112 protein-coding genes and 1 pseudogene (1 of these 113 running past the window's edge) are annotated in these 109733 nt (G+C 67.2%); 38 read left to right on the top strand and 75 right to left on the bottom strand.

Annotated features, from left to right (window positions below; translation table 11 throughout):
* The 18 genes from AC5P6E_RS19410 to AC5P6E_RS19325 form a co-directional block, all read right to left on the bottom strand.
* On the bottom strand, positions 1-898 hold the 5' portion of the coding sequence (locus AC5P6E_RS19410) for a phage tail sheath C-terminal domain-containing protein (protein WP_010483787.1). Its footprint begins 302 nt before the window's first position; 898 of the gene's 1200 nt are visible here — the first part of the coding sequence; it begins with the start codon at positions 896-898; its stop codon lies beyond the left edge, outside the window.
* Positions 899-1005: 107 nt separating this feature from the next.
* Complete coding sequence (locus AC5P6E_RS19405; protein ID WP_019336909.1) at positions 1006-1596, bottom strand: hypothetical protein; 591 nt, start codon at positions 1594-1596, stop codon at positions 1006-1008.
* A gap of 4 nt (positions 1597-1600) precedes the next feature.
* The gene (locus AC5P6E_RS19400; protein WP_010483783.1) at positions 1601-3118 is read right to left on the bottom strand and encodes a tail fiber protein; all 1518 of its coding nucleotides are present in this window, start codon (positions 3116-3118) and stop codon (positions 1601-1603) included.
* Between the two features lie 7 nt (positions 3119-3125).
* Positions 3126-4427 (bottom strand): phage tail protein I, encoded by a 1302-nt coding sequence (locus AC5P6E_RS19395; RefSeq protein WP_019336910.1) that lies wholly within the window; start codon positions 4425-4427, stop codon positions 3126-3128.
* Positions 4420-5316 (bottom strand): baseplate assembly protein, encoded by an 897-nt coding sequence (locus AC5P6E_RS19390; protein WP_010483779.1) that lies wholly within the window; start codon positions 5314-5316, stop codon positions 4420-4422. The genes AC5P6E_RS19395 and AC5P6E_RS19390 overlap by 8 nt, the downstream gene beginning before the upstream one ends.
* Positions 5317-5318: 2 nt before the next feature.
* Positions 5319-5657, bottom strand: coding sequence for a GPW/gp25 family protein (locus AC5P6E_RS19385; RefSeq protein WP_010483777.1), 339 nt, complete (start codon positions 5655-5657; stop codon positions 5319-5321).
* Positions 5658-5709: 52 nt separating this feature from the next.
* On the bottom strand, positions 5710-6300 hold the full coding sequence (locus tag AC5P6E_RS19380) for a phage baseplate assembly protein V (protein ID WP_010483775.1): 591 nt from the start codon (positions 6298-6300) through the stop codon (positions 5710-5712).
* Positions 6297-6851, bottom strand: a complete 555-nt coding sequence (locus AC5P6E_RS19375; protein WP_010483773.1) for a hypothetical protein — start codon at positions 6849-6851, stop codon at positions 6297-6299. Before AC5P6E_RS19375 ends, AC5P6E_RS19380 begins: the two co-directional genes overlap by 4 nt.
* Positions 6852-6961: 110 nt before the next feature.
* Entirely contained in the window at positions 6962-7267 is a 306-nt protein-coding gene (locus AC5P6E_RS19370) for a hypothetical protein (RefSeq protein ID WP_157999895.1), read from the bottom strand.
* Positions 7209-7586, bottom strand: a complete 378-nt coding sequence (locus tag AC5P6E_RS19365; RefSeq protein ID WP_029550698.1) for a hypothetical protein — start codon at positions 7584-7586, stop codon at positions 7209-7211. Before AC5P6E_RS19365 ends, AC5P6E_RS19370 begins: the two co-directional genes overlap by 59 nt.
* Positions 7583-8068 (bottom strand): glycoside hydrolase family 24 protein, encoded by a 486-nt coding sequence (locus AC5P6E_RS19360; protein WP_019336913.1) that lies wholly within the window; start codon positions 8066-8068, stop codon positions 7583-7585. Before AC5P6E_RS19360 ends, AC5P6E_RS19365 begins: the two co-directional genes overlap by 4 nt.
* A complete protein-coding gene (locus AC5P6E_RS19355) occupies positions 8065-8415 on the bottom strand; it encodes a hypothetical protein (protein ID WP_010483765.1) in 351 nt (116 codons plus the stop codon). Before AC5P6E_RS19355 ends, AC5P6E_RS19360 begins: the two co-directional genes overlap by 4 nt.
* Positions 8412-8840 (bottom strand): Mor transcription activator family protein, encoded by a 429-nt coding sequence (locus AC5P6E_RS19350; protein WP_019336914.1) that lies wholly within the window; start codon positions 8838-8840, stop codon positions 8412-8414. Before AC5P6E_RS19350 ends, AC5P6E_RS19355 begins: the two co-directional genes overlap by 4 nt.
* 360 nt (positions 8841-9200) lie before the next feature.
* Entirely contained in the window at positions 9201-9584 is a 384-nt protein-coding gene (locus AC5P6E_RS19345) for a hypothetical protein (RefSeq protein WP_019336915.1), read from the bottom strand.
* A 153-nt stretch (positions 9585-9737) separates the two neighbouring features.
* Entirely contained in the window at positions 9738-10376 is a 639-nt protein-coding gene (locus AC5P6E_RS19340; protein ID WP_019336916.1) for a deoxynucleotide monophosphate kinase family protein, read from the bottom strand.
* Between the two features lie 41 nt (positions 10377-10417).
* Positions 10418-10645 (bottom strand): hypothetical protein, encoded by a 228-nt coding sequence (locus AC5P6E_RS19335; protein ID WP_010483758.1) that lies wholly within the window; start codon positions 10643-10645, stop codon positions 10418-10420.
* Between the two features lie 75 nt (positions 10646-10720).
* Positions 10721-10996, bottom strand: a complete 276-nt coding sequence (locus AC5P6E_RS19330) for a hypothetical protein (RefSeq protein WP_043451685.1) — start codon at positions 10994-10996, stop codon at positions 10721-10723.
* Positions 10996-13332: a VapE domain-containing protein gene (locus AC5P6E_RS19325; protein ID WP_495231250.1), complete on the bottom strand. Its 2337-nt coding sequence runs from the start codon at positions 13330-13332 to the stop codon at positions 10996-10998. Before AC5P6E_RS19325 ends, AC5P6E_RS19330 begins: the two co-directional genes overlap by 1 nt.
* A 488-nt stretch (positions 13333-13820) precedes the next feature.
* On the opposite strand from AC5P6E_RS19325, the gene AC5P6E_RS19320 reads away from it, so the two are divergent.
* The 5 genes from AC5P6E_RS19320 (at position 13821) to AC5P6E_RS19300 (ending at position 18703) form a co-directional block, all read left to right on the top strand.
* Positions 13821-14045 carry a hypothetical protein gene (locus AC5P6E_RS19320; RefSeq protein ID WP_010483754.1) on the top strand — a complete coding sequence of 75 codons (225 nt, stop codon included), beginning with the start codon at positions 13821-13823 and terminating at the stop codon, positions 14043-14045.
* An 11-nt stretch (positions 14046-14056) separates the two neighbouring features.
* A complete protein-coding gene (locus tag AC5P6E_RS19315; protein ID WP_019336918.1) occupies positions 14057-14311 on the top strand; it encodes a hypothetical protein in 255 nt (84 codons plus the stop codon).
* Positions 14312-14522: 211 nt separating this feature from the next.
* Positions 14523-14918 carry a DUF2946 family protein gene (locus tag AC5P6E_RS19310; RefSeq protein ID WP_019336919.1) on the top strand — a complete coding sequence of 132 codons (396 nt, stop codon included), beginning with the start codon at positions 14523-14525 and terminating at the stop codon, positions 14916-14918.
* 129 nt (positions 14919-15047) lie between these two features.
* Positions 15048-17186 carry a TonB-dependent receptor gene (locus tag AC5P6E_RS19305; protein ID WP_019336920.1) on the top strand — a complete coding sequence of 713 codons (2139 nt, stop codon included), beginning with the start codon at positions 15048-15050 and terminating at the stop codon, positions 17184-17186.
* Positions 17187-17197: 11 nt separating this feature from the next.
* Positions 17198-18703, top strand: a complete 1506-nt coding sequence (locus tag AC5P6E_RS19300; protein ID WP_019336921.1) for a PepSY domain-containing protein — start codon at positions 17198-17200, stop codon at positions 18701-18703.
* A 9-nt stretch (positions 18704-18712) separates the two neighbouring features.
* Here AC5P6E_RS19300 and AC5P6E_RS19295 read toward each other — a convergent pair whose 3' ends face one another.
* On the bottom strand, positions 18713-19846 hold the full coding sequence (locus tag AC5P6E_RS19295) for an MFS transporter (RefSeq protein ID WP_495231248.1): 1134 nt from the start codon (positions 19844-19846) through the stop codon (positions 18713-18715).
* 11 nt (positions 19847-19857) lie between these two features.
* Entirely contained in the window at positions 19858-20634 is a 777-nt protein-coding gene (locus AC5P6E_RS19290; protein WP_019336922.1) for a DeoR/GlpR family DNA-binding transcription regulator, read from the bottom strand.
* A gap of 159 nt (positions 20635-20793) precedes the next feature.
* Between AC5P6E_RS19290 and smqnr the strand changes: the two genes are divergently transcribed.
* Positions 20794-21441 (top strand): SmQnr family pentapeptide repeat protein, encoded by a 648-nt coding sequence (gene smqnr, locus AC5P6E_RS19285; protein ID WP_010483741.1) that lies wholly within the window; start codon positions 20794-20796, stop codon positions 21439-21441.
* A gap of 3 nt (positions 21442-21444) precedes the next feature.
* On the opposite strand, the gene AC5P6E_RS19280 is transcribed toward smqnr, so the two are convergent.
* Both AC5P6E_RS19280 and AC5P6E_RS19275 read right to left on the bottom strand, forming a co-directional pair.
* A complete protein-coding gene (locus tag AC5P6E_RS19280) occupies positions 21445-22119 on the bottom strand; it encodes a class I SAM-dependent methyltransferase (protein ID WP_019336923.1) in 675 nt (224 codons plus the stop codon).
* 86 nt (positions 22120-22205) lie between these two features.
* On the bottom strand, positions 22206-22904 hold the full coding sequence (locus tag AC5P6E_RS19275; RefSeq protein ID WP_010483737.1) for a glutathione S-transferase family protein: 699 nt from the start codon (positions 22902-22904) through the stop codon (positions 22206-22208).
* 115 nt (positions 22905-23019) lie between these two features.
* Here AC5P6E_RS19275 and AC5P6E_RS19270 point away from each other — a divergent pair, with 115 nt between their 5' ends.
* Positions 23020-23964, top strand: a complete 945-nt coding sequence (locus AC5P6E_RS19270) for a LysR substrate-binding domain-containing protein (RefSeq protein WP_019336924.1) — start codon at positions 23020-23022, stop codon at positions 23962-23964.
* Here the strand turns inward: AC5P6E_RS19270 and AC5P6E_RS19265 are convergent.
* The gene (locus AC5P6E_RS19265; RefSeq protein WP_019336925.1) at positions 23903-25282 is read right to left on the bottom strand and encodes an aminotransferase class I/II-fold pyridoxal phosphate-dependent enzyme; all 1380 of its coding nucleotides are present in this window, start codon (positions 25280-25282) and stop codon (positions 23903-23905) included. The genes AC5P6E_RS19270 and AC5P6E_RS19265 overlap by 62 nt on opposite strands.
* Positions 25283-25414: 132 nt before the next feature.
* Between AC5P6E_RS19265 and AC5P6E_RS19260 the strand changes: the two genes are divergently transcribed.
* The 3 genes from AC5P6E_RS19260 (at position 25415) to AC5P6E_RS19250 (ending at position 28235) form a co-directional block, all read left to right on the top strand.
* Positions 25415-26278 carry a DMT family transporter gene (locus tag AC5P6E_RS19260; protein ID WP_019336926.1) on the top strand — a complete coding sequence of 288 codons (864 nt, stop codon included), beginning with the start codon at positions 25415-25417 and terminating at the stop codon, positions 26276-26278.
* 167 nt (positions 26279-26445) lie between these two features.
* On the top strand, positions 26446-27318 hold the full coding sequence (locus tag AC5P6E_RS19255) for an SDR family NAD(P)-dependent oxidoreductase (RefSeq protein WP_237706994.1): 873 nt from the start codon (positions 26446-26448) through the stop codon (positions 27316-27318).
* A gap of 38 nt (positions 27319-27356) precedes the next feature.
* Positions 27357-28235: a LysR family transcriptional regulator gene (locus AC5P6E_RS19250; RefSeq protein WP_495231246.1), complete on the top strand. Its 879-nt coding sequence runs from the start codon at positions 27357-27359 to the stop codon at positions 28233-28235.
* A gap of 13 nt (positions 28236-28248) precedes the next feature.
* On the opposite strand, the gene AC5P6E_RS19245 is transcribed toward AC5P6E_RS19250, so the two are convergent.
* Entirely contained in the window at positions 28249-29148 is a 900-nt protein-coding gene (locus tag AC5P6E_RS19245; protein ID WP_029550700.1) for a LysR family transcriptional regulator, read from the bottom strand.
* A 106-nt stretch (positions 29149-29254) separates the two neighbouring features.
* On the opposite strand from AC5P6E_RS19245, the gene AC5P6E_RS19240 reads away from it, so the two are divergent.
* A complete protein-coding gene (locus AC5P6E_RS19240; protein WP_329834864.1) occupies positions 29255-30772 on the top strand; it encodes an MFS transporter in 1518 nt (505 codons plus the stop codon).
* Here the strand turns inward: AC5P6E_RS19240 and AC5P6E_RS19235 are convergent.
* The 3 genes from AC5P6E_RS19235 to AC5P6E_RS19225 all read right to left on the bottom strand — a co-directional run bounded on the left by AC5P6E_RS19235 (position 30756) and on the right by AC5P6E_RS19225 (position 34994).
* Positions 30756-32849 carry a TonB-dependent siderophore receptor gene (locus tag AC5P6E_RS19235; RefSeq protein ID WP_019336930.1) on the bottom strand — a complete coding sequence of 698 codons (2094 nt, stop codon included), beginning with the start codon at positions 32847-32849 and terminating at the stop codon, positions 30756-30758. The two genes, AC5P6E_RS19240 and AC5P6E_RS19235, sit on opposite strands and share 17 nt — an antisense overlap.
* A 98-nt stretch (positions 32850-32947) precedes the next feature.
* Positions 32948-34324, bottom strand: a complete 1377-nt coding sequence (locus AC5P6E_RS19230) for a sensor histidine kinase (protein ID WP_019336931.1) — start codon at positions 34322-34324, stop codon at positions 32948-32950.
* Positions 34311-34994 carry a response regulator transcription factor gene (locus AC5P6E_RS19225; protein WP_010483717.1) on the bottom strand — a complete coding sequence of 228 codons (684 nt, stop codon included), beginning with the start codon at positions 34992-34994 and terminating at the stop codon, positions 34311-34313. The genes AC5P6E_RS19230 and AC5P6E_RS19225 overlap by 14 nt, the downstream gene beginning before the upstream one ends.
* Before the next feature lie 156 nt (positions 34995-35150).
* Between AC5P6E_RS19225 and AC5P6E_RS19220 the strand changes: the two genes are divergently transcribed.
* Both AC5P6E_RS19220 and AC5P6E_RS19215 read left to right on the top strand, forming a co-directional pair.
* The gene (locus AC5P6E_RS19220) at positions 35151-36326 is read left to right on the top strand and encodes an efflux RND transporter periplasmic adaptor subunit (protein ID WP_019336932.1); all 1176 of its coding nucleotides are present in this window, start codon (positions 35151-35153) and stop codon (positions 36324-36326) included.
* A gap of 4 nt (positions 36327-36330) precedes the next feature.
* Positions 36331-39432, top strand: a complete 3102-nt coding sequence (locus AC5P6E_RS19215) for an efflux RND transporter permease subunit (protein ID WP_019336933.1) — start codon at positions 36331-36333, stop codon at positions 39430-39432.
* Between the two features lie 274 nt (positions 39433-39706).
* Here the strand turns inward: AC5P6E_RS19215 and AC5P6E_RS19210 are convergent, their stop codons facing one another.
* A complete protein-coding gene (locus tag AC5P6E_RS19210) occupies positions 39707-40111 on the bottom strand; it encodes a GFA family protein (RefSeq protein WP_019336934.1) in 405 nt (134 codons plus the stop codon).
* A 171-nt stretch (positions 40112-40282) separates the two neighbouring features.
* Between AC5P6E_RS19210 and AC5P6E_RS19205 the strand changes: the two genes are divergently transcribed.
* The gene (locus AC5P6E_RS19205) at positions 40283-41257 is read left to right on the top strand and encodes an Lnb N-terminal periplasmic domain-containing protein (protein WP_019336935.1); all 975 of its coding nucleotides are present in this window, start codon (positions 40283-40285) and stop codon (positions 41255-41257) included.
* The gene (locus AC5P6E_RS19200; protein ID WP_329763716.1) at positions 41257-43281 is read left to right on the top strand and encodes an esterase/lipase family protein; all 2025 of its coding nucleotides are present in this window, start codon (positions 41257-41259) and stop codon (positions 43279-43281) included. Before AC5P6E_RS19205 ends, AC5P6E_RS19200 begins: the two co-directional genes overlap by 1 nt.
* Before the next feature lie 46 nt (positions 43282-43327).
* On the opposite strand, the gene AC5P6E_RS19195 is transcribed toward AC5P6E_RS19200, so the two are convergent.
* Entirely contained in the window at positions 43328-44749 is a 1422-nt protein-coding gene (locus tag AC5P6E_RS19195) for an MFS transporter (protein ID WP_019336937.1), read from the bottom strand.
* A gap of 29 nt (positions 44750-44778) precedes the next feature.
* Here AC5P6E_RS19195 and soxR point away from each other — a divergent pair, with 29 nt between their 5' ends.
* Entirely contained in the window at positions 44779-45213 is a 435-nt protein-coding gene (gene soxR, locus AC5P6E_RS19190) for a redox-sensitive transcriptional activator SoxR (RefSeq protein ID WP_019336938.1), read from the top strand.
* Positions 45214-45286: 73 nt separating this feature from the next.
* On the opposite strand, the pseudogene AC5P6E_RS19185 reads toward soxR, so the two are convergent.
* Positions 45287-45913 (bottom strand): annotated as a pseudogene (locus tag AC5P6E_RS19185) (short chain dehydrogenase); the annotation flags it as partial.
* Between the two features lie 74 nt (positions 45914-45987).
* Here AC5P6E_RS19185 and AC5P6E_RS19180 point away from each other — a divergent pair.
* The gene (locus AC5P6E_RS19180) at positions 45988-46863 is read left to right on the top strand and encodes a LysR family transcriptional regulator (protein ID WP_057503301.1); all 876 of its coding nucleotides are present in this window, start codon (positions 45988-45990) and stop codon (positions 46861-46863) included.
* Between the two features lie 59 nt (positions 46864-46922).
* On the opposite strand, the gene proC is transcribed toward AC5P6E_RS19180, so the two are convergent.
* Positions 46923-47744, bottom strand: coding sequence for a pyrroline-5-carboxylate reductase (gene proC / locus AC5P6E_RS19175; RefSeq protein ID WP_019336941.1), 822 nt, complete (start codon positions 47742-47744; stop codon positions 46923-46925).
* An 18-nt stretch (positions 47745-47762) separates the two neighbouring features.
* Positions 47763-48440 (bottom strand): YggS family pyridoxal phosphate-dependent enzyme, encoded by a 678-nt coding sequence (locus AC5P6E_RS19170; RefSeq protein WP_019336942.1) that lies wholly within the window; start codon positions 48438-48440, stop codon positions 47763-47765.
* Between the two features lie 87 nt (positions 48441-48527).
* On the opposite strand from AC5P6E_RS19170, the gene AC5P6E_RS19165 reads away from it, so the two are divergent.
* The 3 genes from AC5P6E_RS19165 (at position 48528) to AC5P6E_RS19155 (ending at position 51939) form a co-directional block, all read left to right on the top strand.
* A complete protein-coding gene (locus AC5P6E_RS19165; protein WP_006422551.1) occupies positions 48528-49565 on the top strand; it encodes a type IV pilus twitching motility protein PilT in 1038 nt (345 codons plus the stop codon).
* A gap of 99 nt (positions 49566-49664) precedes the next feature.
* Positions 49665-50807, top strand: a complete 1143-nt coding sequence (locus AC5P6E_RS19160; protein ID WP_006422552.1) for a PilT/PilU family type 4a pilus ATPase — start codon at positions 49665-49667, stop codon at positions 50805-50807.
* A 148-nt stretch (positions 50808-50955) separates the two neighbouring features.
* Complete coding sequence (locus AC5P6E_RS19155; RefSeq protein ID WP_019338300.1) at positions 50956-51939, top strand: aldo/keto reductase; 984 nt, start codon at positions 50956-50958, stop codon at positions 51937-51939.
* A 62-nt stretch (positions 51940-52001) separates the two neighbouring features.
* On the opposite strand, the gene AC5P6E_RS19150 is transcribed toward AC5P6E_RS19155, so the two are convergent.
* Positions 52002-52898, bottom strand: a complete 897-nt coding sequence (locus tag AC5P6E_RS19150; RefSeq protein ID WP_019338301.1) for a LysR family transcriptional regulator — start codon at positions 52896-52898, stop codon at positions 52002-52004.
* 93 nt (positions 52899-52991) lie between these two features.
* On the opposite strand from AC5P6E_RS19150, the gene AC5P6E_RS19145 reads away from it, so the two are divergent.
* The 3 genes from AC5P6E_RS19145 (at position 52992) to AC5P6E_RS19135 (ending at position 54548) form a co-directional block, all read left to right on the top strand.
* Entirely contained in the window at positions 52992-53204 is a 213-nt protein-coding gene (locus AC5P6E_RS19145) for a DUF4287 domain-containing protein (RefSeq protein ID WP_014646220.1), read from the top strand.
* A gap of 95 nt (positions 53205-53299) precedes the next feature.
* The gene (locus AC5P6E_RS19140; RefSeq protein WP_019338302.1) at positions 53300-53749 is read left to right on the top strand and encodes a GNAT family N-acetyltransferase; all 450 of its coding nucleotides are present in this window, start codon (positions 53300-53302) and stop codon (positions 53747-53749) included.
* Between the two features lie 91 nt (positions 53750-53840).
* Positions 53841-54548 (top strand): YitT family protein, encoded by a 708-nt coding sequence (locus tag AC5P6E_RS19135; protein WP_029379885.1) that lies wholly within the window; start codon positions 53841-53843, stop codon positions 54546-54548.
* 85 nt (positions 54549-54633) lie between these two features.
* Here AC5P6E_RS19135 and AC5P6E_RS19130 read toward each other — a convergent pair whose 3' ends face one another.
* Positions 54634-55179: a DNA-3-methyladenine glycosylase I gene (locus AC5P6E_RS19130; protein WP_019337124.1), complete on the bottom strand. Its 546-nt coding sequence runs from the start codon at positions 55177-55179 to the stop codon at positions 54634-54636.
* Positions 55176-56963 (bottom strand): DUF4153 domain-containing protein, encoded by a 1788-nt coding sequence (locus AC5P6E_RS19125; RefSeq protein ID WP_019337123.1) that lies wholly within the window; start codon positions 56961-56963, stop codon positions 55176-55178. The genes AC5P6E_RS19130 and AC5P6E_RS19125 overlap by 4 nt, the downstream gene beginning before the upstream one ends.
* 91 nt (positions 56964-57054) lie before the next feature.
* Here AC5P6E_RS19125 and AC5P6E_RS19120 point away from each other — a divergent pair, with 91 nt between their 5' ends.
* From AC5P6E_RS19120 to AC5P6E_RS19105, 4 genes are all read left to right on the top strand, one after another.
* On the top strand, positions 57055-57621 hold the full coding sequence (locus tag AC5P6E_RS19120; RefSeq protein WP_005408377.1) for a YqgE/AlgH family protein: 567 nt from the start codon (positions 57055-57057) through the stop codon (positions 57619-57621).
* Positions 57614-58108: a Holliday junction resolvase RuvX gene (gene ruvX, locus AC5P6E_RS19115; protein ID WP_010483674.1), complete on the top strand. Its 495-nt coding sequence runs from the start codon at positions 57614-57616 to the stop codon at positions 58106-58108. The genes AC5P6E_RS19120 and ruvX overlap by 8 nt, the downstream gene beginning before the upstream one ends.
* Positions 58109-58123: 15 nt before the next feature.
* Positions 58124-59074 carry an aspartate carbamoyltransferase catalytic subunit gene (locus AC5P6E_RS19110; RefSeq protein ID WP_019337122.1) on the top strand — a complete coding sequence of 317 codons (951 nt, stop codon included), beginning with the start codon at positions 58124-58126 and terminating at the stop codon, positions 59072-59074.
* A 138-nt stretch (positions 59075-59212) separates the two neighbouring features.
* Positions 59213-59701, top strand: coding sequence for an REP-associated tyrosine transposase (locus AC5P6E_RS19105; protein ID WP_029550723.1), 489 nt, complete (start codon positions 59213-59215; stop codon positions 59699-59701).
* Between the two features lie 135 nt (positions 59702-59836).
* Here AC5P6E_RS19105 and AC5P6E_RS19100 read toward each other — a convergent pair whose 3' ends face one another.
* The 16 genes from AC5P6E_RS19100 to AC5P6E_RS19025 form a co-directional block, all read right to left on the bottom strand.
* On the bottom strand, positions 59837-60634 hold the full coding sequence (locus tag AC5P6E_RS19100; protein WP_019337120.1) for a carboxylesterase family protein: 798 nt from the start codon (positions 60632-60634) through the stop codon (positions 59837-59839).
* Between the two features lie 71 nt (positions 60635-60705).
* Positions 60706-60972, bottom strand: a complete 267-nt coding sequence (locus tag AC5P6E_RS19095; protein WP_010483664.1) for a hypothetical protein — start codon at positions 60970-60972, stop codon at positions 60706-60708.
* A 59-nt stretch (positions 60973-61031) separates the two neighbouring features.
* Positions 61032-62393: a magnesium transporter gene (gene mgtE, locus AC5P6E_RS19090; protein ID WP_010483662.1), complete on the bottom strand. Its 1362-nt coding sequence runs from the start codon at positions 62391-62393 to the stop codon at positions 61032-61034.
* A 203-nt stretch (positions 62394-62596) separates the two neighbouring features.
* A complete protein-coding gene (gene ptsP / locus AC5P6E_RS19085; RefSeq protein ID WP_010483659.1) occupies positions 62597-64366 on the bottom strand; it encodes a phosphoenolpyruvate--protein phosphotransferase in 1770 nt (589 codons plus the stop codon).
* Between the two features lie 2 nt (positions 64367-64368).
* Positions 64369-64638 carry an HPr family phosphocarrier protein gene (locus AC5P6E_RS19080; protein ID WP_005408385.1) on the bottom strand — a complete coding sequence of 90 codons (270 nt, stop codon included), beginning with the start codon at positions 64636-64638 and terminating at the stop codon, positions 64369-64371.
* The gene (locus AC5P6E_RS19075) at positions 64631-65023 is read right to left on the bottom strand and encodes a PTS sugar transporter subunit IIA (RefSeq protein WP_010483657.1); all 393 of its coding nucleotides are present in this window, start codon (positions 65021-65023) and stop codon (positions 64631-64633) included. Before AC5P6E_RS19075 ends, AC5P6E_RS19080 begins: the two co-directional genes overlap by 8 nt.
* A gap of 414 nt (positions 65024-65437) precedes the next feature.
* Positions 65438-66322 carry an RNase adapter RapZ gene (rapZ, locus tag AC5P6E_RS19070; protein ID WP_329834877.1) on the bottom strand — a complete coding sequence of 295 codons (885 nt, stop codon included), beginning with the start codon at positions 66320-66322 and terminating at the stop codon, positions 65438-65440.
* A 27-nt stretch (positions 66323-66349) separates the two neighbouring features.
* On the bottom strand, positions 66350-67300 hold the full coding sequence (hprK, locus tag AC5P6E_RS19065; RefSeq protein ID WP_005408388.1) for an HPr(Ser) kinase/phosphatase: 951 nt from the start codon (positions 67298-67300) through the stop codon (positions 66350-66352).
* On the bottom strand, positions 67297-67749 hold the full coding sequence (locus tag AC5P6E_RS19060; RefSeq protein WP_010483653.1) for a PTS sugar transporter subunit IIA: 453 nt from the start codon (positions 67747-67749) through the stop codon (positions 67297-67299). Before AC5P6E_RS19060 ends, hprK begins: the two co-directional genes overlap by 4 nt.
* Positions 67750-67770: 21 nt before the next feature.
* A complete protein-coding gene (hpf, locus tag AC5P6E_RS19055; RefSeq protein WP_004147311.1) occupies positions 67771-68088 on the bottom strand; it encodes a ribosome hibernation-promoting factor, HPF/YfiA family in 318 nt (105 codons plus the stop codon).
* Between the two features lie 58 nt (positions 68089-68146).
* The gene (locus tag AC5P6E_RS19050) at positions 68147-69571 is read right to left on the bottom strand and encodes an RNA polymerase factor sigma-54 (protein ID WP_019336873.1); all 1425 of its coding nucleotides are present in this window, start codon (positions 69569-69571) and stop codon (positions 68147-68149) included.
* A 40-nt stretch (positions 69572-69611) separates the two neighbouring features.
* Positions 69612-70331, bottom strand: a complete 720-nt coding sequence (gene lptB / locus AC5P6E_RS19045) for an LPS export ABC transporter ATP-binding protein (protein WP_010483646.1) — start codon at positions 70329-70331, stop codon at positions 69612-69614.
* A complete protein-coding gene (lptA, locus tag AC5P6E_RS19040; RefSeq protein ID WP_019336872.1) occupies positions 70331-70882 on the bottom strand; it encodes a lipopolysaccharide transport periplasmic protein LptA in 552 nt (183 codons plus the stop codon). Before lptA ends, lptB begins: the two co-directional genes overlap by 1 nt.
* Positions 70883-70986: 104 nt before the next feature.
* Complete coding sequence (gene lptC / locus AC5P6E_RS19035) at positions 70987-71562, bottom strand: LPS export ABC transporter periplasmic protein LptC (RefSeq protein WP_010483644.1); 576 nt, start codon at positions 71560-71562, stop codon at positions 70987-70989.
* A complete protein-coding gene (locus tag AC5P6E_RS19030; RefSeq protein ID WP_010483642.1) occupies positions 71559-72107 on the bottom strand; it encodes a KdsC family phosphatase in 549 nt (182 codons plus the stop codon). The genes lptC and AC5P6E_RS19030 overlap by 4 nt, the downstream gene beginning before the upstream one ends.
* Positions 72108-72173: 66 nt before the next feature.
* Positions 72174-73175: a KpsF/GutQ family sugar-phosphate isomerase gene (locus tag AC5P6E_RS19025; protein ID WP_019336871.1), complete on the bottom strand. Its 1002-nt coding sequence runs from the start codon at positions 73173-73175 to the stop codon at positions 72174-72176.
* A 54-nt stretch (positions 73176-73229) separates the two neighbouring features.
* Here AC5P6E_RS19025 and AC5P6E_RS19020 point away from each other — a divergent pair, with 54 nt between their 5' ends.
* From AC5P6E_RS19020 to AC5P6E_RS19010, 3 genes are read left to right on the top strand one after another with little or no spacing between them, the layout of a single operon-like run.
* The gene (locus AC5P6E_RS19020) at positions 73230-73460 is read left to right on the top strand and encodes a BolA family protein (protein WP_005408396.1); all 231 of its coding nucleotides are present in this window, start codon (positions 73230-73232) and stop codon (positions 73458-73460) included.
* A 21-nt stretch (positions 73461-73481) separates the two neighbouring features.
* On the top strand, positions 73482-74753 hold the full coding sequence (murA, locus tag AC5P6E_RS19015; protein WP_019336870.1) for a UDP-N-acetylglucosamine 1-carboxyvinyltransferase: 1272 nt from the start codon (positions 73482-73484) through the stop codon (positions 74751-74753).
* Positions 74750-75076 (top strand): hypothetical protein, encoded by a 327-nt coding sequence (locus AC5P6E_RS19010; RefSeq protein ID WP_019336869.1) that lies wholly within the window; start codon positions 74750-74752, stop codon positions 75074-75076. Before murA ends, AC5P6E_RS19010 begins: the two co-directional genes overlap by 4 nt.
* A gap of 77 nt (positions 75077-75153) precedes the next feature.
* On the opposite strand, the gene AC5P6E_RS19005 is transcribed toward AC5P6E_RS19010, so the two are convergent.
* The 7 genes from AC5P6E_RS19005 to purM all read right to left on the bottom strand — a co-directional run bounded on the left by AC5P6E_RS19005 (position 75154) and on the right by purM (position 80081).
* Complete coding sequence (locus tag AC5P6E_RS19005; protein WP_010483632.1) at positions 75154-75837, bottom strand: DUF3108 domain-containing protein; 684 nt, start codon at positions 75835-75837, stop codon at positions 75154-75156.
* A 2-nt stretch (positions 75838-75839) separates the two neighbouring features.
* Complete coding sequence (locus tag AC5P6E_RS19000) at positions 75840-76664, bottom strand: DUF3108 domain-containing protein (protein WP_010483630.1); 825 nt, start codon at positions 76662-76664, stop codon at positions 75840-75842.
* Positions 76665-76732: 68 nt separating this feature from the next.
* Positions 76733-77392: a phosphoribosylglycinamide formyltransferase gene (gene purN / locus AC5P6E_RS18995; protein WP_019336868.1), complete on the bottom strand. Its 660-nt coding sequence runs from the start codon at positions 77390-77392 to the stop codon at positions 76733-76735.
* Positions 77389-78051, bottom strand: coding sequence for a DUF2238 domain-containing protein (locus AC5P6E_RS18990; protein WP_010483625.1), 663 nt, complete (start codon positions 78049-78051; stop codon positions 77389-77391). Before AC5P6E_RS18990 ends, purN begins: the two co-directional genes overlap by 4 nt.
* Before the next feature lie 41 nt (positions 78052-78092).
* A complete protein-coding gene (locus tag AC5P6E_RS18985; RefSeq protein ID WP_019336867.1) occupies positions 78093-78515 on the bottom strand; it encodes a hypothetical protein in 423 nt (140 codons plus the stop codon).
* Positions 78512-79000, bottom strand: coding sequence for a hypothetical protein (locus AC5P6E_RS18980; RefSeq protein WP_019336866.1), 489 nt, complete (start codon positions 78998-79000; stop codon positions 78512-78514). The genes AC5P6E_RS18985 and AC5P6E_RS18980 overlap by 4 nt, the downstream gene beginning before the upstream one ends.
* Before the next feature lie 22 nt (positions 79001-79022).
* Positions 79023-80081, bottom strand: a complete 1059-nt coding sequence (purM, locus tag AC5P6E_RS18975; protein ID WP_019336865.1) for a phosphoribosylformylglycinamidine cyclo-ligase — start codon at positions 80079-80081, stop codon at positions 79023-79025.
* 99 nt (positions 80082-80180) lie between these two features.
* On the opposite strand from purM, the gene AC5P6E_RS18970 reads away from it, so the two are divergent.
* The 3 genes from AC5P6E_RS18970 to hda are packed head-to-tail and all read left to right on the top strand — an operon-like array spanning position 80181 to position 83193.
* Positions 80181-81320 carry a DUF2066 domain-containing protein gene (locus AC5P6E_RS18970; protein ID WP_019336864.1) on the top strand — a complete coding sequence of 380 codons (1140 nt, stop codon included), beginning with the start codon at positions 80181-80183 and terminating at the stop codon, positions 81318-81320.
* Positions 81317-82486, top strand: coding sequence for an AI-2E family transporter (locus AC5P6E_RS18965; RefSeq protein WP_010483616.1), 1170 nt, complete (start codon positions 81317-81319; stop codon positions 82484-82486). Before AC5P6E_RS18970 ends, AC5P6E_RS18965 begins: the two co-directional genes overlap by 4 nt.
* On the top strand, positions 82486-83193 hold the full coding sequence (gene hda, locus AC5P6E_RS18960; RefSeq protein ID WP_019336863.1) for a DnaA regulatory inactivator Hda: 708 nt from the start codon (positions 82486-82488) through the stop codon (positions 83191-83193). The genes AC5P6E_RS18965 and hda overlap by 1 nt, the downstream gene beginning before the upstream one ends.
* Before the next feature lie 467 nt (positions 83194-83660).
* Here the strand turns inward: hda and murU are convergent, their stop codons facing one another.
* The 4 genes from murU to AC5P6E_RS18940 all read right to left on the bottom strand — a co-directional run bounded on the left by murU (position 83661) and on the right by AC5P6E_RS18940 (position 87291).
* The gene (murU, locus tag AC5P6E_RS18955; protein ID WP_019337113.1) at positions 83661-84371 is read right to left on the bottom strand and encodes an N-acetylmuramate alpha-1-phosphate uridylyltransferase MurU; all 711 of its coding nucleotides are present in this window, start codon (positions 84369-84371) and stop codon (positions 83661-83663) included.
* The gene (locus AC5P6E_RS18950) at positions 84368-85393 is read right to left on the bottom strand and encodes a phosphotransferase (protein WP_019337112.1); all 1026 of its coding nucleotides are present in this window, start codon (positions 85391-85393) and stop codon (positions 84368-84370) included. The genes murU and AC5P6E_RS18950 overlap by 4 nt, the downstream gene beginning before the upstream one ends.
* A 64-nt stretch (positions 85394-85457) precedes the next feature.
* Positions 85458-85727 carry a GlsB/YeaQ/YmgE family stress response membrane protein gene (locus AC5P6E_RS18945; RefSeq protein ID WP_010483608.1) on the bottom strand — a complete coding sequence of 90 codons (270 nt, stop codon included), beginning with the start codon at positions 85725-85727 and terminating at the stop codon, positions 85458-85460.
* A gap of 70 nt (positions 85728-85797) precedes the next feature.
* Positions 85798-87291 carry a M20 family metallopeptidase gene (locus tag AC5P6E_RS18940; protein WP_010483606.1) on the bottom strand — a complete coding sequence of 498 codons (1494 nt, stop codon included), beginning with the start codon at positions 87289-87291 and terminating at the stop codon, positions 85798-85800.
* 216 nt (positions 87292-87507) lie between these two features.
* Here AC5P6E_RS18940 and AC5P6E_RS18935 point away from each other — a divergent pair, with 216 nt between their 5' ends.
* From AC5P6E_RS18935 to AC5P6E_RS18920, 4 genes are all read left to right on the top strand, one after another.
* Positions 87508-87819: a ComEA family DNA-binding protein gene (locus AC5P6E_RS18935; protein ID WP_224329378.1), complete on the top strand. Its 312-nt coding sequence runs from the start codon at positions 87508-87510 to the stop codon at positions 87817-87819.
* Between the two features lie 352 nt (positions 87820-88171).
* On the top strand, positions 88172-89257 hold the full coding sequence (locus AC5P6E_RS18930) for a L,D-transpeptidase (protein ID WP_019337110.1): 1086 nt from the start codon (positions 88172-88174) through the stop codon (positions 89255-89257).
* Positions 89258-89274: 17 nt separating this feature from the next.
* Positions 89275-90000 (top strand): murein L,D-transpeptidase catalytic domain family protein, encoded by a 726-nt coding sequence (locus AC5P6E_RS18925; RefSeq protein ID WP_495231225.1) that lies wholly within the window; start codon positions 89275-89277, stop codon positions 89998-90000.
* A gap of 34 nt (positions 90001-90034) precedes the next feature.
* Positions 90035-90643 (top strand): HutD/Ves family protein, encoded by a 609-nt coding sequence (locus AC5P6E_RS18920; RefSeq protein WP_019337109.1) that lies wholly within the window; start codon positions 90035-90037, stop codon positions 90641-90643.
* 111 nt (positions 90644-90754) lie between these two features.
* Here AC5P6E_RS18920 and AC5P6E_RS18915 read toward each other — a convergent pair whose 3' ends face one another.
* The 13 genes from AC5P6E_RS18915 to AC5P6E_RS18855 form a co-directional block, all read right to left on the bottom strand.
* A complete protein-coding gene (locus AC5P6E_RS18915; protein ID WP_019337108.1) occupies positions 90755-92359 on the bottom strand; it encodes a sulfite reductase subunit alpha in 1605 nt (534 codons plus the stop codon).
* Complete coding sequence (locus AC5P6E_RS18910) at positions 92356-93327, bottom strand: FAD:protein FMN transferase (protein WP_019337107.1); 972 nt, start codon at positions 93325-93327, stop codon at positions 92356-92358. The genes AC5P6E_RS18915 and AC5P6E_RS18910 overlap by 4 nt, the downstream gene beginning before the upstream one ends.
* A 54-nt stretch (positions 93328-93381) precedes the next feature.
* Entirely contained in the window at positions 93382-94185 is an 804-nt protein-coding gene (locus tag AC5P6E_RS18905; RefSeq protein WP_019337106.1) for a DUF4198 domain-containing protein, read from the bottom strand.
* A 75-nt stretch (positions 94186-94260) separates the two neighbouring features.
* Positions 94261-94779, bottom strand: coding sequence for a DUF2271 domain-containing protein (locus tag AC5P6E_RS18900; RefSeq protein WP_019337105.1), 519 nt, complete (start codon positions 94777-94779; stop codon positions 94261-94263).
* A 40-nt stretch (positions 94780-94819) separates the two neighbouring features.
* Entirely contained in the window at positions 94820-95458 is a 639-nt protein-coding gene (locus tag AC5P6E_RS18895; RefSeq protein WP_019337104.1) for a PepSY-associated TM helix domain-containing protein, read from the bottom strand.
* A gap of 248 nt (positions 95459-95706) precedes the next feature.
* Positions 95707-98127 (bottom strand): TonB-dependent receptor domain-containing protein, encoded by a 2421-nt coding sequence (locus tag AC5P6E_RS18890; RefSeq protein WP_019337103.1) that lies wholly within the window; start codon positions 98125-98127, stop codon positions 95707-95709.
* A gap of 146 nt (positions 98128-98273) precedes the next feature.
* On the bottom strand, positions 98274-98684 hold the full coding sequence (locus AC5P6E_RS18885; protein ID WP_049413405.1) for a hypothetical protein: 411 nt from the start codon (positions 98682-98684) through the stop codon (positions 98274-98276).
* 164 nt (positions 98685-98848) lie between these two features.
* The gene (locus AC5P6E_RS18880; protein WP_019336499.1) at positions 98849-99526 is read right to left on the bottom strand and encodes a Fe2+-dependent dioxygenase; all 678 of its coding nucleotides are present in this window, start codon (positions 99524-99526) and stop codon (positions 98849-98851) included.
* 10 nt (positions 99527-99536) lie between these two features.
* Entirely contained in the window at positions 99537-100256 is a 720-nt protein-coding gene (locus AC5P6E_RS18875) for a tetratricopeptide repeat protein (protein ID WP_019336500.1), read from the bottom strand.
* Positions 100257-100324: 68 nt separating this feature from the next.
* The gene (locus tag AC5P6E_RS18870; RefSeq protein WP_029550663.1) at positions 100325-102634 is read right to left on the bottom strand and encodes a TonB-dependent receptor domain-containing protein; all 2310 of its coding nucleotides are present in this window, start codon (positions 102632-102634) and stop codon (positions 100325-100327) included.
* Between the two features lie 150 nt (positions 102635-102784).
* Positions 102785-103189: a hypothetical protein gene (locus AC5P6E_RS18865; RefSeq protein ID WP_019336502.1), complete on the bottom strand. Its 405-nt coding sequence runs from the start codon at positions 103187-103189 to the stop codon at positions 102785-102787.
* 205 nt (positions 103190-103394) lie between these two features.
* Positions 103395-103727: a non-heme iron oxygenase ferredoxin subunit gene (locus AC5P6E_RS18860; RefSeq protein ID WP_005412525.1), complete on the bottom strand. Its 333-nt coding sequence runs from the start codon at positions 103725-103727 to the stop codon at positions 103395-103397.
* The gene (locus AC5P6E_RS18855; protein WP_019336503.1) at positions 103724-104263 is read right to left on the bottom strand and encodes a GNAT family N-acetyltransferase; all 540 of its coding nucleotides are present in this window, start codon (positions 104261-104263) and stop codon (positions 103724-103726) included. The genes AC5P6E_RS18860 and AC5P6E_RS18855 overlap by 4 nt, the downstream gene beginning before the upstream one ends.
* Before the next feature lie 241 nt (positions 104264-104504).
* Between AC5P6E_RS18855 and AC5P6E_RS18850 the strand changes: the two genes are divergently transcribed.
* Positions 104505-109733: wall-associated protein (locus AC5P6E_RS18850; RefSeq protein WP_495231219.1), on the top strand; the 5229-nt coding region annotated here is incomplete at its 3' end.

Genomic DNA, 109733 nt, shown 5'->3' with positions numbered 1-109733 from the left:
CCACGCACAGGAACTGCCACTTCTGGTCGCTGCTGGCGGTACGGTTGCCCCACAGGCGGAAGCCACCTTCGCGGATGATGGTCGCCACGTTCGACTGGTTCAGCAGGTTGGCGCGGCTGGTCGCGTCGGACAGGCCGAAGTCGATCGCACGTGCGGTACCGACCACGCCGTTGAGCTCCAGGTTGGACGGCGATGCCCACCAGCCGCGTTCGTTGTCGCTGCGGGCAATGGCACCGGCCACGGCACCGGAGGCGTAGCGGGTGACGATGGCATCACCGGACTGCACCAGCAGCGCCGGGTCGACCACGTAGACGCGCTTGGAACCGGTCAGAGCGGTGGTGCTCTTGGCGGCGTCGTCGTTGCTGTTCGGGCCATCCTTGATGATCACCGCGCGCAGCTTGTCGGCAATGCCGAGCAGTTCGGCCACGACCGGGTTGGCCAGCAGTTCGGTATCGCGCTTTTCGTGGGTGTGGGTGAAGCCCGGTACCGCCAGGATGCGGGGCTTGATGCCCACCACCGACTTTGCCGCCAGCAGTGCATGCACGCCGGTGTAGGCACCGGTCTGCGCGTTCACGCCGCCCAGCACGTTGGCCAGGGTGTCGTTCTCGGTGGCGCCCTTCTCGACGCGGATGACGACCACAACCGCGTTGGACTGGTCGAAGATGGCGTCGAGCTGGCCCGGGAGGGTGCCCTCATCGACTTCGGTTGCGGCGTTGGCGAGCAGCTTGGCTGCCTGCGAACGCGAGGTCACCAGGACCGGAGTGTTGTAGGGGAAGGCGATCTTGTCGGCGCGGGGCGCGGTGCCCACGATGCCGATGACGCTGGTCGAGGCAACAGCGATCGAGCGGGAACCACCATCGATGTTGACGACCTGCACGCCATGCAGAAATTCGGCCATGCGTTGTTTTTTCCTTGGTTGGGTGGGTGCTGCGGTCGCGATCTGCGCCGCATGGGTACATGTTCGTATCTGGCCGCGGCTGGATTAATTGCAGCGGTGGCCCGAAATCACGGTTGCGGTTGCGGTTGCGCGGCCGGGTCGGGTTCGGGGGCAGTGACCATCACCCAGGCAGCACGGGCTTCATCGAAGGTGACCGGGTAGCTGCGATCTGCAGGCGGTGCCAGATCGGTGACCGATGGCGGCAGTGCGACCCCACGGGAAACGGGAGTCGCGAAGCTGGCATCGTGCTTGTTCCACAGCGGTCGCGAGCTGTAGTCCGGCAGCAGCGTCCATTCGCGGCGGCTGGCATTCCACGCGTTGTATTGCGCGGTGGTGCCATCCAGCTTGAATGGTTCGGACAGGGTCACGTCCTTGGGCAACGGCTCGCCCAGCGCGAGGCGGTTGGGTACCGCCATCGCGGTGCGTGTGTCCCACAGCATGCAGTTGCGGAAATCGGCCACCAGTTCCCAGCGTGAGCCATCCTCGGCCAGGCGCAGTGCCTGGTATTCGCCGGCAGGTTGGCGAGGCGCGACGTCCACGGTGAAGTCGGGCAGGTTCCAGGCGCCGTCCGGCGAAGGCTGCAGGCGGACCTTGCCCATGTAGGCGCGGGTATCTGGATCGTAGGAGTGCGCGAAGCGCGGTTCGGTAGGCAAGTTCATGTCCTCAGTACGCGATGCAATAGATCATCCGCAGGCCAGCCGGCAGGTTGCGGTCGCCACCAGCGTTCTCCACCACGACGGTGTGGGTGTGCGCACCGGCATCGGCGGCCGACGCGGCGTGGCCGTGGTCACCCACCTGGGCGATGGAAATGGTGTGCGAGTGGCCGCCGGCGCCGTTCATGCCGATGTTGTGGCCGTGGCCGCCTGCGCCGTCGGTGGTGAAGCTGTGGGCGTGGCCACCGGCCGGGCTGGTGTACGGCCAGGGGTTGTCGTAGTCCAGGTTGCCGCGTGAACCGGCGTGGTTGTTGTAGTCGGCGCCCCACGGGTAGGTGGTGCCTGATTCGGCGAACGCGGTGAGATGCTGGTGATCGCCGATCCACGAGGTGCCGCCGGTATGCGCGTGGTGGCCCTGCGAGTCGGTCCATGCACCGTGCGCGTGGTCGCCTACCGCGCTGGCGCTGGCGCCATGGGAATGCGCGCCGCCTGCGCCTACGGAAATGGCGTGGCTGTGGTTGCCCGCTGTCGCCGCACTTGCGCCATGGGCGTGGCGGATCACCTCACCCTGGGTGAAGCTGCCGACCGCTTCCGGGTTCAGTGTGTGCGTGACCACCGTGCCTTCCTGCATTGCCGGCAGGTTGAAGGTGGTTGCGCCGTCACCGGCGCCGTAGCGGGTACCGATGGCGGCGAACAGGGCCGGGTAGCTGGCACGCGGAACAGCGGCACCATTGCACAGCAGCATGCCGTTGGGCGCGGTGGCACCGGCGAACAGAATCACCTGTCCGGGCACGTGCACGCTGGATGGCACGCCGGTCATGTTGCGCCAGTCCAGGTAGTGGGTGCCGTGGCGGCCATCGAGCAGGTCGGCATCCAGGCCCTTGTCGGCGCCCTCGTCCTTCAACGCGGCCGATTTCAGCCCCAGGGCGGAGCGGAACGCGGCATCGGTGGCGATCGACAGCAGCGTGCGGACGAACTGGGTGGGGGCGCTGGCGCCAAAGCGCTTGTCGATGAAGGCACGCAGCCCGCGCGGCGTCACCGCACGCTGGGCATCTGCACCCTCTTCGGTCTCGGTCGTCGTGGCCAGTTCGACCACGCCCTGCACCTCGGTGGTGGAGGGCGGATAGATGAATTCGGCATTGCCGAACTCGATCAGCGCGGTATCGACTTCACTGAAGCGGGTATCGGTGGAGAGCAGCAGCATCGAGGCTGCGGTCTTCTCCATGATCGGATCGGTCTGGCCGAAGGTTGCAAACAGCGTACCGTCGCCCAGGTACAGGCCGAAGCCGCGCAGGCTGTAGGCGGTAGCGCTGTCGTCACGGATCGTGACGTGCAGCGTGTCGTCGCCCACGGCCTTGCCGCCGAACGTCGAGACCCGCTTGATCTCGCCGGGCAGGGCGGTCAGCCCTGCCGTCGGCGTGAATGCCGTGGACGTCAGGCCGATCTCGGTGATCAGCACGGCACTGGTGCCGGTGTTGGGTGGATTGACCAGCCTGGCGAAGCCGGCGTCGGTGATTTTCAAGCGCATGCGGGGTTTACTCTCCGATCAGTTGGATGCGGCGGAAGGTGGTGCCATGGGCGCCGGCAAGTGCACCGATACCGGCGCTGGCCTGCATGCCCTGGGTGAACGTGAAGTGCGAGCGCACCGGCTTGGTTCGGCTGATCTCGCCGATCACGTCGTCGACGAACTTGGCGGTGGCGGTCTCGCCGCCCTGGTTGGCGATGGTCATCACCGCTTCGAAGGTGTGCGGTGCACCTCGCGGCTGCATTTCCCACCATTCGCGGATCAGGATCGAACCGCCGAACGCAGCCACCACATCGCGGACGCTGCCCCAGGTGCCTTTGCGGCGCTGGATCGCGATCGCGGCGCGCACGCGGGCACGCTTTACCGTTTCCGGCCAGTAGGCCTTCCATTCGTCGACGGACAAGGCCCAGGCCAGCCAGGGCAGCAACGCGGCCGGGCAGCGGTCCGCATCCCACAGCGCGGTGATGTCCACCGGCAGCGGGCGGGTCACCGCAGCACGGGCCAGCGCCCGTTCCGCGCGGGTGGCGTTGGGCGGCAGCAGGGTGGTTGCCGTCGGCACCCTGATCAGCGCGTCGGCGTCGATGATCGAACCGGGAGCGGGAGGGCGGCTGAGCGTGATCACATTGTTGAGCACGCTGTAATCGATCACGCCCACTGGCTCGGGCATGGTGCGGATGTAGCTGGTCGCCTCGCGGCCTTCCTCCACCTGCACGCCCCAAAGGTGGATGCGGCTGTCCGGCTTCAGGCCGGCGTTCCCGCCCGCCCGCCGATCCAGCACGATGCTCACGCCCCGGGGGGCGTCATCCGCGGTTGCGGCATAGGTGTAGCTGTAGCGCTTCCACTCGGTGCCCACCTGCAGACGGGTCCTGCCTGCGCCGGTGGCGCGCATGCCGAAGTCGATCGCACAGGGTTCGGTTGCACGCAGCCAGATGCTGATGGTGCGCACGGCACCATTGGGAAACGCGCTTCCATCCTCGTCCACCACGCCGGCGAAGTTCTGCTCCGGGCCCCCGATCGCATCGGAGACCGGGAAGGACCAGGCACTGGAGCTGCCATCCGGAGCGGGATGACTGGACGACAGGTTGGCCGGCTTCACGTAGAAGCCTTTCCATCGTGGATGGTCGAAGGATGCCGAGAAACGCTGCAGGTTGCGCCGCATCGTATCCGACAGCTTCAAACGCCCCTGCCAATCGGTGCGGTACACCGCCTGCAGGGTGGCCAGTGCGCCACCTGGATGGCGGAACTGCAGGTTGTGCCCATCGATCGCGCCACGCAGGCGTGCATTGATCAGGCGTGCGGTGGAATCATTCATCGTTGCCGCCATGGGTCAGGGTCACCGCGGTGCAGTAGGTGGCCTGGGTCCGGTCCACCACCACGTCAGCCGCCGGGCTGGAAATCTCCACGCGCTGCACGCCCTCGGCATGCAATGCGGCGAACAGGCCGGAGCGGGTGACATCGCGGCCGAGCCGATGCGACTCGGCGATGTAGCGATCCAGGCGCGAGCGTGCTTCGGCCAGCACCACCTGCGAATCCGGGCCGGCGTAGGTGTAGAGCGTGGCGGTGACCGCGTAGTTGATGATTGCCGCCGTGCGTACCAGCACGTGATCCGTCAGCGGCCGCACGTCGGCCGCACTCAGCTTCGCTTCCACTGCGTCGAGCAGCGCCTGGGTGGCCGTGCCATCGGCTTCACGCGACAGCACCGAGACCACCACTTCACCCGGCGACGGACTGGTCGCGCTGGCGTCGAGCACCCGCGGATCGGCACTCAGCGCGTGGAAGATGTAGGCGCCTTCCGGCCCGGCCACGCTGAAGCCTTCCGGACCCAGCTGGATGCGCCGACGGAAATCTTCATCGCTCTCGTAGCGTGGCGGAATGCCTTCCTGCGGCTTGCCCGGGTCCAGCATCTGGCGGCCGATGCCGAAGATCGCGGCCAACTGGTCCAGGTCGCTGCCGACCGCGTAGGCCAGCATCACGCCACGCGCCGCATCGTTGACGCGCTGTCGGTCGAGCAGGCGCAGGTAGGTGCAGACCTCCAGGATCTTGAAGGCCGGGTCCGACGGCAGCAGCGCGTCGAAGGTGGGGTCGAGCGCCTGCAGTGCGGTCAACGATTCATCGAACAGCGTCTCGAAATCGAGCACTTCGATGACCGCCGGTGCAGGCAGCTGGGAGAGATTGACACTGGTGAACGAGCCGGATGCCACGGTTAGCGAACCTCGATTCCTTCGATGGTGATGGCCTCGCCGTCCGGCAGGTGGATTCCTGTCACTGCCAGGATCATCACGCCGGGGGCGGGGAGGGAGACGTCGACGTTCTCGACGTGAAGCCGCGGTTCCCATCGCGCGAGTGCGTCGACGGTGGCCGCGATCAGGTCCATGCGCAGCGAGCGGTTGGTCGGCGCATCGATCAGTTCGAACACGCGCGAACCGTATTCACGGCGCAGTACCCGGGAGCCAAGGGGCGTGGTGAGAACGTCACGCACGGACTGGTGCAGATGGGCGAGCCCATCCAGTGATTTGCCGGTGTTGGCGTCGATTCCTCGCATGGCCTCTATCGTCGTGGAGTGCGGGTTTTCAGGGCATTGCACGCATGGCCGTTCAGGGCTGCGCGGGCGTGGTGGGTGCGGTCGGACCCTGTGCGGTGTGCTTGTGTGCCTTCAGGCCGATGGCGCCAGCCTTGACCTCGCCGGATGTGCTGATGTCCTTGCCGGCACTGATCGCACCGGTGACGTCCAGGTCGCCAGTCGCCTTGATCGATGGCGTATCGAGCACGATCGATTCGCTGGCGATCACCTGTGCACTTGCACAGGTGACGATGACCTTGCCGCTGCCCACATCGACGTTGAGCGTTGCGGTTTCCTGGTCGTACTCGACAACGCTGCCGTCGGCGAACTCGGTGCGGTGCCGCAGCCGAGAGTCGGCGGGCGCCGGGAACCGGTCCTGGTACAGGCTGCCGAGAACGAGTGCCTGGCCCGGGTCGCCATAGGGGCACGCCAGCAGCACCTGCTCGCCGGGTTCGGGTGCACACCAGCTGCGCACGCCCGGGCCAGCACGGCGCTCCAGCCAGGGAATCCAGTCGGTCAGCATGCCGTCTGCATCCACGCGCACGCGGCCGCCCGCTTCGTCCAGCTCGCGCACGACGCCGATCATCAGCAGGTTGCCGATCAGGCGCGCGTGTTCGGCACTCATGGTGCTGCTCCTTCAATGGGCTGGTAGCGTGCTTCGTGATCACGACCGATCTCCGGTACGAAGCTGTAGAAGGCCTGGGGAACTGCGCCTCCGGTCTCCTCCCAGGCGTTGCTGCCCAAAGCGACCGGCAGTGACCACTCCACCAGCCAGGTGCGAAGGCCTGGCTGCGCCGCCGCCGTGTCTTCGGGCAGTGCGGCGATCACATCGATCGCGCCGCTGGCCGCGCCGGGGAACCGGCCGAGCTGGTGCAGCCAGCCGGCGAGCGCGACGGCGGCCTTGCGCAGCTGCAGTGCCGCGTCGATAGCGGCGGCAGCGACGACGACGCGTGCCTCGAAGCGCAGCAATGCCTGCATCTGCCCGCTGCCATCGTCCTTGTCCTTGCTGCGATCGCAGCGGGTCATTGCCAGCAGGCAGGCGGGTGTGGCCAGGCCTTCAGCACCGGGTTCGCGATAGAACTCGACGGTTGCGAAGTCCGGGAAGCGGGCGCGGATCGCGGCTTCGATGGCGGGGTGCAGTGCGTCGAGAATGGAAGAGGAGGAGTTGGTCGCCATGTCAGCTCGTGCGTTGAATGGGAGGACGCGCCTGGTTGGGGACGCGCGCTGTCTGCATCCAGTGTTGCCATCACCCGCCGCATGGGACATTGCAGGCGTGGCCGCGGGGATCAGCGCTGTTGTCGCGCGGTGGCCGTGCCGGTGGCTGTGCACTCTGCAGGCGCCATTGGCGCTGTACCGTTGAGGGTGATCCCCTGCTGGCTGCCGAGGCTGCACAGCAGGGCACGCAGCTGGTCGGCCAGTGCGTGGTACTGCCGCGCGACCGCAACGTGATTGCGTAGCAGCGCATCGTCGTTGGCCGCCTGCAGGTCCGGCAGCTCGTCCGGCGCACGCAGCTGCGCCGGGGCGATGTTGAGATCAACGCGACAGGGCGCGACCGGCGTTGGCTTCGCGCCAGATGCGCACGAACTCAGCATCAGCATCGCCGCGGTCACGGCCAGGAGTCTTGGCATGGGTCTCGATGTCCTGTTGCAGGGTTTGGAATTGCCGGGTGCGTTCGGCCTGCGTGGCCAGGCGCTGCGATTCGGCCTGCGCACCTGCGCGGGCGTTGCCGAGGTCCCGCTGATGTGCGGCCTGCGCCGCATCAGCGCGCGATGCCTGCTGTGCGGTCTGGACGGTGGCGATGGCAAGGTCCGCGCTGCGGTCGCGCAGCGTCCACCCCAGCCAGGCACAGCATGCATGGGTACCGGCGAGGACCAGCAGGCCCATGCGGAACCGCAGGGCGACGGGCGTCACTGCAGGCCTCCGCCGGCGGCGCGGTAGGCTACGCGCAGTGTTTCCAGCGCATGCTCCTTCTGCCCGTAGCCGGCGCCCGGCAGTGACGCCCAGATACGTCGTGCGGCGTTGATGCCGGCATCGAGGCGACCGAGGCGGATCAATTCGTAGGCACCGCATTGCTTGAGCAGCGCCACGGCCGCGCGGTCCTGCGAAACCGGGCCGAAGTCGGGCAGGCCCAGCCGCGCGCGCAGGTCATCCCAGGTACTGCGCAGGAACTGGTAGCGACCGGCGGCACTGGACTTGATGCCATAGCGTGGCAGCGACACCAGCACGCGGGGATGGTCGCGGTAGTCGTTGAACAACTGGCCACCCACGATCACGTCGTAGCCGCGGTCACGCGAGCGCTGGCTGGGGATGTCGGTGCCTTCGGATACCGCCAGCATGTCCAGGAATGCGGCGACGTTGGCCCCACCGAGGGCGCTGGCTGCAGCGGCGGTCATGCGGCGGCCCCCGGCTGCTTGCGCACCAGGTTCAACAGCGCGTCTATCTGCACGCTCTGCTGGGCGATCTGCGCGCGCAGGGCATTGACCTCGCCGCGCAGCTGGCCGATCTCCTGGGCCATTGCTTCGCGCTCGTGCATCAGGCCGTCGGCGCGGGTACGCTCGGCTGCGAGCTGCTCCTGCAGGGTGCGCAGGGTGTTGCTGGTGGCCTCGTCTGCGGTGCGGTCGACCTTGGCCGACGACAACCACTGGCGCAGCCACAGCGACACCGCGATCAGTACACCCGAGGTTCCCCCCAGATATTTGGCCCAGTCCGGCACGCCCGCCAGCAGGTCGCTCTCGTTCATGCGCGTGCATACCCCTTGAGCAGGGCCGGATGGACCGCAGGCGGTGGCGCGGAACGGGCACCACGCAGGGCGCGCTTGATGGTGGTCTGCGAGACACCGAACTCGCGCGCGACGTGCTCGCGCGGCATGCCACAGGCGACCGCTCGTGCGATCTGCTCGCGGCGCTCATGGGCATTGGCCGCAAAGCACGAGGCCAGGAACAACAGCTCGCCACCGAAGTGGGTGACCAGCCGTTGGGCAACGTCGCGGCCGAGGATGTCGATCAGGCGATGCTGGTCGGGCAGGGTGGAGGGAACGTAGACGATGACGCGATGACGGCCGGTGGTGCTGGAGGTGGTCGGCGGCCACGCACGCACCAGCGTGAGGGCTGCGGATTCGCCGATGACCTCGGCCAGGGTCTGGATGCTGTCGGGCAGGGCGTTCATTGAGGATGTCTTCAGTGGCATTGATCTCCACTGTTGCCATCCCTTGCCGCCAGTCAACACCTTTCGTCTACTTTCGAGTGTGCGTGCTGAAGGTATTCATCGGTGCCCCGAGGACGGGTGAGGATGGCTGCTCGGCAGCGTATGACGCCCTGCGGCCGCTGGCTGTTGCTGCTGATGTTTGCTCCTTCCTTCGTACTCGCAGTCCTCACAGAGAGGAGGGAAAGGCAGATCAAGGGGATGTGGCAGGTATGGGGTGAGGATGGCGTCCCGTTGGTCGTCCTCCCTCATACCGGTGAGCAGGCCCTGAAACGAAAAAGCCCCGGACGATGCCGGGGCTTCAGGACTGCAGGTGGTGCTGGATCAAAGGTCGAATACCAGGTTGCCGCCGGTCTTGCGCGGAATGTAGCCGGCATCACGCAGCCAGCGCGCTGCATTGACCTGGTCCATGCGCTTGACCGGGAAGCGGTTGGCGAACATCAGGAACCGCGCCACGGTGATCGATTCGCCCTTGCCCTTCAGGGCGGCCAGGGTCTCGGTGAACCACGGCGCGGGAGGTTGCTGGCTGCCGGGACGAGCCGCAGTGCGTTCCTGCCGGGTGGTGCCGGTCTCGGCCCGGGCGTTGGCCAGCGAGCACAGCGAGATGAAGATCGCGTCCAGGCTCACGATGTCCTTGCCACCCTTGGGCTGCGACTTGAACAATTCGATGGCCTTCTGGCGCGTCGACGTGAACTGTTCGACCTCCATGACAATTCCTCTTTGCGAAATGATTGGGGATGCAGGGTGACGACAGGTGCCGTCGGTGATGGGGGACGACCTTACATCATTTTCGCCGATGATGGGCCGGAACCTGCGGTTGGGTCAGGGGAAGCTGCAGGGCAGCGCGGCCCTGCTCCAGGCTCAGATCACGCCGCGCGACAGCAGCTGGTCCAGCGTCCTGCGTACCAGATCGGCCCGGCTGCCGTCGTTGCTTACCTCGATGTCGACCAGCTCATCGGCCAGTGGCTGCTCGCTGGCGTGGGTGTCATGGTCTCCATGGCCCGGGCGGCTGACGCGGATCACGACACCACCACGGCGACGGATCGCGCAGGCCTCATTGCTGAAGCGGACGTCGGGCACCAGGCCTCCCGCAGGCAGGCGCGCGAACAGCGAGCGTACCCACAGCTCGGGATGGACGCGGTCGCGGCCCCATTCGGTACCCGCGGTCTGCATCAGGTGACGAGGAGTAAGTTCGGCCAGCCAGTCGATGGTGTCCTCCTTGCGGCTGTCCAGTTCACGCAGGGAGAGCCCGAGGAGGGAGGCGACGAACTGCCGCAGCGGTGCGGCGAAGCTGTCGCAGGGCAGTGCCAGTGCCGACGCCAGCCCGCTGGCGAGGGTGTCCTTGCCCGCGCGCTTGGCGCCGGCGATGCCGATGTAGAGCGGCGGACCCGCCTGCGGGCGTGCGCGGAGCGCCGTGCTGGCCAGGGCAGGCCCGGCACGGAACGCAGCCAGCGTGTCGGCGATCATGCGATGGCCGCTGTCGAGGGACGCGGGAATCATGGGGAATCTACTCCTTGAAGGACGTGGCCGCTGCCGGTGGATCAGGAATCACGTGCGGCGGTGCTGCGGGCGCGCAGGATGCGCTGGGTGATGCGGCCACCGCGCGCTGCCGCCGCGATCGGGTCAAAGCACAACATGGCGGTACGCGTACGACGGCCGGCAGCAAGGTGATCGCGGATGGTCCGCTCGGACAGTACCGGTACCCGTTGGTGGATCTGTCGCACGGTGAGCTGCTCACCTTCGAAGGCATGCAGTCGGGGTCGAGGCATGGCGGAAGCGCTCCTGGAAGGTGGCGTGGCCGATACAGTCATCTTGCCTCTGTGGACCGCTCCAGTCAACACCTTTCATCTACTTGCATCCTCGGCGGGCTGGGAGGGGGGATTGGCGATCCATTGCCGTACCGCCAGTGACGCCAATCGCTCGCGCTCCACAGAACCCCGGGTGGCCTGTACGCGCGCCAGGTACTGCTGGCGATGCCGGCGCGGGCTGATCGTTCTGCACCGCCCTTGAGCGTCGATGCAGCGGTAGCCCGCCAGTTGCAGCAGGCGCCGTGCCTCGCAGTCGAGGCGCCACTCGGCGCTGTCGCTGCCGACTTCGCGGCCATCATGGGTGCGTGGCATCAGAACGGTCCTGCGATGTGTTCGGACAGGCTGCGGCTGCGCGGTGGCATCAGCCACACCTTTGCCCGTTCCTTGCCCACCACGCGGGTGCGCACGCCATGCCGCTTCACCACGTAGGCGGCGGCCTCGTTGACCTCGCGCCGGTTCGGTTTGTCGATGCCCACCGCGATCACGATCTCGGTGGCACGGTAGTGCGTGCTCCAATGCTCGGCGGGGAGGGACCAGTCGAAGTGGCGGTCGATCAGCTCGGCGATAGGCGAGATGGGTTCGTGCTCGCTGTTGGTGGCATTGAGCGCATCCAGCTCTTCGCCGGACAGGTGCCAGGTCTCGCCATTGCGGTATAGCGCATGGGCTTCGGCCCACACCTGCTGCATGTCGATCCGCGCCGGTTCACCCAACGCCACGGCATGCACGGTCCACCAGCGGCTGTTGCCGGTCGCGTCACGCAGGAAGCGCTCGTCGTTGACACTGGCGAACAGGATGGTGCGCCGCGCATAGCGCGATTCGGTGCGTGCGTAAGGCCGGCGGATTTCATCGTGGCTGCGCGAGATGAATGATTTCAGCGCGGCGATATCAGTGCGGCGGAAGGTGGCGTCGACCTCACCCAGCTCCACGATCCACTTGGAGATGACCTGCTTGATGCTGTCCTTGTTGGTGGGGTCGAGTACCACGCCATCGGCGATCAGCTGCAGTTCGGCCGGTGCCAGCTGCCGTGCCCAGCGCGTCTTGCCCAGATTCTGCCTGGAGACGAAGGTCAGTACACCACGCGCGACCACGCCATCCGGTTCAAAGGCGGCCGCCACGCCGGAGATCAGCCAGCGCCGCATCAGCACCTCCTTCAGGATGCGGCCATCGGCCATGCGCGTGGGCTGGGCTTCCTGCACGGTGTCGAAGAACGCCTGGAGGCGGGACTGGCCATCCCAGGGCTGCGAGGTGATCCAGCTGGCAACGGGATTGTAGGGATTGGCTTCGGCCACCTGGCACAGGTTGGTCTCGAAGCTGGCGGTGGCCATGCCGGCACGGTGCATGCAGCCCATCACTTCGCCGGCGGCAACCTCCTTGGCATTGTCGATCGTGGACTGGAGGTCCGGCACCAGGATCTCCAGGTCCTTGCGGATGACGTTGTAACGCACCGTAACGCCGGTGCGGCGGCACAGCTCGGCGAGATTGCGCGCGGTCGGCAACGGGCGGCCGCGTGCGCTGCTGTCGGGGAACGGAGTGAAGGTATCGAAGGCGGAGAGGTTGCCGGGAACCTGGTAGCTCGCGGCGGCCGGGGAGCGTGTGCCGCTCTCGGCGGGGACTTCGCCCGGCGCGCACGGTGGGTCGGCAAGCAGCTGCGCGCGCAGTGCTTCCAGGCCTTCACGCCGATGCAGGTCGTTGAAGTCGGTGGGGCGATCATCGTCGCCGTGCACGATGGCGAATTCCGGCCAGACCACCCGAGCACCGATGTCTACCGCAGCCTGCGTGGCCTGGCTGACACCAGGGTTCTCCAGTGGTTGCCGCGTCCATTGGTCGTTATCCGCGCAGAGCACGAACGAGGCATCGGGTACGGCGTTGCGCCAGGCACGGGCCACGGCGGTCAGGTTGCCCGCATCCCACGCGACCACGACGCACCAGCCGGTGGCCTGATGGATCGATGCCGCGGTGGCATAGCCCTCGGCAATGGCGATGGGATGCCCGGGCAATGGCTTGCCGATGACATGGAAGCAGCCCTGCTTGCGGCCACCGGCCAGGAAGTCCTTGTCGCGCCCCAGTGCCGGGTCGGTACGGGGAAGGATCGCCTGCAGGGAGACGATGCGTCCGGCAGTGTTCACCACCGGCACCAACAGCGCATTCTCGATGTGGCGGAACACCAGCCCGTCGCTGTTGCGTACCGGCCACGCTGCCACGCGCAGGCCATGAGCGTGCACGCCCTTCCGGGCAAGATAGGGGTGGCTGTCGTCGGCGGGCATGGCCCGCTGCCACAGTACGTTGGCGGCCTTGGCTGCGGCATCCTCGCGCTCGCGTTGTTGCCGCTCCCGTTCGGTCCGGGCCGATTCCTGGCGCTGCCGGATCGCGCGCTGCTCGGTGGGACTCAGCGTGGCCGGTGATTGCGCGCACCAGGCGTGACGGGTACCGGTACGCCAGCTGCCGAACTCGCCGGCGGGCACGTTGTCGCCGAACAGGACCGCCCAGCCATTGCGGGTGCCACGACGGTCACCCTCCACGTGGAAGCGCACCAGCTTGCCGTCGGCGTTGAGTGCATCGCGTCCGCGTGCGTCCGGCACGATGCCGTGTGCATGCATGGCCTGCAGGAACGCCGGGACGACGTCCTGCGTTGGGTGCGGTGTGTACATTCGGCGGGACCCCCTTGGAACGTTGTTCGATGCACAGCGACCGTGGATGGCAATGGCGCTGTGCGATGCCTGCGCTGTGCAGGCCATGCGGCGGCGGCCCGACGCGAAGTGGTCAGTAGGTGATGGAAGGTGTTGATTTGGTCATGGTGTCCGATGGATCCGCCATTTGCAACACCTTTGGATACCTGCTGTCCCTGGATCCGCCAAGGGCGCTCCACGCGGTTCAACATGCGACTGCGATCGCAGATCCGCATCATCGCCGTCTTGTGTCGCAATCGGCGAGAACCGGTTTCCGGATGATGGCCGCGCCGTTCGACGCGGCCCTTCACTCTCTCTCGAACGCCCGCCAGGGCGCCCATGCACAAGGAGCCTGCATGACTGAAGCCGACCTCAATGAAATGCCCCGGCCTGACGCCACATGCGCGCCGCAGGCCGCGGCCGCGACGTTCTCAATCAGTGCGACGACCCCTCGATAGAATACAACCCGCATGACGGACACCATCGACGAAGCGCAGGAACTGGACGCGCGCCATCTGCAACGAGCACTGGCCCAGCACGCAACGCGGGCCCGCAGCGTTGCCCCACTCAGGCCCATTGGGGAATGCCACAACCCGGACTGCAGCGAAGACTTCGACAACGATCCGGCCAGGCTGTTCTGTGGGCCTGCCTGCGCCGAGCGTTTCGAAGCCATCCATCAACACCGCAACGCATAGGAACAGGGGACATGTCTCTGAACAGCAACGACGCTGGCTTCACCGAACGCATCGCCGGATTGTCGGCCGAGCTCGCCGTGCTGGTGAGCCTGGTGGAGAACCACATCCATCTGCAGTTGGCCGACCTTGCCGACTCGGGTGATGTGGATGCACAGGAGCGATTTGCGGTGGCCGATCCGGAGCGCTGGTTGGAGAACGCCCGCAACAGCCTGCAGGCGGGCGTCATGTTCCTGGAACGTGCGGTGCTGCAGCCCGCGCGGTTCTAGCAATGCGATGTGGGGACGGAAGGGGCTGTAAGGCCGCCTTCCGTCCCCCTTTGGGGCCGTGGAGAGCGTCTGCGTCCGCGGCTGCGTCATAACGTCGCACCGCCTTTCTGGAAACCCTGAACTCGGTCCAAGGTTGGCCATCGCCCCGTAGAATGGTGGCGTGCGTCGTTCTGTCCTCCACCGCCGGTTCCAGGTCCTGGCATGGCTTGCCATGCTGCTGGTGCTGCTCGCCCCGCTGGTGAGCCGCTGGCTGGCGCATGACCACGTTGCGGCCACCGCACCGGTGGCAGCCTTGAATCACGCGATGCACGCAGAGCATGCACAGCACGCGATGGAAGCGCACCATGACCATCACGCGATGGCAATGCAGAACGGGGAATCGACACCGAAGCCGGCTGCCGATCCACACGCCGACCATGAGATGGGTGTGGACTGCGATTACTGCCTGATCGCTGCACGGCTGATCACCCTGCTGGTGGCGGCAGTGTTGCTGTTGGCGCCGATGGCACCGGTGTGCCGCGCGCTGCGCGGTGCGGTGCAGACGTTGCCGCAACGGATCAGCGGCACATTGGGAGCGCGTGGGCCGCCGGCCTTGATGGCCGTCTGAGCCGCACGCGTGTTGCACTGAACGTTCTTCCATGAGGTTGCCGGCCACGGCCGGTGCCCGCACGCGCGTGTTTGCCCCTTTCTGATTGCTGCCCTGCCATTGCGGGGTGGCCTTGCATGCCGTGAACAAATGAAAAACAACCCCAACTCCGCGCGCCTGCGCAGGGCGACACTGCCTGCGCTGTGCATGTCCCTGTTGTACGCCGTGCCCGCCCTTGCCGCCGATGCGCCACCTCCGACCACGCTGGATACCGTGCGCGTGGTCGACACCCGCAGCGGTGAACTGTCTTCCACCGCCAGCGCCGGGTCTGCGCTGGGCCTGAGCGTGCTGCAGACACCGGCCAGCCTGACCGTGATCTCGCGCGAACAACTGGAACAGCGGGGCGACACCAACCTCAATGATGCGATCAGCCGGGCAGGCGCGATCAGTGCGATGCCGCACCCAGGCAACGGCCTGAGTGCGTTGTCCAGCCGTGGCTTCACCGATGGCGCCTCGGTGATGCGCCTGTACGACGGGCTTCGCCAGTACGGCGGCGTGGGCATCACCTTCCCGTTCGATACCTGGTCGATCGAACGCATCGAAGTACTGCGCGGCCCGGCTTCGGTCATCCATGGCGATGGCGCCATTGGCGGGGTCATCAACATCGTGCCCAAGAAGCCCTCGCGTAGCGCCATCGAGAACGAGATCAGCGTGACCGTCGGCAGCGAGGATACTGCGCGCCTGGGCTTCGGCAGCGGCGGTGCGTTGACCCGGGACCTGGCCTATCGGCTGGACGTGAGTGGCAATTACAGCGGTGGCTGGGTTGACCGCGGGCGAAACAGTGACGTGACCCTCTCCGGTGCCTTGCTGTGGCAGCCGCGCCCGGACCTGCAGCTGACCCTCACCCATGCGCAGGGCCACCAGAGACCGATGCGCTACTTCGGCACGCCGCTGGTGGGTGGGCAGCAGCTGGAGGCATTGCGCCATCGCAACTACAACGTGGAAGACAGCGACATCCGTTATCGCGACCGCTGGACCCAACTTGATACGCTGTGGACGCCGACGTCGAACGTGGAATGGCGCACCCGCGTCTACCAGATCGACAGCCAGCGCGACTGGCGCAATGCCGAGGCCTATGTCTACAACCGCGCCACCGGTTTGATCGATCGCTCGGGCAACACCGAGATCACCCACGACCAGGACCAGACCGGGTTGACCTCGACACTGCAGGTACAAGGAAACATCGCGGGCCTGGCCAACCGCTTTGCCGTGGGCCTCGATGCCAATCGTGCGCACTTCAAGCACACCAACAACACCTATGCCGGCAGCTCGGGCCCGGTCGATCCGTTCGGTCCGGTGCCAGGCCGGTTCGCCAGCGACGCGCCCAACCTGCCGCGCTATCGCAACCGCGCCGAGCAGTACGCGCTGTTCGTGGAGGACCGGCTGGCGTTGAGCGAACGCTGGTCTGTACTGGGTGGGCTGCGCCACGACCGCGCGCGCATCGATCGCACCGATCTGATCAGCGGCCAGAACGCGTTCTCGAAGACCTACAGCAGCGCCGGCTGGCGTGCAGGCACGGTGTTCGCGCTGCAGCCGACGCTGAGCCTCTACGCGCAGTACTCGCAGGCGGCGGATCCGGTCAGTGGCCTGCTGATGATCAGCCCAGCCAACGGTGCCTTCGATCTGGCCAAGGGCCGGCAGATCGAGGTGGGCCTGAAGCAGGCCTTCGATGGCGGCGAGTGGACGCTGGCGGCGTATCGCATCCGCAAGACCGGTCTGCTCAGCCGTGATCCGCTGGTGCCGGATCGCCGAGTGCAGGTGGGTGCGCAGACCTCGCGCGGTATTGAAGCGTCCTTGAACTGGAACTTCGCGCCGCACTGGTCGCTCGATGCCAACGCGACGGTGCTGAACGCCGAGTTCGAGGACTTCCTGGAAACCACGGGTTCGCCGGCGGTGCTGGTGTCGCGTGATGGCAACGTACCGCCGAACGTGGCCGAGCGCTTGGCCAACGCATGGTTGAGCTGGCAGTTCCTGCCGGACTGGAGCGCAGCGGCGGGTGTTCGCTATGTCGGCAAGCGCTACGCCGACAATGCCAACGCGTTGGAACTTCCCGGCTACAGCACCACCGACCTGGCGCTGACCTGGCAGGCGGCACCGCGCACGCGGCTGTCCGCGCGGTTGTTCAACGTGTTCGACAAGGCGTACTACGCCACCGCGTACTACACCAGCACGCAATGGCTGCTGGGTGCGGACCGGCGCGTCGAATTCACCGTCGACCATCGCTTCTGAGGAGGCCGGCCATGACGCTGCGATCCACCGCCAGGCGCTGGACCTACCTGGTGCATCGCTGGCTGGGCATTGGTGGGTGCCTGTTGATGCTGCTGTGGTTCGTGAGTGGCATGGTGATGCTGTTCATCGGCTACCCGAAGCTGACGCCGGGTGAGCGGCTGGCGGCGTTGCCGGTGCTGGGGGATGCCCGCGGCTGGCAGGGGCTGTCGGCATTGCCGGCCGCCGTGCAGGCCGAGCCGGAGGCCGTGGCACTGACGACGCTGCGCGGCGAGCCAGCGTACGTGGTGCGAAGCGGCGGCAACGTGGGCGCCTGGTCTGCGCGCACCGGCCAGGTTCTGCTGCCGGTGTCGGCACAGCATGCCGAAGCATCCGCTGCGCAGTTTGCTGGCGGCCAGGCGTTCGTCGGCGCGATGCGCGTGGATGAGGATCGCTGGACGCACTCGCGCGCGCTGGACGCGCACCGGCCGCTGTACCGGGTGGAGGTAGGGGGTGCGCAGCCGGGTGACCTGTATGTGTCCTCGCACACCGGCGAAGTGGTGCTGGACGCACCGCATGTGCAGCAGCGTTGGAACTATGTGGGTGCCTGGCTGCACTGGCTGTACTTCCTGCGCATGCAGTCGGTGGACCCGGTGTGGACGTGGGTGGTGATCGTGTTGTCCGCGCTGTGCACGGTGGCCGCAGTCAGCGGCATCGTGGTCGGTGTGTGGCGCTGGCGTTTCCGTGGACACTACCGTTCGGGTGCGAAGACGCCATACGTCGAACCATGGATGCGCTGGCACCATCTGATCGGGCTGGTGGCTGCAGCGTTTGTGTTCACCTGGATCTTCAGCGGGCTGATGTCGATGAACCCGTGGGGCGTCTTGAGCAGCACGCGCGAGGCGATCGACAGCGGACGTTATCGTGGTGGCACGGTGGCGGTGGATGGCGCATTGGGTGAGCCGACGGCGCTGCTGACGGCCGTCGAGGCCGAGCGGTTTATGCCCGTGGAGATCCAGTGGCGACGCATCGGTGGCGAGCTGTTCGCGGTGCTGCTGGACGGACAGGGCGAGACCCGTATCGTGTCCGGCAGCAATGGGCATCTGCAGGTTGCGCGGTTGCTGCCGGCCGGGTGGCTGCAGCAGAAGGTGCGGGCGCTGTCGGATGCGCCCATGCAGGGGTACTGGGTCCAGCATGCAGCGGATGCGTACTTCTACCCACGTGCACCGGAAGCCATGAACGGCGCAGCGGTGCGCCGCTTCCCGGTGGCGGTGGTGGATTTCGGCGATGCCGAGGCGACGCGCGTCTACCTAGACCTGGCCACCGGCGATCCATTGCTGACGATGGGGTATCGCGAGCGGGTGGGGCGCTGGCTGTTCTACTTCCTGCACAGCTGGGACCTGCCTGCGATGCTGCGCTTCGACACCGCCCGGTTGGCTGTTCTGCTGCTGTTGAGCGTTGCGGGCACTGCGTTGTGTGCAACGGCCACGGTGATCGGCTACCGCCGGTTGCGGATGAAGCTGCGGCGCAGGCGGCGCTGATGCACTGGGCTACACCCGCAGCCAGCGCGTGGACACTGCAACCAGCAACAAGGCCGTGGCCACGCCGATGAACGCGGCGATCAGGCCGAAATGGTTGGCGGCGAAGCCGATCAGCGCCGGTCCGGCAAGGATGCCGGCGAAGCCCAGCGTGGAAACGGCGGTGATCGCCAGCGCACCCGGCATGCGGGTCTGGTGGCCGGCCAGCGAGAACAGCGCCGGCGCGATGTTGGCGCAGCCAAGGCCGACCAGCACATAGCCCGCCAGCGACGCCTGCCATGGCGTGACCAGGGTCAGCACCAGCACGCCAGCGGCAGCAAGCAGAGCGCCGAAAACGATCGCGCGCTGGCGGCCCACGCGCGCCACCAGTGCATCGCCGAACAGGCGGGCGATGGTCATGGTCAGGGTGAAGGTCACATAGCCGATACCGGCGAGGCTGGCATCGACGCGACGCACATCGCTGAGGAACACCGCGCTCCAATCCAGCATCGCACCTTCGCCGAGGAACGCAACGAACGCCAGTACGCCGATGAACAGCACGATGCCGTGTGGCAGGGCCAGCATCGGTGTGTCGTGCGGCATCCGTTCGCTGTGCCAGTACGCCGCTGACAGCAGCAACGCCAGCAGCATGGCGCCGACGCCGATCAGCACCGACGCTATCGGCGGCAATTGCGCGGACAGCAGCACAGTCATGGTGGCCGCGCCGAGGAAGCCGCCGATGCTGAAGAAGGCATGGAAGCCGGACATCATCACGCGCCGTGCTTCGCGCTCGACGATGACGGCCTGTACGTTCATCGTGCAGTCCATCGCGCCCACGGCGGCACCGAACACGAACAGCACCAGTCCCAGCGTCCAGGCCGAACCGGCCAGTGCCAGGCCAGGCACCGTCAGGCAGATCAGCAGGCTGCTGGCCACCATCACCCGGCGGCAGCCGAGGCGCGCGGCCAGCACGCCGGACAAGGGCATCGCCAGCAGCGAACCGGCACCGAGGCAGAGCAGTACCAGGCCCAGCGTCGCGTCATTGATCTCGGTACGTGGCTTGGCGAAGGGCACCAGCGTGGCCCACAGCGCGGTGGCGAAGCCGGGAATGAAGAATGCAGCGCGGGTCGCGTGCTGTTCGGCACGCGCGCGGTTGGCGAGGGACATGAGCGGTACGGTCAGGGAGGAGTGGGGTGCACCGCAATACCGGCGGCGCGGAAGCGAGCTGCCAGTGCGGGCGGTGCGGTGGTGGTCAGCACCAGATCGTCGATCTCGTCGAGGCTGGCGATCTGCCAGTGGCCGCGGGCGCCGAGCTTTTCCGTGGTGGCGGCGACGATGATGCGACTGCTGCAGGCCACCATCGCGCGCTTGAGCGTGGCTTCCTCGGCATCCATCGCCCACACGCCGGTGTCGCCGTCCACCGCGCAGGGGCCGGGCAGGTACACGTCGGCACGCAGGCGTTGCACCTGGGCCAACGCTTCGGCACCGACCGCACCGCCGCCGCTGGCCAGGCGGCCGCCGATCAGCTGCACCAGGGTGCCTTCAAGCATGCTGGCGGCTGTGGCGATCTGCGGGGCATTGGTGATCACCGTCAGCCCGAGAGCGGCCGGCAGTTGCTGGGCGATCGCCAGGTTGGTCGAACCGGCATCAAGCAGTACGACCTGGCCGGGTTGCAGCAGCGCGCAGACGCGGGCGGCCAGCTCGGCCTTGTCGCTGCGGTCGCGGGTGAGCCGCTCGCGCAGCGGGCGTTCCTTCGGTGGTGGCAGCACGGCGCCGCCGTAGACACGCTGGCACAGGCCCTGTGCGGCCAGCTCGCGCAGGTCTCGGCGGATCGAGTCTTCGGAGACGGCATAGCGGCGCGCCAGTTCGGCGGCGACCACGCGGCCCTGCTGGCGCAGTTCCTCGAGGATCTGCCGGGTGCGCTGGGCGGGGAGGGGGCTGGGAACGGAGCTCATGACACAATTCTGCACATTCGTGCATTAACGTGCAACAACGTGCAATGGATGGAAGTGGGCACAGGGTGGCTGGACTGCCGGTGAACCCGCCGGCGCCCGGAGTCTATGGATCGCCCTCGCGGCCGGCATCATGGCGGGGCACCTGGCATGGAATCCCTGATGTCCCCCACCGTTCACCGCGAGCTGCGCATCGGCGCAGACCAGTACACCGGCCAGAAAGTGGTCGACCAGCAGTTCCACAAGTGCGATTTCTCCGGCGCGGACCTGACCGGCACCGAGTTCATCAACTGCAGTTTCTACGATGCCGACAGCCGTGCCGGCTGTCGCTTCAACGGCGCCACGCTGAAGGAAGCCAGCTTCCGCAGCTGCGACATCAGCATGTGCCACTTCAACTTCATCAAGGCACTGGGCCTGGAGATCAGCGAGTGCCGCGCGCAGGGCGCGGATTTCAGCAACGCCAGCTTCATGAACCAGATCACCACGCGGAGCTGGTTCTGCAGTGCCTTCATCAAGAAGTCGAACCTGCGCTACGCGAACTTCTCGCGGGTGACGCTGGAGAAGTGCGAGCTATGGGAAAACCGTTGGGACGGTGCGAACGTGAGTGGCGCCAGCTTCGCCGGCTCGGACCTGTCCGGCGGCCAGTTCGAGGGCATCGACTGGAACAGCGCCAACTTCACCGACTGTGATCTGACCAACTCCGAGCTGGGCGAGCTGGACCTGCGCAGGACCAACCTGCGCGGCGCCACGCTGGACGTGCAGCAGGTGGCGCTGTTGATGCAGCGCATCGGCATCACCGTGGTGCCGTAAGCATCACCTAGCGTACGCCACCCAGCCCTTGAAGCTGAAGCCGGCATAGAACAGCTCCACGTCGTCGAAGCCGGCCTCCTGCAGCAGGGCGACCTCCTGCTCGGGCGCCAGCAGCGGCAGCCGCTCGGCAATGGCCTCGATCGCGCGCTGCGCATCGGCGCGGGCAACCCCCGAGGCTTCGGCGAACGCCGCGTAGCGCTGCAACCAGCGCAGCTTGCCGGCCGGATCCTGCGGCACGCTGTGGTGCGCCACCACCAGCGGCGCGCCGGGCTGCAGGCGCCGGTGCAGCTCGCGCAACGTGTGCAGGCGCTGCGCGGCGTCGAGGAAGTGCAGGGTCAACAGGCAGCTGGCACCGTCGAAGCGCAGATCGGGCGCATCGTCGATGTAGCCTTCCAGCAGCTGCACGCGCGACTTCAGCGGACCCAGTGTCTGTTCGGCCAGGGCCAGCATCGGTGCGGCCGGATCCACGCCGAGCAACTGCCAGCCCGGCTGTGCCTCGGCGAAGGCCTTCAGCTCAAGCCCGCCACCGGCACCGAGTACCAGCACGCGGCCCTGTGCGGGAACGCGTTCGGCCAGCAGCAGGCGGCTCATCTGCTGCAACGCGAGGAAACCGGGCACCTGGCGCAGCGGTGCTTCGGCATAGCGGGCCACCGCCTGCGGGTCGGAGAACGTGGACATGTGCGGATTCCTTCGACGGGGACAGACCACTGTAGCGCGGCGCGCAAGAGGCATTGCGCGCCGCTGCCGCAGAGACAGCACAGGGCTCAGGCCGCTGCGGCCTCAAGCACGTCTTCCAGCCTCACCTCGCCGAGGAAGCCACCACTGCTGGTTGCCGGCTGCTGCGCTTCGATGGCGTGGGCGAACTGCACGCCCGCGTCGTCCTGCAGGCGTTCGAACAGCTGCTGCACCCTGGGGAACTCGCGGCGGTCGACCACCTGGTGATAGTCGTTCCAGCGCGCGATGCCGGCGAAGTAGGCATCGGCGAAGCTGCGCTGTTCGCCCAGCAGCCACGGGCCCGTACCGATCATCTGCTCCAGCGCCTGGTGGGCGTGGCGCACCTTGGTCGTGCCATAGGCACCCAGCACCTCGGCTTCATCACCTTCCGCATGCTCCAGTGCGTGCCAGAGCGGCGCGTAGGCACCGAAGAAGCTGGTGTTGAGATAGGCCAGCCGGTGGTTGAGGCGATCGAAGCCAGCCGTGCCCTGTGCGAAGCCCAGCCCCTGCGCGATGCCCTTCGCGGCCAGGTGGTTGAGGATGGCCAGGCTCTCGCTGAGCAGCTCGCCCTGCGGGGTTCGCAGGGTCGGGGTTTCGCCCAGTGGATTGAGGCGGCGGTAGTCTTCGCCCTGCACCTGGCCGGGCATGTCGATGCGGCACAGCTGGTAAGGCTGGCGCAGCCACTCCAGTGCAACGATGGAGCCGAACGAGCAGCCCGAGGGCACGCCGTAGAAGAGGATCGGGGTCATGGCAGATTTCCGGTTCGAGCCGCGATGCGGCGGGTGAGGAAAGCGTGCCAGCATGGACATTTCCGCTGAAGCCGTCCGAATGGCATCCTGAAGTCCACACGTGTGGACGTTGCGCATGCTCAACCTCAATGATCTGGCCCTGTTCGTGACCGCAGTGGAGCAGGGTGGTTTCGCCGCAGGTGGGCGCCATCTGGGCCTGCCGCGCTCGACCCTTAGCAAGCGCGTGGCGCTGCTGGAAGAACACCTCGAAGTGCGGCTGCTGCAACGCAGTTCGCGCCGCTTCGCGCTGACCGAGGTCGGCCAAGAGTTCTTCGAACGCGCACGCGCGGCGTTGTCGGAGGTAGAGGCTGCGGAGGCCATTGTCCGCGACCGCCAGGCCGAACCCAGCGGCACCGTGCGCATCAGCGCTTCGATTCCGGTGGTGCAGGGCGAGCTCGCCGCGTGCCTGCCCGCGTTGGCCCGCCGCTATCCGCGGCTGCGCATCGAAGTTGAAGTGAGTGATCGTTTCATCGATCTGGCGCAGGAGGGCATCGACATCGCCCTGCGCAGCCACTTCGGTCCGCTGCCGGATTCCGGGTTGGTGCAGCGAATGCTCGGTAGCGAACGCATCGTGCTGGTGGCGTCCCCTGATTATCTGGCAGCCGCGCCGGCAGTGGACACGCCCGAGCAGCTACGCGCGCATGCCGGCCTGCTGACCGCGCGCCATGCAACGCGCTGGACGCTGCACAGCGCCGACGCCGGCACCGTGCAGGTGGAGCCGCAGGTGGCGCTGGTCGGCAATGAATCGCAGCTGCTGATCGCGGCGGCAGAAGCGGGTCTTGGCATCACCGTGCTGCCCTACAGCCTGTGTGCGGCGGCCATCGCTGCTGGCCGCCTGCAGCAGGTCCTGCCGGCGTGGCATGCCGGCGAAGTCACCACCAGCGTGCTGCTGCCGCATCGTCGCGGCCAGCTGCCGGGCGTGCGCGTGGTGGTGGATGCGCTGGTCGCGCATTACCAGCTCAACGCAGCGCGCGTGCCAGTACCTGCCAGATCCTCGGGTCCTGGCACTGCGAGACGTTGAAACGCACATAGTCGGCCGCGCGCTGCGATTGGCTGAACGCGTTGCCCGGGGCCAGCACGATGCCTTCGCGCAGGCACTGCCGTGCCAGCGCAGCAGCATCGCGGCCATCGGGAAGCTGGCACCAGAGGAACAGGCCGGCTTCCGGTTGCAGCCACGGCGTGATGCCCAGCGTGTGCAGTTTCCGCAGTGTGTGCCGGCGCGCATCGGCCAGGCGCGAGCGCACCGATTGCATGTGGCGGCGATAGCCACTGTCGGTCAGCGCGATGTGCATCAACTGCATCGCCAGATGGCCGCCGCCGAAGCTGGTGGCCAGCTTCAGGTCGGTCAGCGCTTCGATCCAGTCCTGGCGTGCAGCGATGTAGCCACAGCGCGAAGCGGCCGACAGGGTCTTGGAGAAGCTGCCGACGTGGATCACCCGCGACAGCCCATCCAGCGCAGCAAGGCGCGGTGCCGGCTGCAGTTCGAAGTCGGCGAAGATGTCGTCCTCGACGATGATCAGTTCGCTGCGTTCGGCCAGCCCCAGCAGCCGATGCGCGGTGCTGGCCGAGAGCACCGCGCCGGTCGGGTTGTGCAGGCCCGAGTTGGTGATGTACAGCCGTGGCGAATGCGCCTGAAGTGCCTGCGCGACCGCCTCCAGGTCCGGGCCGCTGTGCGTGTACGGCACGCCGATGGCCTGCACCTGGTGCGCCTTCAGCAGCGCGTGGTAGTTGAAGTAGCTCGGATCATCCACCAGCACGCAGTCGCCGGGCTTGAGCAGGAAACGGCAGAGCAGATCGACCGCGTGCGTACCGGATTCGGTCAGCAGGATCTGCTCAATCGGTGCATCAATGCCCAGCGCCGCGCTGCGCCGCTGCAGCAGCTGGCGCAATGCGGGCAGCCCGAGCGGACCGGCGTAGTCGACCAGCTGCATGGCATCGGCACGCGCCAGTCGGCGCAGGCCGCGGCGCACGCCGTCGTGATACAGCCAATCACTGGGCATCCAGCCGCAGCCCGGCTTGAGGTGGCCCGCCGGCGTTTCCAGCGATTGCCGCGACACCCACAGCGGGTCCACCGCGCGGTCCAGGCGTGGTTCCATTTCGGCCAGGGCGAGCGGTGCGGCCGGTCCACTGACATAGAAGCCGGAACCGGCACGCGCGCTGATCAGCCCTTCGGCGGCGAGGCGCTCGTAGGCCTCGACCACGGTGGAGACCGACACGCCCATCGCCGCCGCCTGCGCACGCACCGAGGGCAGGCGTGAGCCGGGGCCATCCACCCGCGCGCCGATGCGGGTACGGACGGCCTGGATGACCGATTCGATGCGGGTAAGCGGGCGCGTCATGGCGAAAGTGTGCTGTAAGTGTGGGCAGTACAGTTATTTGAAACTGTACTGGATTGTAGCTGGGGGGCGCGGGCCGCAGGTGCTTCCATGGAGACCCCGCCGGGCACCGCCCGGCACCCCGGGAGTACAGACGTGGAACGGTCGGCGAGTGGTTGGATCAATGGCTTCATCGGTGTGGTGATCTTTGCCGGCTCGTTGCCGGCCACCCGCCTGGCCGTGCTGCAGCTGGACGCCGGGTTCGTTACCGCCGCGCGCGCCACCATCGCCGCCATACTCGGCCTGGGCCTGCTGCTGATGCTGCGCCAGCCGTGGCCGCGCCGGAGTGATCTGCCTGGACTGGCGGTTGTCAGCCTGGGGGTGGTGGTCGGCTTCCCGCTGCTGACTGCGCTTGCCCTGCGCCACGCCTCATCAGCGCACACCATCGTGTTCCTCGGCCTGTTGCCGCTGAGCACTGCGGTGTTCGGCGTACTGCGCGGTGGCGATCGGCCGCGCCCGGCGTTCTGGCTGTTCTCGCTGCTGGGCAGCGCCTGCGTGGTCGGCTATGCCGCGCGCAACGGCATCGAGGCCTCGTTGCAGGCCGACCTGCTGATGCTGGCGGCGATCGTGGTGTGTGGACTGGGCTACGCGGAAGGCGGTCGGCTTGCCCGTCATCTCGGCGGCTGGCAGGTGATCAGCTGGGCGCTGCTGCTGGCACTACCGGTGATGCTGCCGCTGACGGTGCTGATGCGCCCGCCCTCGTTCGTCGAAGTGGGGGCATCCGCGTGGTGGGCGCTGGGCTACGTGGCGGTGTTCAGCATGCTGCTGGGGTTCCTGTTCTGGTATCGCGGGCTGGCCCAGGGTGGAATCGCCGCGGTCGGCCAGCTACAGCTGCTGCAACCGTTCTTCGGCCTGGCGCTGGCTGCGCTGTTGCTGCATGAAGCGGTCAGCCTCAGCATGGTGCTGGTGACCGTGGTCGCGGTGATCTGCGTCGCCGGCGCGCGCCGCTTCAGCCGCTGAGCGAAAAAGGGGACGGAAGGGATTAAGTCGTAACTGGCCCTGCTGTGCCTGAAACGACTTAATCCCCTCCGTCCCCTTTTCCGGTGATAGCGAGGGCGTATCGTGGGCGGTGGTCAACGGTATTGGCCGGGGCGGTGAGCTTGGCTGAAGCTGTGCGTATGAAGCCGATGTCGCGTATTTCCTTCGAGGGTCAGGTGGGCCTGGTGACCGGTGCCGCGGGTGGGTTGGGTCTGGCCTACAGCCGCCTGCTGGCCGAGCGCGGTGCGCAGGTGGTGATGCATGACGTCGGTGCCGGTACCGATGGCCGCGGCGCCGATCCGCAGCGCATCCTTCGCAGCGTGGAAGTGCTGCAGGGGCAGGGTCTGCCGGTGCAGGCCGCAAGCGGTCCCATCGACCATCGCTCGGGTTGCCACGCGCTGGTGCAGGATCTGTTGCAGCAACATGGCCGCATCGATTTCCTGATCCACAACGCGGGCTGGGTCGAGTACCAGCCGCTGGAAGCGATCGAGGACGAGGCGCTGGATCAGACGCTGTGCCTGGCGGCGAAGACGCCGCTGTGGCTGGCGCAGGCGGTGTGGCCGGCGATGCGCGCGGCGGGCGGGGGCCGCATCGTCATCACCACCTCCGATCGCGCGCTGTATCCGCAGTACGCACAGCGCGGACTGTCTGCCTATGCGATGGGCAAGCTGGCCGCGCTTGGCCTGGTCAATGTGCTGGCCCTGGAAGGCGCCGAGCACGGCATCGTGGTCAATGCGGTTTCGCCGGTAGCGAAGACGCGCATGTGGGGCATCGAAGGCGAACCCGACGAACTGCATCCGGAGGCGGTCGCGCAGGGCGTGGCCTATCTGGCATCCACGTGCTGCCACGTGGGCGGATGGACGCTGCGCGCCAGCAACGGGCAGTTCCATGCACTGCGCCTGCAGGAGGCCGAGCACGTGGCGTATCCACGCGATCTGCGTGCGGTCAGTGCGGACAGCATCGAGTCGGTGGCCCTGCAGTGGCCGGCCATCGCGCGCGCCAGCGTGGACCAGCGTGGTTGAGGGCGTACCCTAGGCAGGTTCCTACTGTCTGCTTCGAGATGATCGACCTGCGCCTGCTTCGCCAGTTCGTGGCCGTGGCCGAAGAACTGCATTTCCATCGCGCCGCGGCCCGCCTGCACATGTCGCAACCACCACTGACGGCAGCGATACGTCGGCTGGAAGACGTGCTCGGATGTGAACTGATCGTGCGCGGCAACCGCACCCTGGGCCTGACCGTGGCCGGGCAGACGTTGCTGGTGGAGGCACGTGCGACGCTGCAGCAGGCCGAGCAGGCATTGCTGCGCACGCGCGAGGCGGCGAGCGGACAGTCTGGCTGCCTGCGCGTAGGCTATGTCGGCAGTGCGCTGTATGGCCGCCTGCCAGGTTTGATCCGCCGCTTCCGCCAGCAGTACCCGCAGGTGCAGTTGCACCTGCAGGAAGCCACGTCGCACCAGCAGCAGCTGTGGTTGCGTGAGCAGCGCATCGACGTGGGCGTGTTGATTCCACCGATTCCCGCAGCCGAGCTGGTGCTGCTCGACTTCGACCACGACCATTTGGCGATTGCGCTGCCACGTGCACATGCATTGGCCGATGTGCCGGAGGTCAGTGTGGCGATGCTGGCTGACGAGCCGTTCGTTTCCTGGCCGGCGGGCGAGGGCATCGGCTTCCATGCACAGGTGCTGGGCCTGTGCACGGCGGCGGGATTCACGCCGCGCGTGGTGCAGGAAGCACAGGGCATGCACGCGGTGTTGTCACTGGTGGCCGTAGACGCCGGCGTGGCGATCGTGCCTGCCAGCATGGCCAGCTTTCGTCCGCAGGAGATTGTCTACCGTGTGCTGGATGGCGATGCAGCGTGTTTCGCGCTTCAGTTCTGCACGCGCCCGGAACAGGCGTTGCCGGTGGTGCGCAATTTCCTGATGGCCGCGACCACCGGCTGATCCTGCGGATCGGCTATGCCTGGCCGCTGCGGAACAGATGCGCAGCGGCATAGTCGATGAACACCCGCAGCCGTGCGCTGGGGTGGCGCCCGCCGGGCCATAGCAGCGAGAACTGCCCCTTGTGCGTGGGCAGCGCTGGCAGCACCTGTTGCAGGCGGCCGTCGGCCAGTGCGTCGGCCGCCAGGAAGTCGGGCATCCAGGCCAGGCCCATGCAGCCGATGGCGGCGGCCAGCACGGCTTCCATGTTGTTGCAGGTCATCGCCGTCGGAAGGCGCGCGCCTGCATCGCCTTCCACCCCCGGCAACTGCCAGGGGTGCAGCTTCCCGGTAGTCGGGTAGCGGAAGCGCAGAGCCGCATGCATGCGCAGATCGCCCACATCGCTGGGAATGCCGTGCGCCTGCAGATAGCCAGGCGCCGCGCAGAGCATGAAACGAAAGCCACCCAGGCGCCGTGCGGTCAGGCTGGAATCGGCCAGTTCGCCGCTGCGTATCACCGCGTCGAGGCCTTCGCTGACCACATCGACGATGCGGTCGTTGAAGTCCAGTTCCAGCTGCACCTGTGGGTAGCGCTGCTGGAAGCCGGGCAGCACCGGCAGCAGGAAGCGGTAGCCGATGGTGGGCAGACCGATGCGCAGCAGCCCGCTGGGGGCGTGCTGTCGCTGCGCGAGGTCTGCCTGCGCTTCGGAAAGTTCATCCAACGCACGCCGGCAGCGTTGCAGCAGCAATTCGCCTTCGTCGGTGAGGTGCACGCGGCGGGTGGTGCGATGGAACAGGCGGGTGCCGAGTTCCTGCTCAAGGCGGGCGATACGCTTGCCGACCGCCGAGGCGGACAGGCCGAGCACGCGGGCAGCGCCGACGATGCTGCCGGCTTCGGTGGTACGGACGAAGGCAAGCAGGGCGGAGATGGAGTCCATGCGGGCATGATTGCGGAACATCTGGCCGCAATCAACGTCCATCCAGCCTGTTTTTCAGCAATACCGGCCTGCCCATCATCAACGCCCCTGATGGATGGAGGCCCACATGGCCCCGGTTTCGATACGCCCTATACCCGTCCGCATGCAGCAGCACTGGACGCTGCTTGCGGTCTGCCTGGCCGCGCTGGCGCTGCCGTTGTCCTTTTCGGCCGGTGCCGTCGCGGTGCCGGTGCTGGCTCGTTCTGCGGGGGCCTCGCCCACCGCGTTGGCCTGGGTGACCAATGCCTTCATGCTGACCTTCGGCAGCCTGCTGCTTGCTGCCGGTGGCCTGGCCGACCGCTACGGCCGTCGGCGGATGTTCCTGACGGGCACGGTCGGATTCACCGCTGCTACGACCGCTGTATGCGTGGCCCCGACGCTGCTGTGGCTGGATCTGGCGCGCGGCCTGCAGGGCGTTGCCGCCGCCGCCGCGCTGGCCTCGGGCACTGCGGCGCTGGCGCAGGGCTGGCAGGGGCCGGCGCGTGGCCGCGTCTTCGCCCTGCTGGGCACGACGTTCGGTGCGGGGCTGGCGCTTGGGCCGTTGCTGGCGGGCCTGCTGCTGCAGGCACTGGGATGGCGCAGTGTGTTCGCAGCCGGTGGTTTACCGGCATTGGCGGCCTTCGCACTGGGCGCGCGCGTGTTGCCTGAGAGCCATGGAGAGCGCGGCCGGCTGGATGTCGGCGGCATGCTGGGTTTCAGCATGATGCTGGCGGCGCTGACGCTGGCCCTGCTGTGGCTGGGCGAATTCGGCGTGCACGCCATGCGCGTGCAACTGGCATTGCTCGCCACGCTGTTGCTCGGCGCAGCGTTCGTCTGCGTCGAACGGATGCATCCATTCCCATTGCTGGACCTCTCGCTGTTCTCGCAACCGGCGTTCCTGGGCGTCCAGCTGCTACCGGTGGCGACCTGCCTCGGCTACGTGGTGCTGCTGGTGGTGTTGCCGCTTCAACTCCTGGGTGTGCATGGGCAGAGCACCACGTGGGTTGGCCTGCAGATGCTGGCCCTGTCTGCGCCGATGCTGGTGCTGCCGCTGTTGGCCGCGCGCTGGGCGGGACGGATCGGCAGCGCACGGCTGTGCACTCTTGGCCTGCTGGTGTGTGCGTGCGGCCTGTATCTGCTGTCGCGGTATGCGGCCAATCCGTCGCCGCGGCAGTGGATGCCATGGCTGGTACTGATCGGCGCAGGGACGGCGTTGCCGTGGGGGCTGATGGACGGGTTGTCGGTGAGCATGGTGCCGGTGCAGCGGGCCGGCATGGCTGCAGGCATCTTCGGCACCGTGCGGGTGGCCGGCGAAGGTATTGCGCTGGCGGCGGTGACAGCAGTGCTGTCGCTGATTGCCAGCGAGCATCTACAGGGAGCATCGCCTGCATCGTTGGCGCGCGCTGGTGCCTATCTGGCCACGGGTACGCAGGCACAGGCGCAGGCACTGCTGCCGTCGATGAGCGGTGAGCAGCTGCAGCACGCCAGTGCCGAGGCGCTGGCGGTGCTGCTGCGTCTGCTGGCACTGCTGACCGCCGCATGCGCGGTGGTGTTTCACCTGCTGCTGCGGCGGCCGACATTGGCCGTGCTCAGAACCGATAGCTGATGGTGCCGGTGACCACGCGCGGGTAGCCGGCGAAGCAGTCGCCAAACGTACGGCACGGGGCGTAGTAGCGCTTGTCGGTGAGGTTGGTGATGTTCAATGCCATCGTCCAGTCGGTCACCTGCACTTCCACCAATGCATCGGCCAGCGTGTAGCTGGGCGTGATGATGCGCCCGCCATTGCCCAGCGATACGGTGTTGCCGACGTGGCGCACGCCCAGGCCCAGGCGCAGGCGTGCGGCATCGTCAAGCTGGAAGCCCTTGGATACCCAGGCCGAGGCCAGGTCCTGTGGGGTGTCGTTGAGGCGCTGGCCCACTTCCAGCGCGAAGTTGCTGTGGCTGACTTCGGCCTCATTGCGGGCCACCGCGGCGGTGATGGTGAGGTCGTTGGCGAACTGGAACTGGCCTTCCAGCTCGAGGCCCTTGGAGCGGATCTGCCCGGTCTGCACCACGTTCAGCACGTTGTCCGGGTCGTTGGTCTGGCGGTTGGTTTCGGTGATGCGGTACGCCGCCATCGTCAGCAGCAGGTTGCGTGCCGGCTGCCACTTGATGCCGGCCTCGCTCTGGCGGCCACGCATCGGTTTGAAGGCCTGGCCGAACAGGTCCTGGCCAGTGACCGGCAGGAACGACTCGCTATAGCTCAGGTAGGGCGATACACCGGCGCCGAGGTCGCCGATCAGGCCGGCGCGGTAGGTCGTCGCGTTGTCGGTCTGGCTGGGCTGGCCTTCGGTCTTCGAGCGCGCATGGTCGCGGCGCGCGCCCAGCACCAGCGAGACGCGGTCGGCCCAGCGGATCTGGTCCTGCACATAGACACCCAGCTGGGTGGAGGTCTGGTCCGGCTGACGATCCCAGCCACGCACGACCGGTGCGGCCGACACCGGGGCGTAGATGTCGATCGGCGTGCCGGTGGCATCCAGCCGCTGCAGCTGCTCCTTGTACTGGCTGTAGTCCACCCCGGCCAGCAGCAGGTGCTGGAAGGCACCGGTGGCGAAGTCGAACTGCAGCGCATTGTCGGCGCTGAAGATCTGCACGTCGGGGCGGGTGCCGTAGGCGGTGCGGTTGACCACGCGGTGGTCGGCATCGATGAAGGGATCTGCCGGATTGCTGTAGCTGTCCACGTACATCTGCTGCAGGGTGGTCCTGCCATCGATGTAGCGCACCGCCGAGCGCAGGCTGAGCACGTCATTGAAGCTGTGGTCGAACAGCGCGGTCAGGCTGTAGACGCGCGAATCGATGCGATCAAAGCCGGGGTGGCCGATGAAGGTGGAAGTGCCCAGGCGGCGACCCGGCAGTGCCAGCAGGGTCGCGGCCAGCGGCAGGAACTGCTGGCTGGAGCCGGTCCTGTCGTGCTGATAGCTGGCCAGCAGGGTCAGCGTGCTGCGTTCGCCGCGCCAGCTGATCGAGGGCGCCAGGTAGATGCGGTCATCGTTGAGTACATCGGTCTGCATGTTGGATTCACGCATCAGCCCGACGAAGCGGCCGGCAAGCGTACCGGCATCGTTCAAGGCGCCGCCAATGTCACCCTGAAGCTGCCTGCGGTCGAAGCTGCCGAACTGCACGCCGACCTCGCCCGTGAGGGCGCCGAAGGTCGGGCGCTTGCTCATCGCATTGATGATGCCGCCGGTGGCGCCGGCACCGTACAGCACCGAGGACGGGCCGCGCAGCACTTCCACCCGCTCCAGGCCATAGATTTCCGGGCGGGCGAGAGGGCTGAAACCGTAGCTGCGGCGCAGGCCATCCTGGTACTGCACGGGGTCCAGCCCGCGCACCGAGGTCGCGTCGTTGCGGGTATCCAGGCCCCAGGCATCGGCGGTCACGCCGGCGCTGTAGCGCAGCACTTCCTGCAGGTTGTGCGCGCCGCGATCGGTGAACAGCTGCTGGGTGACCACGCTGATCGCCTGCGGCGTCTCGGTCAGGGCGGTGTCGGTCTTGGTCGCGGTGCTGGCCCGCTCGGCCACCACGGTCACCTTGTCCAGGGTGCGTGCCGCCGGGCCGTCCTGGGCCTGGGCGATGGCCGAGGCCAGCAGGGTGGGCAGGGCAAGCGTGTACAGCAGCGGGCGGCGCGGCGACAGGGCGGGCATCGTCAGGAATCCGGGAAGGCGGTGACGGCGGATTATCCGGATGCTCGACTGCAAATACAAATGATTCCCAAATGCGATTGGATCACTCGGGACAGGCGTCAGGGCAGGCCGTCCGAGGCGCCGCGGATGCTCAGCCAGGCGCCACCGCCCGGGGCACTGCCTGCGCGCAGCCGGAAGCCGTGCAGGCCGGCAATGGCGGCCACGATCGACAGGCCCAAGCCGAATCCAGGTCCCTGGCCGGCACTGCTGCTGCCGCGGAAGAAGCGCTGGTAGATCAGTGTGCGATCCTGCGGCGGGATGCCGGGTCCATTGTCGATCACATCGATCCTCGGCGCGCCGTGATCATCGACCGCACGCAGCAGGATGCGGCCGTGCGCAGGGGTGAACTGCAGGGCGTTGGACAGCAGGTTCGCCACCGCTTCGAACAACAGCTCACGGTCGCCACGCAGCAGGCTAACCTTTGGATCCACCTGCAGTTCCAGCAACTGCTGCTTCTCTTCGGCCAGTGGCAGGTAGAACTGGTGCAGTTCCTGCAGCAGCTCGGCAACGTCGACCTCGTCGAAGGCCGAACGCCGCTGGTGGCTTTCCAGTTCGGATACCCGCAGCAGCGCGGTGAAGCGCGCCATCAGCATGTCCGTTTCCGCCAGTGCCTTGTCCAGCGGGTCGGCATGGGGATCCTGTTCGTCCAGACCGACGCGCATGCGGTACAGATGCGCCCGCAGGCGGGTGAGCGGGGTGCGCAGATCATGGGCGATGCTGTCGCACACGCCTTTGACCTCGGTCATCAGCTGCTCGATGCGTTCGAGCATGGCATTGACGATGCTCGACAGCCGATCGATCTCGTCGCGACGGTTGGATACCGGCAGGCGCTGGCCGAGGTCGCCGGCGACGATGCGGCTGGTGGCCGCTTCGATCTGCTGGATCCGCTTCAACGGGCGCCGGCGCAGCAGATGCCAGCCGACCAGGCCAGGGATGACGGTCAGCGACACGCCCCACAGCAGTGCATCGAGAATGATGCTGTTGACCGCCATGAGCTTGCCGTTCTGGCGCACGAACACCAGCGTCCGCCCATCCCGGGTCGCTACGCCAAGTGCGCTGCCGCCGCTCTCGTGCTTTCCATCGACCAATGTCCAGCCTTCCACCGGATGCGAGCTGCCATCCAGCGGCAGTCCCGCTGGGATGGCGGTCAGCGGTCCAGCCAATGGCGCGCCGTCGCCGCTGAACAATCCGTAGGTGTAGACCTGGTGCAGGTCGAAGCGCTGGCTGTCGCGCAACGCATCGTCCAGTGCCTGGCCGTCGAATGCCATGAACAGATGGGCACGCTGCTGCAGCCCGGATTCGGTCAGGTCATTGAGATAGTCCGAGATGCGCCAGTACATCACCCCCAGCAGCAGGCTCGACCAGGCCACGAACAGGATGCAGTACAACCCGAGCAGGCGGCTGCTGGACGAGCGCCACTGGTCAGGATTGCGCATCGAAGACATAGCCGGTTCCACGTACGGTGGTGATGGGTTGAGGGCGGCCCGGCTGCTCGATGCGCTTGCGCACGCGGCCGATGTGGACATCGATCAGGTTGGTGCCGGGGTCGAAGTGATAGCCCCAGACTTCCTGGAACAGCATGCTGCGGGTGACCACCTGGCCGGCATTGCGGACCAGGAATTCGAGCAGCTTGAACTCGGTCGGCAGCAGGCTGATCTCCTGCCCGCCACGCCGGGCCGAACGGGTCATCAGATCCAGTTCGAGGTCGCCGGCATGCAGGACACTGTCGGCAGGGCCGGCCTGGCTCTGGCGACGGATCAATACCTCCACGCGGGCCGCCATCTCATCGGAGGCGAACGGCTTGGTCAGGTAATCGTCGCCGCCTGCACGCAGGCCACGCACGCGCTCGTCCACGTCCGACAGCGCGCTGATCATCAGTACGGGCGTGACGATACCTTCGCGCCGGAGGGCCGTGACCAGCGCCAGGCCATCGATGCCGGGCAGCATGCGGTCCAGGGTGATCACCGCGTAGTCGCCCGCCCGCGCCAATGCCAGGCCGGCAGTGCCGTCAACGGCAACGTCGACCTCGAAGCCATGGCTGCGCAGTTCTGTTGCGATTTCCTCCGCAGTGACAAGGTCGTCCTCGATGGTGAGTACGCGCGGCATGGGCCATTGTGCAGGTTGGATGGCTGCCATCCTCGCAACCGCTCGCGGTGACTGCAAATGAAAAATGTTTCATGCGCGATTCGCCAGATTCCGCGCACAGGTCTTCTATATTCGGCGCCGAGCGTCTCCCCACGACGCGCGGAACCCCGGCACCCGATGAACCTCCTGCACATGCCCTTGCCATGCCATGCCCGGCCACTGCGGCTCCGGCGGCCTCTGCTGCTTGCGCTCGTTCTGCTCGGCCTGCTGTCGGCCTGCGGCAAGGATGCGTCCACGCCGGCCGGCAGGCTTCACGAGGTGGAGGTGCTGACCATGCAGGAAAGGCCGCTGGCGATGGAACAGGAGCTGCCTGGGCGGACCATCGCATCGCAGGAGTCGGATGTGCGCCCGCAGGTGGATGGCGTGCTGGTGAAACGCCTGTTCGAAGAGGGCGAATCCGTGCATGCCGGGCAGCCCTTGTTCCAGATCGAGCCGGCCCTGTACCAGGCGGCAGTGAACCAGGCGCAAGCCAACCTGAAGACCGCCGAAGCGGCGGCAGTGACCGCACGCCTGCGCGCGCAACGGATGCAGGCGCTGGGCGGCGAGCAGCTGGCCGCGCGCCAGGACGTGGATGACGCCATCGCCAGCGGGCAGCAGGCCGCAGCCGCGGTACAGGCGGCACAGGCGAGCCTGGATACCGCGCGCACGCGGCTTGGTTTCGCCACGGTGACCGCGCCGATCGCCGGTCGCATCGGCCGCGCGCTGTTCACACCGGGTGCGCTGGTCACCTCGGGCCAGGCCAACCCACTGGCGCGGATCCAGCAGGTCGACCCGATGAACGTGGACATCACCCAGTCCAGCAACGAGTACCTGGCCTTGCGCCGCGCCATCGCCGACGGTGGCGTGCAGGCCACCACCGCTGCGGTGCGGCTGAGGCTGTCCGATGGCAGCGCGTATCCGTTGCCCGGCACTCTGGAATTTGCCGATATCGACGTGCAGCAGGAAACCGGCAGCATCACCCTGCGTGCACGTTTTCCCAATCCCGCCGGGCAGCTGCTGCCAGGCATGTACGTGCGCGCGCTGGTGGGGCAGGGCACCCGCCAGCAGGCGCTGCTGGTGCCACAGGCTGCGGTCGACCGCAGCCCGAAGGGCGAGGCGCAGGTGTGGGTGGTGGATGAGGGCGGCAAGGCGAAGCTGCGCCTGTTCCGCACCGCGCGTGCGGTGGGCGATCAGTGGCTGGTGCTCGATGGCCTGGCCGCCGGTGAACAGGTGGTGGTGGCCGGCACGCAGGGCCTGGCCGATGGCATGGCGGTACGGGTGAAGTCTGCGCCGGCACCGGCCGGGAAGGACTGAGCAGATGCTGCCGCGCTTCTTCATCCATCGCCCGGTGTTCGCCTGGGTGCTGGCGATCTGCATCATGGCGTTTGGCGCGATCGCCGTCAGCCAGCTGCCGGTCGAACAGTACCCGGACATCGCACCGCCACAGGTCAACATCACCGCGAACTACACCGGCGCCTCGGCGCAGACGGTGGAAGACAGCGTCACCCAGGTGATCGAACAGCAGATCAAAGGCATCGATCACCTGTTGTATTTCTCGTCGACCAGTTCGTCATCGGGGCAGGCGCGCATCACGGTCACATTCGACCAGAGCGCCAACCCGGACATTGCCCAGGTCCAGGTGCAGAACAGCGTCAACCAGGCCATCAACCGGCTGCCGCAGGAAGTGCAGCAGCAGGGCGTGACGGTCGCCAAGTCGCAGGGCGACTCGCTGATGGTGGTCTCGCTGTATGACACCAGCCGGCGCATGGAACGGGTGGATGTTTCCGACTTCCTGGTCAGCAACGTGCAGGATCCGATCAGCCGCATTCCGGGTGTCGGCGAGATCAATGTGTTCGGCTCGGCGTATGCGATGCGCGTGTGGCTGGACCCGCACAAGCTGCGCGCCTACGACCTGATGCCGGCCGACGTGCGCACGGCCATCCAGGCCCAGAACACCCAGGTCACGGCCGGCGAACTGGGCGCATTGCCATCCAGCGCAACGCAGAGCCTGAATGCCACCGTCACTGCCCAGTCGCGGCTGCAGACGCCCGAACAGTTCCGCGCGATCATCCTGCGCACGCTTCCCAGCGGCGCTGCAGTGCACCTGGGCGACGTGGCACGGGTGGAGATCGGTGCCGAGAACTACCAGACCAGCAGCTATCTCAATGGCTATCCGGCGGCGGGTTTCTCGGTCACGCTGGCCTCCGGGGCCAACGCGCTGGCCACCGCGGATGCGGTCCGTGAGGAGATCGAACGCCTGCGACCAACGTTCCCGCCCGGGCTGCAGGTCGCCTATCCGCGCGACAGCACACCGTTCGTGCGGGTCTCGATCGAGGGTGTCATCCATACCCTCATCGAGGCCATCGTGCTGGTGGTCGTGGTGATGTTCCTGTTCCTGCAGAACCTGCGTGCTACGTTGATCCCCGCGATCACGGTGCCGGTGGTGCTGCTGGGCACGTTCGGCGTGCTGGCGGTCGCCGGATTCACGATCAACACGCTCACCTTGTTTGCGATGGTTCTGGCGATCGGCCTGCTGGTCGACGACGCGATCGTGGTGGTGGAGAACGTGGAGCGCATCATCCACGACGAGCACCTGCCGCCACGCGAGGCCACCGAAAAATCGATGGGCGAGATCACCGGCGCGCTGATCGGCATCACCGTGGTGCTGGGCGCGGTGTTCCTGCCGATGGCCCTGTTCGGTGGTTCCACCGGCATCATCTACCGCCAGTTCTCGATCACCATTGCATCTGCGATGGCGCTGTCGGCGCTTGTCGCGCTGACGCTGACCCCGGCGCTGTGCGCGACCCTGCTCAAGCCATCTTCGGCGCAGAAACCGCAGGGCCGCTTCTTCAGGACCTTCAACCGGGGTGTCGAGCGCAGCCAGTTGGCCTATCAGGGAAAGCTCGGTGGCGTGGTCTCCCGGCCGCGGCGCTGGATGGCGTTCTACCTGCTGGTGGTGGTTGCCATGATTGCGCTGTACGCGCGCATGCCCACCGGCTTCCTGCCGGTGGAAGACCAGGGCCAGGTGACCTTCCAGTTCTCCACGCCGGAGGGCACGCCGATGGCGCGTACCGAAGCGCTGGGCGAGCAGATCAGCCGCTACTTCATGGAGCACGAGAAGCAGAACCTGGACGTGGTGTTCGTGGTGGTTGGCCGCAACAATGCCGGCACCGGCCAGAACGCCGGACAGGGCTTCCTCGCACTGAAGCCCTGGGATGAGCGTACCGGCGACAACACCGCTGCGGCGATCATCACGCGTGCCAATGCCTACTTCCGCGGGTTGCCCGATGCCAGGGTCAATGTGCTGGCACCGCCGGCGGTGCGTGGACTGGGCCAGTCCAGCGGCTTCGAACTGTGGTTGCAGGACACCAGCGCCGCCGGGCGCGTGGCCCTGCAGGCGGCGCAGGAACAGGTGGTGCGTGCGGCCGGCGAAGACGATGGGCTCACCTCGGTGCGCCTGAACGGCCTCGGCGACAAGGCCGAGCTGCGGCTGGACATCGACCATGCGCAGGCCAGCGCGCTGGGGTTGTCCCAGGCTGACATCAATTCCACCCTGTCGGCGGCCTGGGGCGGCAGCTACATCAACGATTTCCTCGATCGCGGTCGGGTCAAGCGTGTGTACATGCAGGGTGACCAGCCCTACCGCAGCGTGCCCGACGACATCGGCCAGTGGTATGTGCGCGGTGGCAACGGCCAGATGGCGTCGTTCGCCAGCTTCGCCAGCAGCCACTGGGCGCGCGGACCCCAGCTGCAGCAGCGCTTCAACGGTCTGCCGGCGATGCAGATCCAGGGCAGTGCCGCCGAAGGACGCAGTTCGGGCGAGGCGATGCAGCGCATGCAGGCGCTGATTGCGGACCAGGCGGGATTCGACCTGCAGTGGAGTGGCCTGTCCTACCAGGAGCGGTTGGCCAGCAACCAGACGCTGTGGCTTTACCTGGCCTCGATTGCCTTCATCTTCCTGTGCCTGGCTGCGCTCTATGAAAGCTGGACGGTGCCGGTGGCCGTGGTACTGGTGATTCCCTTGGGCGTGATCGGTACCGTGCTGGCGACCACCGCGGCGGGCTTCGTCAACGACATCTACTTCCAGGTCGGGCTGCTGACCACCATCGGCCTGTCCGCCAAGAATGCGATCCTGATCGTGGAGTTCGCCGAGGCCCGCTATCGCGCGGGCAGTTCAGCGGTGGAGGCCGCGCTGCAGGGCGCACGCCTGCGCCTGCGTCCGATCGTGATGACGTCGTTGGCCTTTGTGGCCGGTGTGATTCCGTTGGCGTTGGCCACCGGTGCCGGTGCGGTCAGCCGTCGTGAGATCGGCATGAGCGTGATCGGCGGCATGGTCTCCGGCACGGTGCTGGCGGTGGTGCTGGTGCCATTGTTCTTCGTGCTGGTGCGCCGCCTCGGCCGGTCACGGCCGCAGGACTGAGGGGGGCGCGGCTGTCATCTGGCTGCCGCAGCACCATCACCCGTCCTTTGCCCAGCTGTCGCTAGCGTAGGTCGTCCCCGTCCCCCACGGAGACCTGCCATGTGGCTGCTCGATCATCTCTGGCCCGGCCGCAGACCTGTCCCTCCCCCGGTCGCTGCCGAACCACAGGCGACGCCCCGTCGGCCCTGGCTGAAACGCCCGGTGCGGGCCGGCCGCAGTGGCATGGCGCCGTGGCAGAAGGTCGCCGCACCGCCACGGCGGACGCGCCACTAGGCTAGTCGCCGCGGTCGGCCGGGTGGTTGACCCCGTCGTTGACCGGAATGATGCCCAGTGCGAACGGGTCGATGCCCTCCAGGCAGGCCACGTTGTAGCCGTACTGGTCCGGGTTGGAACGACGCCGGTGGTGGGTGTAGATGCCGCACACGCCGCAGAAATAGTGCTCGGCCACATGCGTGTTGAACTGGTACAGCTGCAGGTGGTTCTGCCCGCGCACCACCTGCAGGCCCGCGCGTGCGACGCTGGCGGCGATAGCGCCACGGCGGCGGCACATCGAGCAGTCACAGCGGCGCGGGTCGACGATGCCATCAGGCAGGTCCAGCAGCAGTTCGACCGTGCCGCAGTGGCAGGTGGCGCGATGCCGGGGTTGGACCGGAACGCCGGCCACGGAAGTGATGCCCATCGTTGCTCCTGTGAGGTGAATCTGGCCGCAGAGGCCGCCGCCGACGGTGCGCCGGCCTGCCTGAACGGGCCGTAGATGCCACGGTGAACCCGCTTGTGGCTAACTATGCGGCTTCAAGACCGCGACAGGATGCCAGTGAACGCCGCAGGACGTTGGATGACAGGAAGTGCCATGGCGCTGCTGGTGCTGTGGGTGACCGGGCTGCTGGCCTATCAGTTGCCTGGGCCGGGCTGGCTGGCCGCCGGCGTCGCCGGGCTGTGGCTGCTGGTTGCGCTGTGGGCGTCGTGGCGGGTCGCGCGGGGCCGTGCCTCGCGCCGCCTGGGTCTGGCGTTCGGGGCATCGCTGGCACTGGCCGGCCTGTGGTGGCTGCTGCTGACCCCGCGCCAGGACCGGTTGTGGGCCGATGACGTGGCGCAGCGCCTGCACGTGGTGTCCTTCGATGGCCGCCACGTCGTGCTGGACAATGTGCGTGACTTCAGTTGGCGCACCGAAACCGACTACGACGCACACTGGGTGCGCCGCGAGTACGACCTGGACCAGCTGCGCTCGGCCGACCTGGTGCTGTCGTACTGGATGGGCCCGGCCATCGCCCACACCCTCATCTCGTTCGGCTTCGAGGACGGTCGCCACGTGGTGTTCTCGCTGGAGATCCGCAAGGAGCGCGGTGAGTCGTTCTCGGCGCTGGGCGGCTTCTTCCGCAAGTTCGAGATGACCCTGGTGGCGTCGGAGGAGACCGACATCATCCGCACACGCACCAACGCGCGTGGCGAGGATGTCTACCTGTACCGCCTGCATGGTATGAACCGCACGCAGCTGAAGGAACTGTTCGCTGCGTACATCGCGCAGGCCCGCGAACTGGATGCGAAGCCCGGCTTCTACAACACGTTGACCAGCAACTGCACCACCATCGTCTTCGACCTGGCCCGCCACATCGCACCGCGCCTGCCGCTGGATTACCGCCTGCTGTTGTCCGGTTACCTGGCCGAATACGCGCAGGAGGTCGGCGCGCTCACTCCAGGCGTGCCGTACACCGAGCTGCACGACAAGGGCCGCATCACCCAGCGTGCGCTGGACCTGGGCGATGGCCCGCACTTCTCCACCGTGATCCGCCAGGGCGTGCCCGGCACCGAGCAGGACCCGCAGTAATGACCCAACTCTTTCTGACCCGCTGGCAGCGCATGCTGCCGGCGCTGCTTGCCGCCTTCCTGCTGCTGGGCAGCAGCGGCTGTGCGATGGTGACCGTCAAGCAGGTCAAATCCAGCGATTCGCTGGTCAACAAGCGCGCGGATGTGCTCAACACCGGCAAGCTCAGCCCAGCCGCGCGCGAGACGCTCAGCGCGGCGGGCCTGGACGAGTCGCAGTGCGAGAAGGACTTTCTGGTCTGCCGCAGCACGCTGCTGATGACCGATGAGCTCAATGTCGAGCAGCGGCTGTCGGCGCTGTCCGAATTGTGGGTGAAGGCCGCGCTGGCGCTGACGCCGAAGAAGACCGCAGCGGGTGATCCGCCGATGAGCGATGCGGCATTGGATGCTTGGCTGGAAGCGGCGCGCTACGCGTATGCGTATCTGTTCTACAGCGGCCGGTCGCCGTCCGACCGTGCCTTCGAGGACCGCCAGACGCAGGTGCGTGACTACTACAACTACGCGGCCGAGAAGGCGGCGGTGGTGCTGTTCGTACGCGCGCGTGCCGCTGCATTGGCCGGCGAGGACTATACGAAGCCGATTTCGGTCGGCAGCTGGTCGCTAGCCTCCAACTACCAGCAGCTGGGCCTGAAGAGCATCCCGGCGCAGCTGGTGCCGGCCGGTACCGTCAGTTTCGTCGGCCTGCGCAGCACCTATCGCCGCGATGGTTTCGGCGCCGAGCTGGTGATGGTGATGGATCCGCCGAAGCTGGTCGCGCCGGTGATCGCAGCCGATGGCCCCAAGGCCGAGGCGCCGCAGGAGGATGAGGACGACGCACGCCGTGGCCGCCGCCATCGCCATGACGACTCGGTGCCTGAGTTCAGCGAGATGTCCTCGATCAACGTCACAGCGCTGCTGCGCTTCGAGGGCAGCAGCCTGGAAGACGTGATGCGCACACGCCGAGTCGAGCTGGATGCCTATTCGCCGGAAGCCACCGAGCGCATCACCCTGCACGGTGAGCAGGTACCGCTGGCCGGCAATTTCACCGCGGCCTATGGCCTGTGGCTGGCGCAGAGTGGCTTCGCCCGGCAGTCGCTGCGCACCCTGTTCGGCATGAGCGAGGGCATCGGCGAGCCGCACATCTACCTGATGCAGCCGTGGGACCCCAACCGCCGCATCATCTTCATGTTGCACGGCCTGGCCAGCAGCCCGGAAGCCTGGGTGAACCTGGCCAACGAGATCATGGGCGATCCCGAGCTGCGCCAGCAGTTCCAGGTCTGGCAGGTCTATTACCCGACCAATGCGCCGATCGCACTGAACCGCTACGAGATCGCCAATGCGTTCAACGATACGCTGAAGCATTTCGACCCCAACGGCAGCACGCGTGCATCGAAGGACATGGTCTACATCGGCCACAGCATGGGCGGTGTACTGGCGCGGCTGCTGGTGAGCGACTCGGGCGACGTGCTGTGGAATGACCTGCTGGCCAACTACGACCTGAAGGGTGAACGGCTGAAGCGGGTGCAGAACAAGCTGGGGCCGCTGCTGCATTTCAAGGCACAGCCGAACGTGGAACGCGCGATCTTCATCGCCGCACCGCACCAGGGTACCGACATCGCCGGCAACAAGGTCGGCCGCCTGATCGGTCGCCTGGTGCGCCTGCCGCTGACCATTCTCGGCAAGTTCGAGGACGTGTTCATGGCACTGGCGCAGGCCGAGCAGCAGGTCGATGGCACCGCCAAGCCGAAGATCCCGAACAGCATCGACAACCTCAAGGCCAGCGATCCGTTCGTGAAGGCCGCCGCACAGCTGCCGATCGAAGCGGGCCTGAAGTACCACTCGATCATCGCCCAGCGCAAACCGGAACTGCCGGTGGAGAAGTCCGATGACGGGCTGGTGCCGTACTGGAGCGCACACCTGCCGGGCGCATTGTCGGAGAAGGTGATCATTTCCGGCCACAGCGTGCAGGAGACCCCGCAGGCGGTGCTGGAGGTGCGGCGCATCCTGCATCGGGACATCGATGATGTGGGAGCCGACAGGACACCCTGACCGCTGCGTTCGCCGGGCGTGGCCCGGCGGAATCCGCCCGGTGGTGTTACACCCGTCGCGCGATCACCGTGGCCAGCAGCGCCAGGCCGAAGGTGATCGCCAGGCACAGCACGTAACCGGTGTGGGGTGCGCTTTGCACGAACAGCGCGAACAGCGCGCCGGAAACCGCCAGCGCGGTGGTCACCGACAGGGCCTCGCTCAGCTGCAGTGCCGAGGTGTTGGCACCCTGCTCCTGCGGCGCCGACAACGACAGCGTCAGCACCGACAGGCTTGCGTAGATCATGCCCATGCCGAAGCCGGTCACGGCCCAGCCGAGCAGCGACACCGGCAGTGGCACCACGTTGAACAGCACCGCCAGCGTTGCGGCGATGCCGACCGTCATCATCGTTGTGCCCACCCGCAACAGCTGCTGGCGCGACCAGCCACGCTGCTGGTGACCCTGCAGCCATGAACCGGCGAACCAGCCCAGTGCGCCAAGACTGAGCACGGCACCGGCCCAGCTGGGCGAGAGCCCGCGTTCGCGCTGCAGCAGCAGCGGCAGGTAGGCCTCGCAGGCGAAGAAGGCGGCCGCCGCGACGCCGCGCAGCGCGATCACGCTGGGCAGGCCACGGCGCAGGATCAGCGTTCCGGGCGGAAGCAGTCGATGTACGCAGAACAGCAGCGCCAGCATCGCCACGCCGATGCAGAGCAAGGCAGGCAGGCCCTGTTGCTGACCGCCGAAGTACAGCAGCAACGCGGCCAGCGAGGCACCACTGGCCCAGCGCACCACGTTGCCGCCTCCATCATCGGCGCTGCCGGCAGGACTGGGCTGCATGCGTGCCAGCGCGGGGCGCAGCAGCAGGGCCGCCGGAACCGCCAGCAATGGCACCGCCAGGAACACCCAGCGCCAGCCCAGGTGCTGCACGATCAGGCCGCTCAACGCCGGGCCGACCATCGATGGCACCACCCAACCGGCCGAGAAGGCGGCGAATACCTTCGGCCGCAGGTGCTCGGGGTAGCTGCGGCCGACCATCACATACAGCGAAACCGAGATCGCGCCCGCGCCGAGGCCCTGCAGCAGCCGCCCCGCCACCAGCATGCCCATGCGCATCGCGAAGCCGGCCAGCAGCAGGCCCAGCACGAAGCAGCCCAGGCCGTACCACAGCGGCCTGGCGGGCCCGTGGCGGTCGGCCCAGCGCCCGGCCAGGGTCATGCCGATCACGCTGGTGGCCAGGGTGCCGCCGAAGGCGAGGGCGTACAGGCGCAGGCCATCCAGCGCCTCGGCCACGGTCGGCATGGCGGCCGCTACCGCCAGGGCTTCGAAGGCATGCAGCGCCACCAACGCCACCATGCCGATGGTGGTGGCGCGGTAGCGCGGGGACAGGATCGACGTATCCGCCGGTGTACTGGCGTTGGCGGGGGCGAGCGTGGGGGTCATACGGGTCAGATGCGGGCCGCGCTTGTCAACTGGCGGCGAAGATAGCAGCATGACACCTCAACTGCAGTTGAGGTCAAGCAATGGTGTCCCAGGAACTGAGCGTTGGCGAAGTCTCCCAGCGCAGTGGCGTGGCGGTTTCCGCGCTGCATTTCTACGAGCGCAAGGGGCTGATCAGCAGCCTGCGCACCTCCGGCAACCAGCGTCGCTACAGCCGTGACGTGCTGCGACGGTTGGCCGTGATCCGTGTCGCGCAACGGGTGGGCATGCCACTGGAAGCCGTCGGCCGTGCCTTCGAAAGCCTGCCCGAGGGGCGCGCACCGACCAAGGCCGACTGGGCCAAGCTGTCCGCGCGCTGGCGCACCGAGCTGGAGGAGCGCATCCATATGCTGGAACTGCTGCGCGACGAACTGACCGGCTGCATCGGCTGTGGCTGCCTGTCGCTGCAGCGTTGCCGCCTGGCCAACCCCGGTGACGTCCTCGGCGAACGCGGCGACGGCCCGATGCGCTGGGAGTGACCCGCGAAAAGGGGACGGAGGGGATTATGTCGTTTGTGCATTAACGACTTAATCCCCTCCGTCCCCTTTTTTCTTACCAGACCGTGATCGTCTCGCCGCTCTGGATGCCTTCCACTGCACGCTGGAAGGCCAGCGCCGCGCGTTGCGCGCTTACCGCTTCAAAGCCCGGGAAGTAGGGGCCGTACGCCGCCATCGATTCGATCAGCACGTTCGGGCTGACCACGTTGATGCGCAGGCCACGTGGCAGCAGCTCCAGTGCTGCCGCACGCACGAAGCCTTCCAGTGCGGCGTTCACGGCGGTGGCATTGACGCCATCGCGGATCGGTTGGGCGCTGATGATGCCGCTGGTCAGGGTGATCGAACCGCCGGCGTTGAGGTGGTGCTGGGCGGCCAGTGCCAGCCGCACCTGCCCCAGCAGCTTGTCCTGCAGCCCGATGTTGAACTGTGCTGGCGTCATCTGCTGCAACGGTCCGAAGTGCACCGAGCCGGTGGTGGAGATCACCGCATCGACCGGGCCGGTACGCGCGAACAGTTCGGCGACGCTGGCGTCATCGGTCAGGTCCACGCGCAGTTCGCCGCTGCTGCGGCCGGCGGCGAGAATCTGATGCTGCTGGCCGAGCTGGTGGGCGACTGCCTGGCCGAGCGTGCCGCTGGCACCGACGAGGAGGATCTTCATGGCCGTTCCTTGGGTGAGGGGGTGAGCGCAGTCTGCGCCGTCACAGTGGAGTTAGGTAAGCGGCGTATGCTTCGCAGATTCCTAATTCTGGATTAGTAATGGATACCCTTCGCTGCATGCAGGCTTTCGTTGCCGTGGCCGAGCGCGGGAGCTTCGCCGGCGCCGCCGAACAGCTGCAGGTCTCGGCGGTGATGGTCGGCAAGTACATCCAGCAGCTGGAGGCGCACCTGGGCACCGCGTTGCTGCAACGGAACACCCGCCGCCAGCGCCTGACCGAAGCCGGCAGTGCCTACCTGGCCGGGTGCCGGCAAGTGCTGGAGCAGGTGCAGCAGGCCGAGGCCGATGTGGCCGGCCTGCAGATACAGCCACGCGGGCTGCTGCGGGTCAGCGCACCCACCACCTGGGGCAGCTGCGTGCTGGCGCCACAACTGGCCGGCCTGCTGCGCGCGCAGCCGCAGTTGAACATCGAACTGGATCTGAGCAACCGCCGTGTGGACCTGATCGAGGACGGCTTCGACGTTGCGATCCGGGTCGGGCCACTGCCGTCGCAGGAGGTGGTGGCGCGGCCGCTGCCACCGTATGCGATGAGCCTGTGTGCGGCACCGTCCTACCTGCGCCGGCGCGGCACGCCGCGTACGCCCGCGGATCTGCAGGGGCATGATTGCCTGAGCCACCTGGCCTGGCGCGGCGGGCATGGCTGGCAGTTGGCCAATGGCGAACAGGTGGATTGGGAGGCGCGTCTGACCTGCAATGATGGGTTTGCGTTGCGCGAAGCGGCGGTCGCCGGCGCGGGGCTGGTGCTGCAGCCGACCGCATTGCTGGCCGGCGAGATCGCAGCAGGTCGGTTGAAGCCGCTGCTGCGCGACTACCTGCCCGAACCACGGCCGATGCACCTGATCTACCTGCCCGACCGCAGGCCGCGCCCGCGGTTGCAGTGCTTCGTCGATTTCGTCATGACCACATTGGGGCAATGAGCATCCACGCCAGGCGTGGATGACGGGGGGTGCCGACCGTTGGTCGGCACGCATCGGGATCAATCATTCGCCGCAGACAGTTCCTGCCCACGCACCTGTGCGGCACGCAGTGCGGTGTCCACCAGGGCCTCGAAGCCACCGGCCTGGAAGCTCTCGATCGCGGCCTGGGTGGTGCCATTCGGCGAGGTCACGCGGCGGCGAAGCTCGGCCGGGCTCTCACCGGCTTCATCAAGCATGCGCGAGGCACCCAGCAGGGTCTGCACCACCAGCGTGCGCGCGGCGTCGGCTGGCAGGCCCTGGGCAATACCCGCCGCTTCCATCGCTTCGGCCAGCAGGAACACATAGGCCGGGCCACTGCCGGATACGGCAGTCACTGAATCCATCAGCGACTCGCTGTCGATCCACACCGTGCGCCCGGCACTGGCCAGCACCTTCTCGGCCTGTGCGTGCTGCTGCGTGTCCACCGACGGTGTGGCGAACAGGCCGGTCACACCTGCGCCGAGCAGGGCAGGGGTGTTCGGCATCGCGCGCACCACTGCCAGGTCGCCTCCCAGCCAACGCTGCAGCTGCGCGCTGGTGATGCCGGCGGCAATCGACACCACCATCGGTCGGTTCGCCTGTGCCAGTGCCCGCAGCGACTGGCAGACCTCACGCAGCACCTGCGGCTTCACCGCCAGCAGCCAGGTGCTGCCCTGCGCAGCGGCATCAATCGCGTTGTCATGCACCTGCACACCGAAGTCGGCGGCCAGCGCCTGGCGCAGTTCGGCCACCGGTTCGGCGACGTGGATGTGCGCGGCGGGTGTGCCCTGGCGGATCAGGCCGGCGATCAGGCTGCGCGCCATGTTGCCGCCGCCGATGAAAGTGATGGAATCAGCTGCCATGGAAAGCTCCTTGGAAAGTCAGGCTGGGCGCGGGCGCGCGCCGAACAGTGCGGTACCGATCCGCACCAGGGTGGCACCCTCGGCGATGGCTTCGGCGTAGTCGCTGCTCATGCCCATCGACAGCGTGTCGATCTGCGTGTGCTGGGCAGCCAGCGACTGGAAAAGTGTGCGCATGCGCACGAATGCATCCCGACGGTGCTCGGCCTCGGGCCATGGCGCGGGAATCGCCATCAGTCCGCGCAGGCGCAGGGTGGGTTCGGCGGCAATTGCGGCGGCGAGTACGTCCACTTCCTCCGGTGCACAGCCATGCTTGCTGGATTCGTCGTCGATGTTGACCTGGATCAGTACGTTCAGCGGGCCGCGCGCGGCCGGGCGATGGCGCGCAAGCGCCGTTACCAGCTTGGGCCGGTCCACGCTCTGCACCCAGTCGAAGTGGCTGGCCACGGCATCGGCCTTGTTCGACTGCAGGTGGCCGATCAGGTGCCACTCCAGCGCCAGGTGCTGCAGCGCCTGCATCTTGGCCAGCGCTTCCTGCACATAGTTTTCGCCGAAGGCATGCTGGCCCTGTGCGGCCAGCGCGGCCACGGCCTCGGCCGGCTGGGTCTTGGACACCGCCAGCAGGCGTGGATCGGGCCTGCCCGCGGCCTCGGCGGCGGCATGCAGGTTGCTCAGGATCTGGGGCAGGGGAGTGGCCACGTAACGCGTTCCGTTGAATCAGGAGGCTATACTGCCGCCCGGGGAAAGATCCTTCCAGTCGAAGCCGTTATTGGGGAGTAGCCGCTCATGGATATCGCCGAGCTGTTGGCGTTTTCCGTAAAGAACAAAGCGTCCGACCTGCACCTGTCCGCAGGCCTGCCGCCGATGATCCGCGTGGACGGCGACGTTCGCCGGATCAACATCCCAGCCCTGGACCACAAGCAGGTCCATGCGCTGGTGTACGACATCATGTCCGACAAGCAGCGCCGCGATTACGAGGAATTCCTCGAAGTGGACTTCTCCTTCGAGATTCCGTCGCTGGCGCGCTTCCGTGTGAACGCGTTCAACCAGAACCGTGGCGCCGGTGCGGTGTTCCGTACCATTCCGTCCGAGGTGCTCACCCTTGAGGACCTGGCCTGCCCGCCGTTGTTCCGCGAAGTGATCCAGCAGCCGCAGGGCCTGATCCTGGTGACCGGTCCGACCGGCTCGGGCAAGTCGACCACGCTGGCGGCGATGATCGACTACATCAACAAGAACGAATACGGCCACATCCTCACCGTCGAGGATCCGATCGAATTCGTGCACACCTCGCAGAAGTGCCTGATCAACCAGCGCGAAGTGCACCGTGATACGCATGGTTTCAATGAAGCGCTGCGCTCGGCACTGCGTGAGGACCCGGACATCATCCTGGTCGGCGAACTTCGCGACCTGGAAACCATCCGCCTGGCGCTGACCGCCGCGGAAACCGGCCACCTGGTGTTCGGCACCCTGCATACCAGCTCGGCGGCCAAGACCATCGACCGCATCATCGACGTGTTCCCGGCCGGCGAAAAGCCGATGGTGCGCTCGATGCTGTCCGAGTCGCTGCGTGCGGTGATCTCGCAGGCGCTGCTGAAGAAGGTCGGCGGCGGTCGTACCGCAGCGTGGGAAATCATGGTCGGCACCCCGGCCATCCGCAACCTGATCCGTGAGGACAAGGTGGCGCAGATGTACTCGGCCATCCAGACCGGCCAGCAGTACGGCATGATGACCCTGGACCAGCACCTGCAGGACCTGGTCAAGCGCAGCCTGATCACCCGCAACCAGGCCCGCGACTACGCCAAGGACAAGCGCCTGTTCGAGTAAGGCGGGGCAGCCACGGGCGACGCGTGCAATGGCGCGGCCGCTCCGTGTTGTTTCCTCCACCGACCGTTACCTGGTAAACCGCTTTTCCGGGAGCCTGCTGTGAACACCACCGCGACCACCATCGATTTCACTTCGTTCCTCAAGCTGATGGCGCACCAGCGCGCCTCGGACCTGTTCATCACTGCGGGCATGCCGCCGGCGATGAAGGTCAACGGCAAGATCTCGCCGATCACGCAGACCCCGCTCACGCCGCAGCAGAGCCGCGACCTGGTCCTCAACGTGATGACCCCGGCGCAGCGCGAGGAATTCGAGAAGACCCACGAATGCAACTTCGCCATCGGCCTGTCCGGTGTCGGTCGTTTCCGCGTGAGCTGCTTCTACCAGCGCAACCAGGTGGGCATGGTGCTGCGTCGCATCGAGACGCGCATTCCGACCGTGGAAGAGTTGAGTCTGCCGCCGATCATCAAGACGCTGGCGATGACCAAGCGCGGCATCATCCTGTTCGTCGGTGCCACCGGCACCGGTAAGTCAACGTCGCTGGCGGCGATGATCGGTTACCGCAACCAGAACTCGACCGGCCACATCATCACCATCGAAGACCCGATCGAATTCGTGCACAAGCACGAGGGCTGCATCATCACCCAGCGTGAAGTCGGCATCGATACCGACAGCTGGGAAGCGGCGCTGAAGAACACCCTGCGCCAGGCGCCGGACGTGATCATGATCGGCGAAGTGCGTACCCGCGAAGGCATGGACCATGCCATCGCGTTCGCCGAGACCGGCCACCTGGTGCTGTGCACCCTGCATGCCAACAACGCCAACCAGGCGATGGACCGCATCGTCAACTTCTTCCCGGAAGACCGCCGCAACCAGCTGCTGATGGACTTGTCGCTGAATCTGAAGGGCGTGGTTGCGCAGCAGCTGATTCCTTCGCCCGATGGCCGCTCGCGCAAGGTGGCGATGGAGATCCTGCTGGGCACGCCGCTGGTGCAGGACTACATCCGCGATGGCGAGATCCACAAGCTGAAGGAAGTGATGAAGGACTCGGTCCAGCTGGGCATGAAGACCTTCGACCAGAGCCTGTTCGAGCTGTACCAGGCCGGTGAGATCAGCTACGAGGACGCACTGCGCTACGCCGATTCGCAGAACGAGGTACGCCTGCGCATCAAGCTCAGCCAGGGCGGCGACGCGCGCACCCTGTCGCAGGGGCTGGATGGCGTGGAGATCTCCGAGATCCGGTGACCTGGCGATGTGTAGAGTCGACTGACAGTCGACTCTACCGGGCGCGCGGGCGATTGATGAATTCCGGTCATGACCGACTGCCGTCCAGCCGGTTCAATCCAGCGCCCCTGCAGGCGTATCGTCAGCGCTCCCCCTCTGGAGCATGACGATGCAGACACGTGAACTCGGCCGCAGCGGCCTGAAGGTTTCCGCCCTGGGCCTGGGCTGCATGGGCCTGACCCATGCCTACGGCCAACCGGTCGAAACGGGCCAGGGCATTGCCCTGCTGCACGCCGCCGTCGAGCGCGGCGTGACCTTCTTCGACACCGCCGAGGTGTACGGCCCGTACACCAACGAAGACCTGCTCGGCCAGGCCCTGGCACCCTACCGCGACAGGCTGGTGATCGCCACCAAGTTCGGCTTCAAGGATGCGCGCACCGATGCTGGCCTGGACAGCCGCCCGGAGAACATCCGTGCCGTGGCCGAAGCCAGCCTCAAGCGCCTGCGTACCGACCATATCGACCTGTTCTACCAGCACCGCGTCGACCCGAACGTGCCGATCGAGGACGTGGCCGGTACCGTGCGCGACCTGATCGCCGAGGGCAAGGTCGGCCACTTCGGGCTGTCCGAGGCCAGTGCCGCCACCGTGCGTCGCGCGCATGCGGTGCAGCCGGTCACCGCCGTGCAGAGCGAGTACTCGCTGTGGTGGCGGGAACCGGAGCGCGAGCTGCTGCCGACCCTGCAGGAACTGGGCATCGGCTTCGTGCCGTTCAGTCCGCTGGGCCGCGGCTTCCTGACCGGTGCGATCAACGCCGATACCACCTTCGACGCCAACGATTTCCGCAACACCGTGCCGCGTTTCGAAGTGGAAGCACGCCGCGCCAACCAGGCGCTGGTGGACCGCATCAGCACGATCGCGGCGGCGCGGGGAGCGACCCCGGCGCAGGTGGCGCTGGCCTGGCTGCTGGCGCAGGCACCGTGGATCGTGCCGATCCCGGGCACTACCAAGGTTTACCGCCTGGAAGAAAACCTGGGCGCGGCCAACCTGCAGCTGGCGCCGGAGGAATTGCAGCGCATCGCACAGGCGCTGGATGAAGTGTCGATCGTCGGTGAGCGCTACAACGCGCAGCGTGCGGCGCAGGCCAAGGGCTGACCACCCGGCGGGTGCGGACCGTTGGTGGTGGGTGCGGACCGTTGGTCCGCACTCCTTGACCCTCACCCCATCGGCCCACGCAGCGCATCAAGCACCGTGCGCATCGCCACGGTGACGTGGCGGCGCGACGGGTAGTACGCGTAGTAGCCATCGAAGTGGGGACACCAGTCGTCCAGCACCGACCGCAGCCGCCCATCGTCCAGCATCGGCTGCACCTGGTCTTCCGGCAGCCAGGCCAATCCACTGCCGGCCAGCGCAGCGGCGCGGGTCATGCCCATGGTGTTGAAGGTCCACTGGCCGGTGACGCGCACGCTCAGTTCGTTGCCATCATGGCCGAAATCCCACGGCATCAGCCCGCCATGCGTGGGCAGGCGCAGGGTCACGCAGTTGTGGTCTGCCAGCTCGTCCGGATGCCGTGGCACCACATGCTGGCGGAAGTAGCTGGGCGCGCCGACCACGCGCATGCGCAGCGGCGGGCTGATCGGCACAGCGACCATGTCGCGCGCCAGCCGCTCGCCGAGGCGGATGCCGATGTCATAGCGCTCGGCCACGATGTCGGCCAGCCCGTAGTCGGCGGCCAGTTCCACCTTCAAATCCGGATACTGCTGCAGCAGCGGCGCCAGCCGCGGCCAGGCGATGTACTCGGCGGCGTGGCCGGTGGCATTGATGCGGATGGTGCCGGCCGGGCGTTCACGGTACTCGGCCAGCGCGGCCAGCCCGTCCTCGATCTCGGCCAGGCGCGGACCCAGGGTATCGAGCAGGCGGGCCCCGGCTTCGGTGGTGGAGACGCTGCGGGTGGTGCGGGTCAGCAGGCGCACGCCGAGACGTTCTTCCAGACCGCGCATGGCATGGCTGAGCGCGGACTGGGATACGCCCAGCTGGGCGGCGGCCTTGGTGAAGCTGCCCTCGCGGGCAACGTGGACGAAGGCCTGCAGGTCGTTGAGATTTTCGCGGGGCATGACAGGATGATACGGCTCCCGGATTGAACGGATCTGTCGATTTCCGGCTCCCCGGTTCGTCGTACCGGTACATCCAACGCAAGGAGCTTCCGCATGAGCACTGACACCAAGCCCAAGGGCCCGGCCTCGTACTTCCCCTCCATCGAGAAGACCTACGGGCAGCCGGTGGCGCACTGGTTCGGGTTGCTGGCCGGGAAGAAGGGCCTGAAACACATGGAACTGGTCAGCTTCCTGAAGAGTGAACATGGGCTGGGCCATGGCCATGCCAACGCGCTGGTGGCGCACCATCTGGCCGGCAAGGGCTGAGCAGGCAACCCCGCGCTGAACGGTTGTCGGCGGCCTCGCCCCACGGGATGCAGGGACGGGCAGACTGGGCGTCCATCCTCAGGCAGGACGCCCGCATGCAGGTCACGCTGGAAACGATCACCTCCGACAACTACGAGGCGGTGTGCGACCTTGACGTCAGCGAGGCGCAGCAGGACTTCGTGGCCGGCAATACCTGGTCGCTGGTGCAGGCAGCCTTCAATCCCGGTTACCAGACCCGCGCCATCCGTGCCGATGGCGAGTGGGTCGGGTTCTTCATGTGGGTGCCGGAGACGCCGCAGCGGATGTCGATCTGGCGCTTCATGGTCGATCAACGCTGGCAGGGCCGCGGCATCGGTCGACGTGCGCTGGAACTGGCGCTGGCGCAGATCCGGGCCACGCCCGGGCTGGCCGAGATCGAGATCTGCTACAACCCGCGCAATCCGGTGGCCGGCGCCTTCTACGGCAGCTTCGGTTTCGTCGAGACCGGAATGGACGAGGCCGGAGAAGACATGCTGGCCGTGCTGACTGCAGCGGTCCCGAAATAACTGAATGGGCAAGGGTGGCTGAACGATTTCATCTGCAACTGTCATGCAGATCGTGTCTAATACCGCTCCCCACCTGCTGTTCCCCACCCGTATGTCCCTTCCCTCCCATGGCCCCGCGCCGTGCGACGACGCTGACGGCCACCTGGTCACCGCCGGTCCGCTGACCCCGCCGCCCGACAGCGCCGGTACCACCGCCGACGAAAAAGCGCTGCGCCACTCGATCGCCGAGGATGTGCAGGGCATGGTGCTGGCCACGATGGTGGCCTCGCTGGGCCTGGCCATCTTCGCCAAGAGTGGGCTGATGATCGGCGGCATGGCCGGCATGGCGTTCCTGCTGCATTACGCGCTGGACTGGAACTTCGGCGTGGTGTTCGTGCTGGTCAATCTGCCGTTCTACTGGGTGGCGGTGCGGCGCATGGGCTGGGAATTCACCCTGAAGACCTTCGCCGCGGTCACCGCCTGCGGCGTGCTGACCGACCTGCTGCCGCGCTGGATCGACTTCTCGCACATCCACCCGCTGTATTCGGCGATCGTCGGTGGCGCATTGTCCGGCCTGGGCATCCTGTTCTTCATCCGCCACCGTGCCAGCCTCGGCGGTATCGGCATCCTGGCGGTGTACCTGCAGCGCACCCGTGGCTGGAGCGCGGGCAAGGTGCAGATGTCCTACGACGCCTGCCTGATGGTGGCCGCGTTCTTCGTGCTGTCGCCTTCCAAGGTGCTGTATTCGGCCATCGGCGCGGTGGTGCTCAGCTTGGTGCTGATGTTCAACCACCGCCCCGGCCGCTACATGGGCGTGTGATCGCGCTCTCCGCGTTCGCCGGGCATGGCCCGGCGCTACTACGTGGCGGTTCCGGTAGCGCCGGGCCATGCCCGGCGGCCGTCCTTCAACGTACGGCGGCCTGCAGCCACGGCGGCGACAGCGTCAGCAGCCGCGCATGCACCGGGCAATCCTCGGCGTGCGCGCCGGGCAGGTAGCCCAGGCTCATCAGGAATTCGCCGGTGATCTCGCCGCCGGTGAAGCGGAACGTCTTCTTGAACAGCTTCACCCAGTCGGCCTTGCTGAGCGGGTGATGCGCATCCAGCCACGCCGCGAAGCTGCCATGGCTGGCCCGCAGCTGCTGGATCACCTGCGCGTTGTGGATCGCCGCCAGTACCTTCAGCCGGTTGCGGATGATGCCCGCGTCCGACAGCAGGCGTTCGATGTCCTGCTCGGCATACGCTGCCACGCGGTCCACATCGAAGCCGTCATAGGCCGCGCGGAAACCCTCGCGCTTCTTCAGGATCGTTTCCCAGCTCAGCCCGGCCTGGTTGATCTCCAGTACCAGCCGCTCGAACAGTTCGCGCTCGTCACGCTGCGGGAAGCCGTACTCGTTGGCGTGGTAGTAGTCGTGCACCGGATGGCCCGGGGCGATGAGGCAGTAGCCGCTCATGGGGAAGACTCGTTGGATTCGGGTTCGGGATCGATGGCCAGCGCAGGGCGTCCGCCGATGGACAGCATCGGCCAACGCGGTGGCACAAGAGTGAGTTCGCCATCACGCAGGGCCTGGTTGATCGCCTCGGCCTGGCCGCTGACGGTGCCGAACAGCGAGCCGGCCCGGCGCCACCGGGCATCCCTGCCACGTGCGTACAGCACGCAGTCCGGTCCACGGTGGGTGTACAGCTCGCACAGCAGCACTTCGCCGGTGCCATCGCCGTCCAGGTCGCGATGCACGATCAGGCAGTCGCGCTCGCTCTGGGCGCAGGATTCACCATTGATCGCGCGCGTGGCCAGTGCCTGCCACCAATCGTCCGGTGGCGAGCTGGACCCCTTGGCCAGCTTCAGCGTGCGCTGCAGGGCGACGACGTCCTGCGGCCCCTTGTCGAGGCGCTGTCCGTCGTCCCAGCGTGACGTGCGTGCCAGCGCTGCCGCGATCACCTGTGGCGCGTTGGCATCGGCGGTGATGGCCGGATCACGCTGCAGCTCGCGCAGCGCCTGCACGCCACGGCGCCCCAGATCGAAGCGCAGCACGTTGACGTCGCTGCTGGTGATCGCCGGCGGGTCCGCGCGCAGCCGCGCCAGCTGGCTGGACAGGGTCAGCCGCACCGGATCCAGCAGCGGCGAGTTGCCCAGCAATGCCAGTGCCAGCACCGCCCAGCACATCCAGCGGTTGACCGGCTCCAGCATCTGCAACCAGCCCCCCTGCCGGCGCAGCACCGCCAGCGCGTAGCCCACGGCATAACCGGCCACGGCCAACGCGATCAGCACCGCCCAGAACCGGTCCACGGTCCAGCCGTACTGCACCACGCGCAGGCCCAGTGCATACAGCGCCAGCGCCGCGTAGACCGGCAGCGCCAGCAGGCTGGCTTCAACAAGGCGGCGCAGCAGCAGGGGGTAGGGGGCGCTGTCTTCCCCCTGCTGGTAGACCGCATTGGTGAACGTCACCAGCAACAGCGACAGCACCAGCAGCAGGCTGGCCGCCGAGCGGGTCTTCCACAACGGCTCCAGCCCGGTAAGCGGCAGGCTCAGCACGAACAGCACGGCGATGAACGATAGCAGCGGCAGCAGCCCGCGGCAGATCGCGAACAGCACCTGGCGGGTGATCTGGATCGCGCGGTGCTGGGTGCGCCCGATCAGCACGCCGAACCCGGCCAGGCTGCCGGTGGCCAGCGCAATGAACGCGTCCTGCCGGAACAGGTCGCGGAAGAACGTCACCTCCAGCAGTTGGAACAGCGCCGCCCACAACCACAGCAGCAGCCAGGTCAGCCCGGTGAACAGTGCGGCGAGGGCCAGGGTCAGACCGTTCTGCCAGGCGCGCTCGAACAACGCCGGGTAGCTGGCACGCCAATGCCCGTGCTGCAGCTGGAACTGCCACCAGGGCAGGGCCACGAACACCGCCACGGCCATGCCCAGGGTCAGCGGGAACTGCAGCGCGCCCGATTCCAGTGCGGTCTCGCCATTGAGGTTCCAGCCGATCCAGGCGGCCAGCGCCAGCACCACCGCCGAGCCGAGCGCGGCCTGCAGCCACAGGCGGCGCTGGCCCAGCTCGACCAGGCTCAGCGCCACCGCGCTGGGGATGGCCAGCACCCAGGCGTACCAGCAGTAGCGCCAGCCGATATCGCGGAAGGGCCAAGCATCGGACAGCTCCTGCGCGGCGTACAGCATCAGGCCCTGCAGCAGGGCGATCAGGACGATGGCGCTGCGTGCCGGCAGACTCAGGGGCGAAGAGGGCTGCATCGATGACCTTCCATGGCAAAGCACCATCCTAGCCCATCGCTGCACGCGCCCATCGCGCGACCATATCGGCCCCAGCAGGTAGAATGGGGCCATGCCTGTAACGCCGACCTCCCTTGCCGATCACCTGCTCGTCGCGCTGCCGTCGCTGCTCGACGCGACCTTTGCCCGCAGCGTCGCGCTGATCTGCCAGCACGACGAGAACGGGGCGATGGGCGTGCTGGTCAACCAGCCTTCCGAGTACACGCTGGGTGAAGTGCTTGCACAGATGGACATCACCACCGGTGATGGCGACCTGCAGGCGCGCATGGTGCTCAACGGCGGCCCGGTGCATCCGGAGCGCGGCTTCGTCATCCATGACGACGCGCGGGCGTGGGACTCCAGCCTGACCGTGGGCGACGGCCTGTACCTGACCACCTCGCGCGACATCCTCGAAGCGATGGCGCGCGGCGAAGGCCCGGCCAATGCCGTGGTCACCCTTGGCTGTGCCGGTTGGGGCGCAGGGCAGCTGGAAAGCGAGCTGTCCGAGAACAGCTGGCTGACGGTGCCGGCCGATGCCGAACTGGTGTTCCAGCTGCCGCTGGAGCAGCGCTGGCAGGGGGCGGCCTCGCGTATCGGCGTGGACCTGTTCCGGCTGACGGATTACAGCGGCCATGTCTGAGCCGGTCGCGCCCGCACCGGTTCCTGCTGCCCCGGCGATCCGCCGTGATGGCACCGTTCTGGGTTTCGATGTCGGCTCGCGACGGATCGGCGTGGCTATCGGCAGTGCCTTCGCCGCGCATGCGCGCGCGGTGGCCGTGGTCGATGTGCACGGCAACGGCCCGGACTGGACCGCGATCGAGCGCCTGCTCAAGGAATGGAAGCCCGATGGCCTGGTGGTTGGCGACCCGCTGACCCTGGACGGCCAGGACCAGCCCAACCGCAAGCGTGCGCAGGGCTTCGCCCGCCAGCTGCGGGAACGTTTCAAGCTGCCGGTGGTGATGATCGACGAGCGCTCCAGCTCGGTCGAGGCCGCCCGCCGCTTCGCCGTCGAGCGCGCCGAAGGGCGCAAGCGCCGCCGTGATGCGGCCGCCCTCGATGCCGTGGCCGCGGCGGTGATCATCGACCGCTGGCTGTCGTCGCCGGACGACGCCACCCCCATTCCCTGACTGCCCGACACCGCCATGACCGCCCAGCAAATCGATGCCTCCGGACGCCTGCGCCACCTGCTGACCCTGGAGGGCCTGCCGCGCGAGACCCTGCTGCAGCTGCTCGATCGGGCAGGGCAGATCCGCGATGCCGCAGTCGGCCGCGTCGGCAACAAGCGCCACGTATTGGCCGGTTCGGCGGTGTGCACGCTGTTCTTCGAACCGTCCACGCGCACCCGCAGCTCGTTCCAGCTGGCCGCGCAGCGGCTGGGCGCCGATGTACTGAACTTTGATGCCTCGACCTCGTCCACGCGCAAGGGCGAAACCGCCTGCGACACGCTGCGCAACCTGGAAGCGATGGGCGTGCGCGGCTTCGTGGTGCGGCACCCGGATGATGGCGCCGTGGCCGCACTGGCCGAAGCGGCGGGCGAGGGCACTGCGCTGATCAACGCCGGTGACGGCCGCAGTTCGCACCCGACCCAGGGCCTGCTGGACATGCTGACCCTGCGCCAGGCCAAGGGCCCGGATTTCTCGAAGTTGAAGGTGGTGATCGTCGGCGACGTGAAGCACTCGCGTGTGGCCCGCACCGACCTGCATGCGCTGCGCACGCTGGGCGTAGGCGAGATCCGCGTCTGCGGCCCGCAGTCGCTGCTGCCGGACGACGAGACCCTGAAGGGCTGCGTGGTCGGCGATGATTTCGACGCGATGCTGGAAGGCGTCGACGCGCTGATGATGCTGCGCCTGCAGCGCGAGCGCATGGAAGAAGGCCTGGTGCCGTCGCTGGAGCAGTATCACACGCAGTACGGCCTGACCACCGAGCGCCTGGCCCGCGCCGGCAAGGATGCGGCGGTGCTGCACCCGGGCCCGATCAACCGCGGCGTGGAAGTGACCGACGAGGTGGCCGACGGCCCGCAGTCGTGGGTACTGCGCCAGGTCGCCAACGGCGTCGCCGTGCGCATGGCTGTGCTGGAAACCCTGCTGGGCTGATCTGCCGCATCACCATGGGTGCCAACCTTGGTTGGTACTGCTGCTGTGGTGGGTGCCAACCTTGGTTGGCACTGGCCTACCCTTGCGAAGGTGATTTCCCGTTGTTCAGGGAACATGCGCCCGCCCATGCTCTTCTGCATGAACAGCGCCCGCCTCCTGCTAGGCCGTCACTCCACTATTGGCCAGAGCTACATCCTCACAACGAACGTGCATGGCCGGGCGGCACTGTTCGCCAACGACGCCGTTGCGGATACCGCCATGCAGGAGTTCCGGCGTCTGGATCTGGAAGGTCTGACCCATTCGATTGCCTACGTGGTCATGCCGGATCACATCCACTGGTTGATGCAGCTGCGCGCGGCATCGCTCGACGTTGTCATGAAGCGCTTCAAGTCGCGTACGGCCGTGCACGCAAACAGGGTACTGGGCAGGGTGGGGCGCTTCTGGCAGTCCTGCTATCACGATCATGCAATCCGCTCTGATGAATCGCTGTTCCGGCACGCGATGTATGTGATGGCGAATCCGATCAGGGTGGGGCTGGCAACGCAGCTTGGCCAGTACCCGCATGCGTGGTGTCAGTGGGAACTCGAAGGTTCTGCCAAGGCGGAGCTCATGGGGGCGGACAGATAGTGCCAACCAAGGTTGGCACCCACCGAAACCAGGATCCAACCAGGGTTGACAGCCACTGGAGCCAGGATCCAACCAGGATTGACAGCCACTGGAGCCAGGATCCAACCCTGGTGGGCAGCTACCGGAAGCCGCGACTCACCGCTTCTGCGCGAACAGCCACGCCCACATTGCCGGGTCCGCATAGGTGGCATCCCAGGCGTTGTGGTTGCCGTCGGGGTACTCGGTATAGCGCACGTCGCGTGCGCTGGCGCCCTGGAAGGCGGCGTGCAGCCTGCGGTCGTCGTCCGGCGGCACCACGTCGTCCAGCGCGCCGTGGAAGATCCAGATCGGCGTGTGCCGCAGGCGCTGCGCGATCACGGCATACGGATCGGTTTCCTGGGCGACCTGCTCGACGAACAGGGTTGGGCGCTTCGCGCGTGGTGCAAGTACCGCGCCGCACACGGGGACGATCGCGGCAAAGCGGCGCGGGTCGTCCAGCGCGATGTTCCAGCTGCCGTAGCCGCCCATCGACATGCCAGTCAGGTACTGCCGTGCCGGGTCGGCGCCGAATTCGGCGATCGTGGCGTCCAGTGCGGCCACTGCCGCACGGTTGTTGCGGCCGCTCCATTCCTCATGGCCCGGTACCTGTGGGAACACCACCAGGGCGGGGAAGTCGGGATGCTCGCGCAGGTAAGGCCCCAGCCCGGCGTAGGTCTGCTTGACGCCATCGGCACCGCGCTCGCCGGAGCCGTGCAGGAACAGGATGACCGGGAGGTGGGTGGGAGCGGCGGCCTGCACGCCGGCCGGAATGAACACCTGATAGTAGGCGGTCTCCCCCTCCACCTTCACCGCACGTGCCTCGAAGCGACCACGCGCGCTGTCCGGCAGCGAAGTGCAACCGCTCATCACCAGAAGGGCCAGCAGTGGCAGCCAGCGCGACATCGAACGGACCATGGGAATTCCCGAAGCGGCAGGTATGGCCGCATCGTAGTCCGCCGCACGTCAATGAGGCATCGTGCGCCGCGTCACTGCGGACGCGGAAAACTGGCGATGATGTCCAACTGCTCCTGTGCCTCGGCGTTGCCTTCGGCGGCAGCTGCCTGCACCTGTGCCATGTCCGGATGCAGCACCACCAGCAGCGGGTTCTCGCAGACCGGGCAGTCGTACTCGGTGGCGTCCTCGTCCAGCTCCATCTCCATGGCACGCGAGCTGCCCTTCCATTCGCAGGCCGGGCAGGTGTGCTGCTGGTCGCGCCAGCCGGGCTGGAAATAGTTTTCGATCGTTGTTGCCATGGGTGTTCCCGTTGGGTGGGGTCAGCGCCCCGCGTGGCGGGGCCCGATCCTTGATGCGGTCAGTGCAGCAGCACCAGGGTGGCCAGGCCGAGGAAAGTGAAGAAGCCCATCGAGTCGGTCACGGCGGTCAGGAAGATGCCACTGGCCAGCGCCGGATCGAAGCCGAAGCGCTTCAGTGTGAGCGGCACCAGCACGCCGGCCAGCGCTGCGAACAGCAGGTTGCAGGTCAGCGCGATGGCGATCACCGCAGACAGACCGGGTGAATGGAACCAGGCCAATACGATCAGGCCCAGCACCGAGCCGAGCATCACGCCGTTCAACAGCGCAACCCGTACCTCCTTCCACAACAGGGTGCGCGCGTTGGAGGCGCCCACCTGGCCCAGCGCCAGGCCGCGCACCATCAGCGCCAGCACCTGGGTACCGGCGTTGCCACCGAGGCCGGCAACGATCGGCATCAGCACCGCCAGCGCCACCAGCTTGTCGATGGTGCCCTCGAAGTGGCCGACCACGCTGGAGGCCAGGAACGCCGTGCACAGGTTGACCGACAGCCACATCAAGCGGCGGCGCATGGCGCGCCAGACCGGGCTGAACAGATCTTCGTCCTCGTCCAGGCCGGCGGCGCCCAGCGCCTGGTGCTCGGCCTGTCCACGGATGATGTCGACCACGTCATCGATGGTGATGCGGCCGACCAGGATGTTGTTGTCGTCCACCACCGGCGCCGAGATCCAGTCATGGTCGGAGAACTGGCGGGCGACCTCCTGGTCGCTTTCGCCGACATCGATCGCCGGCTGCTCGTCGTCGATCAGGCGGTTGATCGGGGTGGTGTCCTCGTGGGTCACCAGTGCCGCCAGCGACACCCGGCCGAGGTATTGATGGCGCCGGCTGACCACGAACAGGTGGTCGGTGTGGTCGGGCAGTTCGCCTCGCAGGCGCAGGTAGCGCAGCACCACGTCGACGTTGACGTCGGCGCGCACGGTCACCACGTCCGGGTTCATCAGGCGCCCGGCACTGTCCTCGGGGTAGGACAGCACCTGCTCCAGGCGCTCGCGGTTCTCGCGGTCCATCGACTTGAGGACTTCGTCGATGACCGTGTCCGGCAGGTCTTCGACCAGGTCGGCCAGGTCGTCGATGTCCAGGTCTTCGACCGCGGCGATGATTTCGTCCGGGTCCATGTCCGCGAGCAGGCTCTCGCGCACGTCGTCGCCGACGTGGACCAGCACCTCGCCGTCATCTTCCGGATCGACCAGGCCCCACACCACCTCGCGCTTGCCCGGCGGCAACGATTCGAGCAGGTTGCCGATCTCGGCCGGGGCCAGGGTGTTGACCAGGCGGCGCACCGGGCCCAGCCGACCGCTGTCCAGTGCGTCGGACAGCATCCGCAGTTGGCGTGCAGTCTTGTCGTGGCGTACAGCTTCAGCCATCGCAGCTCCCGCGGGATAAGAAAAGCCGCGATCCCGGCAAGGATGCGGCAACAGGGGTGTTCAGCGCGTCATTATCGCAAGGGGATGTTTCAACGCATAGCCGCCACGCATGGCGGCCGATGGTAGTGCCGGCCGCTGGCCGGCAACCTCACGGACCTCGATGGCGGCGATTGCCGGCCAGCGGCCGGCACTGCCCTTGGCGCTCAGGCCGTTTCGGCCACCAGCGCCAGCCAGCGCTCGATGGCGCGGCGGTCGCGTGCGGCCAGCAGCTTCGGTGCGCGCGCACGCAGCGTGGCCAGGTCGGCCTCGCGGATCGCGCGGCGCACCTCCAGCAGTGTGCCGGGGTGCAGGCTGAACTCGCTCAGGCCCAGCGCCAGCAGCAGCGGCGTCATCCGCGCATCACCGGCCATCTCACCGCAGACCGCCACCGGGATGCGATGCCGCGCACCGGTCTCGATCACCATCTGCAGCAGCCGCAGCACGGCCGGATGCAGTGGCGAATACAGCTCGCCCAGTGCCTCGTTGTTGCGGTCGGCGGCCAGCAGGTACTGCACCAGGTCGTTGGTGCCGATCGACAGGAAGTCGACCAGGTCGATGAAGCTCTCCAGTGCCAACGCCGCAGCGGGCACCTCGATCATCGCCCCCAGTGGCACATGGTCGGACACCATGTGACCTTCGCCACGCAGCTGTTCGGTCAGCTTGAGCATGCGCCGGCGCACCGCCAGCAGTTCCTCGCGGGTGCTGACCATCGGCACCAGCACGCGCAGCTTGCCGTAGGCCGAGGCCCGCAGGATCGCGCGCAGCTGGGTGTCGGCCACCTTCGGCCGTGCCAGCGACAGGCGCACGCCGCGCAGTCCCAAGGCCGGGTTCTCTTCATTGCTCAGGGTCAGGCCGGTACGGTCGGCCTTGTCCGCGCCCAGATCGAGCGTGCGGATGGTGACCGGTCGCCCGCTCATGCCCAATGCGGCATCGCGGTAGGTCTGGAACTGTTCTTCTTCGTCCGGCAGCTCGTTGCGCTGCAGGAACAGGAATTCGGTGCGGTACAGGCCCAGTCCCTGCGCGCCCAGCGCATGTGCCTGGGTGACGTCCTCCAGCGATTCGGCATTGGCCAGCAGCGCGATGTCGACCTGGTCGCGGGTACGGCTGGGCTTGCTGCGCAGGCGGCCGAGCTCGCGCTGCTCGCGCGCATGCTCTTTCAGGCGCGCGCGGTAGTCGCGCAGGTTGTCGGCCTGCGGGTTGGCGGTGATGCTGCCGTCGGCGCCATCGATGATCAGCACGTCGCCATCGGCGATGCGGCTGAGCAGCTGCGGCACGTTGACGATCAGGGGCAGGTGCAGGCTGCGCGCCAGGATGGCGCTGTGCGACAGCGCGCTGCCGGCGGCGGTGACGATGCCGACCACGCCCTGCGCCTGCAGTTGCGCCAGCTCGGACGGGGCGATGTTGTCGCAGACCAGGATCTCCCCGGCCAGGCCCTTCATCACCGGCGGCCGTTCGGGCTGCAGGAAGGCGTGGATGCGGCCGATCACATGGTCCAGGTCGTCCATGCGGCTCTTCAGATAGGCATCGTCCATGCCATCGAAGACCTTGGCCAGGCGGTCACGCTGCAGGCGCAGTGCATAGCCGGCGCTGTAGGGGCCGCTGCGGATCAGTTCGTCCAGCCCGAACAACAGCTCGGGATCGTCCAGCAGCAGGGCATGCAGGTCGAGAAACTCGCCCACTTCCTGGTTCAAGGCGCCATGCAGGCGCTGGCGCAGCTCGTGCATTTCCGTGCGCGCGGCATCCACCGCCCGGTGCAGGCGGGCCAGTTCGGCCTCGATCTGATGGGCGGCGATGCGCTGCTCGGCCACTTCCAGCGCATGCGGCAGGCGCACCCGTGCCCGGCCCATCGCCGCGCCACGGGCAGCACCGTGCCCGGCCAGCAGCTGTACCGGCCGCTGGCTGGAAGGGACCTGGGCGGCACGCGCGCGTGGCACGCTCAGCTGTCCTCGTCGAAGCGGCGTTCGAACAGGCCGACCACCGCTTCCATCGCGGCGGCTTCGTCCTCGCCGTTGATGCGCACCGTGACCGGGGTGCCCTGGCCGGCGGCCAGCAGCATCACGCCCATGATGCTCTTGGCGTTGATCTCACGGCCCTTGGCGGCCATGGTCACGTTGCAGCGGAACGGCGCCAGGGTCTGCACCAGCTTGGCGGTGGCCCGGGCATGCAGGCCCAGGCGGTTGCTCACGGTGAGTTCTCGTTCAAGCATCGTCGACTATCGCTCCATTACGGGTACCCGCCGCGGCTGTGGCGGGCAGTTGATCCAGTCCCTGTTCCGGATAATTCATCACCCGCAGCAACATCGGCAGGCTCAGCGCCGACACCCGGCGAACCGGGGTCCCCAGACGGGCCAGCTGCCCGGCAAGGTTGGCGGGGCTGGCGCCGTACAGGTCGGTCAGGATCAGCACACCTTCACCGCCATCGACCCGCCGCAGAGCGGCCGAGGCAAGCGGGAGAAGAGCATCCAGGTCTGCGTCGAACGGTACTTCGAAAGCTTCGGTTTTCAGCGGCAACTGCCGCAGGAGCCGGGTCGCCACGTCAAGCAGGGCGGTGCCGACCCCGGGATGTGTTACGAGGAGAATGCCACAGGTCATTACTGCACGTTAACAGGTCAAGGTGAATTGGCGATAGCAGCAGGAGAGGGGCACTGTGTCCCGTATTCAGTGTTGCCAGGGTCAAAGCCCTTTTCCCCTGGAAAAGGGATCCGACCCCATCCGTTTTTCTATGCCTGACCGAGATTCATCCACGCATGGCGTGGATCGTGTCGACCAAGGTCGACACCCACCAACAGCACACGGAATCTGTCAGAGGCGGGGCGGTGTGGGTAGGCAGGACCGTTGGCGCCATGGATGGCGCCATCGAGCCCCCAGGGAGGGGTTCACGGCGTGTCCTGCCTGCCCACATCGCCCCGCCATCCCACGGAATGCCGCTTTTGCTTTTGCTGTTGCTGTTGCCGGCCAGCGGCCGGCACTACCAGCGGGTGCCGGGCGCAGCCCGGCCGACCACCCTCAATCCTGTTCGCGGTGGTACGTGGCCACGTCTTCCCAGCCCATCTCGCGGGCATGCCGGGCCAGGCGCTCGGCGAGGAACACCGAACGGTGCTTGCCACCGGTGCAGCCGAACGCCACGGTCACGTAGCTGCGGGTGCCATCCCCCAGCTTCGGCAGCCAGATATCGAGGAAATCCATCAGTTGGGCCAGGTAGCGCTGCACGTCCGGCTGCGCTTCCAGGTAGTCACGCACGCCAGGCTCACGGCCGCTGAGCGCGCGCAGGTCCGGGTCCCAGTGTGGATTGGGCAGCACCCGCGCGTCGAACACGAAGTCCGCTTCGGCCGGCACGCCGCGCTTGTAGGCAAACGATTCGAACAGCAGCGACAGGCCGGTGGCATGGTCCATCGTGAACTCGGTGATGATCCGCCGCCGCAGCTGATGCACGTTGAGGTTGCTGGTATCGATCACCGCATCGGCCTCGCGGCGCAGCGGTGCGGTCAGCTCGCGCTCGCGGGCGATCGCTTCGGGCAGCGACAGGCCCAGCTGGCTCAGCGGATGGCGACGGCGGGTGTCGGCATAGCGCTTGAGCACCGTTTCATCGCTGGCCTCGAAGAACAGCACCTTCACTTCCACGCCGGCGTCGGTGGCCAGCTGCCGCCAGTCGCCCAGCTGGCTCAGGTCGGCCTGGCCGCGCACGTCGATGCCCACCGCCAGCCGGCGCGGCGCGCTGCCGTCGTGGTTGGCCAGCAGGCTGCGCACGAAGTCAGGCAGCAGGTGGATCGGCAGGTTGTCCGAGCAGTAGTAGTCCTGGTCCTCGAAGGTCTTCAGGGCGACGGATTTACCCGAGCCGGACAGGCCGCTGACGATGATCAGGGTCGGGGCGGAGGGGGTTGCGGTGCTCATGGACAGGCTCTTCGAAGGGCAGGGGAATCAGGGCGTTCGCCGTTCCAGCAGGTTGCTGTGGCGGGCGATGAACATCGCCGCCGGGTCGATGCCCTTGGTACGCAGGATATGCAGGCGGGTGGCGGCTTCGGTCAGCACGGCCAGGTTACGGCCAGGCATCACCGGCAGGGTGATCAGCGGAACATCCAGGTCCAGCACATGGCGGGTGCCCGAGTCGCCGGTCAGGCGCTCGTAGCCATGCGGGGTGGGTTCGGTCATCGGCTTGGTCAGGTGGACGATCAGCCGAAGGTACTTGTTCTTCTTTACAGCTGTGTCGCCGAACATCTCGCGCACGTTCAGTACGCCCAGGCCGCGCACTTCCAGCAGGTCCTGCAGCAGCTCGGGGCAGGTGCCGTCGAGTACGTCGGGCGCGATCTGGGTGAATTCGGGGGCATCGTCGGCGACCAGGCGATGGCCACGGCTGAGCAGTTCCAGCGCCAGCTCGCTCTTGCCCGATCCGGCCTCGCCGGTGATCAGCACGCCGATCGAGTAGATCTCCATGAACACGCCATGCAGGATCACCCGCGGCGCCAGCGTACGCGCCAGGTGGTAGGACAGGTGGTTGAGCAGTTCGTGGCCGCGCTTGGGCGACAGCCACAGCGGCGTGCCGGATTCATCCGCGGCGGCACGCAGGTCTTCCGGGCACGCCTGGTTGCGGGTCAGCACCAGCGCCAGCGGGTGCGACTGCATGATCTTTTCGATGGTCTCCCAACGCTGGCGCGGTTCCAGCGCATCCAGCCAGGACAGTTCCTCGGTGCCCAGGATCTGCACCTTGTTGGGATAGATGGCGTTGAGGTAGCCGGCCAGCGAGGGGCGCCGCGAGACCGTGTTGCCGGCCTCCAGCTCGCGCTTCTCGCCGGACTTGCCGGCAGCCCAGCGCAGCCCCAGCCGCTCGCGCTGCTGTTCGAACAGTTCACGGGCGGTGATGCTGGTATTCATGCGGCGCTCGCAGGTGGGGTCATGTCCAGCGCCTCGCGCAGGGCCCGGGCATCGCCCGCTTCGCGCAGGGCCTGGCGGATGTCCGGCGCGGAGAACAGCTCGGCCAGCTCGGACAGCAGCATCAGGTGCTGGTGGGTGTAGTGGGCGGGGACGGCCATGGCGAACACCAGGTCCACCGGCTCGTCGCCGCCGAAGTCGACCGGGGTGGCCAACCGCAGCAGGGCGCCGCGGGGGCGGTCCAGGGTTGGCGCGCGGCCGTGGGGAATGGCGATGCCGTGACCGATCACGGTGCTGCCCAGCGCTTCGCGCTGGCACAGGTTCAGATAGATCTGTTCGGCGTTGGCCTGGCGGCAGGCCAGCAACCCGGCGGCGGCCTGCAGGACGCTGTCGCGGTCGGTGGCCGTGCAGAGCTGGGTCTGCACGGCCGCCAGGAGGTCAGTCAGGGGCATGTCTGCGGGGAACGGTGGCGATCAGCCACCATTGTCGCCCACCGGCAGCGGCGCGTGCTGCTGTTTTTTCTCCTTGTGCTTGATCACCAGGCGGTCAAGCTTGTCCGCAAGCAGGTCGATCGCGGCATACATGGTCTGGGCATTGGCCTCGGCGTGCAGGGTCTGGCCGGGAATGTTGAGGCTGGCGTCGACGTGGTGTTCGGTCTTCTGCAGCTTGAGGGTCACCCGCGCTTCGCAGTGCTGGTCGAAGTGTTTGCCGATCCGGGCCAGCTTCTCCTCTACATAGGACTGCAGGGCCGGGGTGACTTCGACATCTTTGCCAAACGTTTCGATGCGCATCGGGTTTCTCCTGTGTTCGGATGTGCCAATGAACCTCTCCGCCGGGCGCGGCGGCGCGTCAAGCGATTCTGACCCTTTCGTGCGAGGCGGAAATGTTCATGGCTTCACGATACTTCGCCACGGTGCGCCGCGCTACTGGAATTCCCGATGATTTGAGCAGGTCAGCCAGCTTGGCGTCAGAAAGCGGCTTGCGCGGGTTCTCGTCGTCGATCAGGCGCCGGATCATCGCCTGGATGGCGGTGCTGGACGCCTCGCCGCCGCCCTCGGTATCGATGCCGGAGGCAAAGAAGGCGCGCAGCGGCAGGGTGCCTCGCGGGGTACGCACGTGCTTGCGGGCGATCGCGCGCGAGACCGTGGATTCGTGCAGGCCGAGCTCGGCGGCGATCTCGCGCAGGGTCAGTGGACGCAGCGCCTGCTCACCGAATTCAAGGAAGCCGGCCTGCTGCAGGATCAGGCTGCGCACGACGCGCAGCAGGGTTTCGCCACGCTGCTGCAGCCCTTTCAGCAGCCAGCGCGCTTCCTGCAGCTGGGCACGCAGGTAGCCGGCATCGGCGTCGCCACAGCGTCGGATCAGCTGTTCGTAGCCGCGGTGGATCACCACCTTCGGTCCGGCATGCGCGGCCAGCGCCGCGCGCCACACACCGTTCTGCCGCCACACCACCACGTCCGGCACCACATAGGTGTCCTGCGACAGCGGTGCGATCTGCGTGCCCGGGCGCGGGTCCAGCGAGCGCAGCAGCGCCACGGCAGTCTCGACCTCGTCCAGCGGCTGCTTCAACTCATGGGCAAGCCCGGCGACGCCGCTGCGCGGCAACCGTTCCAAGGGGCCTGCGGCAATCTGCCGCGCCAGGATCAGGCCGGGCGTGTCGCCGGCCAGCACATCCAGCTGCAGCAGCAGGCATTCGCCCAGCGTGCGTGCAGCCACACCCACCGGATCGAAGCGCTGGATGCGATGCAGCACGGCGAGGATCTCGTCCTCGTCGGCGTGGATCGCCGGCAACAGGGTTTCAGCGATGGTGGCCAGCGGCTCGCGCAGGTACCCGTCGTCGTCCAATGCATCGATCAGTGCCGCGCCGATGCTGCGATCACGCGAGGACAGATGCGACAGATGCAGCTGCCACAGCAGATGGTCGGCCAGTGTTTCGGTTTCGGCTACGCGCTCGGCAGCGCTGCCGTTGTCGTCGTCATCGTCGAAGCTGCCACCGCTGCCGGCCGCGCTCCAGTCCAGTTCGGCCGGCGCCCAATCGTCACCGGCATCGGTGCGTTCTGCGGGGGCATCACTGTCGTTGCCATCGCCGGCTTCGTTGGCGGTACTGCTGCTGTCACTGCTGTTGGCCCAGTCCAGCAGTGGATTGCTTTCCACCGCCTGCGCGATTTCCAGCTCCAGCTCGGTGGTGGACATCTGCAGCAGCTTGATCGCCTGCTGCAACTGGGGCGTGAGCACCAGGTGCTGTCCCAACGATGTCTGCAGCCGAGTCTTCATGCCTGTGCCGAAAGGAAGGAAAGGGACCCGGCGACCGCAGTCACAGCTTGAAGGAATCCCCAAGGTAGACCCGACGCACGTCGGCATTGTCCAGGATCGCCTCCGGCGAACCCTGGGCCAGCACGCTGCCCTCGGCGAGGATATACGCGCGGTCGCAGATACCCAAGGTCTCGCGCACATTGTGGTCGGTGATCAACACGCCGATGCCACGCTGCTTGAGATGGGTGACGATGCGCTGGATCTCGCCGACCGAAATCGGGTCGACACCGGCGAACGGTTCGTCGAGCAGGATCAGGCGCGGCTGCGCGGCCAGGGCGCGGGCGATCTCGCAGCGGCGGCGTTCGCCACCGGACAGGCTGGCGCCGAGCTGGTCGGCGACATGGCCCAGCTGCAGTTCGTCGAGCAGGCTGTTCAATTCGCGCTCGCGGCCCTTCGAATCGAGGTCCTCGCGCAGTTCCAGCACCAGGCGGATGTTGTCGGCCACGGTCAGCTTGCGGAACACCGAGGGTTCCTGCGGCAGGTAGCCCACGCCCTGCTTGGCGCGGGTATACATCGGATCGCCGGTGATGTCTTTGCCATCGAGCACGATGCTGCCAGCGTCAGCCGCAACCAGGCCGACGATCATGTAGAAGCAGGTGGTCTTGCCGGCGCCGTTGGGGCCGAGCAGGCCGACCACTTCACCGGCGTCGAGGGTCAACCCGAAGTCCTTGACGACTTCGCGCTGCTTGTACTTCTTGCGCAGGCCCTTGGCGACGAGCATTACTTCCTGCCCCCGGCCGGCTGCGCCGGCGTGGTGGCCTTGGGCTGTGCCGCAGGCGCGGCCGGGGTCTTGTTCTTCGGCGGGATGACGGTGCGCACGCGGCTGCCGTCACCACCGGAGTTCATCTCGCCGGTGCGGGTGTTGTAGACCATGCGCTGGCCGGCATTGGTGCCGCGGGCGCTGGTGACCTTGTAGTTGCCGGTCAGGGTGATGATCTCGGTCTTGATGTCGTAATCGATGCGATCAGCCAGCGCGTCCATCCAGGTGCCGTCATCGAGCTGCTGCTTCATCTTGGCCTGCTTGCCGGTGAACACCACGCGCACGGCCTCGCCGTCCTTGAGGTAGATCTCGGCCTCGGACGAGCGCAGGTCCAGCGTGCCCTGGGTGATGATCACGCCCTGCGACAGCACGGTCTTGCCGTCGCCGGTGAGCATGCCCGACTGGGCGCCGGAATCGATGTGCATGTCTTCGTTGCGGTCGGTGGACTTGGCGAAGGCGGCGCTGGGGACAAGAAGACCGAGCGCGAGTACGGCGGCAAAGGGAATCTTCATCGGGGTCCGTTCTACCGGTGGAGGCCGCCCGGGCGGGCCGGGGGCGGGCGGATGGGGCTGCCGGCCCTGCGCCTGTCCGGAGACGTCGCAGGCTGGCGGCGGAATCAGTGCTTGGGCGTGTAGCGGCCCTTGGACTGGCTGAGGAAATGATACGTGTTGTTCTTCGAATCCACTTCGAAGCCGACGCCGGACTGTTCCATGCCCGGGCGGGTCATGGTCACCAGGGCGTCGGTGCGGGCGCGGTTTTCCTTCGGGAACACGTCCAGATGATCGGTGCGGAAGGTGGTCGGCACCGTGCCCGGGCCGGCCGGGCTGTCGCCGGCAACATTGCCGCGCAGCTTCATCTCGTCGCCCTTGGCACTGAGCCAGCCGGTCTCGGCACGCAGGGTCCAGTGCTTGCCATCCTTGTCCGGCATCTCGAACAGCGGCGTGGCGATGTTGATGGTCTGGTCACCGCGCTGGCGCTCCAGCAGCGGCGCACGCAGGGTAGTCGATTCCTTGCCGTGCTCATCCAGGGCGACGATCTGGAAGTCATGCAGGATGTAATCCACGCCGACTTCCTGGCCGCCACTGGCCGGGCCCTTGTCACGGTTGCGCAGCGCCGCCCAACTGCTCAGCAGGGCGGCCAGCAGCAGGCCGATGCCGAGCACGGTGCGCCAGTTCAGGGTGGGCAGGTTCATGCGCCGAACCTCGCCAGCACGGCGTCCACATGGCCCTGGGCGGCCAGCAGGATGTCGCACAGCTCACGTGCGGCGCCCAGCCCGCCCTCGGCACGGGTCTGCCAGTGCACGCGCTCGGCGATCCACGGATGGGCGTTGGCCGGGGCCACCGCCAGGCCGACAGCACCCAGTGGCGCCAGGTCGGGCAGGTCATCGCCCATGAACGCCACCTGTTCCAGGCCGATGCCGTGCTGCGCGCACAGCGCCTGCACGCTGGCCAGCTTGTCGCCCACGGCGATCTGGGTGTCGATGCCGAGGTCGGCGCCGCGCTTGAGCGCGGACTGGCTGTTGCGCGCGGTGATCAGCACGGGGTGGATACCGTGCTGCTGCAGCAGTTTCAGGCCCAGGCCATCCTGCACGAAGTACGCCTTGCTCTCGTTGCCGTCCTTGTCGTAGTACAGCCGACCGTCGGTGAGGGTGCCGTCCACGTCGAAGCAGGCCAGGCGGATACGGGCCGCGGCGGCATGCAGGTGGGCGGGGAAGGCGGGCAGGGGGGACCAGGGCATCAGGGCGGCAGGCTCGTTGGGGGCAGGTGCGGCGTTACAGACTGAATGGGGTTGATGGACTGTCGGTTAAACCACCCGGGCCCGCAACAGGTCATGAATGTTCAGGGCGCCGACCGCGCGGCCCTGGCCATCGACCACGATCAGGCCATTGATTTTCTGGGTTTCCATCTGCCGGGCCGCCTCGACCGCGAGCTGGTCAGCACCGATGGTGCGCGGGTTACGGGTCATCACATCGGCGATCTTTGCGGCGCGCACGTCCAGCGCGCTGTCCAGCGCACGGCGCAGGTCACCGTCGGTGAACAGGCCGATCAGTACGCCGTCGGCATCGACCACGGCGGTCATGCCCAACCGTTTGCGGCTCATTTCCATCAGCGCTTCGCTGAGGCTGGCGTCGGCGCCCACGCTGGGCAGGTCCTCGCCGGTGTGCATCACGTCGGTGATGTGCAGCAACAGGCGGCGGCCGAGGCTGCCGGCCGGGTGCGAGCGGGCGAAGTCATCGGCGGTGAAGCCGCGTGCGTCGAGCAGGGCCACAGCCAGCGCATCGCCCATCGCCAGCGAGGCGGTGGTACTGGAGGTCGGCGCCAGCGCCAGCGGGCAGGCCTCGGCCGGCACACTCACATCCAGATGGATGTCGGCGGCGGTGGCGAGGCTGGACTGCGGGCGGCCGGTCATGGAAATCAGCACGTTGCCCTGGCGCTTGAGTACCGGCAGCAGCATCAGCACCTCGTCGGACTCGCCCGAATAGGACAGGGCCAGCACCACGTCGTCTTCGGTGATCATGCCCAGGTCGCCGTGGCCGGCTTCGCCCGGGTGCACGTAGAACGCGGGCGTACCCGTGGAGGCCAGGGTGGCGGCGATCTTGCGGGCGATATGCCCGGATTTGCCCATGCCGGTGGCGACCACCCGCCCGCGGCTGGCCAGGATCGCCTGGCAGGCCTGCTGGAAGGCCTCGCCAAGGCGGTCGGCCACGGCATCCAGCGCCTGCCGCTCGATCTCGAAGACGCGGCGGCCGCTGGCGACCAGGCCGGCAGGGTCGACGGAACGGGGGGGCAACAGGGATTTGGCCATGCGGACGCCACGCAGCGGAAGTAGAATGGACGCACATTTTATTAGGAAAGCCCGTTGGACGCCGACACCATCCGCAATCTGATCGAAACCGGCCTGCCTGGCGCCCGCGCCGACGTGCAGGGCGACGATGGCGTGCATTTCGAAGCGACCGTGGTCTGCGAGGCCTTCGCCGGCAAGATGCCGCTGGCCCGCCACCGCATGGTGTATGCCACGCTTGGCGACCTGATGGGCGGCGCGATCCACGCGCTGGCGCTGAAAACCGTGACCCCGGCCGAAGCCGGCTGAACCGCAGAAGATCCCGAATACATGGCCAAGATCGTTGTGACCGGCGGCGCTGCGCTGCACGGTGAAGTGAGCATCTCCGGCGCCAAGAACGCCGTCCTCCCCATTCTCTGCGCGACCCTGCTGGCCGATGCGCCGGTGGAGATCACCAACGTGCCGCACCTGCACGACGTGGTCACCACGGTGAAGCTGCTGGGCGAGCTGGGCGCCAAGGTCACCATCGACCAGGGCACGCTGTCGCGCGGCAGCGCGATCGTGGTCGACCCGCGCTCGGTCAACCAGCACGTGGCACCCTACGAGCTGGTCAAGACCATGCGCGCTTCGATCCTGGTGCTGGGCCCGCTGCTGGCCCGCTTCGGCGCGGCCGAAGTGTCGCTGCCCGGCGGCTGCGCGATCGGTTCGCGTCCGGTCGACCAGCACATCAAGGGCCTGCAGGCGCTGGGTGCCGAGATCGTGGTCGAGAACGGCTTCATCAAGGCCACCGCCAAGCGCCTCAAGGGCGGCCATTTCACCTTCGACATGGTCAGCGTCACCGGCACCGAGAACGTGCTGATGGGTGCGGTGCTGGCTGAAGGCACCACCATCCTCGACAACTGCGCGATGGAACCGGAAGTGACCGATCTGGCGCACTGCCTGATCGCGCTGGGCGCGAAGATCGAAGGCCTGGGCACCGCCCGCCTGGTGATCGAAGGCGTCGAGCGCCTGTCCGGTGGCCGCCATGAAGTGCTGCCCGACCGCATCGAGACCGGCACCTTCCTGGTCGCCGCAGCGATGACCGGTGGCAAGGTCACGGTCAACCGTGCGCGCCCGAACACCATGGACGCGGTGCTGTCCAAGCTGGTCGAGGCCGGTGCGAAGATCGAGACCACCGACGACACCATCACCCTGGACATGCAGGGCAAGCGGCCGAAGGCGGTCAACCTGACCACCGCGCCGTACCCGGCATTCCCGACCGACATGCAGGCGCAGTTCATGGCGCTCAACTGCGTGGCCGACGGCGTGGGCGTGATCAACGAAACGATCTTTGAGAACCGTTTCATGCACGTCAACGAACTGCTGCGCCTGGGTGCGGACATCCAGGTCGAAGGGCATACCGCCATCGTGCGTGGCAGCGAGCACCTGAGCGGTGCACCGGTGATGGCGACCGACCTGCGTGCGTCGGCGTCGCTGATCCTGGCCGGCCTGATGGCCAGCGGCGACACCACCATCGACCGCATCTACCACCTTGATCGTGGCTACGAGAACATCGAAGAGAAGCTGTCTTCGCTCGGCGCCACCATCGGGCGCGTGCCATGATCCTGCGCGGCAAGTTCAGCCCGCGTCGCAAGGCGCTGCTGGCCCTGGTGCTGATCGTGCTGGCGTGGCTGGGCTATGCCTGGTACGCCAACATCGCCATCACCCGGGGCATCGAGCAGAAGGACATGGACTGGAATGGCGATGGCACGGTCACGCGTGATGAAATCATCGAGTCGTTCTATGCGGTCGCAGTGAACGACAGCCAGGACGGCAACCGTCATTGCCGCACCTTCGTCTGGCGCAGCACCGGCGAGCAGATCCGCGTGGACTGCCGCACCGAGTTCAAGGCGGCCGAAGAGAAACCGGCCGAAGCGAAGAAATAAGAAAACGCCCGCGAAAGCGGGAGTTTCTTTTTGGGATCCACCCATCCACGCCATGCGTGGATGACGTGGATCTCCGGTCAGTTCATCGCCTTGATGGTCAGGTCCAGCGCATCGCGGCCGCTCTCGCGCTGCAGCATGCGCGCCGGCACCGGGAACTCCGGCACGATCCAGGCGATCAGTTCCTTGTTGCCGTCGGCGCGCGAGACCTTGGTGGCCTCGTAGCTCTTGCCGCCCACGGTGATCGACTCCTTGCCGATCACGCGGTACGTCATGTTCTTGATGCGGCCTTCGTCGACCATGCGATAGGTCAGCGGCTTGCCGGCGGCCAGGTCACGGGCGATCGCCAGGTTGATCAGCAGCGCGTCCATGTCGCCCGCCTTCAGCGCGATGGGGCCCGCACGGTCCGGCTTGATGTCGCCGGTCCAGGTGGCCTGGTTGCTGGTCCAGTTGTAGTTGGCCTGCACGTTGCGCTTCTTCACCAGCAGCGCCGAACGGTCCTGGCTGCTGAGCGGGCGCAGCTGGCCACGGACTTCCTCGAACACCGTGCTCTGGCTGAGGTCGGCCAGCTGGTTCTTCACCTGCAGGCTGTAGCGCCACTTGTTGCTGCCTTCGCTGGCCAGGGTCATGGTGCCGTTGGCCTGCATGCCCATGTAGCTGGCCAGGTAATCCGCCTTGAACGGTTCCAGGGCCATGGCCGGCAGGCTGGCCACGGTCAGGGCAGCGGCTGCGATCCAGGTGAGGGGGCGGGTCAGGGTGTTCATGCTCAGACTCCTTGGTATTCGATCAGGCGCAGATCGACGCGATCTTCGCCGTCTTCGCGTTGCAGGATGCGCACCGGGGTGGGGACACCGTTGGCGATCCAGAGAATGGTTTCGTTTCTGCCGCCGTTGGTCCGGTAGACCCGCAGCGCGTTGTAGGACAGGTCGCCGACCTCGACGTTCTCGGTCTGCGGCGCGGCCTGGTAGTCGTGTTCGCGGACCTTGCCCATGTCCACGTAGCGGTAGTGCATGGCGGCGCCCGGGCGGGCATCGCGCATGATCGCCAGATTGATCAGCAGTGCGCTCTGGTCGCCCGCCTGCAGCGGGATCGGCTGCGCGCGTTCCTTCTTGACGTCACCGGTCCATTGCGCGGTGCCGGCCTGCCAGTTGTAGGTACCGACCGCCTTCTTGCCCAGGAACAGGCCCTTGCGCACCGTGCTCTGGCTGAGCGGCGCATACACGCCGCTGCGCTCCTCGAACACCGTGCTCTGTTCGATGTTCAGGCCCAGCACGCTGGCAAAGCCGCGGCGGCCGACCACCTGCATGTCCACCCGCCACTGGCTGCCGCCGGTGTGGGTGACCTGCATGCTGGCATCGCCCGCTTCCTTGCCCTTGTAGAAGGCCTGGTAGGTGGCGCTGAATGGCTGCAGCGGCGGTGGCTCCCAGGCCAGTGCCGGTGGCATCGGTACGACCGGCGCCTCGGCAGGCGGCTGCGCTGCGGGCACCGGTGCCGGCGGGGTGGCGGGCGCCGGTGCCTGTCCCCAGCCCACGCCGGGGAACACGGCAAGCGACAGCAGCAATGAAGTGGACAGCAGGGTCGTGGTCTTCATGGAGGACAGGGACCGCAGGAGGGGGGCAGGATGCCAGCCCCGCAGTCAGCAGGGCGTGTGCAAGGGCGTTACCGGTTCAGGTTTCCGGCGGAATCTAGGGCCAAGGGGCTAAACAGGGGGTGACCGTCCAGCCAGGGCTGACCCTCCCGTTCAGCCAGGCGGCCCTCGCACAACAGCTGCAGGGTGGCGATCAGCAGCGGATGCTCCACCGCCAGCACGCGCTCGGCCAGGCTGTGCGCGTCATCACCTGGCTGCACCGGTACACGTACCTGCGCCAGCACGGCTCCGGCATCCAGCTCCGGCACCACCAGGTGCACGCTGGCGCCGTGCTCGGCATCGCCGGCCTGCAGCGCCCGGGCATGGGTGTCCAGGCCCTTGTGCAGCGGTAGCAGCGACGGATGGATATTGACCAGCCGGCCATCGAAGCGCTGTACGAAGGCCGCGCCGAGGATGCGCATGTAGCCTGCACAGACGATCCAGTCCGGCTGTACTGCGGCCAGCGCATCGCCGAGCGCCTGCTCGTAGCTGGCGCGGTCACTGAAGGACTTCGGTGCGTGTGCCCAGCGCAGGTTCGGTGCGACGCGCTGCAGGGCCTCTGCAGCAGGGCGGTCGGAGAACACGCCGACCACCTCGGCCGGCAGGCGGCCGCTGCCGATCGCGTCGAGGATGGCCTGCAGGTTGCTGCCGCGGCCCGAGGCGAGCACGGCGATGCGGGTTGGGGCGGTCATTGCAGGGAACTCCGACGGATCAGTGGCCACGTCAGCAGGCTGCCGACGGTCGCCATCAGCATGTCGGCATGCGCATCCCACATGTCACCCTGCTGGCCGTTGTAGGCCTCGGCGGCATCCGGCGACAGCGCCAGCGCGATGGCCCACTCGAACCATTCGTAGACCAGGCTGGCACACATCACCGTCATCACCGCCAGAGTGAAGGCCTGGCCCAGGCGCAGCGCGGGCCACGCATGGCGCGCCAGCTGCAGCAGCGCGGGAGTGAAGCAGACGCCGAACAGGAAGTGGATGAGGCGGTCGAAGTGATTGCGCTGCCAGCCGAAGGCCGCATTCGGCGACCAGCCGGTCAGCGCCTGCGCCCAAGCGTCGTAGGGCACGTTGGAATACAGCCAGCGCGCCGCCACGCAGTGCAGCGCGATGAAGCCACAGATGGCGATGAAGGCGCCGTTGCCCAGCCAGCCGCCGCGACGGTCGACCCACAGCAGCGCGGCCAGCCCGATCACGGTCAGGGTGCTGTGCAGGGCCTGTTCGGTAGGCCACAGCGGGTGGACCCAGCTGATTGCGAACACCGCCAGTACGGTGGCAAAGGCCAGCTTCTTGGGCCCCGAGAAGCGGTGGGTGGTGGGCGAAGTGGACGTCGGGAGGGCAGGCGCGGACATGGGAAATCGATCAGGACAGGACGGGGCGTCTGCCGGCAGGTTCAGACACTGAGGTGGTCGCCGCGGTCGAACAGCGCGGCCATTTCAGGCTTGGACAGGAACACCCAGGCATAGGCGGCCAAGGCCATGCCCAGCGGGCCGGCCAGCACGCCCAGCCAGGCTGCGCGCTGGCACCAGGCCAGCCCGGTGCGATGTGACAGCTGGCGCGCGGTGTGCAGCTGCACGAACCCCAGCACGGCGGCCAGCCCGGCGATCGACGCATAGACCGTGGTCAGCATCCAGGCATCGTCCAGCCCGCGTGACTGGGCCACCCAGCCGCTGAGGCCGAGGAGCGCCACTGTGGCGACCCAATGGAAGCCGGCCAACGCGTAGAACAGCACTTTCAGCGTCTGCAGATGGCTGGTCAGCTGCAGCTGCGCCAGGGCCTGATGCGGCAGCGGCGGCGGATTGCCGGAGGCAGTCATGCGGTCGTGGCGGGAAGGTCGAAGGCGGCCTTGACCTGCGGGCGCAGCAGAGTGATCAGGCTGAACACCCCCAGTGCGGTGCCGATCGGCGTGAACAGGCAGGCCAAGCCGGCCACGATCAGGCACAGCAGATAGCGGCGGCGACGGGTCAGGCAGCGGCCGGCGTAGGCCACGAACGCGCCCAGGGTCACGCCACCGAACACGATGACGCAGCCGACGATGGTGAACATCCAGCCGAACAGGCGTTCCTCGGCCGGCGATGACGGCTGGCCGCCGGAATTCATCGGCAGGTTGCCGGTGAGCGCGGTGATGCCCAGCACGATGTGGATGATGAAGATCAGCGAGAACAGCGCGATCAGGGCGCCGACCACGTAGTGCGCGATGGCCAGCATGCGCAGGTGATCGGCATCCTGCGCGCTGAACACCGGTACCGTCGCCAGCGGCGGCGGCACGGGGGCGGGCGACAAGGGGGGCGTTGCGTCCATGCGGGCTCCTGGGTTGCCGGGATCAGCCGATGTGGACGCGCTCGGCGCCTTCGGCGGTGACCACCTGGCCGATGGTCCAGTGCTCCAGGCCCTGCGCCTTGACCGCGTCGGACACTGCAGCCACCTGGTCCGGCGCCACGATCAGCACGAAGCCGATGCCGCAGTTGAAGGTGCGCCACATTTCACTGTCGGCCACCGCGCCTTCCTTCTGCAGCCACTGGAACACCGGCGGCAGGGTCCACGACGAGGCCTGGATGTCCAGGCCCAGGCCTTCGGGCACCACACGGATGATGTTCTCGGTCAGGCCACCACCGGTGATGTGGGCCATGCCGTGGATGGCCTCGCCGTGCGACTTCAGCAGCGACAGGATCGGCTTGACGTACAGGCGGGTCGGCGCCATCAGCGCATCGACCAGCTTCACGCCGCCTTCCAGCTCCAGATCGGCCGGGCGACCGGCGCGGTCGTAGATGCGGCGCACCAGTGAGTAACCGTTGGAGTGCGGGCCGGACGAGGCGATGCCGATCAGCACGTCGCCGGCGGCCACGCTGGCGCCGTCCTTCAGCTCGCTCTTCTCGACCGCAGCGACCGTGAAGCCGGCCAGGTCGTACTCGCCCGGGGCATACATGTCGGGCATTTCAGCGGTTTCGCCGCCGATCAGCGCACAGCCGGCCTCGGTGCAGCCGTTGGCGATGCCACCCACGACCGCCGCGGCGGTGTCGATGTCCAGCTTGCCGGTAGCGAAGTAGTCCAGGAAGAACAGCGGTTCGGCACCCTGCACCAGCACGTCGTTCACGCACATGGCGACCAGGTCGATGCCGATCGTATCGTGGCGGTTCAGCTGGTGGGCCAGCTTCAGCTTGGTGCCCACGCCGTCGGTACCGGACACCAGCACCGGCTCGCGGTACGTGTTGGACAGGTCGAACAGGGCGCCGAAGCCACCCAGGCCACCCATCACTTCCGGGCGGAAGCTGCGCTTGACCAGGGGCTTGATCCGCTCGACCAGCGCGTTGCCGGCGTCGATGTCGACACCCGCGTCACGATAGGTGAGGGGGGAGGGGGCGGAAGACGGGGTGTTGGTCACGGGCGTCGGCGCTGGCAGGGGTTGAACGGGCGATTTTAACAGGCCGCATTGGCGCAAAGGCCGTATTCGGGCAACAATTCCCCCGGATACGTCGAGCCAATGGATGTCCTGATGCGCCGCAGCCTGATTCTGACCCTGCTCCTTGCGCTGAGCCTGCCGGTGGCCACGATGGCCCAGAGCGGCCTGCGCACCGAGGGTGATGTTGCCACCGCCACTGGCGCGTACGAGGCCGAAGTGCCCGTCAACAGCCAAGCCGAAGCCGACCGCAACGGCGCCCTGGCCCGCGCCTTGAGCGTTGTACTGGGCAAATTGTCCGGCGATCGCAGCGTGATGTCGCGCCCTGGCGTGGCGCAGGCGCTGCGCAATGCCAAGGATTACGTGGCCAGCTACGACTACAAGCAGGACCAGAGCGTGAGCGCCAGTGGCGCCCCCAGCTTCCGTACCCTGCTGGTGGCCCGCTTCCGCGAGGACGATGTCGATTCGCTGGTGTCGGCGCTGGGCCTGCCGCTGTGGCCGCAGCCGCGCCCGAAGCCGGTGCTGTGGCTGGCCGTCGACGACGGCAGCGGTCCGCGCCTGGTCAGCGTGCAGCAGGCCAACGCCGCCCGGCCGTTGCTGAACCGCGCCATCGAGCGCGGCTACAAGCTGGGCCTGCCCAGCGGTGGTGCTGCCGAACAGGCACTGGCCGGTGCCATCTGGCGCCAGGACAGCGCCGCCGTGGCCCGCGCCTCTTCGCGCTACTCGCCGCCGATGCAGCTGATCGGCAAGCTGTACCGCGCCAACGGTGGCTGGCAGGCGGACTGGGTGTTCGTCGACAACGGCCGTGAGCTGAACAAGTGGACCAGCAAGGACGCCAACGCCATGCGTGCGATGGCCGCCGGTGCCGATGGTGCCGCCGATGCGCTGGTCAAGCGCTATGCCAAGGCGGGCGCCGCCGTCGGCCAGGCCGGCACCTACCGTGTAGTGGTCACCGGCATCAACAGTGCCGATGACTACCTGCGCCTGGCTGCCGGCCTGCGCGAGGTGCCGGTGGTGCGCAACGTCACCCCGCTGCACGCCTCGGCCGGCCAGCTGGAGCTGAGCCTGGAGATGACCACCGGCCTGGCCGGCTTCAACCGCATGCTGGGCGACAACGGTGTGCTGGCGCCGAGCGCACCGCTGCCGGCCCTGCCGACGCCGATCGATGACACCACCGGTACCCCGGTGGCCGCCCCGGTCAGCAACGAGTACCGCCTGCGATGACTCTGACCCCGGAAGCGGAAATCGCGCAGTTCCTGCGCCGCCTGAAGTACATCCTGTTCGCCGGCCTGGTCGGCTGGGTGGTGTGGCTGCTGGCGCCGATCCTGACTCCCTTCGTGCTGGCGCTGGCGCTGGCCTGGCTGGGCGATCCACTGGTGGACCGCATCGAGGCCACCGGCCGCTCGCGCATGACCGGCGTGGTGCTGGTGTTCGCGGCGATGGTGCTGGTGATCGTGGCGCTGCTGCTGGTGCTAGTGCCGATGATCGAGCGCCAGATCACCACCCTGATCGCGGTCGCGCCGCAGGCACAGGCGTGGTTGATGGAAAAGGGCATTCCCTGGTTCGAGCAGAAGACCGGCCTGGAAGTGATGCAGTGGCTGGACCCGGACCGCCTGATCGAATGGGTGCGCAGCCACTGGCAGCAGGCCGGCGGCTTCGCCACCACGTTCATGGGCTACGTCTCGCGCTCGGGCTTCGCGATGGTGACCTGGGTGGTCAACATCCTGCTGCTGCCGATCCTGGCGTTCTACTTCCTGCGTGACTGGGACAAGCTGGTCGAGCGGGTCGCGTCGGTGATTCCGCGCAACCAGATCGGCACCATCAGCGCGCTGGCGCGCGAATCCAACGAGGTGCTGGGCGCGTTCATCCGCGGCCAATTCCTGGTGATGCTGGCGCTGGGCGTGATCTATGCCGGTGGCCTGTCGCTGGTTGGCCTGAAGCTGGGCCTGCTGATCGGCCTGATTGCCGGCCTCATCAGCTTCATCCCTTACCTGGGCGCGACCACCGGCATCCTGATGGCGATCATCGCCGCACTGGTGCAGGCGCAGGGCTTCGACCTGAAGCTGCTGATCCTGGTCGGCGTGGTGTTCACCGTGGGCCAGCTGCTGGAAAGCTACGTGCTGACCCCGCGCATCGTCGGCGACAAGATCGGCCTGCACCCGGTGGCGGTGATCTTCGCGGTGATGGCCGGCGGCCAGCTGTTCGGCTTCCTCGGCATGCTGCTGGCGCTGCCGGTGGCGGCGGTGACCAACGTGCTGCTGCGCTACGCGCACCAGCGCTACCGCCAGAGCGAGCTGTACGTGGGCGAGAAGCCGGCGATCGTGCTTGATGGCGTGGTCGATGCCCCCCATATCATCATTCCGAACGACAAGGGCCCCGACCTGAAGTGATGGGTGTGCCGCAACTGCCGCTGGCCCTGCATTACCCACGGGACCAGCGCCTGGAGACCTTCATCGGCGCGCCGGATGGCGCGCTGGCGCAGCTGCGCGCGATCGCGGTGGGCGCCAGCCACGACTGGGTCTACCTGGAAGGGGCGGCGGGCACCGGCAAGACCCATCAGGCGCTGGCGATGTGTTCCAGCGCCGAGCAGGCCGGGCGCCTGCCGACCTACGTGCCGCTGGCCAGTGCGGCCGGCCGCGTGCGTGCGGCGCTGGATGGGCTGGAGGTGCGCGAGCTGGTGGCGCTGGACGGCCTGGATGAGATCGCGGGCAATCGCGAAGACGAGATCGCGCTGTTCGATTTCCACAACCGCGCGCGCGCTGCAGGCGTGACCGTGCTGTACACGGCGCAGAAGGCGCCGGAAGAACTGGGGCTGGTACTGCCCGACCTGCGTTCGCGCCTGGGCCAGTGCGTGCGCGTGCTGCTGCAGCCGTTGGATGAGGAAGGTCGCGCGGCGGTGCTGCGTGAGCGTGCACTGCGGCGTGGGCTGGCGATCGACGAGGCGGCCATCGAGTGGCTGCTGTCGCACACCGGGCGCGAGCTGGGTGGATTGATCACGCTGCTGGACTGGCTGGACCGCGAGTCACTGGCGGCGAAGCGGCGGATCACCGTGCCGTTCCTGCGCCAGGTGCTGGAAGAAGGCCGGCCTCGTTACTGAGGGTGGGGTTTGTTTGCAGGGCTGCGCCCTGCACCCGCAGAAGCCGAAGCAACATCAACGTCAACGTCAAAAGCGGGCTATCCGTGGGATGGCGGGGCGCTGTGGGTTTGCGGGGACGCCGTGAACCCATCCATGGGGGCTTGGTCGCCGCATCCATGCGGCTCACACCCCGCAAACCCACAGCCCCCCGCCTTCGACAGGTTTCCGCGGCTGTTGGTGGATGCCGACCTTGGTCGACACCAGAGCAAGCGCAGCGAAGCGACCCGCTTCTGCTTTTCTTTCCTTTCTTCCGTGGCTGGACGCGCACGGAAACTGTCAGAGGCCGGTCGGGGTGGGCTGCGCAGGGGCGTGAGCCGCATGGATGCGGCGACCGAGCTTACATGGACGTACTTGCAGCGTCCCCTGCGCAGCCCACCCCGACCGGCCAAGCACGGCTTCTGCTTTCAATGAGTCCAGCCACGAGGGGCTCAGCCGTTCGCCGCCAACTCAACATCCAGCGCGCGCAGGCGATCCACGGTACCCACATCGGTCCAACGCCCGCGATGGTGCTGCCCCGTCATCAACCCCTGCGCCATGAAATGCTTCTGCAGCGGCACCACCGAGAACTTCGGCGGAACACGCTCGCTACCCGGCGCATCGCCGATCACCGTGCGCCAGTCGGCCACGATGGAGGGGCGATACACGCCGATGCCCGCGTAGGTCAGGCACGGCCCTTGGCGGTCGTGGTGCAGCAGGCCCTGCGCGTCCAGCCGGTAGTCGCCGTCCGGGTGCTGCGCGGGATTGTCGACCAGCACCAGGTGCGCCTGGCCCTGTGGCTCGCGGGGCAGCGTGGCGAAATCGAAGTCAGTCCAGATGTCACCGTTCACCACCAGGAACGGGGCGTCGCCCAGCACCGGCAGCGCGTTGAGGATGCCGCCGCCGGTTTCCAGCGGGGTCTGCCCTTCGTACATGAAATGCAGGCGCAGGCCCCATTGGCTGCCATCGCCCAGCATCGTCGGGAACTGCTCGGCCAGCCATGCGGTGTTGATCACCACCTCGCGCACGCCAAGCGCGGCCAGGCGTTCCAGGTGCCAGACGATCAGCGGCTTGCCAGCCACTTCCAGCAGCGGCTTGGGCGTGTGCAGGGTCAGCGGGCGCATGCGCTCGCCGAGGCCAGCGGCAAAGACCAGCGCCTTCATCGGGCCACGCGCAGCGGTGCGGCCAACTCGGCCAGTGCTGGCTTGATGCGGTCGTCCAGCAACTGCTGCAGCGGCGCCAGTTCGCGATAGCGTGGCAGCACTTCATCCAGATAGCCGATGAAGCGCGGCGCGTCGTCGAGGTAATGGCCCTTGTTGTCGCGGTAACGCAGGCGGCAGAACAGGCCGAGGATCTTCACGTGGCGCTGGATGCCCATCCAGTCGGCATCGCGCAGGAAGGTGGCGCGGTCGGGCACCGGCAGGCCGGCACCGCGCGCACGCTCGTGGTACTGCGCCAGCCATTCGTCTACACGCTGCAGCGGCCAGCTCAGGAAGGCGTCCTTGAACAGGCTTACCGCGTCGTAGGCGATCGGGCCGCGCACCAGGTCCTGGAAATCCAGCACGGCGGGGCCGTCGTCGACCGGCATCAGGTTGCGCGGCATGTAGTCGCGATGGGTCATCAGCTGGGCCTGGCCCAGCGCGTTGTCCATCAGGCGGCGATGCACCAGCTGCAGGCCTTCGATCTCGCCGCAGTCCAGCTCCAGGTTCAGGTGGCGCTGCAGGAACCATTCGTCGAACAGGCCGGCATCACGTTGCAGCAGCGCTTCGCCGAACTGGCCGAAGTCGGCCGGCACCGGAATCGCCTGCAGGCGCAGCAGCTGTTCGATCGAACGGCCGAACCATTCGTCAGCGTTGCGCTCGTCGAGGATCTTCGCCAGGGTCGGGCCGCCGAGGTCTTCCAGCAGCAGGAAGCCGGCCTCCAGATCCTGTGCCAGCAGCGCGGGCACACGCAGGCCGTTGTCGTGCAGCAGGCCGCGCATGCGCATCCACGGCCGCGGATCTTCCAGCCCCGGCGGGGCATCCATCACGATGTGGCTGCCACCGGTGCTGGTGGTGCGCCAGTAGCTGCGCATGCCGGCATCAACCGAGGCGCGTTCGACCACCGCGCTGGCATCATCGAGCTGGGTACGGGCCCACCGCAGGCGCTGCGCGCTGCGCTGGGGGTCGGAGGCGGGTTCGGTCATGCAGGCATATCCGGGCGCGCCGGGCGCGCCAACGTCGGGAACAGGAAGGGAAGGGGATGCGCGCTCAGCGGCGGCCGCTGAACAGGCGCAGGACGGCCAGCACGGCCACCGCGCCCACCACCGCACCGAGGAAACCGGCCGGCTCACCGGGGGCGTACCAGCCCATGTACTGGCCAAACCAGCCGGCCAGCAGCGCACCGAGGATGCCCAGCACGATGGTCAGCAGGCAGCCCATGCGGTTGTTGCCGGGCATGAAGAAACGCCCGAGCAGGCCGACGAAGAAGCCGACCAGGATGATGTAGAGCCAGCTGCTGCTGCCGAACAGACCATTCATGCGCGCGATTTCCAGCAAGGGTGGACGCAGCCTAGCAAGGCCAGACTGCGTCCGTCACGGTGTGACGTAATCAGCAGCAGCCGTGGTCGCCGTGGCGGGTGCCACTGTCGGCAGCCACCGGCGAACCGCTGGTCTCGCCGCGCAGGCTGGCGGCGTAGTGCTCGCTGATCACCTTGGACACGCAGGCGGTGACCTTCTTGCCCATCGGGATGTGCAGGAACTCGTTCGGGCCGTGCGCGTTGGAGTGCGGGCCAAGCACGCCGGTGATCATGAACTGGGCGCCCGGGAACTTCTCGCCCAGCATGCCCATGAACGGGATCGAGCCGCCTTCGCCCATGTACATCGCCGGCTTGCCGAAGAAGGCCTGGCTGGCGTCGTCGATGGCCTGGGTCAGCCACGGCGCCATGGCCGGGGCGTTCCAGCCGGTGGAGGCCTTTTCCAGATCCAGGGTGACCTGCGCGCCGTTCGGCGGGTCGCGCAGCAGCGCTTCCTTCAGCAGCTCACCGCAGGTCTTGCCATCGGCGGTCGGCGGCAGGCGCAGCGACAGCTTCACCGAGGTCTGCGGGCGCAGCACGTTGCCGGCCGATTCCAACGCCGGCATGCCACCGACGCCGGTGACCGACAGCGCCGGGCGCCAGGTGCGGTTGAGCACCAGCTCGGTCAGGTCCTCGTTCATCGGACGCAGGCCGTCGACCATCGGGAACTTCTCGAAGATTTCGGTATCGACCACTTCGGCGGCGCGCTTGGCCTGTTCCTGGCGCTCGGCCGGAATTTCAACGTTCATGCCGTCGATCAGGATGCGGCCGGTGTCCTGGTCCTCGATGCGCGACAGCAGCTGGCGCAGCAGGCGGAAGCTGGACGGCACCACGCCGGAGGCATCGCCGGAATGCACGCCTTCGTTGAGCACCTTCACGGTGAAGTTGCCGCCGGTCAGGCCGCGCAGCGAGGTGGTGCACCACAGCTGGTCGTAGTTGGCGCAGCCCGAATCCAGGCAGACCACCAGCGACGGCTTGCCGATGCGGTCGGCCAGGTGGTCGACGTAGGCTGGCAGGTCGTAGCTGCCCGATTCTTCACAGGCTTCGATCAGCACCACGCAGCGGGCGTGCGGCAGGCCCTGGGCCTGCAGCGCCAGTACGGCGGCCAGCGAGCCGAAGATGGCGTAACCGTCGTCGGCGCCGCCGCGGCCATACAGCTTGTCGCCGCGCAGGACCGGGGTCCACGGGCCGAGGTCGTCGTCCCAGCCGGTCATTTCCGGCTGCTTGTCCAGGTGGCCGTAGAGCAGGATGGTGTCGTCGCCGGTTTCGGCGCCGGTAGCCGGAATTTCCAGGAAGATCAGCGGGGTACGGCCTTCCAGGCGCACCACTTCAACCTTCAGGCCGGGCAGCTGCTGGGCCTTGGCCCAGTTCTCCATCAGCGTGACCGCCTGTTCCATGTAGCCGTTCTGCACCCAATTGGCGTCGAACATCGGCGACTTGTTGGGAATGCGGATGTAGTCGACCAACTGCGGGACGATCTCGCTGTCCCACTTGTCATTGACGAATTGGCCGAGCTTGGCGCTGTCCATCTGAAACTCCGATTGCATGGGCTGTGATCGCGACATTCTACGCCTGTGCCGTGGGTAGGGTTTTTCCTACATCACGTCGGGTATTTGGCTGGCTTTTAGAAATCCAGGAAACCGATAGGCTGTGTGCATGTGGTGACGGACACTGTTCCTACCGACGGGATTGCCGGTCGGGACGGTCAGAACCACAAGGAGATACACGTCGTGCCTTGGAGTGTCGTGTTGAGGGCACTGGTGCTGGTCGTGTGGATCGCTGGGGCGCATGCCGCCGAACCGATCGACATCAACCGCGCCGATGCCCAGGCGCTGCAGCAGGGATTGACGATGGTCGGAGCCGCCAAGGCCGAGGCGATCGTCGAGCACCGGCGCAGACACGGCCCGTTTCATCGCGTCGAGGACCTGGCGCAGGTGAAGGGGATAGGGAAAGCAATCGTCGAACGGAATCGACAGCGGATCACCGTAGGCAACAGGTTGTTGCCGGCGGATCCGGTACCCGGATCGGTACCGGTGCGAACCGTACCGAGGCGCTGACAGCAGGAATCGTCGGAACCGGCAGGAGGCTGGTTCACCGGTCACGGACAGGAAGGCCGTGACCACCGACCGCCGCAGGACGCGGCACCACTCACCAGGATGGTGGCATCACAGACCTGTGGAAGGGGCTGAGATACAAACAGGACAGACGCGGCCGCGTGCAGGATGCAACGCTACCCCCACAGCGCAGGATGCGAGGGGGCGGCAGCAGGCCGACAAGGACGTAACGATTGCCCGGTACGACACATGGCTGTGTCGCCGGGCAGTTTCATTTCCGGCGCCTGGTTTTGCCGCGGCCACCACGGGCCGATGGTGTACGGTGGCCGCTCTGCATGGAAAGGACCCCCGCTGGATGCTTCCGCACCGCCCCACGACCCTGATGCTCGCCCTTGCACTGGCCCTGCCGCTGCTGGCCCATGCCGCTGCGCCGACGCCGGCCGCCAAGCCTGCAGCTGCCGCTGCGGCCACCGCCGAGGTACGCGGACCGACCGACCTCAAGCCGGGCGAATACCTGTGGCATCCGGAAATCTCGCCGACCGGCCCGATCGTGCTGGTGGTCAGCCTTGATGAGCAGCGCGCCTACGTGTACCGCAACGGTATCGCCATCGGCCTGACCACGATCAGCTCGGGCAAGGCCGGGCACGAGACGCCGACCGGTGTGTTCACCATCCTGCAGAAGGACAAGGACCACAAGTCCAACCTCTACAACAGCGCGCCGATGCCGTACATGCAGCGGCTGACCTGGGACGGCATCGCCCTGCATGGCGGCAGCCTGCCCGGGCATCCGGCCTCGCACGGCTGCGTGCGCCTGCCGCAGGCCTTCGCGCAGAAGCTGTTCAGTGAAACCCAGCGCGGCGATACCGTGGTCGTGGCCGATGCCAAGAGCTCGCCGATGACCCTGGCCTATCCGTCGGTGCTGGCGCCGGTGAACGCGCGCGGCCAGGCCCTGCCGGAGACCGAGGGCGGAGCCCCGGCACAGGCCTGGTGGGACGACGCCGCGGCGCCGGCCGGGCAGGTCGGCATCCTGGTCAGCCTGCACGACCAGCGCCTGTACGTGCTGCGCGATGGCGTGATGATTGGCGAGTCGCCGCTGAAGGCCGACGCCCTGCCGGCCTTCCAGGGCACCACCCTGTTCGTGATGGGGCAGGGTTACAGCGATACCCCCAGCCCGCTGGACGTGAACCAGCGCCTGCACCAGTGGACGGCCTACCCGTTGCTGGGCCAGGACCGCGCCCAGGCCACGCCGGACCTGCTGGCCACGCCCTCGCTGCCGATGGCGCTGCCGACCGATTTCGCTCGCCAGCTGTACCAGGTGCTGGTGCCGGGCACGACCCTGCTGGTCACCTCGCTGCCGGCGGTCCGCCCAAGCCCGGCTGAATCCGGAATGCAGCCGGTCTTGGAATCCGAGCCGCCAGGGTCCACCCTCAAGGGCAACTGAGTCCCCTCGTTGTGCCCATGACTGCATCCCGCCTGTGCCGGCTGGCCGCGTTCGGCCTGCTGGCGACCTCGGCCAGCGCCCCGGCGCTGGCACAGACGCCCGCCCTCGCCACCTCTGCCGATGATCTGGCTGCCCTGCTGTCGCGCAGTGCGCCCAAGGCCGACCGCCACGTGCTGCAGCTGGCGGCGCACGCCATGCGCTGTGCGTTGCAGCGGCCGGAACTGGGCATCAATGGCGATCGCCTCAGCGTGATCGATTACTCGCGCCCGTCCACCGAGCCGCGGCTGTGGGTGTTCGACCTGGCCCATCAGCGCCTGTTGTTCGAGGAATGGGTGGCGCATGGCCGCAACAGCGGCGAGAACCGCACCGAGCACTTCTCCAACCGCGACGGCAGTTTCATGTCCAGTCTCGGCGCGTTCACCGCGCAGGAGACCTACATGGGCGGCAATGGATATTCGCTGCGCCTGGCCGGCCTGGAACCGGGCTTCAATGACCGCGCGCGTGACCGAGCGATCGTCATCCATGGTGCGTCGTACGTGAACCCGGCTACCGCGCAGCTGCAGGGGCGGCTGGGACGCAGCCTGGGTTGCCCGGCGGTGCGGCTGTCGGTGGCCAAGCCGCTGATCGATGCGTTGCGTGGTGGCACGATGGTGTTTGCTTACTACCCCGACCAGGATTGGCTGAAGCACTCGCAGCTGCTGGCCGGCGGGTGCGGTGGCCAGGGCACGCTCGCCACGCGGTGATGCACGACGGCGCGCGGCATGATGCAATGCGCGGATGAACATCGACTCCCTGCTGCACACTCCGAGCCAGGTCATTTCCAGCCTGGACTATCGCCGCGAGCGCTGGCGGAATGGACTTGGCTGGACCCGCGAGATCCTGCGCCTGCCTGCGCAGGGGGATGACTGGGCGCTGCGTCTGTCGGTGGCCGAGATCGAGCAGGACGCCGCGTTCTCCGCCTTCCCCGGCGTGGAGCGCGAACTGGTACTGCTGCAGGGCAATGGCGTGCGCCTGCGCTTCGACGATGGCCGCGTTGCCGAGGTGCTGCCGCCGCATGGACGGGTGCGCTTTGCCGGCGAGGAAACCCTGCACGGTGAACTGGTCGATGGCACCACCCACGACTTCAACCTGATGTGGAAGCGCGAGCTGCTGCAGGCCGAACTGCTGCACCGGCCGCTGGTGGGCGCGATGTTCTTCTTCTGCGAACCGGGCGTGGCCTGGGCGCTGCATCTGCTGTCCGGTCAGGCAGAGTTCGGTGCCGACAGCGGCCTGCCCGCGCTACGGGCCGGCGATACCGCGTGGTTGGCGGCCGGCGAACGTCAGCGGCACGCGTTGCAGGGCGGTGGCGAGTTGTTGGCGATACGGGTCAGTGCAGCAGCGGGATGATTCCTGGGCGCCGGTGGCTCAATCCACGCATGGCGTGGATCTACTGGGGTGTAGTTGCCATGCCTGGACACGCCGCGCAGTAGATCCACGCCATGCGTGGATGCGGCAACCTCAATACACATCGCGCCGGTAACGACCGGCCAGCAACAGCGCTTCCTTGCCCGCAACACCCAGCACCTGTTCGATCACCGCATCCACCGCCGGGGCCATGCCCTGCAGGCTGCCGCAGACCAGGATCGTGGCGCCTTCATCCACCCACTGCCGCAGCGTTGCCGCTTCGGCCAGCAGCCGGTCCTGCACATAGCGATGCGCGCCGCCGTCGCGGCTGAACACGGCATCCAACCGCGCCAGTGAGCCGTCGGCCAGCATTGCCTGCAGTTCTTCACCGAAGTGGAAGTCGTGCGCGGCGGTGCGCTCACCGAACAGCAGCCAGGTCCGTCGTGCGCCACTGCGGATACGTTCGTGCAGATGCGCGCGCAGGCCGGCGATGCCGGTGCCGTTGCCGATCAGCAGCAGCGGTACGTCGGCGGGCACGCCATGGAAATTGTCGTTGCGGCGCAGGCGCAGCTGCACCGGTTCGCCGATGGCCGCGTGGTCGCACAGCCAGCCGCTGCCGATGCCAGGCGTGCCGTCCGCGCGCAGCTGTCGGCGCAGCAGCAGCTCGACCGCACCGTCGGCCATCACCGAGGCAATCGAGTACTCGCGATGGGGCAGCGGTTGCAGGGTCGCCAGCAATGCGGGCAGATCACCCGGGGGAACCAATGAGGGCAGGTGCGAGCGCGCGACGCGTGCCAGCAACGTCCGCCCGTCATCCAGCACGGTATCCGCATCGAAGCGTTGTGCGTCCAGCCAGGCACGCACGGTGTGCGGTGCGTGCTGCGGGCCGATCTCGGCGATGTCACCGGCCTGCCACTGCGCATCTGCATCGGCCGGGGGCTGCAGGCGCAGCCAATACACGGGGCCGCCGGGGCTGCCCGGGTTCAGATGCTCACGTTGCAGCAGCGTCCACGGCTGGTACTCGGCCGGGCTCCAGTCGGGCAGTTCGCTGGCGCCGCCGCCGAGCTGGCCCAGCAACTGCTGCCAATGGCGCAGCGCGGCCGGATCGGCGTTGTCGACGTCGATGGCATCGAACAGCGGATGCGCACCGTGCTGGCGCAGCCACTGATCGAGCTGGTGGCCGAATCCGCAGAAGTGGCCGTAACTGCGGTCGCCCAGTGCGAGCACGCCGTACTGCAGGTGCTGCAGCGCAGGCGGTGAGGTCATCACGCCGCGCAGGAACGGCAGCGCATGATCGGGTGGGTCGCCTTCGCCAGTGGTGCTGGCGATGAACAATGCACGCTGGCTGTCGGCCAGCAGCGTGGCGTCGACCTCATGCAGGCCGCGCACGCGCACCGGCACGCCGGCACCGCGCAATGCCTCGGCACTGCGTTCGGCCAGTTCGCGGGCAAAACCGGTCTGGCTGGACCAGACCATCAGGATCGGTGCGACGTCGCCACAGGCAGCATCGTCGCGCGGTCGCCCACGCCACCACAGTGCGGCGCAGGCCAGCGCATACAGCGCGGTGGCGATGATCGCAATCTGCGTTCGCCGTGCCGGCGGCGCGCCCTGCCACCAGGCTTCACCCAGATGCAGCCGCAGCAGCGCCCAGCCGATCACTGCCAACAGGAACAGAGCCAGTGCGTTGCCGAGCCACGCGCGCGATGGACGTGCGCTCATGCGTCCTGCTCGTCGAGCAGGCGCTGGAAGGCGCTGCTGAGGAATTCGCGGGGGCCTACGGCGGCCCGTTGCAGGTAACGCACGGCCAGGCCTTCGCGTTCGGCCAGCGCCATGCCCTGTTCGTGGCCGAGCACGGTCAGTGCGGTGGCCCAGGCATCGGCGTGCATGGCATCGTCGGCGACCACGGTGACCGCTGCGGCGACCTGGCGTACCGGCATACCGGTGCGCGGGTCGAGACTATGGCTGAAGGCCTGGCCATCGGCCTGGTACTGGTGCCAGCGATCACCGGAGGTGGCCACCGCCTTGTCCTCCAGTGCCAGCACCCGCGGTGGTGTTTCGGTGTGCGCGTCTTCTTCCGGTGCGGACTCCACCAGCACGCGCCACGGCTGGCCGTCCGGTTTTCGGCCGTAGCCGGCCAGTTCGCCACCGACCTCGATCAGTGCAGCGGCGATGCCCTGATCGCGCAGCCAGGCGGCCACGTGATCGACGCCGAACCCCTTGGCGATCGCCGACAGATCCAGTTCCAGTCCGCCCGGTTGCAGCAGCGCATCGCTGCGCCATTGCAGGCGCTGCCAACCGCAGCGCTCGCGCGTGGCCTGCACGGTGGCGGCATCGGGTTGGCGGCGTTCGCCGGCATGTGCACCGAAACCCCACAGTGCCACCAACGGGCCGACGGTGGGATCGAATGCACCATCGCTGGCGGCGGCGATGGCCTGTGCGCAGGCCAGCACCTGGCGGGTCTCAGCCGGCAGCGCGCACCATTGGCCCGCGTTGGCGCGGTTGTAGCGGCTCAGGTCCGAGCCGGGCTCCCAGGTGCTCATCTGCGCGACCACCTCGTCCAGCCGCGCCTGGATGCCGGCATGCAGCGGGTACAGGTCGCGCTGGCGCGGCGCGACCAGCGACACGCTCCAGGTGGTGCCCATGGTGGTGCCACCGAGGCGGGCGATGTCGAGCAGGGGATCGGTCATGGTGGTGTGCTGCAGATGCGATGCCGGGGCTGCCCGGCATCGCGGTCCACGTCATTACTGCGGCAGCACTTCCAGCGTGGCCACGTAGCTCAGGCGGCGCTTGGCGGCCTGCTTCACCGAGGTCTTGTTGTCCTCGGTGCCGGTTTCCAGCCAGTACATGCCAGCTTCCGGCCAGGTCACCTTGATCTCGCCCTTGGCATCGCTGGTGACCTTCAGTTCGTCCTGCGCGTTGCGGTAGCGGGTGGCGCCACGCACGATCTCGAACTCCAGGCCGGTGGCCGGCTTGCCGTCGACCAGCACGCGGAAGGTGGCTTCCTCGCCGGCGAACAGGTCGTTCGGGTGGCCGACGGCGACCAGCTCGATGCCACGGTTTGTGGGCTTCAGCGCGGTGTCGTTCGGCGCACCGTTGGTGACGAAGGTCTCCACGCGGCCGACCGACTGGCTCACTTCCAGCTTCTTTGCGTCCTTGGGCAGTTCGCCGAAGGTGGCGACGCTGCCGCGCCAGCGCTTGCGCTCGCCGTTCTGCTCGTAGGTGGCGAACAGGCCGTCATTGACCGACGCGATGCGGTAGGTGCCCTGCTGCTTCAGCTCGACGTCGAACACGCTGCGGTACTTGCCGGTGGCCGCGTTCTGCGCCTGCACGGTGCTGCCGTCCGGGGCAGTGATCACCACCGATTCCAGGCGCAGCGGCACGTGGTTGAAATAGAACAGGTCGTTGGAGACCGCACCATCGACGGTGATCCACGGCGCGTTGCCGGCGATCACGGTCTGCGAGGGCAGCAGCCAGGCCTTGTGGGCCAGGGCAGAGAAGGGAAGGGCAGCGGCCAGAGCGGCGGCGAGGACGAGCGTGCGCTTCATGCGGAAGACTCCAGTGGAATGCGGGGTGATGCGACAAGGGCAAGGGGATTACGACTTGATCCCCTCCGTCCCCTCTCAGGGTTTGACGGCGAGGGTGACCAGGCCCAGTTCGGTGGCGCCCTGCGCGCGGCCGTTCTGTGCAGCGGTGGCCGGCCAGGTGAAGGGAATCTTCAGCAGTTCACGGCCGCCGACTTCGCGCACCGCTTCCACCACCAGGGTGTAGTTGCCCGGGGCCAGCTGCTTCAGCGCCGGCTGCTTGTCGCTGAACGACAGTGCGTGCTTGCCGGCAGGGCGGGTCGGGCCGGTCACGCCATCCACCGGTACCTGCAGGGTGCGGCCACTCTTGCGCCACCACTGGCGCAGGTCGGGCAGCCATTTGGTGCCATGGCCTTCGCTGTTGCTGGTCTGCTGGTACCAGACCGAGAGGTTGGCCGCGACCTTCTGGTCGGCACCTTCCAGCCACACCGCCACATACGGGCGGTGGTATTCGGCCACGTTGAGCTTGGGCACTTCGACGTTGATGTCGAGGGTGGTGGCGTAGGCCGGCGAGGTGGCCAGCAGGCCGCTGAGGGCGATGGTCAGGGTGACGCGCATGGGGCGGCTCCGGAGAAACGGATGGAAATCACGGTGAATGTCAGTGGATCAGCAGCAGGGCGATCAGCAGCGGGATCATCAGGCCCAGGCCGACCAGCGGCCAGGTCATGCGTCGCTGCCGCGCATGCAGGTGCAGCAGGAACAGGCCGGTGATGCAGAACACCAGGCAGGCGACGGCGAACACGTCCAGGAACCAGCCCCACGCGGGTCCGGCATTGCGGCCCTTGTGCAGGTCGTTGAGGTAGGACACCGCGCCGCGTGAGGTCGATTCGTACTCCACCGCGCCGGTTTCGCGGTCGATGCTCAACCAGGCGTCGCCGCCGGGGCGTGGCAGCGACAGATAGATTTCCTCGGCCGACCATTCGGCCGGGCGGCCGCCGATGGAGACACCCAGCTGACCGTCGAGCCATTCCCGGGCCGGGCGCGGGATCGGTGCGTTGCCTTCCTCGCGCGTGCCCAGTTGGCCGAGCAGCCCGGCCGGTAGTTCCAGGTGCTGGTTCTGCACCTGCGGCTTGGCCTCGATCTTCGCGGCGTGGTTGAGGGTCAGGCCGGTGACCGCGAACAGCAGCATGCCGATCAGGCAGACCGCCGAGCTGATCCAGTGCCACTGGTGCAGGGTACGCAGCCAGAAGCCGCGGCTCTGTTGCTGCTGCACGGTGGAAGATGCGGGACGGCTCACGGCACGGTTCGGGACGGATGAATACTGGTCATTACATCATTGATGAGAATTGCTCGCAATTAGATGTCGTTGTGTATCTCTGGAGGGGGATTGCCGGCCAGCGGCCGGCACTACCAACTACCGCTGACCGGTAGATCCACGCCATGCGTGGATGAAGCGGTGCCGACCAAGGTCGCTACGGGCAGTAGATCCACGCCATGCGTGGATGAAACGGTGCCGACCAAGGTCGGCACCCACCAGAGCGGCGATCAGAACTTCGCGTTGAGCGAGATCCAATAGCTGCGGCGCTGGTCCTTGGTGGCGTAATCGTCCACGCAGTTGTATTCGCTGGGGCTGGTCAGCAGGCACGACTGCGAGACGAAGTTCTTGTCGAACAGGTTGTTGACCCGCGCGTTGACGGTCAGCCACTGCGTAGCCTTCCAGCTGCCACCGAGGTGGAAGATGGTGTAGTCCTCGTAGTAGCGGGTGTGGCTGGCACCGGCGGCATCGAGGATCGTGTCGCGGTAGCGGTCGTAGCGGCCTTCGCCGATCAGCGACAGGCTGATGGCATCGTTGAGCTGCCAGTTGAGGCTGGCGTTGGCCATGTGCTTGGCCGGCATGGTGCCGGTGATCGGCAGACCCTTGCCGGAACCGGCGGTCTGCTCGCTCCTGGTCCAGGTGTAATTGCCACGCAGCTGCAGGTTGTCCAGCAGGTCGACGTGGCCGGCCAGTTCCGCGCCGCGGGTTTCAGCCTTGTCGATGTTCACGCTCTGGGTGAACGTGCTGTAGCCCAGCGACGCCCAGCCCGGGCCGATGTCCACGCAGTAACCACTGCCGGCTGGTGCAACCTCACAGTTGGGGAACGTGCCGCCGCTGGCGATCTTGTCTTCGAACTTGTTGATGAAGCCGGTGACGTTGAAGCCCCAGCGCTGGCCCTCGTAGTACGCGGCCAGCTCGTAGTTGGTGCTGGTTTCCGGCTTCAGGTTCGGCGAACCCACCAGCGGCAGCACGCCCTGGCCACCAAAGCCGGTGATGCCGGGAAACAACTGGTCCGGACGCGGGGTCTTGTAGCCGGTGCTGATACCACCCTTGAAGGTCCATGCGTCGGTGGCGTTCCAGACCAGGTAGCCGCGCGGGCTGACATGGCTGCCGAAGATGTTGTGGTCGTCGTAGCGCAGGCCGAAGGTGGCGGTCAGGGTGTCGGTCAACGACCAGTTGTCCTCGGCGAACAGCGCCCACATGCGGTGCTTCTGCTTGGTGTTGCTGCGATAGCCGGCACCGTCCATGCCGAACACGCCGTCCACCATGTCGGTGTCGTTGTACTGGCCGCCGACGGTGAGCTTGTGCGCGCCGAAGTCCAGGTCGAGCATCGTGTCCAACACGTAGCCTTCCAGTTCCATGGTGCGCAGCGGACGTGGCAGGAAGGCCTGCAGGCGCGCCTGTTCGCTGGCGTTGAGTGCACCCAGGGCGTTGTTGCGGCCGGCGGCACAGTTGTTGGCCGCGCCGGTACGGCGGCAGACGTCGTTCCACAGGGTCTGCAGGCCGGCGCGCTCGTCCAGGGTCAACGGCAGCGAGCGGCCGAGGTTGTTGCTCTTGCTGTGGGTCAGCGAGGTCTGCCAGGTGCCGAAGCTGTAGCGGCCCTGATGGGTCAGCGACAGCTGGTCGCGCTCATAGCGCTGGTAGGCGGTGTAGCCCACGCGCGGCTGCACCACGCGGCGGGTGACCGTGCCGCTGCCATTCGGATTGGGGACCACCGCGTTGCCCACGCGCCACAGGCTGGCCAGGCTGTCGAGCGTGCCGGTCTGGCCCTCGCTGTTGTCGTACTTCTGGCGCGAGACGTCGTAGTCCAGCCACAGTTCGTGGTCGTCGTTGACATGGAAGTTCAGCCGCACGCCGGTGTTCCAGTTGGTGTTGGCCACCGACTTGCCGCCGCCACCGAATCCGATGCTGCGTTCCCACAGCGTGCCATCGGGCAGGGTCAGTGCATCCCATTCGGGATTGGATGCCTTGGCGTCGTAGTAGCTGCCGCGCACGGCCAGGCCGAGGCGATCCTTGACCAGCGGGCCGCTCAGGTACAGGTCGGTGCTGCGCGCATCGCCGAACTGGTCGTCCTGCTGCACGGTGAAGCCCTGGGTGACCGCGCCGTGCCAGCTGTCCTGGTTGCGGCGGGTAATGATGTTGATGACGCCGCCCATTGCATCCGAGCCGTACAGCGTGGACATCGGGCCACGCACCACTTCGATGCGTTCGATCGCATCCAGCGGCGGCAGGTAGGCGAACTGGCCACCGCCGAAGTTGTTGGGATACAGCTGACCGGCGTTGCTCTGGCGGCGACCGTCGATCAGCACCAGGGTGTATTCGGACGGCAGGCCGCGCATGGAGATGGTGGCGCGGCCGTTCTTGTCGGTGGCTTCCAGGCCGACGTCGATGCCTTCCACGTCGCGCAGGGCGTCGACCAGGCTGGTATAGGGGCGCTTGCTCAGCTCTTCGCGGCTGACCACGCTGATGCTGGCCGGCGCATCGACCACTTTCTGTTCAAAGCCGGAGGCGGTGACCACCACCTTGTCCAGCGTCTGCGGCGCGCCGGAAGCGTCACCGTGGGCGAAGGCAGGGGCGGTCATGGCCGCCAGTACGGCACTGGTCAGCAGGGTACGGGACAGGGACGAACGGACACGATGGCGCTGGGCCATGGCAGTAACCTCGAAGGATGCAGGGTGGTGCAATGCCAGGCGCGAGTGGCGCGGCATGCACGGGGAGGCCCGGTCAGGGGCGGCAGGGATGAAGCAGGCAGCGGTGCGCTGACGCGACCGCGCGGGCGGTCACGCAGGGCCGTGGATCAGGCGAGCGGCGGCGCCTGGCCGCGTTGCTGGCGGCGCCCGGGCGCGTCGGCCCAGGGCGTGTCCGGAGCGGCCAGCGGCCAGTCCGGGCGCACACCGGGCATGGCCGGCGTGGCGGGTACGAGTTCACGTTCGGTACGCAGCCACTGGCTGGCCAGCAGCAGCGGCGGGTGTGCCTTCTCGGCTGATTTCACCGGCGCGGCAGCACAGCGACGCAGCTTGGCCGGGGCTTCTTCCTGCAGCGGGGCTTCGCCGCCACGCTCTTCCAGCGGCGGCTGCACTGCCTGCGCGGCGTTGCCGGCGTGGGCCTCTGGGAGCAGCGGCAGAGTACCCATCAGCAGTACCAGCATCGCCACCCACGCCAGCAGGCTGGCCAGCGCAGGACGCTGGCCGCGCATGGCGGTGCCCATCTTGCGATGGATGAGTGGGCGAGGGCGAAGCGGGCGCAGCAAGCAGGGGTCCCCAGGGGTCTGCCGGCAGTGGCCGGCATCAACGGGGCGTGATTGTAATGAGAGCTGTTAGCTGTTGCAAATGAGAATGATTGCCAAAATGTCGCAGGCCGGCCCGGCAAGGCTCAGACTTCGCTCCAGCGCCGCAGCAGATTGTGGTACACGCCGGTCAGCTGCAGCACCGCTTCGGCGTCGCCGCCGGTCTGCCGCAGGCGCTCGATCGAACCGTCCATTTCCCACAGCAGGCGGCGCTGCACATCGTCGCGGACCATGCTCTGCACCCAGAAGAACGAGGCCACGCGCGCACCTCGGGTCACCGGCCGCACCTGGTGCAGGCTGCTGGACGGATACACGATCAGGTCGCCCGCCGGCAGCTTCACTTCATGCTCGCCGTAGGTGTCGCTGATGATCAGTTCGCCGCCCTCGTACTCGTCCGGCGCCGAGAGGAACAGGGTGCAGGAGATGTCCGAACGCAGCTGTTCGCCGTTGGCCAGGTTCATCACCGCGCCGTCGACGTGGAAACCATAGGTGCCGCCGCCGCTGTAGCGATTGAAGCGCGGTGGCAGGTACTTCAGTGGCAGCGCGGCGCTGAAGAACAGCGGGTGCCGGGCCAGTGCGACGAGGATGATCTCGCCCAGTTCGCGGCGCAGCGGTGAGGCCTCGGGCAGCTGCTGGTTGTGCTTGGCCTGTGCGCCCAGATGGCCGACGGTCTCGCGGCCATCGGTCCAGTCGGCGGCATCCAGCCGGCGGCGGAAGTCGGCCACCTGGTCGGCGCTGAGAATGTCGGGGATGTGCAGCAGCATGCGGGACTCCTCAGAGGGACGGCGGTGCGACCAGGGCGCGCACCTGTGGATGCGGCGATGCGGCCAGTTCCGGCACGAGGTGCGCCATGAACGCCGGGCTGCCGTGGGCCAGTGCAAGCCGCAGCCAGTGCACGGCCTGCTCGACGTGGCCGGCCTGCAGCAGGATCGAGGCGTAGTTGGCCTGGCCGCGGAAATCACCGGCCTCGGCCGCGCGCTGGTACCAGTCCAGCGCCGCCTGCGGATCGCGCTCGATCTCCAGTCCGTCTTCGAGGTGGCGGGCCAGCAGGTTCATCGATTTGGCGTGGCCCAGGTGCGCGGCGCGCGTGTACAGCGCCAGCGCCTGCGCGCGGTCCAGCGGCACGCCGCGGCCGGTGGCCAGCAGGTTGGCCAGGTTGTACAGGCCCCAGTCCAGCCCGGTGTCGGCCGCGCGGCGGTACCACACTGCGGCCAGTGCCGGATTGGCCGTGGTGCCCTGGCCCAGTTCGTGGCAGCGGCCCAGCATGTTCATCGCCATCGGCGCGCCGTTGTTGGCGGCGGTTTCGTACCAGAGCAGTGCCGCCGAGGCGTCCTGCGCGGTGCCTTTGCCTTCCATGTGCATCTGCGCGAGCAGCAGTTGTGCCTCGACCTGGCCGGCCTGCGCAGCGTCGCGCACGCGTGCGAACGCGGCTGCCGGGTCGTGCTGCAGCAGTTCGGCCAGGGCGTCGCTGTCGATGGGGGTAAGGGTCGCCATGGGGTGAGTATCGCCGGAAACAAAAACGGCGGCAGGAGAGCCTGCCGCCGTGGTGGAGCGAAGTTACATCAGAACTTCACGTTCAGTGCCAGGGTGGCCGAGCGACCCGGGGCGATGCTCGCGTAGTGCGAGGCATAGGCCTTGGTGAAGTAGGTCTTGTCGGTCAGGTTCTGCACGTTGAGCTGCAGGCTGATGTTGTCCTGGATCGCGTAGCTGGCCATCGCGTCGAAGCGGGTGTAGCTGGCAATCCACTTGGTGTTGGCCACATCACCGTACTGCTTGTCCGAGTAGAACGCACCAGCGCCGATGGTCAGGCCGATCGGGAAGCGGTAGGTGGTCCACAGGTTGGCGCTGTGCTTGGCGGTGTTCGGGAACACGTTGCCGTTGTTCGGCGACGGCACGTAGACGTTGGACGGGCAGGTGCGGCCCACCGGTGCGCCACAGACAAAGCCATTGTCCTTCAGCTCGGAATCGAGGTAGGTGTAGCCGCCGTACAGGCTCCAGGCGTCGGTCAACTGGCCGTTGAAGCCCAGCTCGAAACCGTTGATCTCTTTCTTGCCGGCGTTCTGGCTGGTGCCGTTGTCGACGGTCACGCGCGCGTTGTTCATCACGGTGTGGAAGATCGCAGCAGTCAGGTTCAGGCGGTTGTCCAGCAGGTCCCACTTGGTGCCCAGTTCGAGGTTCTTCGTGTCCTGCGGCTTGAGGTCGGCAACGGCCGCGCTCAGGCCGTCCGAACCGTCACCACCGTCCATGCCCGGCGGGGTCGAGGAGGTGCCCCAGGACAGGTAGATGCTGCCGTTGGTGGCCGGCTTGAACACGACGCCGGCCTGGTAGTTCAGGAAGTCGTTGCTGTTGCGCAGGCGGGTCGGCGCTGCGTTGAGCACCGGCGTGGTCAGCGTGGTGCTGTAATCGTCATAGCGCAGGCCGACGTTGAAGCTCCACTGTGCATTGAGCTCGATGGTGTCGAACAGATAGGCGGACTTGGTCTTGGTGCGCTGTTCAACGTCCAGCGCCTTGTTGCTGCGGTAGACGATCTGACCGGCCGCCCACGGATCGTTCGGGTTCGGATTGTTGAAGTCGGTGCAGTTGTAATTGGTGGCAGCGCCGGACACCCGGCACACCGAGCTGTTGGCCGCGAGAGGTTCCAGCGGATTGGCGGTGCCCGGCGTCATCTGATAGCTGCCGCGGGTCATCTTCTCGTCGCTGTACTCCACGCCCGCGCTGTAGCTGTGCTTGAGCGCGCCGGTCTGGAAGGCGCCGGTCAGGCCCAGCTGGTCCGCGAAGCTCTTGACGTCGACGGCGCGGCTGTTGGTGCGGCGCCACAGGGTGCCGTAGTTGTTCGGGTTGCCCTTGCTGTCGTCCGGCTGGGTCCACAGGTAGTCGTTGCTGGTGTTGCCCAGGCGCGCGATGTTGCGCAGCTTGTGGCCGCCGAAATCGTAGCTGGCGTCCAGGGTGCTGATATCGGCGCGGGTACGCTGGAAATCACGGTCGACCAGGCCGTAGTAGTTGTTGCGGTCCGGCACCATCGGGCGGCCGTCGCCGTTCTTGGCCACGTTCGGGCCGCTGGTGAACGGGTTGTTGTACGGGAAACCACCCGCATCGGGCAGGTCATCACTCTGCATGTGGTAGTGGCTCGCAATCAGCTGCGCCGGGCCGTTCAGGCCGAACGCGATCGACGGCGCGATGCCCCAACGGCTGACATTGGCCGCATCACGACCGGCGATGTCCGACGCGTGCTTCATCAGGTTCAGGCGGGCGGCGATGCCATCGCCCAGCACGTAGTTGGCGTCCACGGTGCCGCGCGCGTAGCTGTCGGTGCCGATGCCCATGCTGGCGCTGGTCTCGTTCTTCAGCTTCGGCGTCTTGCTCACCAGGTTCAGGCTGCCACCACCGGAGTCACGGCCGCCGTAGGCCGAACTCGGTCCCTTGACCACTTCCACCTGCTCCAGGTCGAAGATCTCGCGGGTCTGCGAGCCGACGTCGCGCAGGCCGTCGACGAAGACGTTGCTCTGCGAATCGAAGCCACGGATGAAGGGGCGGTCACCGGTCGGGTTGCCGCCTTCGCCGGCACCGAAGGTGATACCCGGGACCATGCGCAGCGCATCCTGCAGGTTGGTCGCACCGGTTTCGGCGATCAGCTTTTCCGACACGATCGACACCGACTTCGGGGTGTCCAGCAGCTCGGCGGTGAACTTCGGCGAGGACGGATTGAACCAGCTGCCGCGCACCTGCACCTTGTCCAGGTCGGTGGCGTTGCGGGAGCTGGCATCGGCGCTGTCGGCGGCCTGTGCGGCCAGCGGTGCGAAGCCGGCGGCCAGGGTGGCGGTAGCGAGCAGGGAAACGCGCGGGGCGTGCTTGCGGGACGTGATGTGGGTCATGGTCTGGGTGGCGGTGGCTTGGATCAGAAAAGGGCACGGGCCGAAGCGCAGGCAGCGCGACGGCATGTAGAAGGCGATATCTGTAGAGCCGAGCCGACGCTCGGCTGGCAGGAAACGTAAACAGGCGCACGGCAAAAGCCGCAGGGCGCCTCAGCTGGCGTGCGGTGCGGGCGGTGCGTGGCCGGGGTTCAACCGCAGTGCGGGATCGTGCAGCTGCCAGCGCAGGGCGTTGGAGCGCCACAGCGGAACATGCGCGACCAGGACGGCGCGCGGGGGAGCCAGTCCGGTACAGGGCGTGGTGCCCTCGCCATCCAGCGGCGGCTCCGGTGCTGGCGCGGCATGGTGCGGGCACTCGTCCGCCGGCGGGGCCGGCATCGGCATGACCTGCTGCAGATCTTCAGCCTGTGCCTGCCAGCCGTGGGCAGCAGGGCCGTTGTCGCGTCCTTCGTGCAGTGCCGACCAGCCCAGCAGCAGCGTCAGCAGCACGGCCACAACCAGCGGCCACCCTTGACGGGCAAGCTGGCACAGCGTGGCGGTGGGCGCGGGCGAAGCCATGGCGCGGAGGCGGAGTCGTTACGAAGATGTTACGTAGAATAACATCAACGATAATGATTCGCATGTACTGGGCGTGGCGGGCCGCTGGGGCGGCCCCGGAACGGCCTGGGAAGGCCCTCATGGGCTTTCGGTACATCCACCCCATGGGTGTGAATGCTCTCTGCCGGGGCGCCCCGTGGATGACCTCTCAGGGCGGAGTGCCGCCTCAATCCCGGTCGTCGCGGGTCCAGACAGCGTCGTGCTCGCGCTTCACCGGAAACTTGGGCACCGGGCTGTAGGCCGGGGCGCACAGGGCGCGCCCGTCACGCACGTCGAAGCGCGCGCCGTGCAGCACGCACTCCACACTGCCTTCGGTCGTGTTGAACTCGCCGGAGGACAGTTCGAACTCTTCATGCGTGCACTGGTCTTCCAGTGCGTACAGCTCGCCGTCGAGGTTGAACACCACGATCGGCGTGCCTGTCACCTCGTCGAACACGCTCTTCATTTCGCCCGGCAACAGCTCGTTGCCGGCACAGACGAAGGTCCAGGCCTCGCTCACGCGGCGGCTCCGGCCAGCGGCTTTTCCAGGATCTCGAAGCGCAGGTCGTCGCGCTTGGGAATGCCGAAACGCTCGTCGCCATACGGGAACGGCTTCTTGATGCCGGTGCGGCTGTAGCCGCGACGCTCGTAGAAGGCGATCAGCTCGTCGCGCACGTCGATCACCGTCATCTGCATCACCGGCACCTTCCATTCGCGTGCGGCGTGCGCTTCGGCGGCGTCCATCAGCTGCTTGCCAACGCCGCCACCCTGCTGGGCCGGGTCGACCGAGAACATGCCGAAGTAGCCCTTGCCGTCGACATCGGCGACGTGGGCGCAGGCCATCAGCTGGCCATCGCGCTCGGCCAGCAGGATGGTGGAGCGCGGGCGGTCCAGGTCGGCCTGGATGCCCTCGGCGTCGATGCGGGCGCCGTCCAGCAGGTCGGCTTCGGTGGTCCAGCCGACGCGGCTGGCATCGCCGCGGTAGGCCGAGGTGACGAGGGCAATAAGGGCGGGGATGTCGGCCGGCGTGGCGGCGCGGAAGGTCAGGGTGCTCATGGGGACATTCTATGTGGAGCGGGGAAGGGCACGGGAGGCTGCTGGCTGACGTGACTTTGCCGAGTGTGGCCAATACGTAGACTTGACGCCATCTTCATTATTCGTTCATATCTGTGACCAGCACCCGCCCACCGTGAAGCAACTCGTGGCTGTCTGCCGGCGTGGGTGCCGCCTGGTCGAAGGCCAACTGCCGTTCGGCGCGGGTGGGGCACACAGGGACGTCGATCCAGGGAGGATCTGCATGCAGTCTGGCCTCATTTCTCATCCGCGCGCGGCAATGGCTGCCAAGGGTCTGCTTCTCGGTGTCGTTGCCCTGTGCGTGCTGGCACCGGTCGGCGTTTCCGCCCAGATCGTTCCCACCTGGCGGCAGGAGTACGACAAGCGACTGAAGTACGGGGACCTTGTCGAGCCGCTGAAGGGCGAGATCTTCGGCGAGCAGGTCAATCTCTACGACGGCTCGATCAGCTTCAAGGCCACGGATGTTTCGATTCCGGGCAATGGCAGCCTGACGATGACCTTGGGCCGCAGCTACCGCGATGGCGATGGCAGTAGTGAGAGCCCATTCTCGGATTGGGATCTGGATATTCCGTCCATGTCCGGCGTCTATGGTGATCTGCCGGAGACCGCTGCTGTCGGCTACTGGGCGCCTGCTGCGCGCTGCAGTACGGTGGCGGCGCCCCCAGCGCTGGAGGTCTGGAACCGTCGCCAAACCCAGACCGTCAATTTCAGTCCCACTACATTCTGGGATGGCGTGCGCCTTTCCCTGCCAGGCGGTGGCGGTGAGCCGGTCCTGGGAGGCAGCGGTGATGCGCGCCAGCCGCAGCCACAGTTTGGCGAACCGGCGCCTTGGAATACCAAGGGCGGCTGGACGTTCAGTTGCCTGACCGCCCTGAAGAGCGGACAGCCGGGACAAGGCTTCCTTGGTCATGCGCCCGACGGTACCAAGTACTACTTCGACTGGATGGTCGCCAAGCCCCACAACGGTGCAACGCTGCAACCCTACGGGCCAGAAAGCAATGCACTGCTGAATCGAAAGCGTGTGTTCCTGTACCCATCGCAGGTTGTGGATCGCTTCGGCAACTGGGTGCGCTACGAGTGGAGTGGCGACCGGCTGTTGCGCATGGTTGCCAACGATGGCCGCGAGATCAGCCTGGGCTACAACGCGAAAGGACTGATCGCGTCCGCAACCGCTGCAGGGCGCACCTGGACTTATGGGTACACGGAGGCCGATATCCTGCGGACAGTGACGCTGCCGGACGGTACCCAATGGGTCTACAACCTGCCGCCGCTGTCAGTCACCCACAAGTATGCCGACTACATCGGGCAGAGCATCTGGGAGTACATGGACTACCCGGCCACATGCTCGCGCGTCAACAAGATCGTGCCCAGCGAGATCACCCTGAGCATCCAGCATCCGTCGGGTGCGCTGGGAACGTTCCTGTTCCGCCCGTTCCGCCACGGGCGCAAGAATGTAAAGCTGGATTGCCAGACCTCTGGCGACAATCACCTATTTGCCGATGGCTGGAACTACACGCCGGTCTACCGTGACGCAATGTCGCTGGTGACCAAGACCATCAGCGGTCCGGGCATGCCCACTGCACAGTGGACTTATCAATACACCAATCTCAACGGTGCTTTCGCCCAGGACCTGGGCGGTCCAGTAATCCCGGTGGGCCAGGCAGAGCCGAAGATCACCACTGAAACGCTGCCCGATGGTGTCGTTCGCGTCTATGAGTTCGGCAAGGAAGTTGCCTACAACGACGGTCTGTTGCTGTCCACGACAACGCGATCGGGTGGCGCGGTCGTGCGCATTGACCGCAACAACTACTATCCGGATGCCCAGCTGGATGCGGCGCCCTTCCCGAAGGAGGCCGGCAAGGACTTCAAGTACGGTGCCAACGATCTCAAGGCCCATTACAACCGCCCCGTCCAATCCACCGTTGTGGAACAGGATGGCGTGCAGTTCACCCGCACCGTGCAGGCCTTTGATGCATTTGCGCGCGAAGTCACCGTTGTCGAAGCGAATTCCGCCGGCCAGAGTCGCACCAGCAGCACCAGCTACTACGACAATCCCGCGCTGTGGGTGAACGGCCAGGTGGCGCGCAGTGTGCTCAATGGCATCGAGCAGTCCCGCACCGAATTCGATACGGCCAAAGCACTGCCGCTGCGCGCCTATGCATTCGGCCGCCTGGCGCAGCAGGTGACCTACGCAGCCGACGGCACGGTTGCCTCGGTGGCCGATGGCCGCGGCAATACCAGCCATCTGTCGGGATGGAAGCGTGGCGTTCCGCAGCAGCTGCGCATGCCGGCTACGCCCGAAGCGCCCAATGGCGCGGTGCGCACGGTTGCCGTCGACGACAACGGTTGGATCACCTCGCTGACCGACGAAACCGGCGCAACCACCAGCTTCAGCTACGACAGCATGGGCAGGCTGCGCAGCCAGCAGTTCCCAGGCGGTGACAGCGTGAACTGGAATGGCGTAACCATGGACCTGCAGCGGCTGGGTGGCGCGCAGCTGGGGGTGCCCGCCGGTGCGTGGAAGCACTCCCGCACGCAGGGCGGGCGGCGCACGGATACCTACCTGGATGCGATGTTCCGCCCGGTGCTGGTGACCGAAAACGCCAACAACGTGCTGGACAGCGCCGTGGTGACCCGCTACGACACCAGCGGCAAGACTGTGTTTGCCTCGTATCCCACGCGGCAGTTCTCCGATATCAATGCCACCCTGACCGGCATCACGACGCAGTACGACGCGTTGGGCCGCCCCACCGTGGTCAGTCAATCGTCCGAGCTGGGGGCACTGGTTACCCGCACCGAGTACGTGGGCAATCTGTCGGTGAAGGTGACCAATCCACGCGGCCAGGCCACGACGACCCGTCATCTTGCCTACGACCAGCCCAGCTATGAGATGCCGCTGACGCTGCAGCATCCGGAAGGCGTGGTGACCGAGATCCAGCGAGACACGTTGGGCAAGCCGCTGGCGATCACCCGCCGCAGTGCAGACGGCAGCCAGTCGCTGACCCGCCGCTACGTCTATGACGGCTACCAGCAGCTGTGCAAGACCATCGAACCGGAAACCGGCGCGACCGTGCAGGACTACGACGCGGCAGGCAACGTGCTGTGGTCGGCGGCTGGCACGGGTTTGACCAGCACCACCGACTGCAACCGCAGTGAAGCGCTGGCCGGTGGACGTGCGGTGAAGCGCAGTTACGATGCTGCCAACCGCTTGTCGACCCTGATCTTCCCGGATGGGCGCGGAAATCAGAACTGGTCCTACGCGCCTGATGGTCTGCCTGCCGAGATCAGCACGCAGAACGATCCGGCCCGGCCGATGGTCGTCAACCGCTACCAGTACAACCGCCGCCGCCTGCTCAGCGGCGAAACCCTGCAGCATCCGGATCTGGGAAGCCTGAGCCTGGCCTATGGCTACGATGCCAACGGCACACTGGCCAGCAATACCTACCCGGGGGGGCGTGTCGTCAGCTATGCGCCGGATGCACTGGGTCGGGCGACGACGGTCGGCGGCTATGCAAAGGAGGCCAGTTACTTTGCCAATGGCGCGCTGGCCCGCTTTGTCTATGGCAACGGGATCGTGCACACGTTGACCCAGAATGCCCGCGGACTGCCTGACCGCAGCCGCGATGCCACTGCAGCGGCCGCAGTGCTGGATGACAGCTACGACTACGATGCCGGCGGCAATGTGATGGCCATTTCCGATGGCCTGCCCGGGGCGCCCGGTAACCGGGACATGACCTATGACGGCCTGGACCGGTTGCGGACGGTCACTGCACCGGGCTTCGGCAACGCATTGTATGAGTATGACGCGCTGGACAACCTGCGCCGTGCCAAGGTCGGCAGCCGCGATCGTACGCACTATTTCGATCCGACCAATCGGCTGGTCAACGTGATCGAAACCGGAACCGGGGCAACCGTGACCGGTCTTGGCTATGACGTGCAGGGCAATCTCTCGGTGCGCAATGGTCAAGCTTTCGCGTTTGATTACGGCAACCGACTGCGTGCGGCGGGTACAGCAGAGAGTTACGAGTACGACGCCCACGGGCGCCGGGTGAAGGCCAGCGCCAGTGGCAAGGGGGCGATCTATTCGTTCTACGACAACGGCGGTGTGCTGCGATTCCAGCGCAACGAACGTACCGGCAAACAGACCGACTATCTCTACCTGTCAGGCAGCCTGGTGTCCCAGGTGCATGGCGAAGCCGCACCCGGCGTTCCCGCGCTGAGTGCGCCGGGCTACATCACCCAGGGCAGCGTGAACCTGACCTGGAGCCCGGCCGGTGGTGCCAACCGCTATGAGCTGCAGCGTGCCCTTGCGGGCACCTGGAGCACGGTCTTTGATGGCGCGGCGCAATCGTTCACCAGTACCGGCCTGGTCACGGGAACCTATCAGTTCCGCGTGCGCGGCTGCCGGGCGGTGTGCGGCGGATGGAGCAATGTCGCATCAGTGGCCGTGGCACTGGCGCCATCCACCGTACCGACCTTGAACCTGCCTGCCACGGCCTTCAACGGCAGCTACAACGTGGCTTGGTCTGCGGCTTCCGGTGCCGAGCGCTATGAGCTGGAGGAAAGCGCCAATGGTGGCGCATGGGCCCAGGTGCACAACGCCATCAGTCAGTCCAAGGCCTTCAGTGGCAAGGCAGCGGGAAGCTACAACTACCGGGTTCGCGCATGTAACCCGGTGGGGTGCACGGGATACAGCGCCACGGCTGCGGTGACGGTGGTGTATCCGCCTGCCACTGCGCCAGGTCTTTCTGCGCCGGCACGCGCTGCGCCGGGCAGTATCGGCATTGGCTGGAACGGGGTGGCTGGTGCCACGCGCTACACCCTGCAGGAAAGCAGCAATGGTGGTGGATGGGTCACGCTGTTCGACGGCAACGCGGGTTCCTATGCCACCGCCGCGCGTGGTGTGGGCAACTACGGCTATCGGGTTGCCGCCTGCAATGGCGCGGGCTGCGGACCTTGGTCGGCCACGTCGACGGTAGCGGTGATCGGACCGCCGACGATCGAGCCGGTGATCAGCGCGCCGGGCCTGGTGAACGTGCCGCAGTACAGCCTGAGCTGGTCGGTGCCGGCCAACAGCGAGAGTTTCGTGCTGGAGGAGAGTGCCAACGGTGGTGGCTGGACGGTGGTGCATAACGGCGGCGGGAACAGCTTTGGTGCCAGCCGTGGCAAAGGCAGCTACGCCTATCGCGTGAGGGCGTGCAATTTCGCGGGGTGCAGTCCCTACTCGGGCATCGCCAATGTCTCCGTGGTGCTTCCTCCCGCGGCCACTCAGATCTACGTGGCCGAGTGGCTCAGCACGCGCAAGGCGCCTTATCAGGTGCAATGCAGCGTCGGCTGGCGCGCGGTTCCGGGGGCAACGGAGTATCAGCTTGAGCCTTCCGGAGCTGGACGGCGCCTGTACACCGGCCCCAATACCTACGTGCAGTCGAGCGGCGGGACCTACTGCGCCAGT

This window comes from Stenotrophomonas sp. YJH_SMC_16 (genome assembly GCF_059367875.1).
Note: the sequence above shows the minus strand (reverse complement) of the source record. Positions and strands in the feature narration are given on the sequence as shown.

What these genes read in the sequence shown, in the direction of transcription:
- AC5P6E_RS19405 (WP_019336909.1), bottom strand. Translation starts at nt 1,596, where the DNA reads ATGAACTTGCCTACCGAACCGCGCTTCGCGCACTCCTACGATCCAGAT.
- AC5P6E_RS19400 (WP_010483783.1), bottom strand. Translation starts at nt 3,118, where the DNA reads ATGCGCTTGAAAATCACCGACGCCGGCTTCGCCAGGCTGGTCAATCCA.
- AC5P6E_RS19395 (WP_019336910.1), bottom strand. Translation starts at nt 4,427, where the DNA reads ATGAATGATTCCACCGCACGCCTGATCAATGCACGCCTGCGTGGCGCG.
- AC5P6E_RS19385 (WP_010483777.1), bottom strand. Translation starts at nt 5,657, where the DNA reads ATGCGAGGAATCGACGCCAACACCGGCAAATCACTGGATGGGCTCGCC.
- AC5P6E_RS19380 (WP_010483775.1), bottom strand. Translation starts at nt 6,300, where the DNA reads ATGAGTGCCGAACACGCGCGCCTGATCGGCAACCTGCTGATGATCGGC.
- AC5P6E_RS19375 (WP_010483773.1), bottom strand. Translation starts at nt 6,851, where the DNA reads ATGGCGACCAACTCCTCCTCTTCCATTCTCGACGCACTGCACCCCGCC.
- AC5P6E_RS19370 (WP_157999895.1), bottom strand. Translation starts at nt 7,267, where the DNA reads ATGCTGAGTTCGTGCGCATCTGGCGCGAAGCCAACGCCGGTCGCGCCC.
- AC5P6E_RS19360 (WP_019336913.1), bottom strand. Translation starts at nt 8,068, where the DNA reads ATGACCGCCGCTGCAGCCAGCGCCCTCGGTGGGGCCAACGTCGCCGCA.
- AC5P6E_RS19355 (WP_010483765.1), bottom strand. Translation starts at nt 8,415, where the DNA reads ATGAACGAGAGCGACCTGCTGGCGGGCGTGCCGGACTGGGCCAAATAT.
- AC5P6E_RS19350 (WP_019336914.1), bottom strand. Translation starts at nt 8,840, where the DNA reads ATGAACGCCCTGCCCGACAGCATCCAGACCCTGGCCGAGGTCATCGGC.
- AC5P6E_RS19345 (WP_019336915.1), bottom strand. Translation starts at nt 9,584, where the DNA reads ATGGAGGTCGAACAGTTCACGTCGACGCGCCAGAAGGCCATCGAATTG.
- AC5P6E_RS19340 (WP_019336916.1), bottom strand. Translation starts at nt 10,376, where the DNA reads ATGATTCCCGCGTCCCTCGACAGCGGCCATCGCATGATCGCCGACACG.
- AC5P6E_RS19335 (WP_010483758.1), bottom strand. Translation starts at nt 10,645, where the DNA reads ATGCCTCGACCCCGACTGCATGCCTTCGAAGGTGAGCAGCTCACCGTG.
- AC5P6E_RS19330 (WP_043451685.1), bottom strand. Translation starts at nt 10,996, where the DNA reads ATGCCACGCACCCATGATGGCCGCGAAGTCGGCAGCGACAGCGCCGAG.
- AC5P6E_RS19325 (WP_495231250.1), bottom strand. Translation starts at nt 13,332, where the DNA reads ATGTACACACCGCACCCAACGCAGGACGTCGTCCCGGCGTTCCTGCAG.
- AC5P6E_RS19320 (WP_010483754.1), top strand. Translation starts at nt 13,821, where the DNA reads ATGACGGACACCATCGACGAAGCGCAGGAACTGGACGCGCGCCATCTG.
- AC5P6E_RS19315 (WP_019336918.1), top strand. Translation starts at nt 14,057, where the DNA reads ATGTCTCTGAACAGCAACGACGCTGGCTTCACCGAACGCATCGCCGGA.
- AC5P6E_RS19310 (WP_019336919.1), top strand. Translation starts at nt 14,523, where the DNA reads ATGCTGCTGGTGCTGCTCGCCCCGCTGGTGAGCCGCTGGCTGGCGCAT.
- AC5P6E_RS19305 (WP_019336920.1), top strand. Translation starts at nt 15,048, where the DNA reads ATGAAAAACAACCCCAACTCCGCGCGCCTGCGCAGGGCGACACTGCCT.
- AC5P6E_RS19300 (WP_019336921.1), top strand. Translation starts at nt 17,198, where the DNA reads ATGACGCTGCGATCCACCGCCAGGCGCTGGACCTACCTGGTGCATCGC.
- AC5P6E_RS19295 (WP_495231248.1), bottom strand. Translation starts at nt 19,846, where the DNA reads ATGTCCCTCGCCAACCGCGCGCGTGCCGAACAGCACGCGACCCGCGCT.
- AC5P6E_RS19290 (WP_019336922.1), bottom strand. Translation starts at nt 20,634, where the DNA reads ATGAGCTCCGTTCCCAGCCCCCTCCCCGCCCAGCGCACCCGGCAGATC.
- smqnr (WP_010483741.1), top strand. Translation starts at nt 20,794, where the DNA reads ATGTCCCCCACCGTTCACCGCGAGCTGCGCATCGGCGCAGACCAGTAC.
- AC5P6E_RS19280 (WP_019336923.1), bottom strand. Translation starts at nt 22,119, where the DNA reads ATGTCCACGTTCTCCGACCCGCAGGCGGTGGCCCGCTATGCCGAAGCA.
- AC5P6E_RS19275 (WP_010483737.1), bottom strand. Translation starts at nt 22,904, where the DNA reads ATGACCCCGATCCTCTTCTACGGCGTGCCCTCGGGCTGCTCGTTCGGC.
- AC5P6E_RS19270 (WP_019336924.1), top strand. Translation starts at nt 23,020, where the DNA reads ATGCTCAACCTCAATGATCTGGCCCTGTTCGTGACCGCAGTGGAGCAG.
- AC5P6E_RS19265 (WP_019336925.1), bottom strand. Translation starts at nt 25,282, where the DNA reads ATGACGCGCCCGCTTACCCGCATCGAATCGGTCATCCAGGCCGTCCGT.
- AC5P6E_RS19255 (WP_237706994.1), top strand. Translation starts at nt 26,446, where the DNA reads ATGTCGCGTATTTCCTTCGAGGGTCAGGTGGGCCTGGTGACCGGTGCC.
- AC5P6E_RS19250 (WP_495231246.1), top strand. Translation starts at nt 27,357, where the DNA reads ATGATCGACCTGCGCCTGCTTCGCCAGTTCGTGGCCGTGGCCGAAGAA.
- AC5P6E_RS19245 (WP_029550700.1), bottom strand. Translation starts at nt 29,148, where the DNA reads ATGGACTCCATCTCCGCCCTGCTTGCCTTCGTCCGTACCACCGAAGCC.
- AC5P6E_RS19240 (WP_329834864.1), top strand. Translation starts at nt 29,255, where the DNA reads ATGGCCCCGGTTTCGATACGCCCTATACCCGTCCGCATGCAGCAGCAC.
- AC5P6E_RS19235 (WP_019336930.1), bottom strand. Translation starts at nt 32,849, where the DNA reads ATGCCCGCCCTGTCGCCGCGCCGCCCGCTGCTGTACACGCTTGCCCTG.
- AC5P6E_RS19230 (WP_019336931.1), bottom strand. Translation starts at nt 34,324, where the DNA reads ATGCGCAATCCTGACCAGTGGCGCTCGTCCAGCAGCCGCCTGCTCGGG.
- AC5P6E_RS19225 (WP_010483717.1), bottom strand. Translation starts at nt 34,994, where the DNA reads ATGCCGCGCGTACTCACCATCGAGGACGACCTTGTCACTGCGGAGGAA.
- AC5P6E_RS19220 (WP_019336932.1), top strand. Translation starts at nt 35,151, where the DNA reads ATGAACCTCCTGCACATGCCCTTGCCATGCCATGCCCGGCCACTGCGG.
- AC5P6E_RS19215 (WP_019336933.1), top strand. Translation starts at nt 36,331, where the DNA reads ATGCTGCCGCGCTTCTTCATCCATCGCCCGGTGTTCGCCTGGGTGCTG.
- AC5P6E_RS19210 (WP_019336934.1), bottom strand. Translation starts at nt 40,111, where the DNA reads ATGGGCATCACTTCCGTGGCCGGCGTTCCGGTCCAACCCCGGCATCGC.
- AC5P6E_RS19205 (WP_019336935.1), top strand. Translation starts at nt 40,283, where the DNA reads ATGGCGCTGCTGGTGCTGTGGGTGACCGGGCTGCTGGCCTATCAGTTG.
- AC5P6E_RS19200 (WP_329763716.1), top strand. Translation starts at nt 41,257, where the DNA reads ATGACCCAACTCTTTCTGACCCGCTGGCAGCGCATGCTGCCGGCGCTG.
- AC5P6E_RS19195 (WP_019336937.1), bottom strand. Translation starts at nt 44,749, where the DNA reads ATGCTGCTATCTTCGCCGCCAGTTGACAAGCGCGGCCCGCATCTGACC.
- soxR (WP_019336938.1), top strand. Translation starts at nt 44,779, where the DNA reads ATGGTGTCCCAGGAACTGAGCGTTGGCGAAGTCTCCCAGCGCAGTGGC.
- AC5P6E_RS19180 (WP_057503301.1), top strand. Translation starts at nt 45,988, where the DNA reads ATGGATACCCTTCGCTGCATGCAGGCTTTCGTTGCCGTGGCCGAGCGC.
- proC (WP_019336941.1), bottom strand. Translation starts at nt 47,744, where the DNA reads ATGGCAGCTGATTCCATCACTTTCATCGGCGGCGGCAACATGGCGCGC.
- AC5P6E_RS19165 (WP_006422551.1), top strand. Translation starts at nt 48,528, where the DNA reads ATGGATATCGCCGAGCTGTTGGCGTTTTCCGTAAAGAACAAAGCGTCC.
- AC5P6E_RS19155 (WP_019338300.1), top strand. Translation starts at nt 50,956, where the DNA reads ATGCAGACACGTGAACTCGGCCGCAGCGGCCTGAAGGTTTCCGCCCTG.
- AC5P6E_RS19150 (WP_019338301.1), bottom strand. Translation starts at nt 52,898, where the DNA reads ATGCCCCGCGAAAATCTCAACGACCTGCAGGCCTTCGTCCACGTTGCC.
- AC5P6E_RS19145 (WP_014646220.1), top strand. Translation starts at nt 52,992, where the DNA reads ATGAGCACTGACACCAAGCCCAAGGGCCCGGCCTCGTACTTCCCCTCC.
- AC5P6E_RS19140 (WP_019338302.1), top strand. Translation starts at nt 53,300, where the DNA reads ATGCAGGTCACGCTGGAAACGATCACCTCCGACAACTACGAGGCGGTG.
- AC5P6E_RS19135 (WP_029379885.1), top strand. Translation starts at nt 53,841, where the DNA reads ATGTCCCTTCCCTCCCATGGCCCCGCGCCGTGCGACGACGCTGACGGC.
- AC5P6E_RS19130 (WP_019337124.1), bottom strand. Translation starts at nt 55,179, where the DNA reads ATGAGCGGCTACTGCCTCATCGCCCCGGGCCATCCGGTGCACGACTAC.
- AC5P6E_RS19125 (WP_019337123.1), bottom strand. Translation starts at nt 56,963, where the DNA reads ATGCAGCCCTCTTCGCCCCTGAGTCTGCCGGCACGCAGCGCCATCGTC.
- AC5P6E_RS19120 (WP_005408377.1), top strand. Translation starts at nt 57,055, where the DNA reads ATGCCTGTAACGCCGACCTCCCTTGCCGATCACCTGCTCGTCGCGCTG.
- ruvX (WP_010483674.1), top strand. Translation starts at nt 57,614, where the DNA reads ATGTCTGAGCCGGTCGCGCCCGCACCGGTTCCTGCTGCCCCGGCGATC.
- AC5P6E_RS19110 (WP_019337122.1), top strand. Translation starts at nt 58,124, where the DNA reads ATGACCGCCCAGCAAATCGATGCCTCCGGACGCCTGCGCCACCTGCTG.
- AC5P6E_RS19105 (WP_029550723.1), top strand. Translation starts at nt 59,213, where the DNA reads ATGAACAGCGCCCGCCTCCTGCTAGGCCGTCACTCCACTATTGGCCAG.
- AC5P6E_RS19100 (WP_019337120.1), bottom strand. Translation starts at nt 60,634, where the DNA reads ATGGTCCGTTCGATGTCGCGCTGGCTGCCACTGCTGGCCCTTCTGGTG.
- AC5P6E_RS19095 (WP_010483664.1), bottom strand. Translation starts at nt 60,972, where the DNA reads ATGGCAACAACGATCGAAAACTATTTCCAGCCCGGCTGGCGCGACCAG.
- mgtE (WP_010483662.1), bottom strand. Translation starts at nt 62,393, where the DNA reads ATGGCTGAAGCTGTACGCCACGACAAGACTGCACGCCAACTGCGGATG.
- AC5P6E_RS19080 (WP_005408385.1), bottom strand. Translation starts at nt 64,638, where the DNA reads ATGCTTGAACGAGAACTCACCGTGAGCAACCGCCTGGGCCTGCATGCC.
- AC5P6E_RS19075 (WP_010483657.1), bottom strand. Translation starts at nt 65,023, where the DNA reads ATGACCTGTGGCATTCTCCTCGTAACACATCCCGGGGTCGGCACCGCC.
- rapZ (WP_329834877.1), bottom strand. Translation starts at nt 66,322, where the DNA reads ATGAGCACCGCAACCCCCTCCGCCCCGACCCTGATCATCGTCAGCGGC.
- hprK (WP_005408388.1), bottom strand. Translation starts at nt 67,300, where the DNA reads ATGAATACCAGCATCACCGCCCGTGAACTGTTCGAACAGCAGCGCGAG.
- AC5P6E_RS19060 (WP_010483653.1), bottom strand. Translation starts at nt 67,749, where the DNA reads ATGCCCCTGACTGACCTCCTGGCGGCCGTGCAGACCCAGCTCTGCACG.
- hpf (WP_004147311.1), bottom strand. Translation starts at nt 68,088, where the DNA reads ATGCGCATCGAAACGTTTGGCAAAGATGTCGAAGTCACCCCGGCCCTG.
- AC5P6E_RS19050 (WP_019336873.1), bottom strand. Translation starts at nt 69,571, where the DNA reads ATGAAGACTCGGCTGCAGACATCGTTGGGACAGCACCTGGTGCTCACG.
- lptB (WP_010483646.1), bottom strand. Translation starts at nt 70,331, where the DNA reads ATGCTCGTCGCCAAGGGCCTGCGCAAGAAGTACAAGCAGCGCGAAGTC.
- lptA (WP_019336872.1), bottom strand. Translation starts at nt 70,882, where the DNA reads ATGAAGATTCCCTTTGCCGCCGTACTCGCGCTCGGTCTTCTTGTCCCC.
- lptC (WP_010483644.1), bottom strand. Translation starts at nt 71,562, where the DNA reads ATGAACCTGCCCACCCTGAACTGGCGCACCGTGCTCGGCATCGGCCTG.
- AC5P6E_RS19030 (WP_010483642.1), bottom strand. Translation starts at nt 72,107, where the DNA reads ATGCCCTGGTCCCCCCTGCCCGCCTTCCCCGCCCACCTGCATGCCGCC.
- AC5P6E_RS19025 (WP_019336871.1), bottom strand. Translation starts at nt 73,175, where the DNA reads ATGGCCAAATCCCTGTTGCCCCCCCGTTCCGTCGACCCTGCCGGCCTG.
- murA (WP_019336870.1), top strand. Translation starts at nt 73,482, where the DNA reads ATGGCCAAGATCGTTGTGACCGGCGGCGCTGCGCTGCACGGTGAAGTG.
- AC5P6E_RS19010 (WP_019336869.1), top strand. Translation starts at nt 74,750, where the DNA reads ATGATCCTGCGCGGCAAGTTCAGCCCGCGTCGCAAGGCGCTGCTGGCC.
- AC5P6E_RS19005 (WP_010483632.1), bottom strand. Translation starts at nt 75,837, where the DNA reads ATGAACACCCTGACCCGCCCCCTCACCTGGATCGCAGCCGCTGCCCTG.
- AC5P6E_RS19000 (WP_010483630.1), bottom strand. Translation starts at nt 76,664, where the DNA reads ATGAAGACCACGACCCTGCTGTCCACTTCATTGCTGCTGTCGCTTGCC.
- purN (WP_019336868.1), bottom strand. Translation starts at nt 77,392, where the DNA reads ATGACCGCCCCAACCCGCATCGCCGTGCTCGCCTCGGGCCGCGGCAGC.
- AC5P6E_RS18990 (WP_010483625.1), bottom strand. Translation starts at nt 78,051, where the DNA reads ATGTCCGCGCCTGCCCTCCCGACGTCCACTTCGCCCACCACCCACCGC.
- AC5P6E_RS18985 (WP_019336867.1), bottom strand. Translation starts at nt 78,515, where the DNA reads ATGACTGCCTCCGGCAATCCGCCGCCGCTGCCGCATCAGGCCCTGGCG.
- AC5P6E_RS18980 (WP_019336866.1), bottom strand. Translation starts at nt 79,000, where the DNA reads ATGGACGCAACGCCCCCCTTGTCGCCCGCCCCCGTGCCGCCGCCGCTG.
- AC5P6E_RS18970 (WP_019336864.1), top strand. Translation starts at nt 80,181, where the DNA reads ATGGATGTCCTGATGCGCCGCAGCCTGATTCTGACCCTGCTCCTTGCG.
- AC5P6E_RS18965 (WP_010483616.1), top strand. Translation starts at nt 81,317, where the DNA reads ATGACTCTGACCCCGGAAGCGGAAATCGCGCAGTTCCTGCGCCGCCTG.
- hda (WP_019336863.1), top strand. Translation starts at nt 82,486, where the DNA reads ATGGGTGTGCCGCAACTGCCGCTGGCCCTGCATTACCCACGGGACCAG.
- murU (WP_019337113.1), bottom strand. Translation starts at nt 84,371, where the DNA reads ATGAAGGCGCTGGTCTTTGCCGCTGGCCTCGGCGAGCGCATGCGCCCG.
- AC5P6E_RS18950 (WP_019337112.1), bottom strand. Translation starts at nt 85,393, where the DNA reads ATGACCGAACCCGCCTCCGACCCCCAGCGCAGCGCGCAGCGCCTGCGG.
- AC5P6E_RS18945 (WP_010483608.1), bottom strand. Translation starts at nt 85,727, where the DNA reads ATGAATGGTCTGTTCGGCAGCAGCAGCTGGCTCTACATCATCCTGGTC.
- AC5P6E_RS18940 (WP_010483606.1), bottom strand. Translation starts at nt 87,291, where the DNA reads ATGGACAGCGCCAAGCTCGGCCAATTCGTCAATGACAAGTGGGACAGC.
- AC5P6E_RS18930 (WP_019337110.1), top strand. Translation starts at nt 88,172, where the DNA reads ATGCTTCCGCACCGCCCCACGACCCTGATGCTCGCCCTTGCACTGGCC.
- AC5P6E_RS18925 (WP_495231225.1), top strand. Translation starts at nt 89,275, where the DNA reads ATGACTGCATCCCGCCTGTGCCGGCTGGCCGCGTTCGGCCTGCTGGCG.
- AC5P6E_RS18920 (WP_019337109.1), top strand. Translation starts at nt 90,035, where the DNA reads ATGAACATCGACTCCCTGCTGCACACTCCGAGCCAGGTCATTTCCAGC.
- AC5P6E_RS18915 (WP_019337108.1), bottom strand. Translation starts at nt 92,359, where the DNA reads ATGAGCGCACGTCCATCGCGCGCGTGGCTCGGCAACGCACTGGCTCTG.
- AC5P6E_RS18910 (WP_019337107.1), bottom strand. Translation starts at nt 93,327, where the DNA reads ATGACCGATCCCCTGCTCGACATCGCCCGCCTCGGTGGCACCACCATG.
- AC5P6E_RS18905 (WP_019337106.1), bottom strand. Translation starts at nt 94,185, where the DNA reads ATGAAGCGCACGCTCGTCCTCGCCGCCGCTCTGGCCGCTGCCCTTCCC.
- AC5P6E_RS18900 (WP_019337105.1), bottom strand. Translation starts at nt 94,779, where the DNA reads ATGCGCGTCACCCTGACCATCGCCCTCAGCGGCCTGCTGGCCACCTCG.
- AC5P6E_RS18890 (WP_019337103.1), bottom strand. Translation starts at nt 98,127, where the DNA reads ATGGCCCAGCGCCATCGTGTCCGTTCGTCCCTGTCCCGTACCCTGCTG.
- AC5P6E_RS18885 (WP_049413405.1), bottom strand. Translation starts at nt 98,684, where the DNA reads ATGGGCACCGCCATGCGCGGCCAGCGTCCTGCGCTGGCCAGCCTGCTG.
- AC5P6E_RS18880 (WP_019336499.1), bottom strand. Translation starts at nt 99,526, where the DNA reads ATGCTGCTGCACATCCCCGACATTCTCAGCGCCGACCAGGTGGCCGAC.
- AC5P6E_RS18875 (WP_019336500.1), bottom strand. Translation starts at nt 100,256, where the DNA reads ATGGCGACCCTTACCCCCATCGACAGCGACGCCCTGGCCGAACTGCTG.
- AC5P6E_RS18870 (WP_029550663.1), bottom strand. Translation starts at nt 102,634, where the DNA reads ATGACCCACATCACGTCCCGCAAGCACGCCCCGCGCGTTTCCCTGCTC.
- AC5P6E_RS18865 (WP_019336502.1), bottom strand. Translation starts at nt 103,189, where the DNA reads ATGGCTTCGCCCGCGCCCACCGCCACGCTGTGCCAGCTTGCCCGTCAA.
- AC5P6E_RS18855 (WP_019336503.1), bottom strand. Translation starts at nt 104,263, where the DNA reads ATGAGCACCCTGACCTTCCGCGCCGCCACGCCGGCCGACATCCCCGCC.